102 protein-coding genes and 1 tRNA gene (1 of these 103 running past the window's edge) are annotated in these 115,343 nt (G+C 40.7%); 46 read left to right on the top strand and 57 right to left on the bottom strand.

Going from position 1 to position 115,343, the window contains the following annotated elements; translation table 11 throughout:
- On the bottom strand, positions 1-656 hold the start of the coding sequence (locus tag VRK28_RS08175) for a sensor domain-containing diguanylate cyclase (protein WP_332393708.1). It extends 970 nt beyond the left edge of the window; 656 of the gene's 1,626 nt are visible here — the first part of the coding sequence; it begins with the start codon at positions 654-656; its stop codon lies beyond the left edge, outside the window.
- Between the two features lie 360 nt (positions 657-1,016).
- Here VRK28_RS08175 and VRK28_RS08170 point away from each other — a divergent pair, with 360 nt between their 5' ends.
- Positions 1,017-2,204, top strand: coding sequence for an acyltransferase family protein (locus VRK28_RS08170; RefSeq protein ID WP_332393707.1), 1,188 nt, complete (start codon positions 1,017-1,019; stop codon positions 2,202-2,204).
- Between the two features lie 57 nt (positions 2,205-2,261).
- On the opposite strand, the gene VRK28_RS08165 is transcribed toward VRK28_RS08170, so the two are convergent.
- Positions 2,262-5,126 carry an FAD-binding and (Fe-S)-binding domain-containing protein gene (locus VRK28_RS08165; RefSeq protein ID WP_332393706.1) on the bottom strand — a complete coding sequence of 955 codons (2,865 nt, stop codon included), beginning with the start codon at positions 5,124-5,126 and terminating at the stop codon, positions 2,262-2,264.
- 350 nt (positions 5,127-5,476) lie between these two features.
- On the opposite strand from VRK28_RS08165, the gene VRK28_RS08160 reads away from it, so the two are divergent.
- From VRK28_RS08160 to VRK28_RS08140, 5 genes are read left to right on the top strand one after another with little or no spacing between them, the layout of a single operon-like run.
- The gene (locus VRK28_RS08160; RefSeq protein WP_250660722.1) at positions 5,477-7,285 is read left to right on the top strand and encodes a glycoside hydrolase family 3 protein; all 1,809 of its coding nucleotides are present in this window, start codon (positions 5,477-5,479) and stop codon (positions 7,283-7,285) included.
- 48 nt (positions 7,286-7,333) lie between these two features.
- Complete coding sequence (locus VRK28_RS08155) at positions 7,334-8,131, top strand: putative hydro-lyase (RefSeq protein ID WP_250660721.1); 798 nt, start codon at positions 7,334-7,336, stop codon at positions 8,129-8,131.
- 6 nt (positions 8,132-8,137) lie between these two features.
- Positions 8,138-8,869 (top strand): 5-oxoprolinase subunit PxpA, encoded by a 732-nt coding sequence (locus tag VRK28_RS08150; protein ID WP_250660888.1) that lies wholly within the window; start codon positions 8,138-8,140, stop codon positions 8,867-8,869.
- Positions 8,854-9,717: a glutamate cyclase domain-containing protein gene (locus VRK28_RS08145; RefSeq protein WP_332393704.1), complete on the top strand. Its 864-nt coding sequence runs from the start codon at positions 8,854-8,856 to the stop codon at positions 9,715-9,717. The genes VRK28_RS08150 and VRK28_RS08145 overlap by 16 nt, the downstream gene beginning before the upstream one ends.
- A 2-nt stretch (positions 9,718-9,719) precedes the next feature.
- Positions 9,720-10,577 carry an aminotransferase class IV gene (locus VRK28_RS08140; protein WP_332393703.1) on the top strand — a complete coding sequence of 286 codons (858 nt, stop codon included), beginning with the start codon at positions 9,720-9,722 and terminating at the stop codon, positions 10,575-10,577.
- 56 nt (positions 10,578-10,633) lie between these two features.
- On the opposite strand, the gene VRK28_RS08135 is transcribed toward VRK28_RS08140, so the two are convergent.
- The 3 genes from VRK28_RS08135 to VRK28_RS08125 form a co-directional block, all read right to left on the bottom strand.
- Entirely contained in the window at positions 10,634-11,617 is a 984-nt protein-coding gene (locus VRK28_RS08135; RefSeq protein ID WP_304638235.1) for a WD40 repeat domain-containing protein, read from the bottom strand.
- A gap of 334 nt (positions 11,618-11,951) precedes the next feature.
- The gene (locus VRK28_RS08130) at positions 11,952-12,266 is read right to left on the bottom strand and encodes a hypothetical protein (RefSeq protein WP_332393702.1); all 315 of its coding nucleotides are present in this window, start codon (positions 12,264-12,266) and stop codon (positions 11,952-11,954) included.
- Positions 12,267-12,536: 270 nt separating this feature from the next.
- Positions 12,537-12,914 (bottom strand): VOC family protein, encoded by a 378-nt coding sequence (locus VRK28_RS08125; RefSeq protein ID WP_054563159.1) that lies wholly within the window; start codon positions 12,912-12,914, stop codon positions 12,537-12,539.
- Positions 12,915-13,076: 162 nt separating this feature from the next.
- Between VRK28_RS08125 and VRK28_RS08120 the strand changes: the two genes are divergently transcribed.
- Positions 13,077-15,098, top strand: coding sequence for a S9 family peptidase (locus VRK28_RS08120; protein ID WP_332393701.1), 2,022 nt, complete (start codon positions 13,077-13,079; stop codon positions 15,096-15,098).
- A 1,212-nt stretch (positions 15,099-16,310) separates the two neighbouring features.
- Here VRK28_RS08120 and VRK28_RS08115 read toward each other — a convergent pair.
- Positions 16,311-17,912, bottom strand: coding sequence for an isocitrate lyase (locus tag VRK28_RS08115; RefSeq protein WP_054563156.1), 1,602 nt, complete (start codon positions 17,910-17,912; stop codon positions 16,311-16,313).
- A gap of 230 nt (positions 17,913-18,142) precedes the next feature.
- On the opposite strand from VRK28_RS08115, the gene VRK28_RS08110 reads away from it, so the two are divergent.
- The gene (locus VRK28_RS08110) at positions 18,143-20,317 is read left to right on the top strand and encodes a malate synthase G (protein ID WP_290442215.1); all 2,175 of its coding nucleotides are present in this window, start codon (positions 18,143-18,145) and stop codon (positions 20,315-20,317) included.
- 197 nt (positions 20,318-20,514) lie between these two features.
- Here the strand turns inward: VRK28_RS08110 and VRK28_RS08105 are convergent, their stop codons facing one another.
- From VRK28_RS08105 to VRK28_RS08090, 4 genes are all read right to left on the bottom strand, one after another.
- Positions 20,515-21,240, bottom strand: coding sequence for a YebC/PmpR family DNA-binding transcriptional regulator (locus tag VRK28_RS08105; protein WP_054553380.1), 726 nt, complete (start codon positions 21,238-21,240; stop codon positions 20,515-20,517).
- Between the two features lie 132 nt (positions 21,241-21,372).
- On the bottom strand, positions 21,373-21,990 hold the full coding sequence (locus VRK28_RS08100) for an HAD family hydrolase (RefSeq protein ID WP_055021253.1): 618 nt from the start codon (positions 21,988-21,990) through the stop codon (positions 21,373-21,375).
- Between the two features lie 126 nt (positions 21,991-22,116).
- On the bottom strand, positions 22,117-22,617 hold the full coding sequence (locus VRK28_RS08095; protein WP_304637666.1) for a DUF6702 family protein: 501 nt from the start codon (positions 22,615-22,617) through the stop codon (positions 22,117-22,119).
- Positions 22,617-25,055: a M1 family metallopeptidase gene (locus VRK28_RS08090; RefSeq protein ID WP_062565432.1), complete on the bottom strand. Its 2,439-nt coding sequence runs from the start codon at positions 25,053-25,055 to the stop codon at positions 22,617-22,619. Before VRK28_RS08090 ends, VRK28_RS08095 begins: the two co-directional genes overlap by 1 nt.
- A 271-nt stretch (positions 25,056-25,326) precedes the next feature.
- Between VRK28_RS08090 and VRK28_RS08085 the strand changes: the two genes are divergently transcribed.
- The 5 genes from VRK28_RS08085 to VRK28_RS08065 all read left to right on the top strand — a co-directional run bounded on the left by VRK28_RS08085 (position 25,327) and on the right by VRK28_RS08065 (position 31,558).
- Positions 25,327-25,563: a hypothetical protein gene (locus VRK28_RS08085; RefSeq protein ID WP_054563150.1), complete on the top strand. Its 237-nt coding sequence runs from the start codon at positions 25,327-25,329 to the stop codon at positions 25,561-25,563.
- Between the two features lie 134 nt (positions 25,564-25,697).
- Positions 25,698-25,934 carry a hypothetical protein gene (locus tag VRK28_RS08080; RefSeq protein ID WP_054553375.1) on the top strand — a complete coding sequence of 79 codons (237 nt, stop codon included), beginning with the start codon at positions 25,698-25,700 and terminating at the stop codon, positions 25,932-25,934.
- A 69-nt stretch (positions 25,935-26,003) separates the two neighbouring features.
- Positions 26,004-27,236, top strand: a complete 1,233-nt coding sequence (locus tag VRK28_RS08075) for an exonuclease SbcCD subunit D C-terminal domain-containing protein (RefSeq protein WP_130167485.1) — start codon at positions 26,004-26,006, stop codon at positions 27,234-27,236.
- On the top strand, positions 27,233-30,886 hold the full coding sequence (locus VRK28_RS08070; RefSeq protein WP_062565435.1) for an SbcC/MukB-like Walker B domain-containing protein: 3,654 nt from the start codon (positions 27,233-27,235) through the stop codon (positions 30,884-30,886). Before VRK28_RS08075 ends, VRK28_RS08070 begins: the two co-directional genes overlap by 4 nt.
- A 9-nt stretch (positions 30,887-30,895) precedes the next feature.
- The gene (locus tag VRK28_RS08065) at positions 30,896-31,558 is read left to right on the top strand and encodes a class I SAM-dependent methyltransferase (protein WP_062565436.1); all 663 of its coding nucleotides are present in this window, start codon (positions 30,896-30,898) and stop codon (positions 31,556-31,558) included.
- Positions 31,559-31,567: 9 nt separating this feature from the next.
- On the opposite strand, the gene ggt is transcribed toward VRK28_RS08065, so the two are convergent.
- From ggt to VRK28_RS08040, 5 genes are all read right to left on the bottom strand, one after another.
- The gene (gene ggt, locus VRK28_RS08060) at positions 31,568-33,253 is read right to left on the bottom strand and encodes a gamma-glutamyltransferase (protein ID WP_332393700.1); all 1,686 of its coding nucleotides are present in this window, start codon (positions 33,251-33,253) and stop codon (positions 31,568-31,570) included.
- 142 nt (positions 33,254-33,395) lie between these two features.
- A complete protein-coding gene (locus VRK28_RS08055; RefSeq protein WP_332393699.1) occupies positions 33,396-34,208 on the bottom strand; it encodes a substrate-binding periplasmic protein in 813 nt (270 codons plus the stop codon).
- Between the two features lie 25 nt (positions 34,209-34,233).
- Positions 34,234-34,602, bottom strand: coding sequence for a response regulator (locus VRK28_RS08050; RefSeq protein WP_055198910.1), 369 nt, complete (start codon positions 34,600-34,602; stop codon positions 34,234-34,236).
- 70 nt (positions 34,603-34,672) lie between these two features.
- Entirely contained in the window at positions 34,673-35,215 is a 543-nt protein-coding gene (locus tag VRK28_RS08045) for a DUF6942 family protein (protein WP_244269387.1), read from the bottom strand.
- Complete coding sequence (locus VRK28_RS08040) at positions 35,212-35,661, bottom strand: YaiI/YqxD family protein (RefSeq protein ID WP_062565438.1); 450 nt, start codon at positions 35,659-35,661, stop codon at positions 35,212-35,214. Before VRK28_RS08040 ends, VRK28_RS08045 begins: the two co-directional genes overlap by 4 nt.
- Before the next feature lie 104 nt (positions 35,662-35,765).
- Here VRK28_RS08040 and VRK28_RS08035 point away from each other — a divergent pair, with 104 nt between their 5' ends.
- Positions 35,766-36,299 carry a lipocalin family protein gene (locus VRK28_RS08035; protein ID WP_062565439.1) on the top strand — a complete coding sequence of 178 codons (534 nt, stop codon included), beginning with the start codon at positions 35,766-35,768 and terminating at the stop codon, positions 36,297-36,299.
- Positions 36,300-36,504: 205 nt separating this feature from the next.
- Here VRK28_RS08035 and VRK28_RS08030 read toward each other — a convergent pair whose 3' ends face one another.
- Genes VRK28_RS08030 through VRK28_RS08020 form a run of 3 tightly spaced genes read right to left on the bottom strand, consistent with a single transcriptional unit; the run spans position 36,505 to position 38,779 of the window.
- Positions 36,505-36,840 carry a DUF3325 domain-containing protein gene (locus VRK28_RS08030; RefSeq protein ID WP_062565440.1) on the bottom strand — a complete coding sequence of 112 codons (336 nt, stop codon included), beginning with the start codon at positions 36,838-36,840 and terminating at the stop codon, positions 36,505-36,507.
- On the bottom strand, positions 36,837-38,438 hold the full coding sequence (locus tag VRK28_RS08025) for a PepSY-associated TM helix domain-containing protein (RefSeq protein WP_062565441.1): 1,602 nt from the start codon (positions 38,436-38,438) through the stop codon (positions 36,837-36,839). The genes VRK28_RS08030 and VRK28_RS08025 overlap by 4 nt, the downstream gene beginning before the upstream one ends.
- Positions 38,435-38,779 carry a hypothetical protein gene (locus VRK28_RS08020; protein ID WP_244269388.1) on the bottom strand — a complete coding sequence of 115 codons (345 nt, stop codon included), beginning with the start codon at positions 38,777-38,779 and terminating at the stop codon, positions 38,435-38,437. The genes VRK28_RS08025 and VRK28_RS08020 overlap by 4 nt, the downstream gene beginning before the upstream one ends.
- A gap of 201 nt (positions 38,780-38,980) precedes the next feature.
- Between VRK28_RS08020 and VRK28_RS08015 the strand changes: the two genes are divergently transcribed.
- Genes VRK28_RS08015 through VRK28_RS08000 form a run of 4 tightly spaced genes read left to right on the top strand, consistent with a single transcriptional unit; the run spans position 38,981 to position 41,384 of the window.
- Entirely contained in the window at positions 38,981-39,673 is a 693-nt protein-coding gene (locus VRK28_RS08015) for an aspartate/glutamate racemase family protein (RefSeq protein WP_062565442.1), read from the top strand.
- A 9-nt stretch (positions 39,674-39,682) separates the two neighbouring features.
- Positions 39,683-40,045 (top strand): VOC family protein, encoded by a 363-nt coding sequence (locus tag VRK28_RS08010; protein ID WP_062565443.1) that lies wholly within the window; start codon positions 39,683-39,685, stop codon positions 40,043-40,045.
- 19 nt (positions 40,046-40,064) lie between these two features.
- Positions 40,065-40,646, top strand: a complete 582-nt coding sequence (locus tag VRK28_RS08005) for a uracil-DNA glycosylase family protein (RefSeq protein ID WP_062565444.1) — start codon at positions 40,065-40,067, stop codon at positions 40,644-40,646.
- Positions 40,647-40,649: 3 nt separating this feature from the next.
- Complete coding sequence (locus tag VRK28_RS08000; RefSeq protein WP_062565445.1) at positions 40,650-41,384, top strand: phytanoyl-CoA dioxygenase family protein; 735 nt, start codon at positions 40,650-40,652, stop codon at positions 41,382-41,384.
- A gap of 47 nt (positions 41,385-41,431) precedes the next feature.
- On the opposite strand, the gene VRK28_RS07995 is transcribed toward VRK28_RS08000, so the two are convergent.
- A complete protein-coding gene (locus VRK28_RS07995; protein ID WP_062565446.1) occupies positions 41,432-41,989 on the bottom strand; it encodes a hypothetical protein in 558 nt (185 codons plus the stop codon).
- A gap of 112 nt (positions 41,990-42,101) precedes the next feature.
- Between VRK28_RS07995 and arfB the strand changes: the two genes are divergently transcribed.
- Entirely contained in the window at positions 42,102-42,515 is a 414-nt protein-coding gene (gene arfB / locus VRK28_RS07990; RefSeq protein WP_062565447.1) for an alternative ribosome rescue aminoacyl-tRNA hydrolase ArfB, read from the top strand.
- A gap of 135 nt (positions 42,516-42,650) precedes the next feature.
- Positions 42,651-42,971, top strand: a complete 321-nt coding sequence (locus VRK28_RS07985; RefSeq protein WP_062565448.1) for a hypothetical protein — start codon at positions 42,651-42,653, stop codon at positions 42,969-42,971.
- 16 nt (positions 42,972-42,987) lie between these two features.
- On the opposite strand, the gene VRK28_RS07980 is transcribed toward VRK28_RS07985, so the two are convergent.
- The 6 genes from VRK28_RS07980 to VRK28_RS07955 form a co-directional block, all read right to left on the bottom strand.
- Positions 42,988-44,022: a DUF2955 domain-containing protein gene (locus VRK28_RS07980; protein WP_062565449.1), complete on the bottom strand. Its 1,035-nt coding sequence runs from the start codon at positions 44,020-44,022 to the stop codon at positions 42,988-42,990.
- Positions 44,023-44,035: 13 nt separating this feature from the next.
- The gene (locus VRK28_RS07975; protein WP_062565450.1) at positions 44,036-45,097 is read right to left on the bottom strand and encodes an HlyD family secretion protein; all 1,062 of its coding nucleotides are present in this window, start codon (positions 45,095-45,097) and stop codon (positions 44,036-44,038) included.
- Positions 45,098-45,101: 4 nt separating this feature from the next.
- Positions 45,102-45,578, bottom strand: coding sequence for a MarR family winged helix-turn-helix transcriptional regulator (locus VRK28_RS07970; RefSeq protein WP_058584360.1), 477 nt, complete (start codon positions 45,576-45,578; stop codon positions 45,102-45,104).
- A gap of 135 nt (positions 45,579-45,713) precedes the next feature.
- On the bottom strand, positions 45,714-46,190 hold the full coding sequence (locus VRK28_RS07965; protein WP_082710901.1) for a TlpA disulfide reductase family protein: 477 nt from the start codon (positions 46,188-46,190) through the stop codon (positions 45,714-45,716).
- Positions 46,187-47,077 carry a spermidine synthase gene (locus VRK28_RS07960; RefSeq protein ID WP_062565451.1) on the bottom strand — a complete coding sequence of 297 codons (891 nt, stop codon included), beginning with the start codon at positions 47,075-47,077 and terminating at the stop codon, positions 46,187-46,189. Before VRK28_RS07960 ends, VRK28_RS07965 begins: the two co-directional genes overlap by 4 nt.
- Positions 47,062-47,688, bottom strand: a complete 627-nt coding sequence (locus tag VRK28_RS07955) for a fused MFS/spermidine synthase (protein WP_062565452.1) — start codon at positions 47,686-47,688, stop codon at positions 47,062-47,064. The genes VRK28_RS07960 and VRK28_RS07955 overlap by 16 nt, the downstream gene beginning before the upstream one ends.
- A 192-nt stretch (positions 47,689-47,880) precedes the next feature.
- Here VRK28_RS07955 and VRK28_RS07950 point away from each other — a divergent pair, with 192 nt between their 5' ends.
- On the top strand, positions 47,881-48,339 hold the full coding sequence (locus VRK28_RS07950; RefSeq protein ID WP_062565453.1) for a GyrI-like domain-containing protein: 459 nt from the start codon (positions 47,881-47,883) through the stop codon (positions 48,337-48,339).
- 68 nt (positions 48,340-48,407) lie between these two features.
- Here VRK28_RS07950 and VRK28_RS07945 read toward each other — a convergent pair whose 3' ends face one another.
- Positions 48,408-49,070 carry an FMN-dependent NADH-azoreductase gene (locus VRK28_RS07945; RefSeq protein WP_062565924.1) on the bottom strand — a complete coding sequence of 221 codons (663 nt, stop codon included), beginning with the start codon at positions 49,068-49,070 and terminating at the stop codon, positions 48,408-48,410.
- Between the two features lie 119 nt (positions 49,071-49,189).
- Between VRK28_RS07945 and VRK28_RS07940 the strand changes: the two genes are divergently transcribed.
- The 3 genes from VRK28_RS07940 to VRK28_RS07930 all read left to right on the top strand — a co-directional run bounded on the left by VRK28_RS07940 (position 49,190) and on the right by VRK28_RS07930 (position 52,423).
- Positions 49,190-50,038 carry a LysR family transcriptional regulator gene (locus VRK28_RS07940; RefSeq protein WP_130167498.1) on the top strand — a complete coding sequence of 283 codons (849 nt, stop codon included), beginning with the start codon at positions 49,190-49,192 and terminating at the stop codon, positions 50,036-50,038.
- A 70-nt stretch (positions 50,039-50,108) separates the two neighbouring features.
- The gene (locus VRK28_RS07935; RefSeq protein WP_062565454.1) at positions 50,109-51,119 is read left to right on the top strand and encodes an alpha/beta hydrolase family protein; all 1,011 of its coding nucleotides are present in this window, start codon (positions 50,109-50,111) and stop codon (positions 51,117-51,119) included.
- Between the two features lie 227 nt (positions 51,120-51,346).
- Positions 51,347-52,423, top strand: coding sequence for a sel1 repeat family protein (locus VRK28_RS07930; protein WP_062565455.1), 1,077 nt, complete (start codon positions 51,347-51,349; stop codon positions 52,421-52,423).
- A 180-nt stretch (positions 52,424-52,603) separates the two neighbouring features.
- Here VRK28_RS07930 and VRK28_RS07925 read toward each other — a convergent pair whose 3' ends face one another.
- The 3 genes from VRK28_RS07925 to tmpT form a co-directional block, all read right to left on the bottom strand.
- Complete coding sequence (locus VRK28_RS07925) at positions 52,604-54,934, bottom strand: S9 family peptidase (RefSeq protein ID WP_062565456.1); 2,331 nt, start codon at positions 54,932-54,934, stop codon at positions 52,604-52,606.
- 94 nt (positions 54,935-55,028) lie between these two features.
- Positions 55,029-55,829 carry a DODA-type extradiol aromatic ring-opening family dioxygenase gene (locus VRK28_RS07920; protein ID WP_062565457.1) on the bottom strand — a complete coding sequence of 267 codons (801 nt, stop codon included), beginning with the start codon at positions 55,827-55,829 and terminating at the stop codon, positions 55,029-55,031.
- A 112-nt stretch (positions 55,830-55,941) separates the two neighbouring features.
- Positions 55,942-56,574, bottom strand: coding sequence for a thiopurine S-methyltransferase (gene tmpT / locus VRK28_RS07915; RefSeq protein WP_062565458.1), 633 nt, complete (start codon positions 56,572-56,574; stop codon positions 55,942-55,944).
- Between the two features lie 97 nt (positions 56,575-56,671).
- Between tmpT and VRK28_RS07910 the strand changes: the two genes are divergently transcribed.
- Positions 56,672-57,553, top strand: coding sequence for a LysR family transcriptional regulator (locus VRK28_RS07910; RefSeq protein ID WP_062565459.1), 882 nt, complete (start codon positions 56,672-56,674; stop codon positions 57,551-57,553).
- Here the strand turns inward: VRK28_RS07910 and VRK28_RS07905 are convergent.
- Entirely contained in the window at positions 57,548-58,123 is a 576-nt protein-coding gene (locus VRK28_RS07905; RefSeq protein ID WP_062565460.1) for a DJ-1/PfpI family protein, read from the bottom strand. The two genes, VRK28_RS07910 and VRK28_RS07905, sit on opposite strands and share 6 nt — an antisense overlap.
- Before the next feature lie 126 nt (positions 58,124-58,249).
- Here VRK28_RS07905 and VRK28_RS07900 point away from each other — a divergent pair, with 126 nt between their 5' ends.
- Positions 58,250-58,954 (top strand): hypothetical protein, encoded by a 705-nt coding sequence (locus VRK28_RS07900; RefSeq protein ID WP_054563110.1) that lies wholly within the window; start codon positions 58,250-58,252, stop codon positions 58,952-58,954.
- Between the two features lie 29 nt (positions 58,955-58,983).
- On the opposite strand, the gene VRK28_RS07895 is transcribed toward VRK28_RS07900, so the two are convergent.
- The 5 genes from VRK28_RS07895 to VRK28_RS07875 form a co-directional block, all read right to left on the bottom strand.
- Entirely contained in the window at positions 58,984-59,928 is a 945-nt protein-coding gene (locus VRK28_RS07895; RefSeq protein WP_156426477.1) for a hypothetical protein, read from the bottom strand.
- Between the two features lie 34 nt (positions 59,929-59,962).
- Complete coding sequence (rmuC, locus tag VRK28_RS07890) at positions 59,963-61,429, bottom strand: DNA recombination protein RmuC (protein ID WP_062565462.1); 1,467 nt, start codon at positions 61,427-61,429, stop codon at positions 59,963-59,965.
- A gap of 229 nt (positions 61,430-61,658) precedes the next feature.
- Complete coding sequence (locus VRK28_RS07885) at positions 61,659-64,802, bottom strand: DEAD/DEAH box helicase (protein WP_062565463.1); 3,144 nt, start codon at positions 64,800-64,802, stop codon at positions 61,659-61,661.
- A gap of 415 nt (positions 64,803-65,217) precedes the next feature.
- Complete coding sequence (locus tag VRK28_RS07880) at positions 65,218-66,180, bottom strand: hypothetical protein (RefSeq protein ID WP_062565464.1); 963 nt, start codon at positions 66,178-66,180, stop codon at positions 65,218-65,220.
- A 14-nt stretch (positions 66,181-66,194) separates the two neighbouring features.
- Positions 66,195-67,433, bottom strand: a complete 1,239-nt coding sequence (locus VRK28_RS07875) for an AAA family ATPase (protein WP_062565465.1) — start codon at positions 67,431-67,433, stop codon at positions 66,195-66,197.
- 769 nt (positions 67,434-68,202) lie between these two features.
- On the opposite strand from VRK28_RS07875, the gene VRK28_RS07870 reads away from it, so the two are divergent.
- Positions 68,203-69,417, top strand: coding sequence for a hypothetical protein (locus VRK28_RS07870; protein WP_054563104.1), 1,215 nt, complete (start codon positions 68,203-68,205; stop codon positions 69,415-69,417).
- A 58-nt stretch (positions 69,418-69,475) separates the two neighbouring features.
- Here VRK28_RS07870 and VRK28_RS07865 read toward each other — a convergent pair whose 3' ends face one another.
- Positions 69,476-70,351, bottom strand: a complete 876-nt coding sequence (locus VRK28_RS07865) for a DNA replication terminus site-binding protein (RefSeq protein WP_332393697.1) — start codon at positions 70,349-70,351, stop codon at positions 69,476-69,478.
- Positions 70,352-70,784: 433 nt separating this feature from the next.
- Here VRK28_RS07865 and VRK28_RS07860 point away from each other — a divergent pair, with 433 nt between their 5' ends.
- Positions 70,785-72,134, top strand: a complete 1,350-nt coding sequence (locus VRK28_RS07860; protein ID WP_062565467.1) for a class II 3-deoxy-7-phosphoheptulonate synthase — start codon at positions 70,785-70,787, stop codon at positions 72,132-72,134.
- A gap of 62 nt (positions 72,135-72,196) precedes the next feature.
- Here the strand turns inward: VRK28_RS07860 and ppsR are convergent, their stop codons facing one another.
- Complete coding sequence (ppsR, locus tag VRK28_RS07855; protein WP_058584340.1) at positions 72,197-73,006, bottom strand: posphoenolpyruvate synthetase regulatory kinase/phosphorylase PpsR; 810 nt, start codon at positions 73,004-73,006, stop codon at positions 72,197-72,199.
- A gap of 152 nt (positions 73,007-73,158) precedes the next feature.
- Here ppsR and ppsA point away from each other — a divergent pair, with 152 nt between their 5' ends.
- Positions 73,159-75,534, top strand: coding sequence for a phosphoenolpyruvate synthase (gene ppsA / locus VRK28_RS07850; RefSeq protein ID WP_054553332.1), 2,376 nt, complete (start codon positions 73,159-73,161; stop codon positions 75,532-75,534).
- A gap of 374 nt (positions 75,535-75,908) precedes the next feature.
- Here the strand turns inward: ppsA and VRK28_RS07845 are convergent, their stop codons facing one another.
- Positions 75,909-76,343 (bottom strand): ATP-binding protein, encoded by a 435-nt coding sequence (locus tag VRK28_RS07845; RefSeq protein ID WP_054561441.1) that lies wholly within the window; start codon positions 76,341-76,343, stop codon positions 75,909-75,911.
- 271 nt (positions 76,344-76,614) lie between these two features.
- On the opposite strand from VRK28_RS07845, the gene asnS reads away from it, so the two are divergent.
- Positions 76,615-78,012 carry an asparagine--tRNA ligase gene (asnS, locus tag VRK28_RS07840; RefSeq protein WP_054553906.1) on the top strand — a complete coding sequence of 466 codons (1,398 nt, stop codon included), beginning with the start codon at positions 76,615-76,617 and terminating at the stop codon, positions 78,010-78,012.
- A gap of 145 nt (positions 78,013-78,157) precedes the next feature.
- Positions 78,158-79,087: a substrate-binding domain-containing protein gene (locus VRK28_RS07835; RefSeq protein ID WP_332393695.1), complete on the top strand. Its 930-nt coding sequence runs from the start codon at positions 78,158-78,160 to the stop codon at positions 79,085-79,087.
- A 65-nt stretch (positions 79,088-79,152) separates the two neighbouring features.
- Here the strand turns inward: VRK28_RS07835 and VRK28_RS07830 are convergent, their stop codons facing one another.
- Together VRK28_RS07830 and VRK28_RS07825 are read right to left on the bottom strand one after the other, a co-directional pair.
- Positions 79,153-80,079, bottom strand: coding sequence for an electron transfer flavoprotein subunit alpha/FixB family protein (locus tag VRK28_RS07830; RefSeq protein ID WP_332393694.1), 927 nt, complete (start codon positions 80,077-80,079; stop codon positions 79,153-79,155).
- On the bottom strand, positions 80,080-80,829 hold the full coding sequence (locus tag VRK28_RS07825) for an electron transfer flavoprotein subunit beta/FixA family protein (RefSeq protein ID WP_062565331.1): 750 nt from the start codon (positions 80,827-80,829) through the stop codon (positions 80,080-80,082). It lies immediately after the preceding gene.
- A 193-nt stretch (positions 80,830-81,022) separates the two neighbouring features.
- Here VRK28_RS07825 and VRK28_RS07820 point away from each other — a divergent pair, with 193 nt between their 5' ends.
- The 6 genes from VRK28_RS07820 to VRK28_RS07795 all read left to right on the top strand — a co-directional run bounded on the left by VRK28_RS07820 (position 81,023) and on the right by VRK28_RS07795 (position 87,665).
- Entirely contained in the window at positions 81,023-82,669 is a 1,647-nt protein-coding gene (locus VRK28_RS07820; protein WP_332393693.1) for an electron transfer flavoprotein-ubiquinone oxidoreductase, read from the top strand.
- Between the two features lie 103 nt (positions 82,670-82,772).
- Entirely contained in the window at positions 82,773-83,237 is a 465-nt protein-coding gene (locus VRK28_RS07815) for an acyl-CoA thioesterase (RefSeq protein WP_054561436.1), read from the top strand.
- Positions 83,238-83,476: 239 nt separating this feature from the next.
- Positions 83,477-84,049, top strand: coding sequence for an outer membrane beta-barrel protein (locus VRK28_RS07810; protein ID WP_055198360.1), 573 nt, complete (start codon positions 83,477-83,479; stop codon positions 84,047-84,049).
- Positions 84,050-84,147: 98 nt separating this feature from the next.
- The gene (tsaA, locus tag VRK28_RS07805) at positions 84,148-84,852 is read left to right on the top strand and encodes a tRNA (N6-threonylcarbamoyladenosine(37)-N6)-methyltransferase TrmO (RefSeq protein WP_054561434.1); all 705 of its coding nucleotides are present in this window, start codon (positions 84,148-84,150) and stop codon (positions 84,850-84,852) included.
- 113 nt (positions 84,853-84,965) lie between these two features.
- Positions 84,966-86,690 carry a proline--tRNA ligase gene (locus VRK28_RS07800; RefSeq protein WP_332393692.1) on the top strand — a complete coding sequence of 575 codons (1,725 nt, stop codon included), beginning with the start codon at positions 84,966-84,968 and terminating at the stop codon, positions 86,688-86,690.
- Between the two features lie 141 nt (positions 86,691-86,831).
- A complete protein-coding gene (locus tag VRK28_RS07795; RefSeq protein ID WP_062565326.1) occupies positions 86,832-87,665 on the top strand; it encodes a UDP-2,3-diacylglucosamine diphosphatase in 834 nt (277 codons plus the stop codon).
- Here the strand turns inward: VRK28_RS07795 and VRK28_RS07790 are convergent.
- From VRK28_RS07790 to VRK28_RS07775, 4 genes are all read right to left on the bottom strand, one after another.
- Positions 87,662-90,700, bottom strand: coding sequence for an ATP-binding protein (locus VRK28_RS07790; protein WP_332393691.1), 3,039 nt, complete (start codon positions 90,698-90,700; stop codon positions 87,662-87,664). The genes VRK28_RS07795 and VRK28_RS07790 overlap by 4 nt on opposite strands.
- Before the next feature lie 172 nt (positions 90,701-90,872).
- Positions 90,873-92,081: an ABC transporter permease gene (locus VRK28_RS07785; RefSeq protein ID WP_332393690.1), complete on the bottom strand. Its 1,209-nt coding sequence runs from the start codon at positions 92,079-92,081 to the stop codon at positions 90,873-90,875.
- On the bottom strand, positions 92,074-92,862 hold the full coding sequence (locus tag VRK28_RS07780) for an ABC transporter ATP-binding protein (protein WP_054561430.1): 789 nt from the start codon (positions 92,860-92,862) through the stop codon (positions 92,074-92,076). The genes VRK28_RS07785 and VRK28_RS07780 overlap by 8 nt, the downstream gene beginning before the upstream one ends.
- Positions 92,859-93,671 carry a DUF3025 domain-containing protein gene (locus tag VRK28_RS07775; protein ID WP_130166367.1) on the bottom strand — a complete coding sequence of 271 codons (813 nt, stop codon included), beginning with the start codon at positions 93,669-93,671 and terminating at the stop codon, positions 92,859-92,861. Before VRK28_RS07775 ends, VRK28_RS07780 begins: the two co-directional genes overlap by 4 nt.
- Before the next feature lie 110 nt (positions 93,672-93,781).
- Here VRK28_RS07775 and VRK28_RS07770 point away from each other — a divergent pair, with 110 nt between their 5' ends.
- Positions 93,782-95,407 carry a M28 family metallopeptidase gene (locus VRK28_RS07770; RefSeq protein WP_253108577.1) on the top strand — a complete coding sequence of 542 codons (1,626 nt, stop codon included), beginning with the start codon at positions 93,782-93,784 and terminating at the stop codon, positions 95,405-95,407.
- A 71-nt stretch (positions 95,408-95,478) separates the two neighbouring features.
- On the top strand, positions 95,479-96,651 hold the full coding sequence (locus tag VRK28_RS07765; protein WP_130166368.1) for a putative manganese transporter: 1,173 nt from the start codon (positions 95,479-95,481) through the stop codon (positions 96,649-96,651).
- Positions 96,652-96,713: 62 nt separating this feature from the next.
- Here VRK28_RS07765 and VRK28_RS07760 read toward each other — a convergent pair whose 3' ends face one another.
- From VRK28_RS07760 to seqA, 6 genes are all read right to left on the bottom strand, one after another.
- On the bottom strand, positions 96,714-98,282 hold the full coding sequence (locus tag VRK28_RS07760) for a dihydrolipoyllysine-residue acetyltransferase (RefSeq protein ID WP_332393689.1): 1,569 nt from the start codon (positions 98,280-98,282) through the stop codon (positions 96,714-96,716).
- An 8-nt stretch (positions 98,283-98,290) separates the two neighbouring features.
- Entirely contained in the window at positions 98,291-99,268 is a 978-nt protein-coding gene (locus tag VRK28_RS07755) for an alpha-ketoacid dehydrogenase subunit beta (protein ID WP_058584964.1), read from the bottom strand.
- Positions 99,268-100,482: a thiamine pyrophosphate-dependent dehydrogenase E1 component subunit alpha gene (locus VRK28_RS07750; protein WP_062565319.1), complete on the bottom strand. Its 1,215-nt coding sequence runs from the start codon at positions 100,480-100,482 to the stop codon at positions 99,268-99,270. The genes VRK28_RS07755 and VRK28_RS07750 overlap by 1 nt, the downstream gene beginning before the upstream one ends.
- A 269-nt stretch (positions 100,483-100,751) precedes the next feature.
- Positions 100,752-101,807 carry a succinylglutamate desuccinylase gene (gene astE / locus VRK28_RS07745; RefSeq protein ID WP_332393688.1) on the bottom strand — a complete coding sequence of 352 codons (1,056 nt, stop codon included), beginning with the start codon at positions 101,805-101,807 and terminating at the stop codon, positions 100,752-100,754.
- A 79-nt stretch (positions 101,808-101,886) separates the two neighbouring features.
- Positions 101,887-103,524: a phosphoglucomutase (alpha-D-glucose-1,6-bisphosphate-dependent) gene (pgm, locus tag VRK28_RS07740; RefSeq protein WP_175078279.1), complete on the bottom strand. Its 1,638-nt coding sequence runs from the start codon at positions 103,522-103,524 to the stop codon at positions 101,887-101,889.
- Between the two features lie 16 nt (positions 103,525-103,540).
- Positions 103,541-104,143 carry a replication initiation negative regulator SeqA gene (gene seqA / locus VRK28_RS07735; protein WP_332393686.1) on the bottom strand — a complete coding sequence of 201 codons (603 nt, stop codon included), beginning with the start codon at positions 104,141-104,143 and terminating at the stop codon, positions 103,541-103,543.
- Positions 104,144-104,274: 131 nt separating this feature from the next.
- Here seqA and VRK28_RS07730 point away from each other — a divergent pair, with 131 nt between their 5' ends.
- The 5 genes from VRK28_RS07730 (at position 104,275) to fur (ending at position 106,817) form a co-directional block, all read left to right on the top strand.
- Positions 104,275-105,039 carry an alpha/beta fold hydrolase gene (locus tag VRK28_RS07730; protein ID WP_332393685.1) on the top strand — a complete coding sequence of 255 codons (765 nt, stop codon included), beginning with the start codon at positions 104,275-104,277 and terminating at the stop codon, positions 105,037-105,039.
- A 99-nt stretch (positions 105,040-105,138) separates the two neighbouring features.
- Positions 105,139-105,360: a DUF2788 domain-containing protein gene (locus tag VRK28_RS07725; protein WP_036968243.1), complete on the top strand. Its 222-nt coding sequence runs from the start codon at positions 105,139-105,141 to the stop codon at positions 105,358-105,360.
- A gap of 2 nt (positions 105,361-105,362) precedes the next feature.
- The gene (gene ybfE, locus VRK28_RS07720) at positions 105,363-105,641 is read left to right on the top strand and encodes a LexA regulated protein (protein ID WP_004586673.1); all 279 of its coding nucleotides are present in this window, start codon (positions 105,363-105,365) and stop codon (positions 105,639-105,641) included.
- A gap of 14 nt (positions 105,642-105,655) precedes the next feature.
- Positions 105,656-106,183: a flavodoxin FldA gene (gene fldA / locus VRK28_RS07715; RefSeq protein WP_054553928.1), complete on the top strand. Its 528-nt coding sequence runs from the start codon at positions 105,656-105,658 to the stop codon at positions 106,181-106,183.
- A gap of 190 nt (positions 106,184-106,373) precedes the next feature.
- Complete coding sequence (fur, locus tag VRK28_RS07710; protein WP_063529330.1) at positions 106,374-106,817, top strand: ferric iron uptake transcriptional regulator; 444 nt, start codon at positions 106,374-106,376, stop codon at positions 106,815-106,817.
- Between the two features lie 68 nt (positions 106,818-106,885).
- Here the strand turns inward: fur and VRK28_RS07705 are convergent, their stop codons facing one another.
- The 7 genes from VRK28_RS07705 to VRK28_RS07675 all read right to left on the bottom strand — a co-directional run bounded on the left by VRK28_RS07705 (position 106,886) and on the right by VRK28_RS07675 (position 112,117).
- Positions 106,886-107,503 carry an FKBP-type peptidyl-prolyl cis-trans isomerase gene (locus VRK28_RS07705; protein ID WP_054553930.1) on the bottom strand — a complete coding sequence of 206 codons (618 nt, stop codon included), beginning with the start codon at positions 107,501-107,503 and terminating at the stop codon, positions 106,886-106,888.
- Positions 107,504-107,576: 73 nt separating this feature from the next.
- A complete protein-coding gene (locus VRK28_RS07700; protein ID WP_130166376.1) occupies positions 107,577-107,978 on the bottom strand; it encodes a hypothetical protein in 402 nt (133 codons plus the stop codon).
- Between the two features lie 52 nt (positions 107,979-108,030).
- Positions 108,031-108,121, bottom strand: a tRNA-Ser gene (locus VRK28_RS07695).
- A 73-nt stretch (positions 108,122-108,194) separates the two neighbouring features.
- Positions 108,195-108,572, bottom strand: a complete 378-nt coding sequence (locus tag VRK28_RS07690; protein WP_054561417.1) for a hypothetical protein — start codon at positions 108,570-108,572, stop codon at positions 108,195-108,197.
- Positions 108,573-108,771: 199 nt separating this feature from the next.
- Positions 108,772-109,320 (bottom strand): NAD(P)H nitroreductase, encoded by a 549-nt coding sequence (locus VRK28_RS07685; RefSeq protein WP_063528448.1) that lies wholly within the window; start codon positions 109,318-109,320, stop codon positions 108,772-108,774.
- A gap of 63 nt (positions 109,321-109,383) precedes the next feature.
- Positions 109,384-110,094, bottom strand: a complete 711-nt coding sequence (locus VRK28_RS07680) for an HvfX family Cu-binding RiPP maturation protein (RefSeq protein ID WP_332393683.1) — start codon at positions 110,092-110,094, stop codon at positions 109,384-109,386.
- Positions 110,095-110,155: 61 nt separating this feature from the next.
- Positions 110,156-112,117: an oxidoreductase gene (locus VRK28_RS07675; RefSeq protein WP_130166380.1), complete on the bottom strand. Its 1,962-nt coding sequence runs from the start codon at positions 112,115-112,117 to the stop codon at positions 110,156-110,158.
- Between the two features lie 199 nt (positions 112,118-112,316).
- Here VRK28_RS07675 and sppA point away from each other — a divergent pair, with 199 nt between their 5' ends.
- Together sppA and ansA are read left to right on the top strand one after the other, a co-directional pair.
- Complete coding sequence (sppA, locus tag VRK28_RS07670) at positions 112,317-114,182, top strand: signal peptide peptidase SppA (protein ID WP_332393682.1); 1,866 nt, start codon at positions 112,317-112,319, stop codon at positions 114,180-114,182.
- 59 nt (positions 114,183-114,241) lie between these two features.
- Positions 114,242-115,252 carry an asparaginase gene (gene ansA, locus VRK28_RS07665; RefSeq protein ID WP_054561413.1) on the top strand — a complete coding sequence of 337 codons (1,011 nt, stop codon included), beginning with the start codon at positions 114,242-114,244 and terminating at the stop codon, positions 115,250-115,252.
- Positions 115,253-115,343: the final 91 nt, after the last annotated feature.

Raw genomic sequence — 115,343 nt, 5'->3', positions numbered from 1 at the left:
TGATAGAGTAAGCGATGGTTTTCATCAACCACATACAGATAAGAGCCATCTTGATAATAATGAACTTGCAGCAATTCATTTAAAATACTGGCACGTTTTAAGTACAAAGTGCCGCCAATATAACCAATGAAGTTACTTTGTTTATCGAATAAAGGCTGCGACATAAAAATCAGTAAATTGCCTGCCATCGAAATGTACGGCTCGCTGATCATTGGAGTACGATACGACAAAGCCGCTTTAGTGCCAAAGCTATCTACTTTACGGTTTTGTAGTTTCAATGACTTTGGTGATACCCCTAAAATATCGCCTTGTGCATTAACAATAATGGTCGAATTAAAACTATTGGTTTGTAGCCTTAGTCGGTCAGCCTCAGAATTAATTAAGCCTTGATTATTAAAATCGTCTTCAAGTATTTTTCCAACATAAGCAAGCTGTTGCTGAGCAGTCAGTAAAAAGTTATCGGTCGCCGACACCAACTTAGCGGCGTATGCTTTATGGTTATTTAGGGTTTTATCTATTAGTTGTTGCTTCTGAACTTGATAGCTCGAGTAATAACTATTTAGAAAGGTAATAAGCGTTGTAGAAAACGCTAACACTAAAATTAAGCGGCGTAGGTTTAAACCATGGCTAAGACTATTAAGCACGATATTTCTCACATACAGGCCCAAAGTCCATATCGGGTACATCTAATACCTTTATACTAGCAAGATGTTCTATGTACCTCTATAGAACTTTTGTCATAATTTGATTTAGCGCAAACAAATGAGTGCAATTACTCTAATTAATTAAAGTAACTCTGTTTAAAACTTCAGCTACCAAGCGCTCGTTGAATATGAACAACATCAAAGTCACTTACCAACAACCTTCGCGGTTTAACATATTGAATTTAATGAACTATAAACTTAAGACAGTTAAAAGAACGGCTAATACGTACGATTTATATTGTTCAAAAAGCAGCTTGCTTTGATGTAATAATTTATTACACTATAAAAACTAAATAACAATAAAATTTTCCTATGCGTCACCACTGTGCTGAAATCATCAATAAACTCCCTTCACATCGCCTCATGGCGTTAGATGTAATGCGGGGCTTTACTATTACCGCCATGATATTAGTGAATAACCCGGGTAGTTGGGGAGCGATGTATTGGCCTTTGAAACATGCACAGTGGCATGGTTGGACACCAACCGACTTAATTTTTCCGTTTTTTATTTTTATTGTCGGCATGTCTATCACGCTTTCAGTAAATAGCTTGCGTGCTAAAGGGGTCAGTGATCAACACATACTAAAAGCAGGGGTTATTCGTACCATTAAACTCATTGCCCTCGGTTGGTTTTTAGCCTTGTTTTATTACAACTTTCGAGACCCTTCTTTTAGCTGGGTTGATGACAAATTATTGCAGCTGCGTGTGTTGGGCGTGCTGCAACGTATCGGTTTGGTCTATTTAGTTGCTCTGTGTTGTTATCTCTATTTATCGCCTAAGAAAATAGCCATTACTTGCATCGCTCTTTTATTGTTTTATGGTGCCGCCATGCTTTATATCCCGTATACCTTGCCAAACGGCGAGGTAGTGAATGGCTTCTGGCTACATGGCAATAATTTAAGTGCCTTCATAGACAATGCCGTACTTGGTAGTCATCACCTGTATTATGCCAATGCTAAGCCGCTGCCATTTGATCCTGAAGGGCTGTTCTCAACACTGCCTGCCATTGCAAGTGCGCTTAGCGGCATGTTGGCTGCGGTTTATTTAACTAAGCAACCCGACCTTAAAAAACAAGCCCGTACACTTATCTTACTGGGCGCATTAGCCGTTATTGCTAGCTATGCGATTGCACCAATAACACCTATCAATAAAGCGTTATGGACGCCGAGCTATGTGTTACTCAGCTCAGGGCTTGCAGCGATCTTCTATGCACTGTGCAGTGCTATTTTAGATATTTATAAGCTGCGTAGTTGGGGCGCTCCATTTATTGTATTTGGTGCAAATGCGATATTATTTTTTATGTTTGCAGGCGTGTTTGCACGGCTACTAATTATGATCTCGCTTGGCGATAGCAGTTTAAAAGGCAGTATTTATGGCCTAATACAATTAGTGATCAGCAATGATAACCTCGCTTCTTTTAGCTTTTCACTGCTGTTTTTAGTGGTGTCTTATGGGGTGATGTACAGCTGCTACCGCAAAGGCATTTTTTGGAAAGTGTAGGCTTTTAAATAGATGAGCCAGTCAATCACTGGCTCATCAAATTAGCAATTAAGCCTGTTATATTGCATGGCTTTGTTTATCGAGTAGATACAAAATAGACTGATAACTAATACCACTGTGTTCAGTTAAACCAATTTCGCAACTACGGCTATTAGACACACCCCGACTACAGTTTTTTGGCACGTGTTGTTTAAGAGTTTTTAACGCGTTGCCATTGAGTTCTGGCAAGTTAAAGCCCTTATCACCGGCGAAACCACAGCACTCTATATCAGCAGGAATAATCACTTCATTACTACATGCCTTGGCAAGTGATACTAGGCTTTGCTCTTTACCTAATCGCTTAGAACTACAAGTAACATGGAGCATCACCGGCTCATTCACGGGCGTGACCTGCAAATTAGGCAGTAAATGCTGAGCTGCAAAATCAGCACTTTCATAAATTGTGAGTGCCTTATTTTGCGCAGCATTAAGAGTAGTAAGTGCACAAGGGCTGGCATCAAAAACAATGGGGTATTGGCCATTATTTGAAAGCGCCTCAAGCTCAGTAAGTAACTGCTCACTTTTGTTTCTAAACTCTTCATTAAAGCCTTTGCTAGCAAATGGCATACCGCAACAAAGTGAATCGGCTTGTTTCGGAAGTAGCACTTCATAGCCAGCTTTGGCAGCGAGTGAATAAATAACATCTAGCAGTGGGCGCTTATCATCGGCAAGTTTATCAGCCGCAAAAATCCGGCTTGCGCAGCTTGGCATATACACCAACTTTTTCGCTTGTTGGGGTTGTTGAAGCTTTCTATTAATTGGTTGCTCAGCTCTTGGCCATGCCGAGTAATACAGCGGTGTACCAAGTAACTTATTAGCAGGTTTACTCAGGCTTCTTAGGTTACTGCTGCCGATTGCTTTTTCGAGCACCTGCATCACGGTTAAACCAAATCGTGCACCCGTTGCAACAACCGCAAAATGCTTGCTGGCAAAGCGTGATAATGACCGTGCAACTTTGTTTGATAAGGCTTGCTCTGCTCTGAGCGATTTTATAAATTCGCCCGTGTTTATTCCCACCGGGCATTTAAGACCGCAAAGACCCGTAGCCGCGCACGTATCAATACCAAGGTATTTAAAGTCGGCCTCGATAACACTGAGCTTTTGATTTAACTTCTGTTTGCTTGCTACATCTTCGGTTGTTAGTAATTGATTGTGTAGCTCTGTGCGGTGTCGCCATAAAGTAATACGCTGCCTCGGTGTTAAGCTAAGTCCTTTTGATGGGCAAACCACTTCGCAAAAGCCACATTCAATACAGGTATCGATAATATCATCACTTTTTGGCATGACTTTTAAATGCTGAGTGTGGGCATTTTTGTCGTGATTAATAATAACCCCAGGGTTAAGAATATTTTGTTTATCGAATAAAGCTTTAAGCGCAACCATCACCGCGAAGCCATCGTCTCCCCATTCGGTGGCAACAAACGGCGCCATGTTACGCCCTGTACCATGCTCAGCTTTTAATGACCCTTTTAGTTCAACCGCCACTAAGTTCGCCACATCGGCCATAAATTGCTCGTATCGACTTACTTGCTCTGGTGTGTCAAAAGCTTGGGTGAAAACAAAGTGTAGATTTCCGGCAAGGGCATGGCCAAAAATAATGGCTTCATCATAAGCATATTTAATAAATAATTGATGCAGCGCATTCACGCCATCAGCTAATTTATCAAGGGCAAAGGCAACATCTTCAATTATCACAGTAGTGCCAGTTTCGCGCACTGCGCCAACCGCAGGAAACGTACCTTTACGGATATTCCAAAGTGCCGCATTACGGGCGCTGTCTGCTGAAAACTCAACCGCTGCCAGTTGACCTTGCTTAAACTCGGCAAGAAGTTGCTCAGTGCTCTTAGTGAGCGCATCGAGAGCCTGTGCATTTTCAGCTCTTAACTCAATTAACAGTGCCGCTGATTGCTCCGGATAACTAGCCACCTCTTTTGGCATGATGGCATGCTCGGACACCGAGATCAGAGCACGTTTATCTAGTAGCTCAACAGCAGCAACATCAAGCTCACTCAGCCTTTGTACCAGCTCACACACCTTGCTGATATCGTCAAAAATAAAGAAACCTGTGTGTTTGTACTTATGCTCAACCACAGTGTGGTAGGTGATATCGGCGATAAAGGCTAACGTACCTTCAGAGCCAATAATGAGGTGCTTGATGATTTCGATTGGATCAGAAAAATCCAGCAGCGCGTTTAGACCATAGCCTGTGGTATTTTTTAAACGATATTTATGGGCGATGCGCTCACTCAAATCAGGGTTTTGCTTTATGCTATCAACTAGGCTCATTAGCTCATCAACCCATGGGCTATGGCTTTGCAAAAAGGCATTACAGCTTTGGCTATCAGCCGTATTAAGCACTGTGCCATCGGCAAAAATGAGGGTCATATCTTTTACTGTGTGGTAGCTGTTTTGCGCCACTCCACAACACATGCCTGATGAATTATTTGCCGCCATCCCCGCTATTTTGCAGCTATTAATTGAAGCGGGATCTGGGCCAATCTTTTTACCAAACGGGGCTAATACTTGATTTACTCGAGCACCAATGATCGCCGGTTGTAAGCGTATTGCCTCAGCGTCATCAAGGATTTCAAACTTGCTCCAACTATCGCACAACAAAACCAATACCGAATCGGTAATTGCTTGCCCAGATAAACTCGTTCCGGCGGCGCGAAATGTGATGGGTACCTGTTGCTCGTTGGCAGCAATGATCACTTGTCGTGCTTGATTTTGATTACTCACTAATACAATTAACTCAGGGATTAATCGATAAAAGCTGGCGTCTGTTCCGTACGCATAACGGCGCGAGTAATCTTCTATTAATGCTGACTCTGGTAAAAAAGGTTTAATTTGCTGTTTAAATGCGTGTAATCGAGTTAAAGCCATCTCGCCCCCAGGCTTGTCATATTTACGCTGATGATTATGGAATATATTATTACTTTAAATTGTACTAAAAAGCGACCCATTAAATTGATAAATTATCAACTCGCCACGCTTTTTATCAGTATAAAGGTTTGGTTATTTAAGCCTATTAGCCCTATTTGGTGATCTAACTTAGCTTTTTGCAGTCGGACTCAAAAACCGCTAGGGTAGCAAAAAAATACTGTATTTATATTTAAAAACCCATTAACATCAAGAATAATTTATTCTAAAAACTAAATAAGCGTTTTGCTTTGGAGCTTGCTGTGTTAAATAAGTTTGCACTATCGTCACTGGTTATCGGATTAGGATGTTTCATGCCATTACAATCATCATTTGCTGAGTCTGCATTAACTTTAAAACAACAGTTAGGGCAAAAGCTCATGCTTGACCTGCGTTATTACTGCGAGCAAGACCCAGGTGAGCAAAAGTGCCGTACACCGGTGACAGAGCTGCCGGCCGATTTAGCGAATATCATCACTAAACATAATATTGGTGGGGTGATTTTATTTGCAGAAAATATCGATACCGTGCCACAAGTGATCAAACTTAATAATGACCTACAAAAAGCCGCTGCTAAGTCAGAGTTAGGCTTACCGCTGTTTATTTCGATAGACCAAGAAGGTGGCCGAGTTGCCCGTATTCCTCGTGATGTAGGTACGTCGTTTACCGGTAACATGTCGATTGGCGCGACCTATAAAGAACATGGTACCCACTTCGCAACTGAATCTGCACGCATCATTGCCGACGAGCTATTGGCACTGGGTGTTAATGTTAACTATGCACCCACGGTCGATGTAAACATGAACCCAGATAACCCAGTTATTAACGTGCGCTCTTACGGTGAAGATCCGCAATTGGTTGCAAAACTAGGTGGTGCCCAAGTAGCTGGTTTTGAAAACAACGGCGTTATTTCATCATTGAAGCACTTTCCGGGGCATGGTGATACGAACGTAGATAGCCACACAGGCCTGCCAAAAGTAATGCATGATAAAGAAACCATTTGGCAGCAAGACTTACCCCCTTTTAAAGAAATTATTAAAAACCAACAACCGGGTATGATCATGACTGCACATATTCAATACCCTGCCCTAGACGACAGCACGTTTGTCAGTAAAGAAGGCAAAACCATGATCAAACCTGCAACGATGTCGCGCAAAATCATCACCGACTTATTACGTGATGAACTTGGTTATCAAGGTGTGGTGATCACAGATGCCCTCGATATGGCGGGGATCAGCCACTTTTTTGAACCAATCGAAGCGGTAGTAAATACCTTTGCAGCGGGTGTTGATATTGCCCTGATGCCAATCGAAATCAGAAGCCCTAAAGACTTAGCAGTACTTGAAGCCCTGATTGAGCGATTAGAGCAAGAAGTACAACGTGGCACGTTAAATGCCAACGAAATGAGTGCTTCTGCAACACGTATTTTAAAACTTAAAGAAAAGTTTAAACTTACCTCTTCACTTGATGACGAAGCAGCCATCAAAAAAGCGCAGCTTCTACTGGGTGATCAAAGCCATAGAAAAGTAGAAGCCGAATTAGCATTGGCAGCTATCACCGAAGTGAAAAACGAGAAAAACACCCTACCGCTTAGCATTAAATCGGGCAGCAAAGTGCATATTATTATGCCAGACACCCGCAAATGCTATGCTCTGCAGCAGGCGTTAATTGATAACACCGATAAGCTAATCAGCTTTAGCTGTACGAGTTTGCAAGGTTATGAGCCGCTTGCAACATTAAAAGAAATTAACGAAGCCGACATTATCATTGCCGCAAATGCGTCACCAAAACAAAGTGCTGTTGAAGTCGGAGGGATGGATGATTTAGCTGATAACCCTGAGTTTGCAATTGCTAAAGCAGATCAATCAGCGGCATTAGAGTCATTGTTAAAACAAGCAAAATTAGCCCATAAAAAGACCGTATTTGTCAGCTTACGAGCCCCTTACGATATTGCCCAATTTGGAAAATTTGGCGATGCTGTACTTGCCACCTATGCTTACAATATAGATGTAGATACAGATGAAAAGATTGCTGGCCCTGCTTTTACAGCGCTGGCACACGTTTTACTAGGGAAAGCCCCTGCTAAAGGGCAGCTGCCCGTTACTATTAATGACCTGAACTGAGTGTTATTGTAGCAACAATGGGCAAGTGTTAATTTCAAGGAGAGTCACATGCAAAAAAATGCATCTTTAACCACACCAGCGGCTATTCGTAAAATGGTACGCGAGGGTGACTACACGGGCAATACATCGGGCTTTGCACCGGGCTTTGTGCAAGCTAATTTAGTGATTTTACCTAAACAATATGCGTTTGATTTTTTGCAGTTTAGCCAAGCAAACCCGAAAGCTTGCCCAATCATTGCAACTAGCCGTATACCGGGCGTTACCGATATGCCAACTGTTGGTGAAGACATTGATATTCGTAGCGACTTACCCCGTTACCGCGTCTTTAAACAAGGCCAAATGGTTGAAGAGGTTACCGATATTACGAATTATTGGCGCGACGATTTAGTCACCTTTTTAATTGGTTGCTCGTTCTCATTTGAAGAAGCGCTGATTGCCGCGGGCCTTGAGATCAGAAACATCAGCGAACAAAAAAATGTGCCAATGTATGTGACCAATATGGCTTGCCAAAGTGCAGGGATTTTTCACGCCAATATGGTTGTAAGCATGCGCCCAATGAAACCTGCCGATGCCATTCGCGCGATCCAAATTTGCAGCCGTTTTCCAAGTGTACATGGTGCACCAGTGCATTTTGGCGACCCTGCAGCAATTGGCATTAAAGATATCAACAAACCTGAGTTTGGTGATGCGGTAACCATTAAAGAAGGCGAAGTACCAGTATTTTGGGCCTGTGGTGTTACTCCACAAGTTGCGATTGCCAACGCGGCTCCTGATTTTTGTATCACGCATAGCCCAGGGCACATGCTGATCACCGATATTCCAAATAGTAAAATGGCAGCGTTATAAATGACGATGAAACTAAACTGCGACCTTGGCGAAAGCTTTGGCATGTGGAAAATGGGCTTAGACGAGCAAGTTATGCCACATATTGATATGGCAAATATTGCTTGTGGCTTTCATGCTGGCGATGCCGATGTGATGGCAAACACCCTAGCCCTCGCCAAGCAGCATAAAGTAATGGTTGGCGCACATCCAAGTTACCCAGATAAGCAAGGCTTTGGTCGCCGCTCAATGGCTATGAGCGAAAAAGAGCTGACCAATTGCCTGCATTATCAAATTGCTGCAATTGATGGTATGGCTGCAGTACATGGTTTAACGCTTGAATACGTTAAGCCACATGGCGCATTGTATAACGATATGATGAGTGACGAGCAAACGCTGAATATCGTTATGCGTGCAGTGGCAAGTTATGCAAAGCCATTAAAATTAATGATTTTAGCTACCAACCAAGCAGCCAAACACAAAGTACAAGCAAACGATCTTCAACTAGAACTCATTTTAGAAGCGTTTGCCGACCGTCAATACACAGACGAAGGTAAACTTGTTGCACGCTCTTTAGCGGGCAGCGTACACGACAAAGCGGCACTAATAGCGCAAGTTAAACAGTTAGTTGCACATGGCACAGTTACAACGCGAAGTGGTCAGCAGCTGGCACTTAATGCCGATAGCCTGTGTGTGCATGGCGATAATGAAGCGGGTATTGCGCTCATTCAAGAGATCAAAGCACTATGTCAGCAAGCCTAAGCGACGCAGCGCTCAGCCAACAAATTGAAACCATGATGGTTGAACAAAACCCGCGTGGTATGCAGCATTTATACGCAAACCAACTAACGGGGACGTATTTACGCGCAGCAAAATACCTTTATAAAGCACAAGGTACTGTGTTGATAGGTACCGGCTTTGCGGTTAACAATACTTTCGAAACCGATGGTCCTGTTGGTGCAATTGCACTTTACAAGGTACTCGAAAAGCTTGATAAACAGCCCATTTTGGTTACTGGCAACCCCCTTTACAGTGCCCTAAAAAATGACTTTAACTGTTTTGAGCTGCCAATTAATAGCATTGATAATGCGCACACTTTTAGCATTAAAGCCCTTGAGCAGCTAAAACCTGAGTGTGTTTTATCAATAGAACGCCCGGGGCTTAACGAGCATCAGCGTTATTATAATATGCGCGGTATTGATATTTCGGAGCATTGCGGCTGCTTTGATTTTTTTGTGACAGAAGCACCTTGCCCCACCATAGCGATTGGTGATGGCGGTAACGAAATAGGCATGGGTAACCTTGCACAGCACATGCAAGCGCTAAACATCACTCCTTGTTTAACAACCTGTGATGAGCTGTTACTCGCCGATGTATCTAACTGGGCAGCATACGGGCTCATTGCCTTTTTAAGTCGCTGGCATAACACTGATTTGCTGGCTGATATTGAGCCACTCAATATTTTGCATTACCTAAGTGAGCGCGGTAGTGTCGATGGCGTCACCCATAAAAATGAGCTCACCGAAGACGGCCTGCATGCAATGCATGGTCAACAATTAATAACTCGGCTTCGCCAACTTGGCGGCTTTACGACAGAGAATGAGGTTTAACAATGGGCACGGTATACCTAAACGGTGAATACCTTGGCGCTGATGAAGCAAAGATTTCACCCATGGATCGCGGCTTCTTATTTGGCGATGGCATCTATGAAGTGATCCCATCATACCAAGGCAAAATGCTTGGCTTTGGCGCACATATTGAGCGTATGAATAACGGTTTAAACGAACTTGAAATTAAGCTCGATTACAGTGCCGATACATGGCGTAAAATCTGTAATGATTTATGCGAGAAAAACCAAGGTGATAACATAGGGATTTATTTACACGTTAGCCGCGGCGCCGACACTAAACGTGCTCACGGTTACCCAACTAATATTACCCCGACCGTATTTGCGTTTGCTTTTGAAATTCCAGCAGAGCCAAAAGGCGATATCGACAATGCAACAACTTACACTGTATCGCTTGAGCAAGACCGTCGCTGGCAACGCTGCCATATTAAATCAACGGCACTGCTTGGCAATGTGATCCATTATCAACATGGCTCAGCAGCGGGTAACAAAGAAACTATTCTATTTAACCGCTTAGAAGAAATTACCGAAGCTAGTTCAAGTAACGTGTTTATTGTTAAAGATGGTGTGATCAGCACGCCACCACTTGATAACCAAATTTTACCGGGGATCACCCGCTGGTTAATCCTCAATATTCTTCACAGTTACAGTGACTTTAAAGTGCAAGAGCGCATTATTAGTAAAGAAGAATTACTTGATGCCGACGAAGTATGGATCACCAGCGCCACTAAAGAAGTTGGCCCAGTTGTAAAAGTAAATGGCAAGTTAGTTGGCGATGGTAAACCTGGTGCAGTTTGGCAACAAGTGCAAAGCTTGTTTACCAAGCATAAGTTTGATTACTAATTTCATCGCCATTTAAAACAAACGCCTACTTAAAGTAGGCGTTTTTGTTTTAGCTGTTATTTAGTGCTTATTTTATCAAATGGCCAAGCTTGCAATAGGCCATCACTGGTTTCTGAATATAGTTGCTTACCATCGTACGCCACACTCAGTACTGACGTACGTTGGCGCTGTTGTTTAGCTTCGTATTCAGCGATTAATTCACCATCTGCAACGCGATATAAACGCATCTTCATTTTTGGTGATCCCGTTAATAGCCATTTATCTTGATTGATAAATTGCGATGCAGTGAATTCAATAAAGTTAGAGTATGAGGCCACTTCTGACAGCTCTTTTTTATTGGCTAAATCAAAGAATACACGATCATCTACCGAGTCAATTGCAAAGCCCAAGCTTGCTGTTTTATTTAGAGTAACGTGATTTACTCTGGTCGCTAAACGCTCTTCAAAGCGAGTACTACCATCACTTGTTGACCAAAGCTTAACGTATTTGTCGCTTGAGCCGGTAAACGCCCACTGACCATCAGCCGATAACGCCACGCTATTAATATCTAAGCGATGAATATCAAAACGCTTAGTATCACCTGTGCGAGTATTTATTACCTCAGCCTTGCCGCTACGATAAGCGATAACCAAAGTATCGCCTACGGCTGAAATAGCGATGTCTCTGGCGATTTCTTGCCCGGTAAGCCAAGTACCAATACTACGCCCAGTGCGAGTATCGTATAAAGTCACCGATAATCGATTTGAAATGAAAAAACGAGATTTGTTAGCGCTAAAGCCCACAAGCTCAACATGTTCAGCGCCCTGCCCTGTTATACAATCGTATAAACGCGCTTTTAACTGATTATCCCAAACGCACACCTCAGATTGAGTTGCCACTAATGCGTGACTCGCATCTTCGGTTAGCGCCGAGGCACTTAGTAGCTCATTGCCATGGGCAAACTCACTACTAGCAGGGGCAGTAAACACCTCACCTCCACCACAGCCCACAAGGCTTAGTGCAAATACACAGCAAAGAGGTTTAAGCAATTTAGACGTCATGATCATTCTCAATTTTTATAATTATTTTTGTATTGGAGCAGTGTAATGAAAATAAGCGGAAGTTGGTAGGGGAACTAGCTGTCAGCTTTCAGCCGTCAGCCATCAGGTTGAGAGTCGATAGATTTAAGTCGTTAGTGGTTAGATAGAACGAGTAACGAAATGCGAGGTAGAAGGTGCTTTAGCGCCGAACAACAGCTTCCTAATCACAGCTTAAGATAACCCCACGATTTTTGTAGGCGTGAAATTTATTTCGCGCGACTTTTTGCGACTTGTAGGTCGTGCTTTAGCTCGTTTTCTAAAAAAGCTCGCTTTGCTTACCATGAGATCTATTGTTTTAATTGGTACTTGAAACAGATTCACAATTAACAGTCGATTTTTTTGATGTTTTATCTAACTTCCGAGTCACTAAAAGCTCCTCGTTTTCAACGGTTAAACTTACATTCTTGTACCAATCATCAAAACTGGCTTTAGTTGCACTAGCTGGTAATTCAAATCCAAACGCAGAATCAATTTGCTCGAAGCTTGTTGGAATTTCTTTCTTCAAACACCAGTATAAGCCACTCAAGGCGCCAAAAAGATCTTCAGGTTCTTCTGCGTATACGGGATGCCAAACTAAGCAAGAGACAATGAGATACACTAATTTTTTCATAATTCTGCACATTTACTTTAAATGAATTGCTATCACTAGCATGTGTATAAAACACCGGAGCTTGTCAATTTTGAGCATGCATACTTTACAAAGGTGTAAGAGTTCTACTGATAACTACCTGAAAAGCAGTGTAAATGAGCCATAATGTTCTAAGCTGGTGAAACTTACTCTTTATTATCTAAAACCTCGACTACATAAGCTAGGCCCTGTTTCCTAGAGCCTAGCGCCTGTTAACTTTACTCTTTCTAACTTTCCCCTTGCTAACTTTCTTTACCCATGCGTAAAACAAAACACATTTAGTTTATTACCGTCTAGGTCTCTAAAGTATCCCGCATAAAAGCCGGGCATTTCGCGTGGGCCGGGGGCGCCTTCGTCTGTGCCACCTAGTTCTATGGCTTTTTTATAAAAGGCATCTACTTGGGCTGGGGTTTCAACAGCTAGAGCAATCATAGTGCCGTTACCTACTGTGGCTTTTTCATCGTTATAAGGTTTGGTAACCGCAAAACCGGGCTTATCTTGGCCTGTGCTCCATGCGACAAAGCGGTCAGTTTCTAAAAAGCGCTCGGCGTTTAGAGTGGCGAACAATTCATCGTAATACTTTACTGCTTTAGCTAGGTTGTTAGTGCCTAACATGATGTAACCTATCATTGTGTGCTCCTTACGTTTAAAAGTGTCTGTACTCAACATAAAAGGGAAATGACCATCTGTCTATTGATTTCTCCATTCATCGCAATGGACTATATTTCTGATGGTTGTTACTTTATAACAGGTTAACACGCCCTAATTTCTGCTCACTAACAAGGAAATAAAATGAAGTTTAAAACGTCTTTAGCACTGCTTGCAGCAGCCAGCTTTTACAGCCATGCAGGAGCTAGCAATACCTTTCAACTTGAAAATGTTTTTGATCTTGAATACGCCAACCAAATAGAAATGACAAAAAATGGCGATACAATTTACTTTGTGCGTAATCGCATGGATATCAAAAGCGACCGTAAAGTCAGTAATATTTGGTCAGTAAACCCAGATGGTAAAACCATGCTACCGCTAACGTCTGGCGTGCATATGGATTACTCTCCGGTATTGTCACCAGATGAAACTCGTTTAGCGTTTATTTCTACCCGAGATGGTAGCAGCCAAATCTATGTAAAATGGTTAAAAACCGGTAACGTAGCAAAAATTAGTAACCTAACGCAAAGCCCTGGCGGATTAACTTGGACGCCAGATGGCAAACAATTGGTGTTTAGCCAGTTTGTGCCTGCAAAATCAGCAAGCCCAGTTTCTTTACCGGGTAAGCCTGAAGGCGCTAAGTGGGCAGAGCCAGCTAAATATATTGACGATACCTATTACCGTGCCGATGGCGGTGGCTACTCTGAAAAAGGTTATCGTCACTTTTTTATCATCAGTGCAACGGGCGGCAATGCACGTCAATTAAGCTCTGGTGATTTTGATCATGGTGGTGCTATTAGCTTTAACGAAAAAGGCGATGCGTTTTATTTTTCGGCTAATCGTTATGAAGATAATGAATTACACCCAACTGAATCTGAAATCTATAAACTTAGCTTAGCGGATCGTTCAATTACCCAAATAACAGATCGTAAAGGCCCAGATTCACGCCCTAAAGTCTCGCCAAATGGTCGTTACCTGGCATACACAGGCTATGACGATAAAAAGACTAACTATGAAAACAGCGACATTTATTTACTTGATTTGAAATCAGGAAAAACCTCAGTGCTCACTGCTGATTTAGACCGTAGTGTCGAAGATATAAAATGGGATCATAGCGGCAGAGGTCTTTATTTTAGCTACGATAGCGAAGGCAAAACACACCTAGCTTACCAGCCGCGTAGTGGTAAACATAAAGTGATTACCTCAGAGATTGGTAGTGTTGCCTTTGGTCGTCCGTATTCAGGTGGTGACTTTGATGTGAGCGAAGATGGTGAAGTTGCATTCACACTCGCAGATACACAGCGCCCAGCTGATGTAGCATTAATTAAGCGCGGTAAAACCGCGCGTTTAACACAATTAAACGAAGATGCGCTGGGTGACAAAGAGCTGGCTAAGGTTGAAGAAATTTGGGTTAAATCAAGCCACGACGGTTTGGCTATTCAAGGTTGGATTGCTTACCCACCGGGTTTTGATAAAAACAAAAAGTACCCACTTGTACTAGAGATCCACGGCGGTCCTGTTGCAAACTACGGTCCTCACTTTAGCCCTGAAGTACAATTATACGCAGCCAAAGGTAATGTTGTACTTTATATGAACCCGCGCGGCAGTGACTCATACGGTAAAGAGTTTGCGCAAACAATTCATCATAACTACCCAAGTAATGACTTTGATGACTTAATGACAGGTGTTGATGCTGTCATCAATAAGGGCTTTATTGATGAGAGTAAGTTGTTTGTTACCGGCGGTTCAGGTGGCGGTGTTTTAACTGCATGGATTGTCGGTCATACAGACCGCTTTGCAGCCGCTGTTGTTGCTAAACCAGTTATCAATTGGATCAGCTTTGTACTAACTGCTGATTTCTATCCTTTCTTTGCTGACTATTGGTTCCCAGGTAAGCCATGGGACAATATTGAGCATTATATGAAGCGCTCTCCAATTAGCTATGTCGGCAATGTAAAAACACCCACTATGCTGTTAACCGGTGAATCAGACTATCGCACCCCGATTTCTGAAACCGAACAATTTTACCAAGCGTTAAAGCTACAAGGTGTTGATACAGCGATGGTGCGTATTCCTAATGCCTCACATGGTATTACCGCGCGCCCATCAAACCTGATGACCAAAGTCGCCTATATTCAATGGTGGTTTGATAAGCATAGTGAGTAGTTGCGAGTTAGCAAGTTAGCAAGTTAGCAAGTTAGCAAAGCATTGTAGGCGCGATTTTATATCGCGCCATATCCGAACCATAACGCGGGGTAAACCCGCTGCTACTTTCTAACTTTACTCTTTCTAACTTTACTCTTTCTAACTTTACTCTTTCTAACTTTCCCCTTTCTAACTTTCCCCTTTCTAACTTTCCCCTTTCTAACTTTCCCCTTTCTAACTTTCCCCTTTCTAACTTTACTCTCGCTAACTCCTCCCCTGTAAACCCCCTTTACAGTCAAAATGTGAGTAACTCCTTACATATATCTATCAAATATCGGACATTAATCCAAAAGCAGTTAGTAAAAAATCGGTTTATAGCCAAAATCAGTAACTTGAGTTAGTAAAAAATCGGTTTGTGCCGCTAAAAACCTAGCTTCAGTTAGTAAAATTTTGGTTTGTGAGGATGTTGAGTTGGTAAAAAATCGGTTTATAGCTTGGGTGAGTTAATAAAAAATCGGTTTGTAAATCGCAAGATTTTACAAAACAGTATTAAATTGCCGTTTATATGACCTAATTTTGGCCATTCTAGAGGCTGTGCTCTGCCAATAAGCCCTAAATTAAGGCTCATGAGGCGGAGGTAGTTAAATCCTGATCTAAAATTCTTAAGCTGGTAAATGCGTGATCTGTATTTTTATAAAGCTAGTAAATGGCTGATCCAAGACTTGGTTAAAGAGTGATCCGAGATGCGAGATGCGAAGTGAGAGATGCGAAGTGAGAGATGCGAAGTGAGAGATGCGAAGTGAGAGATGCGAGGTGCGAGATGCGAGATGCGAGATGCGAGATGTGAGATGTGAGATGTGAGATGCGAGTCTGATGGCTGACGGCTGAAAGCTGATAGCTAAAATGTGAAAAAGGGCCCGAAGGCCCCTAACAACATTATTGAATTTTATACCCAGGCTGCGTGGAGATGCAGGTTTCAGCAAGAGATAAAACGCATTTAGACAAGGCATTGATTGCAGATAATGGTGGTTCCCTTATTAAAATCAATAACGCAGTATAAATGCGTTTTAGCCTTGCCCTTCGGGCGCTTCACAGGGGCTCCACTACTACGTTGTGACAAATCGAAAGGTACCTACATTCCTTCATTGTCACGCCTTGTATTGAAACCCCTGTGATAGCGCTGAAAATTACATCTTCACGTAGCCTGGGTATACGCAGGAAATTACAACTTGGTTAGAACTGGTTCATAGTATTTGCTTCACCACCGGCTTTAAGCGCATTTTCACCAGAGAAGTACTCTTTATGAGTATCACCAATGTTAGAACCTGCTAGGTCTTGGTGTTTCACTGATGCTTGCTCACGGCGGATTTCTTGACGTTGTACGTCGCGAACATACGCTAGCATACCAAGGTCGCCGAAATAGCCTTCTGATAGAATATCAGTGCTTAGCGCCGCTGTATGGTAAGTTGGTAGCGTGATTAGGTGGTGGAAGATACCCGCTTCACGTGCACCATCTTTTTGGAAGTTTTGTACAAGTACATCTGCTGCCGCTGCAAGCTCTGTGTCATCCATTTCTGGCGCCATTAATGCTTTATTGTCATCGATGCTTGGGTAAGCAGATAGGTCTTTACCTTGTTCTTGCCACTCAGCATATACTTGCTCACGGAATTTAAGTGTCCAGTTGAACGACGGTGAGTTGTTGTATACCAGCTTAGCATTTGGTACTTGCTCTTTAACGCGGTTTACAAGCTCAGCGATTTGTTTAACGTTTGGCTTTTCTGTTTCAATCCACAGTAAGTCTGCGCCTGATTGTAAGCTAGTTACACAGTCTAGAACTACGCGGTCTTTCTCTGTGCCTTCACGGAACTGGTATAAACCATTATCTAAACGTGTTGGTTTGCAAAGCTGACCATTCAGCTTCATTGCTGTGTCGCCTTCATTTAAGTCATCTACACTGTTTACAGGTGTTGTTTCAAGGAACGACGTGTATTGGCTAGCAAGGTCGCCTGGTGTTTTAGATACTGGCACTTTTTGAGTAAGGCTTGCACCTAATGAGTCAGTACGAGCAACGATAATACCGTTATCAATACCAAGCTCTAAGAATGCGTAACGAACAGCGTTAATTTTTGCTAGGAAATCTTCATGCGGTACAGTTACTTTACCAGCTTGGTGACCACATTGTTTTGCGTCAGATACTTGGTTCTCGATTTGGATAGCACATGCACCCGCTTCAATCATCTTTTTAGCCAGTAGGTAAGTTGCTTCTTCGTTACCGAAACCCGCATCGATATCAGCAATAATTGGCACAACATGGCTTTCGAAGTTATCGATTTTATTTAGTACTGCTTGAACATCACCGCCGTTTGCTTTCGCTTCGTCTAGGTCTTTGTAAAGGTGGTCAAGTTCACGTGCATCAGCTTGCTTTAAGAAAGTGTAGATTTCTTCGATTAGCGCTGGAACAGATGTTTTTTCATGCATACTTTGGTCAGGTAATGGACCAAACTCAGAGCGAAGTGCCGCAACCATCCAGCCACTTAGGTATACATAGCTGCGTTTGGTTGTTTTGTTATGACGTTTAATTGCCATCATCATTTGCTGTGCAGTGAAACCATGCCAACAACCTAATGATTGTGTGTATTGGCTGTGGTCAGCATCGTAGGCTGCCATGTCTGCACGCATAATGTCTGCAGTGTATTGAGCAATGTCTAGACCCGTACGAAAACGGTTTTGTAAGCGCATACGGCTTGCGTATTCAGGGTTGATTGACTGCCACGTTTTGCCTTGTGTTTGACATAAAGTAGCTAGGTTATCTGTTTCGCGTTGATATGTTGTCATAATAAAAATCCTTCGAACGGGTTATCTATTTTTTGTTAGTGAGAGTGGCTACTTGGCGTTTGCTTCGTAGCGCTTAATTCAACATTAGGCGGATTTTTTGGATTTAGTAAATTTATAGTTGTTATTGCCACTATATTTTTAGTGAATGGTAAATAGCCTGCTTATTAGCCTTTTTTACGATATGGTTGAACCATGAATGATCAAATTAAGCTCGTTTAAAGGACATTATTATGACCACTCTCTCACTTAACGGTTTAAGCGTTGATCAACAACTTGCACAGTTTGTTGAACAGCAACTTTTACCTGGAACAGGCATTAGCACAGACACCTTTTGGCAAGGTTTTGCTGATATCGTCAATGAACTAACGCCAATCAATCGTGCACTTTTAGAAAAACGCGAACAACTACAAGCTAAGATTGATGACTATCACAAGCAGCAGCCGGTATGGGATACAACTAACTATCAAGCATTCCTTGAAGACATTGGCTACCTCGTTCCTGAACCCGCTAGCTTCAGTATAGAAACAGAGCAAGTAGAGCCTGAAATCGCAAGCACTGCAGGGCCGCAGCTTGTTGTGCCAGTAAGCAATGCACGCTTTGCCTTAAATGCAGCAAATGCTCGCTGGGGCTCTTTGTATGATGCGCTATACGGCACTGATGTGTTGAGTGAAGACGACGGCGCTGAGAAAGGCTCTACATACAACCCTGTACGTGGCTTTAAAGTAATGGCTTATGCCCGCCAGTTCCTCGATAAAGCATTGCCTTTAGCAAATGGCTCACACATCGAAAGCACCAGCTATTCGGTGGTAAATAATGAGCTTTTAATCACATTACGTGACAGTAGTCAGGTTCGTTTAGCAAATCCTGAACAACTTATTGGCTACCAAGGTGAAGCGCAAAACCCAAGCGCTATCTTATTGAAAAATAATGGCTTACATATAGAGCTGCAAATCGATCACCATCACCCAATAGGCCAAGCAGATAAAGCAGGCCTTAAAGATGTACTACTAGAAGCAGCCCTTACAACAATTATGGACTGTGAAGATTCTGTTGCTGCCGTTGATGCCGAAGACAAAGTAAACGTTTATCAAAACTGGCTTGGTTTAATGCAAGGAAACCTTGTAGAAGCATTTAACAAAGATGGCAAAACCATTGAGCGCCGTTTAGCACAAGACCGCCAATATCAAGGTGTAAATGGGGAAACAATCACGCTAAAAGGCCGTAGCATGATGTTTGTGCGTAACGTTGGCCATTTAATGACTAACCCAGCTATCCAAGATAGTGAAGGCAATGACGTGTTTGAAGGCATTATGGATGCCATTATCACCAGCACCGCAGCGCTTCATGATTTAAAAGGCACAAGCACCCTCAAAAATTCAACGGCTAATAGCATTAACATTGTTAAACCAAAAATGCATGGCCCAGAAGAAGTGGCATTCACTAATACCCTATTTACCCGCGTTGAGCAGCTGCTAGGCTTACCAGCAAACACCATTAAAATGGGTATTATGGATGAAGAACGTCGTACTTCAGCTAACTTAAAAGCCTGTATTTTTGAAGCTAAAAAGCGTGTTGTATTCATCAATACCGGCTTCTTAGACCGCACTGGTGACGAAATTCATACTTCAATGCAAGCAGGTGTAGTACTGCCAAAAGGCGCTATTAAACTTGAGCCTTGGATCAGCGCATACGAAGACCGCAACGTAGATATTGGTCTTGCAACAGGCCTTAGTGGTAAAGCACAGATTGGTAAAGGCATGTGGCCAATGCCAGATAAAATGGCGTTAATGATGGAACAAAAAAGTGGTCACCCTAAAAGTGGTGCAAATACCGCGTGGGTGCCCTCTCCTACTGCTGCAACACTGCATGCTATGCATTATCACGATATTGATGTATTTGCTTGTCAAAAAGCGCTTATGGACCGCAAAGAAGCAAGCCTTACCAGCTTACTCACTCCACCGCTTATGAAAGATGCCAGCAGCTTAAGCAAAGAAGATATTCAAGCCGAACTTGATAACAATGCACAGGGTATTTTAGGTTATGTTGTGCGTTGGATTGACCAAGGTATTGGTTGCTCAAAAGTACCAGACATCAACCATGTAGGCTTGATGGAAGACCGTGCCACACTCCGTATTTCAAGCCAACACATGGCCAACTGGCTGTATCATGGTGTTTGTTCTGAAGAGCAAATTAGAAAAACCATGGCACGCATGGCGAAAGTCGTTGATGGCCAAAATGAAGGTGATCCTGCTTACAAAAATATGGCTGATTCAGCCGAAACCTTAGCGCAAAGCGTTGCTTATCAAGCAGCGTTAGCCCTTGTTTTAGAGGGAGTTAAACAACCTAGTGGTTATACTGAACCATTATTGCATGCGTTCCGTATAAAATATAAGTCGTTAAATTAGCCACTACACAACTCTCCTTCGAGTTTCATGTGTCGTTCATAGCAGCCTAAGGGCTGCTTTTTTTTGACTAATATCAATTGAACTCATAACGACAGTGAATACTCATCATTCACGGCATAATAAAAATCTATTAAAAAAGGGGCATTTGTTACCAAATGCCCCTTTTTACGTACTAATACGTACTAATTTTTTTAAAATTAGTTTTTGACAATCGCATTGTGATAAACGTTTTGCACGTCATCACAGTCATCAAGCATAGAAATAAACTTTTCAAAGTTTGCGATATCATCTGGATCAGTGATGTCAGTATGAACTTGTGGAACAAACGTAATTTCGTCTACTTCAAAGTTAATACCTTCAAATGCTTCTTCAAGGGCTGTTTTTGCTTTGTAGTACTCTGTATGTGGAGCGAAAACTGACACTTTGCCATCTTCTACTTCTACATCCGTTACGTCTACATCAGCCATCATCAGCGCTTCAAGTACAACTTCGTCGTCATCACCTTCAAAGCCTAAAACAGCTAAGTGATCGAACATATGCGCTACACAACCCGGTGTGCCAATTTTTGAATCTGTTTTTGTAAACGGTAAACGTACATCTTTGATAGTACGGTTAGGGTTATCAGTTAAACAGTCTACAATTACCATACAGTTACCAGGGCCATAGCCTTCGTAACGTGCTGGAGAATAGTCTTCCCCTGCTCCACCGGCTGCTTTTTTGATTGCATTATCGATTACGTGTGCTGGAACTTGGTCTTTTTTTGCACGCTCAATAATACGTTTTAGCGCTTGGTTAACTTCTGGATCTGGTTCGCCATTTTTAGCAACAACGTAGATTTCTTTACCGTACTTAGAATTTACTTTAGTTTTTGCATTGGCTGTTTTAGCCATGGCGTTTTTGCGGACTTCAAATGCTCTGCCCATCTTATGCCTCTATGAATACATTTGATAATTGCCGATATTTTAGCAACTCATGACGGCTTGGGCTAGTACTAGGACATTTAGAAAAATAAAAAACTAACAATAAATCTCAGGAAAAATTAAAAACAAGGCTATTTAACATAACACCTTATTTTCTTGGAATGAGTCAACCAAAGTAGGTAGTTCTGAAAAATGATGCATTACATAATCGGCCTGATTCGCATACTCAGGAATTTCATCTGGTGCGTACAAGCAAGCACGCATATTGGCATTATGCGCAGCCTGAATATCAAATAAGTAATCGCCAACATATAGTAACTCAGACTGATCAAGCTCCCATAGTGTAGCAATCGCATTCAAGGCACTTGGATCAGGCTTAGCTGGCGCATCAGAGCGAGTCAGCACAGTTTCTATTGGTAAGGGATTATTCTTTAATTTAATAGCGGCTGCACGGTCGTAGTTACGAGTTACAATCGCCATCGGGATATTATTTTCTTTCAGCCTAGTAATTGCCTCAGCAACACCTGGCAATAAATGAGCGTGTTGTGCATCTATGAGTTCATGCTGATGGACTATGTTCATCGCCTCTTCACGCATGTAAGGCGAAGGTAATGATGCAATGTAAGCAAGTAAGTCATTCTCAACAGGACAGCCTACCTGCGCTTTGATAAGCGAAAAATCCAACTCTGATGAAACCAAAGTACCATCTAAGTCAAAGATTACACCACGGATATTGTTGTCATGGATAGTCATATAAATCCCTGTATATGAGAGTTGGGAAAATTTTGAAGCCCATTAATAAGATAGTTTACGAAATGGGTTAATTAAAGGATCAAAGGATTAAAAAAGTAACTTTTTTAATCCTTTAGTATAAGAAAATTATGGTTCAACAGGCTCAAACCTTGCCTCAAGCCAAGTGTCATCTTGACTAAACGTAAGAGTTTTAACTTTACCTTTGCCTTCAATGTTTACCATATTTACTTGTGCTGGCCATAGGTCACGAAGTGCTCCGTTGCTCATACGAATACCATGAATTCCCTCTGGTATCGTGACTTCTTGATAAACCCAAAAGAATTTACCATCAACTTGCGCACCCACATCTTTAAGTTCAAGTGGTTTGCCACCTAAAGTTTGTAGAGCAATATGTGACTCAACATAATCAGCAAAACGCTTTTGATCTTCTTTATTACTTAAGATATCAGCATTGCCGTCAAACAAATGTTCAACGGCGTGTTCTGTATCATGTAAATAAAAACGATGCATCAGCTCTATGTTGTTAGTCCGTTTGTTAAATAACACGGTAGTCACAGACGCTTTTAACTGGTGCGCCATAGTTGGCGCACTCAGTAATAGAGCAAGAATAATGGCTGTAAAGCGCATTATTGTTGCTCCTCAGCATCTTTTTCGTCGTCTTTTTTCAGCTCAGTTTTAATATCTTGCATGATATCGCGGCTAACTTTCGCTTTACTCTTCTCACGTTTGTACACTTCGATACGCGATGGAATAATACGACGCGGGTAGTTGTTGTTTTCTACATCAACATCCGCTGTTTCCCAGCGTGGATCGACTGTAACAGACACTAGGTTTTTACCTTTTTCTGTAACAATTAGCTTTTGTACATGCTTGTGGTTACGACGCCAGATTTCAGCCGGAATGTACTGCTCTTCTTTCGTACCATCTTCATAAGTAAGCTCAAGTAAGATAGGCATGACTAAGCCACCTAAGTTTGAGAACTCAAGTACGTAGTAGTTTTTATCTTCTTTGATTGCACGCTCAAACGTTTTACGTTCCCAAGGCTCTAAACCTTTAAGGAATTTGTTATACGCGTTACGCTCTTTGTTAGTTACTGTGAAGCGGTCGTTTTCGTCGTAGAAGTCAGTTACGTCTGGGTTTTCTTCAACCCACAGTTTTTTGCCTTCTTCTTTATTACGTTTTACGAATAACGGCATTGGCTTGTCAGCTTCGATATCACGTAAACGATTAAAGTCGATATCAGGGTTTTTGGTATCTAAACGAAGTTGGTAAACCTTGTCTAGCGAGATATCAACGTGATCTGTGGTATAGAACCAACCACGCCAGAACCAATCAAGGTCAACACCTGACGCTTCTTCCATAGTACGGAAGAAATCAGCTGGAGTAGGGCGCTTGTACTTCCAACGCTGTGCATATTCTTTAAATGCAAAGTCGAATAACTCACGGCCAAGGATCACTTCACGTAAAATGTTAAGTGCAGCAGCAGGCTTAGTATAAGCATTAGGGCCTAAACGTAATACGCTGTCTGACTGAGTCATAACAGGCACTTGGTTTTCAGACTTCATGTATGCAACAACATCGCGAGGCTCAACACCCCAAGGAATTGTGTGGTCCCATTCACGACCAGCAACACCATCTAAGAAGCTGTTAAGACCTTCATCCATCCACGTCCATTGACGTTCATCAGAGTTAACCACCATAGGGAAGTAAATGTGACCTACTTCGTGGATAACAACGCCGATTAAGAAACGCTTTTCTGCTTGTGAGTAAGTACGTGTACCGTCGTCTTGTAGGTCAGTACGCGGGCCATTGAAGGTGATCATTGGATATTCCATACCACCTACAGGACCATTTACAGACTGAGCCACAGGGTAAGGGTAGTCAAACGAGAAGCGTGAATACACTTCCATTGTATGAACAACAGCTTCAGTAGAGTACTTCTTCCAAAGGTCGCCACCTTCTTTCGGGTAGAAAGACATTGCCATTACTAACGGCTGATCTTTACCGCCTTGATGATAGCCTTTTGCGTCCCACATAAACTTACGTGAAGAAGCCCACGCAAAGTCACGTACGTTTTCAGCTTTAAAGTGCCATGTTTTAGTTTTGTTTGTGCCTTCTTTCTCGTTTTCTAACGCTTCTTCTTCAGTCACGATGAAAACAGGGCGCTTAGCATCTTCAGCTTGTTCAAGACGCTTACGCTGTGTGCTAGTCAGAACGCTGCTTGGGTTATCAAGCTTACCTGTTGCCGATACGATGTGATCAGCAGGTACTGTAATTTCTACATCGTAGTCACCAAACTCAAGCGTAAACTCACCGCTTCCTAAGAAAGCTTTGTTAGTCCAGGCTTCATAGTCAGTGTATGCAGCAAGACGAGGGAACCACTGCGCTAATAAAAAGATATCGTTACCATCTTCTTCAAAGTGTTCATAACCTGAACGCGCGCCAACGGCGTCTTCTTCAACAATGTTAAAGGCGAAGTCCATGCTGAACTCAACGTCTTTACCCGGTTTAAGCGGCTCGTTTAAGTCGATACGCATTAAGGTATCTACTACAGTAACTTTAAGCTCTTTTCCGTCTTCGTCTTTAACATTGGCGATTTGATAACCCAGCTCGTTGTCGGCCATGAATTGCTGACGACGTAACTGACCTAAGCTCAATTTAGTTGATTTTGGCTGAGGGTCACCTTGCAATGTTTTACCATTGAAAGTAGATGTCATTTCAGCAATTGAGTCAGATTTAAAGATATTTTGGTCTAGTTGTAACCAAAGGTACTTTAACGTGTGCGGCGAGTTATTTTTGTATTCGATAGTTTGGCTTGCTGTTAAGCGGCGTTTCTTTTCATCAAGCTTTACATCGATGTCGTAGTTTACTTGCTGTTGCCAGTAATTTTCAGCGGGTTCACCGGCTGCACTACGGTATACGTTTGGAGTTGGAAGTGCTTCATCTAGCTGACGGAACTTGTCAACGAATGAGCCTTTAGTTTGCTCAACAGATGACGCCATCACAGCTGAAGATACTGCTAAAGGCAATACCAAAGCACTCAATTTGAGAACTGCTTTTTTCATTGTTAATCCTGTAATTAATTTGCCAGCGTACCATCGCAAACTGCTAACAAAGTTGCAATAAAATAACGATAAAGTGCGGGATTTTTCGGGTAGTATTCGATGTTTTATTGAAGACCTATTTTTCACAAAAAAATTGCCTTGATTAACACCTTGTAAACCCCCTTTACAAAACACTGGTTAATTTTAGTTCAGCACTAATTCATCCCAAAGTATTACAGTTGATAAGTAGATACTCTGCTTAAATTCTAGTTAATGATGAAAGGGTGATTAGATGAAGTTTTATATTGTAAAAAAAGACTCTCGTTTAGCAGCCATTCCTGCTCAAGAATCGATTCTAAACGAGTACAAAGAACGCGGATTTGAATTTGTCGAAGTGATTGCAGCTTGTGATGAGTCAGATGCATTATCTCGCACGAACCCGAGTGTAAATGGGTCTAAAAAGTGGCTAATTTACCCGACTGCACTGGTAATTTTATCCTTAATTGCCATTATTTTTGCAATAAATTAAATTTTGCGACATTTGCTATTGAAATTTACTGCCATTTGTATTTAAAATCGCCCACTTTTTTGATTTTGGGGTCTGCGAAGCATGCATTTTAAACCCCAAAATGTTTGGTAATCAGCATAGAATTCGGTGAGCGTATGGATTTCTATATCCTAAAAAAACAACAAGAACTAATTGCAATTCCAGCGGACGAACAAAATTGTAAGCAGTACCTAGATTCAGGGTATTTTTATATCGACAAAGTAGCGGCATGTAATGAAACAAATGCCCTTAAGATTTTACAAGCTAAGCAAACCAAAGCGCTTAAAGTACCTATGATAATGGCATTGTTAGCATTGCCTATGGTGGTTTTTGCTTGGTATAGCTTAAGTTAACAAACCAGGCTGGGCATCTTGGCTCAGCTTAGGTATATTGACGCTCTTAATAAATAATAAGAGCGTTTAATGAAAGTCCTTCATACATCTGATTGGCATTTAGGCCAACAATTCTACGAGCATTCCCGATTCGATGAGCATCAAGCATTTCTAGCTTGGTTAACCGATACGCTTGTGTCAGAACAGATCGACTTACTACTGGTTGCGGGTGACATTTATCATACGGCAACGCCACCTGCCAGCGCAGAAAACCAACTCTACCAATTTATTAAAACCACTAAGCAGCATTGCCCTGACTTACACATAGTGATTATTGCTGGTAACCATGATTCAGCAAATCGTATTATGGCGGCAAAACCTTTATTGGCTCAGTTTGATACCCATGTTGTTGGCCGCTTTGATAGCAACGCTCCTCATGAAGTAGTACTGCCAATCAGCACAAAAAATGGCGATGCGAATGTTGTTGCTATGCCATTTTTACGTAGCAGTGATTTAAGCAGTTATAACCGCCAACAAGAGCAACCGTTAAGTTACAACCAAGCAGTTGCCCTTGCCTACAAAGATGCATTACAAGCAGCAAGCGAATTACCAAACGCGCCATTAATTGCTATGGGCCACCTGCATGCAAAAGGTGGAGACATCTCATCTGATTCTGAACGTAACTTAGTGATTGGCGGTGAAGATGCGATATCGGCAAGCATATTTACTGATCAACCTGATTATGTTGCACTAGGGCATCTTCATAAAGCTCAGACAGTCGCGAAAAAAGAAACTATTCGCTACAGTGGCACGCCTATGCCGATGTCATTTTCTGAAAGACGCTATCAGCATCAAGTTGTGCTAGTCGAGCTTAGTGACTCAGGTACATCTGTAAACCCCCTTTACATTCCTAGCTTTTGTAAAGTCATGTTGCTACCAGAAAAAGACTGCGTACCACTGAACGAACTCTGTGAGCTTATAAAACAGCTCGATTTAACAGATGAAGATTTAGCGCCATACCTGCGGGTTAAATTGAGCGCCCATGACACTGACACCACTTTTAGAGAGCAAATAGAACAAGCTCTTGAAGGTAAGCAGGTTAAGTTTTGTGGCATTGAAAGAGTACGTCAGCAGGGCAATCAGCAAGACGATGAACAAACTCTATTTGAAGATGTCTCGCAAATTGAAGCGCTAAACCCACATTCACTTTTAGAGCAAGCATTTGCAAACAATAAAGATATGGCAGGGCAGGCGGTGCCAAAAGAATTAGAAGGCTTACTAAGCCAAGTGATCGATGAGTTGAATGCAGAGGACCTACTATGAAAATTTTAGCGATTCGTGTTCACCAACTAGCCTCTATCTTAGACGCCGAAGTCGACTTTAGCGCTTCACCATTAAAAGAAGCAGGGCTGTTTGCCATTACGGGTGATACTGGCGCCGGTAAAAGCACATTACTCGATGCCATTTGCTTAGCGCTTTATAATAAAACCGCAAGGTTACGCGGCGATACAGGCAATAAAATTGACTTTAACGGCGACAATATCAAACTCAATGACTCGCGAAACTTATTACGCCGCGGGGCAGGGCAGGGCTATGCCGAAGTTGACTTCATTGGCCAAGATAAACAGCAGTACCGAGCAAGGTTAAGTTTTAGCCGAGCGCGTAATAAAGCCGATGGCAAATTACAACCCGCACAACATAGCCTGTACTCATTACCTGATGAAGCCTTAATCGCCGATCGGAGTGCTGCAAGTAAAGAAATTGAGCGTATTATCGGTTTAAGCTTTGAACAGTTCTCACGCGCTGTGCTGCTTGCTCAACATGAATTTGCAGCATTTTTAAAAGCAACTGGGGATGAGCGTGCGCAACTACTTGAATGCTTAACAGGCACCGATAAATTTAGCCGTATTGGTCAGCGAATTTTTGAACGCCATCGTGAACAGCTGCAAGCATTAGAGCAGTTAAAGTTAAGTTTAAGTAACTATCAGGTTTTAAGCCCTGAAGAGGTCGAAACGAAACAAGCAGAACAAAAAGCGCTTGAAGCTAAACTTGCTGAGTTGCAAAAGCAAATAAAACAATTTGAACAGTACCAAGGGTGGTACAAGCAAGCATCTCAGCAGCAACAACAGCTAAACCAGGCAGAGCAAGCAAAGCAAGAGTTACAGCAACAAATGCACGCGCTTGCTGAAAAAGCCACTGAAGCGAAACAAGCCCAGCAATGCCTAGAAATAAAAGATAACCGCGAGCGCGTTACTTCGATTGCTGCTCAACATGGGCAACTTATTAAAAACCGTGAGCAGCTTTTAAATGTTGATCATAAAACATTGATCAAAGACGCTGAGCAAACACTTGAGAAGCAAACCGCGCAACTAAACCAAGCAAAGCAAGCACAAAAAGACGCGCAGCCTATTATTAGCCAGGCCCGTGAGTTAGATAAGCAACTTGCCGTATTAAACCAGCAAGCAGCGGCGCAAAAAGTACAAGCAGAGAAAGCTAAGCACCATCATCAAGAGCTGACTAATACACTAAATAGCCATAAAGCAGAGCAGCAAAAACAGCTCGATCAACAAGCACAAATAAATAGCTATTTAGAAACACATGCACAATGGCAACCATTAGCAAAAGACTGGTCATTCTTTAAAAGTGAGTTAAGCCGCTTTAGCCAGCAACAACGCACGATTAGCCAATCACAGCAAAACGTAAAAGCTCTTCAACCTAAAATTGATGAGCAGCAAGCAGCCGCGCAGCAGTGTAAAACTCAATACCAAGCCCTTGAGCAAGAAATTAAGCGCTTAGTTGATCAGGATACCGCCTTTAAATCGAGTTTAAACACCCAATCAATGGCGGATATTGATGCGGGGCTTGAGGCGATTAAACACCTGATTGAAAAGCGCCAAGTGTGGCAAACTAATCATCAGCAGTTAAAAAATTGGCAAACCCAGCTAAACACATTAAGCCAAACTGAGCAGCAACTACAAACAGCATTAAAAGATGCGCAGCAAGGGGCAGAGCAAGCGCAGCAGCAGGTTTCGCTTTGTGAGCAAAGCTTACAACAAGTGCAATTAAGAGCCAGTGAAGGGGTCAGCCAGTTACGTGCCACCTTAAAAGCAGGGGAGCCGTGTGCTGTATGTGGCTCAAAAGAGCACCCCTTTATGCATGAAGAAATGGTTAACGAGCAATTTAGTCAACTTATTAACGACTTTACCAACCAACTAACTAACGCCAAACAGCACTTAAAAGCTCAGCAAGCATTACAGCAAGCTAAAAGTAATGAGCTGGCGGCATGCAGCCAACAGATAAGCTCGTTAACTGGGCAAATCTCAGAGCTGAGCGCTCAACAACAGAGCCTCAAAGAAACCATGGCAGCTAATCGTACTGAGCTAAATGATTTAACCGAAGATCAGTTAAACGAGCGTCAGCAACAGCTAAGCTTGCAAAAACAGCAGTACTACAAAACCCTTGAACAGCAACAGCAGCTGCAAAACACGCTTTCGGCTAAGCAAGCTGAGTATAATCAGCAAGGGCAAGCGCTACATAACAAAGAGCAGCAGTTAAACGAATTACAGCAACAGCTGAATAATCAGCAAACACGCTTAAACGAGCTCAATGATGAGTATCAGCAGCTTTATACGACACTGAATCAACAGTTCACTAGTGCACCTTGGTGGCAGGCACTCAATACACAAAGCATTTCTTTAGAGAACATTGCAGAGCACGTTGAGGCTTATCAAGCTTCGCTGCAAACGGCAGATGAGCTTAAAACTAGCTTAAAAGCCATTGAGCAGCACCTTGCACATGTAACTCCGCAGCTAAACGAAGCACATACCTCCTTAACTCAGTGCAACGAGCAACTAAGCCAAACTCAAAACGAACTCACGCAGATAAAATCAAAGCGCGAGGGCTTATTTAGTAACGCGGCGATATCGGTAGATGAGTTTATAGCAGAGCTTGAAAAGGCGATAGATTCAGCGCAGCAGGCACTGCAACTTGCCCAGACTAACCATAGTAATGCGGTGAAGGCGCGTGACGAACAAGCCATTCAAATCGCCAATATTGACGAGCGTGAAAAAGAGCTCACCGCTGAGCAAGCAGCGCTTAATGAGCGCTTTAGTCTGTGGTTTAACGATTTTAAAGCGCAGCACCCAAGCTTGGATGAGCAAGCCGTTAGTCAGTTATTAACAATAAGCCCCGCTGAAATCAAACAAACTCTGGCAGATTACCACACCGCCGAGAGTAGCTTAAAAGACGCTGAGGCTCTTTTAAAACAACGACAACAAGCGCTGGCTCAGCATCAAAATGATAAGCCAGCTCTCGGTGAAGATGAGCTGCAATTACAGCTTAGTCAAGCCACAGAGCAACAAGTACAAGCGAATAACGCATTATTGCAAGTTGCGACTGAGCTTAAAACCCATCAACAAAATAGCCAAGCGCTGGCTGATAAACAAAAGCAATTGGTTGAACAGCAAAAAAGCTATGAGCACTGGCATTTACTCAATAAGGTGCTCGGGGATGCCAGCGGTAAAACCATGCGTAATTTAGCGCAAACGCAAACTTTAAAAATACTGCTACATTATGCGAATAGTCACTTACAGACACTAAATAAACGCTACAAATTAACAGCCATAGGGCAAACGCTCGATATCGCTATTATCGATAAAGACATGGCCGATGAGCAGCGCTCTGTTAATACATTATCTGGCGGTGAGTCATTTTTAGTGTCGTTAGCACTGGCATTAGGGCTTGCTTCGTTGTCGTCGAATAAAGTACAGATAAACTCTTTGTTTATCGACGAAGGGTTTGGTACGTTGGACAGTGAAACGTTAAGCATCGCGATGGATGCTCTTGATTCACTACAAGCACAAGGCCGCAAAGTAGGGGTTATTTCTCACGTATCAGAAATGACCGAACGCGTAGCCACGCAAGTGCATGTAGCGAAAAAACCAGGTGGTTATTCGACCATCTCAGTTATTTAAAGGATTAGCATGCCAACTTTTAATCACGAAGAAGCAAATCACTACGATGAACGCATTTTGCGCCTAGTTCCAGGTTATGAGCTATTACATCAAGCAACCGCAGCCCAATTAGCAACCACGCTGAGCGATGATGCGTGCATTTTAGTGGTTGGTGCCGGAACAGGTAAAGAAATCATCGAATTAGCGGCGCTGAAACCAAGCTGGCAATTTATTGCTCAAGATATTTCACAAGACATGCTCGATATTGCCGAGCAACAGTTTGGCCAGCATAACATTAGCGACCGCGTGACAGCACACAGCGGTGATATCAACGACATCGACACTCAATGTGACGCCGCACTGTGTTTACTGGTAATGCACTTTGTTGAAGATAATGGCGATAAAAAAGCGCTGTTAAAAGCGATTCACAGCAAACTTAAAAAATCGAGCAACTTATACATTGCCGATTTAATGCGCCCTGAAACCGCTTTTGAGCGCGAATCTCAACTACAGCTCTGTACGCAGTTAGGTTTGACCGAAGTCGGCGTAGAACGCATGCGCCACAACCTAGAGCACGAGTTTTACCCATTAGACCGCATTCGTTTTTCAGAGTTAATGAATGAAACCCGCTTCAGCACCCCAAAACAGTATTTTAAAGTGCTTGGTTTTGCTGGGTATGTGGTTGGGAGTTAGCTCCCGAGCCTAATACCCAGCAGCCTGTCCGTCTTTACGGGTTTCTGATGCGCCGTAATAAACGCCGGTTTTTGGGTCTTTCAATATTGCTTGATAACCACCGTATGGGCCAACCGCGTCTTGTAAAGTGTGGCCTTTTTTCATTAACTCGCGGCGGGTTTCCATTGAAAAACCTGACTCTAAGCTAACAAAACCACCGTCTTCCATAATCTCACCGGTTGGCTGCGATGAACCTGTGTGCAGAATACGTGGTGCATCACCGGCTTCTTGCAGGTTCATGCCAAAATCAATCATGTTGATAAGTATTTGAGCGTGCATTTGAGGCTGTGTGGCGCCGCCCATTACGCCATAACTCATATATGGCTTGCCATCTTTGGTGACAAAAGCAGGAATGATTGTATGAAATGGTCGTTTGCCTGGCTCATATTGGTTCATGTGGCCTTTTTTAAGGGCGAACATTTCGCCACGGTTTTGCAATACAAAGCCTAATTTTGCCGGTGTCATACCTGAGCCCATGCCACGGTAATTACTTTGAATAAGCGAAACCATGTTGCCGTCTTTGTCGGCGGTCGTCATATAAATGGTATCGCCTTCTACTGGGCCTGCGTGGTCACGTTTTGCGGCTTTGTTAGGGTCTATCAGTTTGCGTCTTTGGTCAGCATATTGCTGCGATATAAGTGTTTGTACGGGAATAGTGTTAAACGCTGGATCGGCGTAGTACTTAGCACGATCTGCAAACGCGAGTTTTTTCGCTTCAACAAAGGTGTGTACGTATTCAGGGCTATCAAAGCCCATTGCTTTAATATCGTAACCTTCAAGAATATTCAGAATTTGCTGTGCAGCAATACCTTGGCCATTTGGTGGCAATTCCCAAAGCGTATACCCTCTATAATCGGCGCTCACAGGCTTAACCCATTCACTATGGTGCGCAGCTAAATCTTCATACGATAAGTAGCCGCCGTTTTCTTTCATATAGCGACCAATTTCTTTAGCAATATCGCCTTTGTAAAAGGCATCGCGGCCGCCTTTGGCAATTTTACGATAGGTGTTTGCAAGGGCTGGGTTCTTAAAGATTTCTCCTTTTTCAGGCATAGCCCCATCTGCCATATAAACATCTTTAAAGCCTGGGTATTTACCACGAGCAGCCACACTTTTTTGCATGTAATAAGCAATCAGTTCAGACACAGGGAAGCCATTTTCAGCGTAGTCGATAGCAGGTTGGAGTAAGGCTTTCATTGGTGTTTTGCCAAACTTTTTATGTAACTCAAACCAACCAGGTACCGACACAGGCAAGGGCCCATAAGCAGGAATGTAGTCACCTTGTGCTTTTAAAGTATCAAAAGACAAGCTTAGTGGTGAACGACCTGAGGCATTTAAACCGTAAAGTTGCTTGCTTTTGTTATCCCAAACAATGGCAAATAAATCGCCACCAATTCCACACCCGGTCGGTTCAACCAAACCAAGCACTGCATTTGCCGCAATAGCTGCATCAATGGCATTACCACCGTCTTTTAATACTTGTAAGCCCACTTGCGTAGCTAACGGCTGTGATGTTGCAACCATCCCTGATTGTGCGATGACTTCAGAACGACTAGCAAAGTTATGGCCAGTGATGCGATCGTAAGCTTGAGTGGCGCCTGTTGCGCCTAAGCATACTGCTAGCACTAAGCTTTTAAATAGTGGAGTTGGTTTCATAATTTTTTGCCCTTTTTGTTATTTTTATCACTATAAAAAGCAATTAAAGATGAGGCAATGGCTTTGCGTTCTAGCGCGAAAAATCACGATTGACTTCAAAAATAAGAAAAACAGCGGCTAACTTACCTAAAACCAATCCAATTTAGTAAATAGCAGAACCATTTAAGCACTGCTGTGCAACTGTCAATGTTTCGCCGTGAGAGTGCATATCCTCTGCTACAAACTGATCAACAAGAGGGTCAATCAGGTTTTCTTGCTTCATGGTATCGAGGGCCTGTTGCAGCTTAGTGACCACCTCTGGCGATGTATTTTTGTTAAGTGCTAAGTAATTACCCACTAAGGCAGGGTGCTTTAACTCAAATACCGGCGTGACTTGGTCTGGGCTCATACCTACATTCATCAACTGTGATGAAAGAGTGAGAGAGGAGCCAATCAGCAAGTCATGCTTACCTTGCTTAAACATTTTTAGCTCTTCAAACTTTTTTGAGTAAGTTAAAAATTGCTGGCCTTCAGTAAGGCTAAAATCAGCAAGAACGGTTTGATAAACATCACCACGAGATACGCCAATGGTGTAGTTTTGCAACGACTGTGTACTTGTCACTTTAATGTCGTTGCGAGCATTTAAACGGTATAAACATGAATGTCCAGATACCAAAGGACCAACCCAGTAAAATTGAGTTTCTCGCTTTGCGGTGCGTGAAGTAGAATAAATTCCAGCATTGGGTTGGGCGAGTGTTAGTGACATTGCGCGCTTCCAAGGCAATACACTAAACGTACAGCTCAACTTGGCTCTTTCGCACAAAGATTCCATGATTTTGGTGTTAATACCGGTGAGTTGATTGTGCTGCACAAAGTTATAGGGAGGGAATACTTCGGTGTATAAAGTCAATTGTTCTGCACTCGTCATGGCAGTGCTGGCAGTGAATAAACTCACTATTGTTAAATGCTTAAACATCGCTCTTAACTCCAGTTTTTGCAGGTTATTCTGGTTTAACAATTCGACTTAACTGCTTTTGCAGTGTATTTAAACAAAAAGGCTTAATGATAAAACCGTTCACTTTTGCTGTGATCATCTCGCTTACTGTTTGTTTACTGTCTTCGCAGGTTACCATCAATACAGGTAAATCACTTAGGACTGGGTTTTCACGAATATGATTAAGCAAACATTTGCCATCCATTTTCGGCATATGCAAATCAGTAATCACCAGATCAAAGCTGTGTTTTTCTAGTAAATCAAACGCTTGAGCGCCATCAGTCGCCTCCGTTATATCCTTATATTCAAGCCTACGCAACATGTTTATCAACACATGGCGCATAAGTGGCATATCGTCAACGACCAGTATTTTCATCTAAAGTACTATTAAGTATTACAGTATTTAAAGCTTAGTTTGCTAACTCAATAACGCAATAAACCAGAAACTAAGAAAAAATATCTGCAACAAGCTGGCTAAGTCGTGCAATTTTAATATTGCTCAATTGGCGGTAATCAAAATAGGGGCAAACAATCACTTTATCTGATTTACTAATAGCAAATTCATCGTCAAGCCAAGTTAGCTGGCAATGCAAAAGCCCGTCATTTATAAGCTGCTTAGCATGAGTTCTCCCTGCAATTATATGTAATTGCTCTGGTTTGCCTAATATCGGTGGGCTAAACAGTAATGCAGTTTGGCTATGTGTTTGCAGTAGTTGTTCATCGCGAAAGCTCTGCCAATCAGGTGCTCTTTTTGCAAAATCATAATATTCACTTGGTAGTGCAAACAGCACTTTACCATACACGTTAAAAACTTTGCGCCAACCATTTCCACATGCTTGGTTTATTTCGTTTATTTGGCCGGGTTGCATTGCATGCAAATGGTCAAGCTGTTGCCAAGCAGGCATCGGTGGGCGCTTTTCTATATAAACAGCGACTCTAAAGGCTTCATCACCAAAACCCTGCAGTGGCATACTTTTAACGACACTCATGACTTTTTAGCGAGGATTCGATCTAGGTTATTTGCAAAGTTTTGGCGGTCAGCTTGGCTTAACGGCGGCGGGCCACCGGCCATTTCAACGCCACTTGAGCGCATTGTTTCCATAAAATCACGAACATTTAAACGTGAGCGAATGTTTTCAGTCGTATACAACTCACCGCGTGGATTAAGCGCTTGGGCACCTTTTTCGATAACTTCAGCAGCTAAAGGAATATCACCGGTGATCACCAAATCATTTGGCTCGATGCGCTTAACAATTTCGTTATCGGCAATATCAAACCCAGAAGATACCTGCAAACGGCTAATAAACTTTGAGGGTGGCACTCGCATCGCATGGTTCGCCACTAATGTGGTAAAGGTTTGTGTGCGCTCTGCGGCACGAAACAATATTTCTTTAATAACGACGGGGCAGGCGTCTGCATCAACCCAAATCTTCATGCTGTTCTCAATCTTTAATTTTAGACATTAATAGTTTACCGTAATTGAACTAAATTAGTGCTATTAACGTATTAATTTGTTTAATTTTTAAAGGGAGTAAAAACGTGCAAACATCATTAAAGTTAATCGGGGTTTTATGTATCACAGCCATTTTATCTGCTTGTACAGGCGTGCCAGACAACATCAAACCCGTCGATAATTTTGAGCTAAACAAATACACAGGAACCTGGTACGAAATTGCACGTTTAGATCATTCATTTGAACGCGGCCTTGAGGGCATTACCGCTGAATACTCAATTAACCCTGATGGCAGTGTAAAAGTTATCAATAAAGGTTACAGCGCCGAAGATAAAGAATGGCAGCAAGCTGAAGGTAAAGCGAAGTTTGCAGAGCAACAAGACATTGGTCACTTAGAGGTATCATTCTTTGGGCCATTCTATAGCTCATATGTAGTGTTTGAATTAGATAAGCAAGACTATCAATACGCTTATATTACTGGCTATAACAAAGAGTATTTATGGTTTTTGTCGCGCACTCCTAACGTTACTGAACAGCAAATGCAGGACTTTATAAACACAGCAAAAAAATATGGTTTTAAAACAGACGAACTTATTTATGTTGACCATGAGAGCTTGTAAAGGGGCTTTACAACTGTCTTTAAACTATCACGAATTTGCAACACAACTGTAATGGATGCTAGGCAAACTTAGCGTCGTTAATTTGAAACAACATGTGATCCCCCAATTTAATCCCCTGCTTGGGTAGGCATTGCCTACCCATTTTTTTATTACTTAATTAAGCACTATTGCGAATTGGTATCAGATCAGTTTTTTACTAACTACACTACAAAATCATCACCGAAAAGCCACTCAACAGCAAAACAGACATAGTTAATACACTGACATGCTTTACCCATGAAACAGTAAAACTGTATAAAATCATGAGCATAAGTACACTTAAAGCCATATAACCGCAAAATAGCAATGCGCCGTACCCAGCATCTGACAGCACGCAAAGCACCAAACTTAGTAAAATACTGATCCAGCCGCTGAATAAAAAGCTACTTCGCTGTTTTTCGGTTAATTTCTTTTTAAATACATCACGGAAATGATTGAATTTTGCAAGTGCAAAACAATTAAAGCCTAAAAAGCAGAGACTAAATTGCAGTAACTCCATCATCCTTGTTGCTCCTTTAACAGCCTGTTTTTATTTAATTTAGTCTTATTTGTAGCGGTTTTATGGCTAGGTATTTTTTTGCTTTGTAGTAAAAACAGCAGCCCAGCACAAATAAACGCACTATCAATACCTAATAAGGCCCACTGCTGAGTTAGTAAATACGTGATCCAATTACCATCTGTTGTCAACGCATTTACCACAGGTACTAATAAGCAAGCAGCAGCGTTAAGCCAAGCACTATAGCGCCAGTGGCGTTTTTCTCGGCCGATCACAGCAACGATTAGCATCGCCAGCCAAGCTAAGAAAAACACGAGTATTTCTTTATCGGCACGCCCGGCTAACCCTAAAGGTAATAATCGATTAGCAATGAAGAACGCTGCGGTTGCAATTGGTAAACCCATCAGGGTGGCTAAATTTAGAGTCTCAACGAGCTTAAGCCCAAAGCTTGGTTTTTGGTCTGCTTTGAGCCTCTCGCGTAAGCGTTTTGCCCACATGATGCAGCCTGTAGCTATCATGGCACAGCCAGCTACGCCACAGAAAAAATACAACCAACGCAGCAACGGCTCGGCTAAACGACCACTATGTAATGCTGTCATTGAGTCATAAAACTGCGCCGAAGCGCTCCAATCTTCGCCTGAACTGGCTTCAAGCTCACCTGTTACACCACTAAATAAGTAGCGTGGTCCGTTATCTACAACCTCTTTGCCGGTTGCCAAATAAACCACGATTTGTGAGGTCGCTGTATTGGCATTTCTAACAAACACGTAGCTAATGTCGGCATTCGGTGACTTAGTATAAATCTGATCTAACACATCTTTGATTGCCACCATAGGGCGCTGCTCTTCACTGGGCTTTGCACGTTTATTAATAGGCAATGCCTCATCAAACATTTGCCTTAAGCCATTTTCATATACAGTCTCGGCAGGGTAGGGGAACAGCATAAATATAAGCGTGATAATCCCCGTGTAGGTGATCATAATATGAAATGGTAATGCCAGCACCGACGAAACATTGTGTGCATCGAGCCAACTTCGGCTGCCTTTGTTTGCTCTAAAGCTAAACATATCTTTAAAAATACGTTTGTGGATCACGATGCCTGTTATAAGCGCTACCAACATAAATAATGAGGCTAAACAAACAATTATCCGTGCAGTAAATACATCTATGTAATGTAAATCAAAGTGTAAGCGATAGAAAAAGTTACCCCCCTTAGTTTCCCGAGGTTCGGGTAATTGCTCTAAGGTATTAGGGTCTAGATGTGTATAGTTGAAAGGTGCACGGCGCTGACCAGGCTGTTTAGGCTCAGCAAACCCATAGCTTAAAACAGGGTTACGCGGCTCAGGTAAGTTTATCCGCCAAGATAATGAATTAGGTGCCTGTTGCTGTAATTGCGCAAACACATAATTAATTTGCTCAGCTTGAGACTGAACCCGTTGTGCTTGATGCTGCACATGGTGCGTTTCAGGTTTGGCCCAAATAGTGATTTCATCTTTAAAAAAGCTGATGGTGCCAGCAAAAAAGATTAAGAACAGTAGCCAGCATACCAGCAAGCCAACCCAGGTATGAAGCCAAGTCATTGAGCGGAAAAAGCTCTCTTTCATAACCAATCCTTAATTAATGAAAGGGCCAGCAATTGCCCACCAGTTGTTAGTAAAATAGTGATCCAAACAGTCTTTAAAGACTTAACTGCAAACACCCAAATAAACACACAACAGTAAAAAAATACCGATAGAGTCGTGGTTAACAGCACGCTGTCGAGTTTATTAAGTGGTAATAACACAGCTAGTAATGAAATAAGCACACTGGTAAAGGCGTAACCACCAATGATGGCTGCAACGAAACGCAAAAACACAGCAACACGATAAGATAGACTCACAGAGCGATTTTTAGCTGTATTTTTAGGGCGATTGGTAGTCACTGCATCTAATGATTGAGAATGCATGATAATCCCTTAAAAAATAACACGAGAAGAAAACCCCGTATTATATCGCCGACAAACAGAAAAGATAGTAGTTATCATTTGCATACACGTATTAAATAATGAAACAAAACCAACTAACTCGATCTGTTAGTAAAATAATGATCTGCTAGCTTTGTTCTGTGCAATATCATATGGTGTTAAGTAAATAAAAAGGGAGCTGCAATGAAAACAATAGGCTTAATCGGTGGCATGAGTTGGGAGTCTACACAAAGTTACTACCAGCTTTTAAATCAAGGTATTAAAAACAAACTTGGGGGGTTGCATAGTGCCAAGATAGTTCTCGTTAGCCTCGATTTTGCCGAAATAGCTATGCTTCAACAGCAACAAGATTGGCCACAGATGGCCGAGATACTCATTAAAGCCGCTAAGCAAGTTGAAGCTGCGGGCGCGGATTATTTATTAATTTGTACCAACACCATGCATAAACTTGCTGAGCAAGTACAAGCGGCGGTTGCAATTCCTTTGTTACACATTGCAGATGCAGTTGGTGAAAACCTGATCCAACATAACTTTAAAAAAGTGGCTTTGTTGGGCACCCAGTTCACTATGGAACAAGACTTTTACAAGCAACGCCTAGCTGATAAATTCGCCATAGATGTGTTAATTCCTGATACACAGAGGCGTGAAACAGTGCATCGAGTGATTTATGATGAACTATGTAAAGGCATCATCAGCCCAGAATCTAAAGCTGAGTATTTAACCATTATTGATGATCTAACTCAGCAAGGTGCTGAAGCCATTATTCTTGGTTGCACCGAAATAGCGCTGTTAGTTCAACAATCAGATACATCTATTCCATTACTTGATAGTACAGCACTTCATTGCGCTATGGCGCTTGAGAATAGTTTAAATTAGGAGCACACCATGTCGAACCACCATAGCTTAAATTATGTTGAATTTGCTGCTAAAGATTTAGCCGCAACAAAGGCATTTTTTCATCAGGTTTTTAAATGGCAATTTACCGACTATGGCCCTGAATACACGGCTTTTAGCGCTGAATCAGCGGGCCTTGATGGCGGTTTTTATCAAGCCCCATTAACTAGCTTAACCAATAATGGCGGCGCGCTACTGGTGCTTTATTCAAATAATATTAAAGAGACTCAAGCACAGGTAGAAAAACACGGCGGCACAATTATTAAACCCTTGTTTGATTTTCCTGGAGGCTGTCGTTTTCACTTCACAGAGCCAAGTGGTAATGAGTTAGCAGTTTGGTCAAAGCAAGCATAGATCATATTTTTACTAACTCATGAGTACTCAATCATTATTAGAACAAGTTAGTAAATGCGTGATCTGCGAACCTCATTTACCACTCGGAGCGCGGCCCGTTATTCAGTTTAACCCACAGGCTCGTATTTTAATTGCTGGTCAAGCACCAGGAATTAAAGTGCATGAAAGTGGCAAACCTTTTAATGATGCAAGCGGGCAAAGGCTTCGATGTTGGCTTGGTGTAACGAGTAATGAGTTTTACGATGAGCGCAATTTTGCTATCTTGCCGATGGGCTTTTGTTACCCGGGCAAAGGAAAATCAGGTGATTTACCGCCAAGAAAAGAGTGCGCGATTGCATGGCGTGAAAAACTCTTAGCGCAACTTAATAATATTGAGCTCACCATTATCTTAGGTAAGTACGCGCAGGCATATCATTTACCCCACACTAAGCAGCTACCTTTAACTGAGTTAGTAAAATCGTGGCGTGAATATTGGCCAAATTACTTGCCACTTCCTCACCCAAGCCCTCGCAATAATATCTGGCTAAAGAAAAATCCGTGGTTTGAGCAACAAGTATTGCCTGAGCTTAGTAGTAAAATACGTGCAATTTTAGCAAGGTAAAAAATGGAAAATAACTTTTTTGCTGAAAACGGCTACTACCATGTAAAGGGCCTTTACACAGAGAGTGAGCTTAGCAAGGTAAGGCCAATTCTCGATAAATTTCATCATCACTGGTTGCAAGAAAACCAATCTTTTTACCAATCCAGAGGGATTAATAGCTCAGGTTTGACTGGTGCTGCATGTTTAAGTGTTGAGGAAAAGTTTACTCTTTTTGAGTTTGTCAGCGCCAACACACTATTGAAACAGGTTAAGGGTATTGTTGCTGAGCCCCAGTTTATGAATACTCAACTATTCTTTAACCCTTACAACCCTAAACAGGCAAATTATTGGCATCGCGATATGCAGTATCACTTAGAGCTTGATGCGCAAAAGGCCGCTCTTAGCGGCCCTGAAGTGTTGCATTGCCGCGTTGCTTTTGAAGATGAGCCGGGAATAGAGCTAATACCAAGCAGCCATAAAAACTGGGATTCAGATGAAGAATTAATAGTTAGATTAGAACAGCAGGGCGCTCGAAATAGTGACTCACTAACTCGTGGTAAAAGTGTAGCACTCAAAAAAGGTGACTTACTCATATTTTCGGCAAATATGATCCATCGGGGCTTATACGGTATGAATCGTTTCGCCCTAGATATTTTATACTTTGAACGTCACCCAAGCCTTAATGAGTTTGTACAAACTGGATTTTTACCAACTGCACAACAAAAGCAGCATCTAAAAAACCCTATGGTATTCAAGTAAGCACAAAAAAGCGGCTTCTTAGCCGCTTTCTTTATTTTATTGTGCAGTTACTGCAACATTGCGAACAATTCTTTTAACTGCGGCATATACTGCTTAACTAAGTTAACGTTACTTTCGCTAACATTTGCTGTTGCAGTACTTGCTTTAACACCTTCTAAAGCACCTGCCATTGAGCGAGTCCCCGCATCAGATGAAGATGCTGTAAGGCTTTGTAAACCACTCATTGCTTGATTTACACGTTGCTTGTTCTCTTCTGACATACCCGCTTTAAGGTTTTCTAAATACGCCATTGATACCTCTGAGCCAACAGTAACTAACTGCTCAGGTGTGAAACCATATTGCTTGGTCAGGGCTTCAAACTCTGTGTATAGCTCGTGATCTTTAATGTGGCCTAATGCATCCATTACTGACGAACTGTCAACACCATCAGAACTACCTAGCATACCACCGAGATTTACAGTATCTAATTCAGACTGATTTTGTGACCAATTGACCACAGCAGGTAAGGCTTTTATATAACGCTGTAGCTGGCTTTCAGTAATATCTTCTGCGAAGCTAGAAAAACTCATCGCAAGTAGGCTCATAGAAATAAGTAGTGCTTTCATCGTGATCTCCTTTCTTTCAAAATGGTTAGCAACCGGCGCAAATAGTCGAGCTATTATGTTTAGCCAATTACAAATGTTACAATACCTTTTTTACCATAGCTAACTGAACCTGATGTTAATTATTTCTAATACCGTCAAAATTGATGAATGGGAACTCGACTTTAGTGCGATCCGCTCGCAAGGCGCTGGCGGGCAGAACGTCAATAAAGTAGCTACAGCTATTCATCTTCGTTTTGATATTAATCGCTCAAAGTTACCTGACTTTTACAAACAACGTTTACTTAATTTAAATGATTCTCGAATTACCAAAGAGGGCGTTATTGTCATAAAGTCGCAAAGTCATCGCACGCAAGAAATGAACAAAGAAGATGCGCTTAATCGTTTGAAAGAATTAATCATTAATGCAACACAAATACAAAAGAAACGAAGAGCAACAAAACCAAGTAAAAATTCTCAGAGAAAGCGCATGGACTCTAAAACAAAAAGAGGACAAACAAAAGCATTAAGAAAAAATGTAAAATTCTAACTTTCACATCAGAAGATCGTGTCAAAAATAAGCAGAACTGTAAAGAAGTGTAACTTGTTAACAAAGTTAATTGATGGTTAATCCTGCCGCGTCTATAATAGTCATACAATCTCACCATTAATGAAGGAGCCGCGTATGGGCCAGAAATCACGCATTGTTGCCGCTGCAATGATAACGCTGTCAGCTTTGCCTATGTCGAGTTTTGCTGTAGATTCATGGCAAGCCGGAAGCGCGTATCCGCAAGGTAGTGAAACCTGTTACAACGAAATTCTTTATAAAGCCAGATGGTGGGCAACCCCAGGAGAAGAGCCTGGCAGTTCACAATGGGGCGCTTGGGTTGCAGATGTCGCCTCAAAAACCTGTGTACAGAGTGTCGTAAAGAAACAAGACGATTTACTTAAGTCTCTACCTACAATTTTCGAACCAAATATCAATAAAAAAGGGAGTTCTGATTAACTCCCTTTTTTAATCTTTAATCAAACGTGTGATGCCTAGTCATTGCAAAGCGATTTAAGATGTGATGCATTATATACACCGCACATAAGCTCAATAGTATGGCCACAGACACCGACGAAAAACGATAGAGCGCACTGTAAACCAAATCTTGCCCCGGCCCTAATGACTGGCCAAACAAAATACCAAATGTGGTGATAATACCAAAGCCAACACCCGGAATACCGCCACCAATTATGTGATAACGACTAAAGATAAAGGTCAAAATCCACAGAATTAACGCAGGAAATATCAAAATATCTGTATGGTTATACAAAAATAACTGTGCCACTAACGCTAAGTTACAACCGATTAGGGTGCCTATCGCGCGCTGCCATGCAGCCATACCTGCCGCTTTCCAGCACAATGAAAATAATATCAGTACCGAGGCTGCTTGAGCGGAGATAGAGTCTTGTAAATCAAATACCTGAAATACAACAAATGATAAAGTCGCGACGGTTGAACAAAGTAATACTTCGTGGCGTATACTTTCTTTTGCTTTCTCTGGCATTACCCGACCTTGGCGTGGTGCAACATCAGGGAATAAACCATGCATTAGCATCGAAAACAGCACAGTTACGACAACTGCAACAGCGTTACTAATGATCAGCGGATAAATACTGACACCACCGCCGGTGTAGGTCGAAAAATGTAATTGAATCGACAAACTCACCACCGTTGTGGCGCCAAATAAAAAGTTAGCACCACGGCTCATTTGATAGAACAAAAAGGCAAAGGCTATAAAGCTCATCATTGTCATTACAACAGGCAAGTGTGCAAACAGCCCTTGCACAACCAGCACAAATAGCGCACTGAACACCGCGCCTGCGTAAAACTGACGAATAATATGCATGTTAAGCACAGGCACTAAACCGAGTAGTAGCATAGGATAAACAGTAAAAAAGATACCATTCGGCCAGTTCATCAATTTTGCCAGTGAAAACCCTAATGCTGAGCCCGTAGCAATGCGTAGTGCTTGGCGTAAGCCATTACCATCGAGTTGCAATACTGACATAACTCACCCAGCCTTAGTAAATGAAGTGCAGAACACTAATAAAGCGAATTTGCATGCTTGCAAACCAACTGCCAATGCTAGAGTCAGGCAAAAGCTGTACGGTTGCACGCGCACCACTTGGAAATTTTGCCAGCATCTGGTGTTCATCTAGCTTAATATGGATACGTTGACGCTGTGCATCTCGTACCCAACGGTTGCTGCTTTCAGTGGCACTGAGTAAACCGTTAGCATTAAGCTGGCCATCACTCACACCCGCTTCAAAACTAACAATTTTGCCTGTAAACACTTTGCCCGGTAGCGCATCAAAGCTGACTTTTGCAGTGCTACCAATTTGAACGTGAGCTAAAGACTTTTCACGAAAATCAGCCACTAAATCAGCTTTATTAGCAACAATCGCCATTAACGGCTGGCCCTTATTAGCATAGGTACCCGGTGTTACCTGTAAGTTTGCTGTTTTACCGTCGGTATCAGCTGTCACTGTGGTGTACGACAGGTTTAGTTTCGCTTGTTCAAGCTGGTTTTGAGCATGACGAAGCGCTAAATTGTCATCCCCTATTTTACCGCGCGCTAATTTAGCCTCGCTAAGCTGGGCTTCAATTGCAGCCACATTGGCTTTGCTTGATTGATAGTTCGCATTGATAGTTTCGTACTCTTGCTCTGAAATAGAACGCTTTTTCAATAGCGACTCACCGCGTTCAAACAGCAACGTTTGCTCATGTAGCTTAGCTTGAGCAGCCGCTAACTGTGCTTCTATTGCCTTCACACTACTATCTAAACGTTGGTTTTGTAGTTTTGCATCATCATATGCAAGTTCAGCTTGTTGCACGGCAAGCTCAAACGGCTCATCGTTAATCTTAAACAAGGCTTGCTGTTTTTCGACGGCTTGATTATTAGTCACTAACACGTCAGTCACACGACCACTTACCTGTGGGGTCACTTGCACAACCGGATGATACACACGGGCCTGCGGTGTAACAGGCATATACAAATCGGCAATCACAAAATATAAAAATAAAACAATAAAACCCGCTAAAGAGATTTTTACGTAACGGGCAAACTTTTGATCTGGTGTCATAACGTTACTTATCTCCTGAATAATGACGGATACACTGACGAGCATTCTGTTCCATCTGAATTAAGCCATGCGCCATGGTATCGAGTTGCTCAGTGGTTAAATCGGCATAAAGGTGCTCTTTCACATCGGCAATAATCACCTGCAATGTGTCTAACAATTGTAGACCTTGCTCAGTGAAGTACAGACGTTTACTGCGTTTATCTTCAGCGTCAGCTTTACGAGCAATAATCTCTTGTTGCTCAAGCTGCTTAATAGTGCGAGTTAGTGAAGGCATTTCAATGCCTAAGCTATTTGCCAACTCTTGTTGCGTACAACCTTGGTTTAAATGAAACAGGTGCATCATCGCAGTCCAGCGAGATTGAGTAAGGCCTAAAGGCTCAACCGCCAAAGTGACAGCATCGCGACATAAACGATGCACACGGCCCATACTGCCGCATAATGTTAAATCAAGAGTTTCGTGAAAAGGGGGAGTGGAAGACATGATGCGCTCCATTTACTTAGCATGCTAACTATCTTAATATAGTTAGCATGCTAAGTAAATATTGGTGCAATTAATAAAATAGATAGCTGCGTTCGATAAAAGCGAACAACAGCAAAAGTTATCTGATAGATAACACTATTTAGCAATTAACTCTTTGATATGGCTTTCATAGAGGTCTAATTTATCAGCAACAAATCCTGTGTGTTGGAATCGTACTATGCCTTCTTTATCAATTAAAAAGCTGCTCGGCATCCCTTTAAGTTGGTATTGCCTGCCAATAACAGCGTCTGGGTCATAAATAATATTAAAGTTCACTGCAAACTCAGCTAAAAATGCATCGGCATCACCGCGCTCAACATCAATATTTACAGCTATCACTTCAAGCCCTTGCTGTTGATACTTGCTCTGCATCGCTATAAACCAAGGAAACGAGCGTCGGCACGGGCTGCACCAAGATGCCCAAAAATCGAGTAACACGACTTGCCCTTTGTATTGATTTAATAGTTTAGACAACTGCTGCTGACTTGCAGCTAAAGGTGGGGGAGAAGGGGGCTCTGCCATAGCAGCAGAGCTGGTAAATAAAAGACATGCAATTAAGGCGTATTTGATCATTGATAATTTAATAAATTCGCTGGTGAATATTGGTCAGTGAGCACCTTGGTATCCGCTGGCCAATCTTGATTACCCTTAGTATAAAACAAATGCTCGCTGAGTAACTGCAAATCAACATCGTAAGGGGTTAGCTTATTTGCGAGTTTGTTGACGCGTTCGGCTAACTGTTGCTGGCTAGGCATAGTCTCGAAGCCAGCTAAAATAATGCGATTAGAGTTTTCATCGGTCACAACATTAACAAAGTCACCAAACACATCGAAGTAAGTTGCCGACTCATGCTGGTACAATTTACTCGATGAAAAAGTATTTGCAGCGACAATTCCGCCATCAGCCAAAACACTTTTTACTTCCGCAAAAAACTCCTTAGTGAGGAGGTGCTCAGGGATATAATCGCCGTTAAAGGCATCAAGAATAATCCAATCGTACTTTTGTTTTTTAAGTGCGGCACGTTTAATAAAAATTCGGCCATCTTGCACCTTAGACGTTACGTTATTAGTTTCTACAAAGCTAAAATAATCACGGGCAACTTTTATTACCGCGGGGTCAATTTCGACATTTTCGATATGAGCGCTAGGGTAAAGCTCATGAATGGTATTAGAGAGTGAACCTCCTCCTAAACCTATGATCAATACATTTTTAGGATCATCAATAAATAGTAAGCTTGCGAACGTCATTTTGGTGTAATTAAACACCAGCTTTTTAGGCTCACTCTTATACATACAACTTTGCGTACTTTTACGGGTTTTTTCGTTAAATTTTAAACACAGTAAATCGCCTGTCTTCTCCACTAAAATATTTCGATAAAGCGAGCGCTCTTTATGTATTACTTCGGCTAAGCTGCTAAAAGGCAATGTCATGAGCAAACAAACCATTAAGACTCTAAACATACAGTACGCTCCTTTGTTTTTATTTGACTAACCGCAATTGCAAGCAAACCAAGCGCGCCTAATACCGCTGCAAAGGTTTTAATGATGTCGTTAACATCAAACGCTAACACCATATAAAAAGAGGTAATAATCGTACCAAGCGCACTACCTAGGGTGCTCACAAAATACAAACCACCGGCAACCTGGCCACTTTTTTCATGATCGGTAACCAATAATCGCACTGAGTAAGGTGAGATCATACCGAGTATTGTTGTAGGAATAAAAAACAACGCCGTTGATGCCAGCAACGAGCCGTAACGACTGTCTTCAACATGGGTGAAAATAAAGGTCATAATTGGCTCAGCAAACAATACTATTGGCACCACCATAATACTCGCTACAAAGAAAATGAGACCATATTTAGTTAACGAAGGATTGCGGGTTGAGAGCTTACCGCCAAGTAAATAGCCGAAAGATAAGCTCAACATAAATACAGTGATAATACTGCCCCATATATGCACACTGCTACCAAAGTACGGCGCTAAAATTCGCCCGCCTAAAAGCTCAATTCCCATAATGCAAAAGCCGCTACTAAAGGCTAAAAAGTAGATAAGCGCATTGATTTTATTCATTAAACACCCGCTGATTTTGTTGTTATTTTACCCATCTTAACCTGATGCAGATAAGGATGCCATGACTGTTTTTTAAGCTGTAAAGGCCGTTGACAAAATATAGTCTTTTTAAAATAAATAATTAAAAAGGCTAGGTTAAAGTACATGTGCTCTGGTATTTTACTGGGAACAAATTAAGCAAGGATAAATGCAATGGATCAGCAAGTAACACACATCAATATCGACAACCCAACGACTTTATTTGGCCTCAAAGTTCGCACCAGCAATATTAATGAAATGAGTGGGGAAAGTGCCAAAATAGCGGGCCTATGGCAGCAGTTTTACACAGACATAGCGCCAAAATTAACCCCATCTAGTCAAGTTTATGGCGTGTATACTCATTATGAATCTGATGTCACAGGGGAGTTTGATGTCTTTGCGTGTACTGACATGCAAGTCACATCATCAGAGATAGAACAAACTACACTCGCCACAGGTAACTACCTTCGCTTTAGTGGCAAAGGAGCAATGCCACAAACCGTCATCGATGTTTGGGGCCAAGTTTGGCAGTACTTTAGTAATGAACAGTGCCCTCATATTCGTGCATATAAAACTGACTATGAGTTTTATAAAAGCAGTGAAGAAGTTGAAGTATTCATTTCAGTTGAATAACGCCAACCCCTATTTTTAGTGTAAAGCCCCATTACAGATAAAGCCGCTTATTGCGGCTTTTTGTTTGCTTAATTGGCGTATCTCAGCGCTAATTGTTCTGCTTTAGCATAAGCGTTAGTCAAAGAACGTTGATGTCTTTGGTCGTTAAATTCTTGATACTCACAGGCAATTTCATCAATGTGCTCAGCACCTAAATACTTACTCAAGGTTTTAATGTGCGGCACTAAATGGCTCATACTCTCGCGTATACCACCGACCTCAAAACCAAACTCACCCGTTGAGGTAATAACCAGCAAACGTTTACCTGTTAACAATGGTTGCAAAGGAAAATCCCCCCGCTGCAAGTCAAAATCAAACGTTTTATTGATCCTAACGATTTGATCAAACCATGCTTTTAATTGCGCAGGCATGCCATAGTTATACATAGGCGTTGATATCACTATGGTATCAGCCTTAACTAATTCATTTATCAATTCATCAGATTCAGCCAGTACTTCTTTTTGCTCTAGCGTTAACTTGTTGGCTGGCGTAAACACAGCACCAATCCAAGATTGATTAATAAAGGAAGGTGGATTAATCCCAACATCACGATAAATATACTCAGCTATAGCATTATTTTGCTGTAAATGATTTACAAATTTCTTAGCAATATTTTTAGAGATTGAATCATGATTAGGGTTTGCATTTTTAGCTGAACGCACACTAGCATCAATGTGTAGCAGAGTAGTCATAGTAAATACCTCATTAGTTAATGAGTTGGTATCATCAATAAATAAGGGATATTTAACAAACGAGTTATTATTTACCATAAGTAAGTTATACTCACCTATAAATTTAGGTGGGTTTAACTATGCACATATCATTACAAGCTTTAAAAGCCTTTGAGTCAGCTGCGAGACTAGGTAGCTTTAAAGCAGCCGCCGCTGAGCTTGCGATTACACCTACAGCGGTATCGCACCACATTGCGAACCTAGAAAGCCGCTTAAATATTGACTTATTTCATCGCGAAGTGAGAAAGATTACCTTAACTCCATCAGGCGAGTACCTGAGCCAAAACACAACTAGCGGCTTTAAGCTTATTTTTGCGGCAATAGAACAATTGAGCCAAGCACATAACCAAGTACGCATCACCACAACATCATCTCTAGCAGCCCTAAGATTAATACCCGCTTTAGATGAGCTTTATAGCGAGAAACCACATTTACAGCTTGATATATCAACCAGTGAAACTTTAGATAAGCAACTGCATACCTTGCCTGTTAGGTTAGGAAATAGTGAGGAAGTAAACAAAGCAGATATCATCAAATATGAGCGCTTTGATATGTTTGCGGCAAACGCGCAACAAAGCGCCCCTTGGCTTGATAAACAGGTTACTTTATACACCAGCCAATGGAAAAATAATGCCCTACCAGCCCCACCATTAACGCGGTGGCTCAAAGTAAATAACCTAAGTGATTCATGTTTCAAGGTAAAAACATTCGATCAAGAGCTGTTTGGTATAAATCAGGTGCTCGCCAATAAAGGTGTGGTGTTTTGCTCAAACACCTTAGTACAACCATACCTAGATGCAGGGTTACTAACATCGTTTAATAGCCAAGATGTTGAATCAAAACTGTGTTACTACATTCCCGAAAAGTCTCGCTTTGAAACAGCAACACATAATGTTGTGATTGAATGGCTTGAGCGGTTACTGAATTAATGATGTACAAATAACCATCATTTAAGTTACTGTGGTTTAGTAACTTTTAGTCACCAATAAGGATGTTGTTGTGTATAAATTACTACTCTTTGCTAGCCTATTTCTCGCTGTTTTTTCTACCAGCGCAGCGAAAATTATCGATGATGAACACGTCACAAAAGAAACAGACTGCTTCACAGGTATCTTTGCTGACTATGATTCGTGGCATCAATTTATTGCGCAAAAGAATAAACGCAAAGCTAAAAACGAAGAAGCATACTTAAAGCGCATTAAAGCCTTTGAAGAAACCTTTCCACAAGATATGTTCGATAACTTTAAAGCTAATTTAACCTGCCATAATTTTAAATATCAGGTCGATAATGTTGAGGTGCTTGGTTATATCATCAAACCTAAAGTCATCAAGAATAAGCTTCCAGTATTAATTTATAACCGCGGCGGTAACGGTAATTTTGGCAGTGTTTATTTTGCAGCAATGATGCGCAATTTATTTCCTTTAGCAGAGCAAGGCTTTGTGGTTATCGGCAGCCAATACCGCGGTACATTAACTAAAAATGATGATTTAGATGAGTTTGGTGGCAAAGATGTTAACGACGTACTTGCGCTTATAGATTTTATTCCTCACATAGCAGGTGCAGATGAAAGCCGCATTGGCATGTTAGGAGTAAGTAGAGGCGGTATGCAAACCCACCTTGCGATGCAACACACAAACAAGATAAAAGCCATTGCAACCATTGCAGGGGCGACTGATTTAGTCAAAGAGCTTACGTTTAGACCTAACATGGAAAAAAACGTGTATGTGCGTCGTATCCCCAATTATAAAGAGAACAAACAAGCAGAGCTTGAAGCACGCTCTGTGATGAACTGGGTTGATAAGCTATCACCTAAAGTGCCCATATTACTTATTCATGGCAGTGACGATAAACGAGTATCGGTCGAAAACTCAATTCAATTTGCCAAAGCGCTAGATAAGCATCAAATACCTCATAAACTTGTGGTGTATGAAGGTGATAACCACTTTTTAATGAACCATAAAGAACAACTTGAATCAGAGCTAGTTAATTGGTTTAACAGCTATTTGTAAGTTTAAAGGGTCAAAACCCTCTCTAACGAACTAGCTAACAAAGTTTTTAAAGCCATTATGAATCAAAAGGTAAAATCTTGAATAAATTTTATCTTGATAAGATTATTATCAAGTAAGGTGTTATGGTGAGTATTTTTTAATACTATTAAATCAGGCTTTATAGACAATTACATATTATCTATCAACAAGCTAAAAGAATAAATGGGTCTCTATTAAGGAAACTAAAAATGACAAGGAAATGGCTTTTTGCATTATGCTGCAGTATTTTTTCAAGCTCAGTCGTTGCGGTAACTATTGAGGATGTGAATGTAGCAATTAATGATACTTTCAATTATTTACATTCTAATAAATCTATCACAGAGATCGATGAAAAACGCCTTCAAAATAATATTGATATCCTTGAGTCAGGCTCTCGAGAAATGACATTTTCTCCTGAAGATTTTGCAATCATACTACGCGCTCAGTTAAATGCCGCCGAAGCTATTAATAGAAAGTACAAATTTAATAACCTTCCTATCGATGTTTCTCAAGTACAAAAACTACTTAATAACTTAGATGACTTAAAAGAAGTAACTGACTCATATCTAGGTGACCTTGAATATACTGCGGGACAAATTTCAGCTCATCAATTAGATAATTACAGCTTAGCTTATCGTTATTGGTCAACGTGTGGGGAATCAGGTCATGCTGGGTGCATGAATATATTAGCATCTAGCTACGAAAGTGGTGAATTTGTTGTGGAGCAAGATCTTGATAAAGCAGTCTATTGGCATTCCAAAACAATAAATACCGGTATACGTTGGATGTGTGCAGGACTGTTTTCAGCACGCCGATTAGCAATCCTTAATACAATAGGCATAGAGACTCATAAATCAACATCTTTTTGGCTAGATACAGCTTCAGAACTGAGAGCAAAATTAGCAACTCATACGGATAAACCAGGTGTCTGTGATGAAGACAGTGAATATTTGCTTAACTATGTTTTACTTGGTTTTGATGATAAATGGCTCGATAAAATAGCAAAAATAAAACTAGATTCAAAAAATATAGTTAATAATGGCCGAGAAAAGTATTTATCTCTTTTTAGTAAGGCTAAAACGATTGAAGAATTACAGCCAGCGTTAGATATTATGTATGATGACAATAGACGCTGTATTGGCGCAGAGGAATTTGCGTTAAAAGTACGAAGAGATAGCACAGCATTGAGTCAGATTTTAAACTACGTATCAAATTTAGACCCTGAACAATGTGCTGCAGAAAAATATACCATCAACCGCCTACACCAACAAAGTATGGCAGATTAAAAGAGAGACCATGTCACTATAGAATTACAATAGACAAAACTTTTTCCTTATCAAATTTATACATAACCCTCGTAATTTTTTCGTGTAACGGGGGTTTACAGTTTGCATAAAAAAACCGCAGCTTAATGTCTAAGCTGCGGTCTTAATGTCTAAGCTGCGGTATTTTTTAATAAAGCATATTTACTTGTTAAGTAAATGCTTTTCGAAGAAGTTAGCCATCATAGTGTGATAGTGCAGGGTAGTGCCTTTACCTTCTCGTAGGCTGTGAGAACGGTTCGGGTAAGAGAAAAACTCGAACTGTTTATTGTGCTTAACTAATTCGTTAATTAAACGCTCTGAGCCTTGGTAGTGTACATTATCATCTCCGGTACCGTGGATCAGTAGCAACTTACCTTGCAGGTCTTTTGCAAAGGTGATCGGAGACGTGTTGTCGTAACTTTCAGGATCAGTATTTGGGTTACCCGCATAGCGCTCTTGGTAGATAGTATCGTACAAGCGAATATCAGGCACTGGGGCAGAGGCAATCCCAACTTTATATTTATCACCATGGCGGAATAACAAATTAAGCGTTGAACTACCACCACCTGAGTGACCCCATACACCAACACGGTCGGTATCAATGACATCCCAACGTTTTACCATTGCATCTAGGGCGTCAACTTGGTCACGCACGGTTATAGAGCCTATTTTTTTGTAGATAGACTTACGCCAATCTCTGCCCTTTGGTGCGCGCGTGCCGCGGTTATCAACTGAAGCAACAATAAAGCCTTGCTGAGTTAGATACGACTTGTATAAGTAACTGTTACCTTCCCAGCGATCTTGTACTGTTGAGCCCCATGGCTCACCGTAAACATAGAAAACGATTGGGTATTTTTTGCTTTTATCCATATTCGCTGGGAACATGATGTAGCCATCAAGCTCAACACCATCGCGCGCATTAACCGTAAAGAACTCGTGAGTCGGTAATTGCTCAGTCGCTAATTTCTCTTTTAATGCTTTGTTCTCAACTAAGGTTTTCACATTACTGTGATCGCTTACTTTGATGATCTCTTTCATTGGTGGGGTGCCAAATTTAGAGAAAGTATGCATTGCCCAAGAGGTATCTTTAGACATGTAATAGCTGTTTGAACCATCAAATGACGCAGGCGTTACGCGCACCGGTTTAGAGCTGCCATCAAGCGAGGTACGGAATAAGTAACGCTGGCCCGGATCATCCGGTGATGCAGTAAAGTACATAACGTTTTTATCTTCGTTGAGCGCTAACATATCAATGATGTCGTACTCGCCCGGTGTTAAATCGACTATCGTTTTACCATCGCGAGATACACGGTACAAATGGCGCCAGCCATCACGCTCACTGTGCCAAATAAAGAACTTACCGTCTTTTGACCAGTTTGCTTTATAAAACCATTCAATAAAGGCATCGTCTTTATCTTCAAGAATTTTAGTCAGCTGCTGTTTTTGCCAGTCGAATAACCAAACCTTGTTGTGGCTTTGCGGGCGGTTAAGATCTTGGATCATCAAAGATTCACCAGTGCCTGCCCAGCTAATACGTGGAATATAACGATCGCGATTATCACCACCTAGTTCAGCCCAACGGGTTTTCTTGTCATTAAGACTAACCACCCCCACTTTAACCGCAGAGTTCATCTCGCCGGCTTTTGGATACGGGAATTCTTTAAGGGTAGGGTAGAGATCATCGGTGTTATTGATCATGGTGAAGTATTTCACGCCACTGGTATCAAGCTGCCAATAGGCAATTGATTTGTTGTCTGGACTCCAGCGAAAACCATCACGAATGGTAAATTCTTCTTCGTATACCCAGTCAAAATTACCATTAACAATGGTGTCGTTACCGTCAGTGGTTAAAGCAGTCACAGCCTTGCTGCCGACTTTTTCCATGTAGATATTGTTATCACGCACGTAAGCTACTTTTGAGCTATCTGGTGAGAACTTAGCAAACATCAGCTTTTTCGCTTCGATGTTTTCGCCACCTAACTGATACAGCGAATCAGTTTCGAGGTTTAATAGCCAAAAATCACCACGGCTACGTGAGCGCCACACTTGCTCGCCATTGGTAAAAACCATCAGCCATTTACCATCTTTAGACCATTGATAGCTTTCAACAGTGAGTGGCTCTTTATCACCTTTGGGAATTAATTTTTCGTAGCTAACCAGTACCTTACGACCCGTGACATCAGCGTTATAAAACACAATATCATTGCCTTTTACGCCGTGCTCATCGTCTTTAGCTTTGTCGTCTTGGTTGTTTTTATCGCTTTCGCGCTCTTCAAGTACCGTATAACCAGTACCATCATCGAGCCACGTAAAATAGGTGCTACGCTCAGCTTTAAAGTCTTTTTCTTTATAAATTTGTTCAAGCGAGAGCGAATTAGCCGTTGCGTTCACTGTTGCTGATGGTGTGCTTACTTGCTCTGTACTTGAGCATGCTTGCAAACCTAAACCCGCAACCACAGCAAACGCAAGGGTTGATGTTTTTATCAAGTTCATTTTGTTGTTCCTAGGTTTTAACTTACCTAGCGTACCAAAATAAACTTATAAAATCTGAGCTTTTATCGTGTTATCAGGGGGGTTGAACTTAAACTCAATCGTCCCACAAGAACATACTGGCTTGCTTATTGGCAATACGTAGTTCGTAGATATCACTACAAGGGCGCATCGCCGCACCATAGCAAACATGTAACGGCAATAAGTGCTCTTCTCGAGGATGACTAAAACGCGCCACAGGGGCCATTTGCCATTCTAATAACTTAGCTTGTCGCTGCTGTTCACTCAGTTCAGTATTGCCACAGACATCGACTAACCATTGCTCAAAAGCCATATTTTGCGCTTTAATTTCAGCGGTTTCAGGGGTGAAAAATGCGCGCATATTATGAAAAGTAAAGCCAGAACCAATGATCAATAAATTATCGTAATCAAGCTGTTGTAAAGCCTCACCTATCGCTAGGTGTAAGCTCGGCTCAAGGCTTGGATGTAACGACAATTGCACACAAGGTATATCTGCTTCTGGATACATAATTTTCAAAGGCACATACATACCGTGATCAAAGCCACGAGATGGGTTTAATGTGCTATCGATATTAGCTTTTGCCAATGCTTGATGTACTTTTTCGGCAAGGGCTGGTTCACCTGGGCTTGGGTACTCAATACTGTAAGCAGGCTCAGGAAAACCATAGTAATCATAAATTAGCTCAGGAGCTGCGCTCGAAGTAATGCTAATAGGGTTCGCTTCCCAGTGCGCACTCACCATCAAAATAGCTGACGGCTTTTGAATTTTTGCAGCAATAGACTGCAAACAAGTGACCATATCGGCATGACTTGGATCGCCAAGTAAAGGCATAGGACCGCCGCCATGAGAAACAAAGAAAACGCGTGGCTTTTGCATAAATGTGCTCCTTAAATACACTTTTCACTATAGTGCACGCACAGAGATACAAAAACTAGCCAGAAAAACGCACAACTAGAGTGTGAATTTACACACCACTAGTTTGTAAGTACTAACTTAAATGCCAAGCTACGTTCATGGCGGGGACTTGCCCTTTTAAGCCACCTTCGAGAGGTTCCTTGCACAGTAATGTTAGTTGATAAAAAGCATCGTAGTGCTGATGTAGCTCATCGGCGACTACACTAAACGGCGGGCCCGAAAACTCATTTTGCTGATACTCAAAGACCACCACTAATTGTTTAGCTCTATTGGTCAACTCTAGTAAATGCTGGGTATAGCGAATGCGCATTGGCTTTGGCAGCGCAACTAAGGCAGCACGGTCATAAACCGCGTTGATAGTGCCAAGTTCATTCGCGGTCAGTGCAAAGATATCACCTACCCAAACGGTTAGATTTGCGCCTTGGTAACGTAATAGCTCGCCGTGTTGGCTGATTTCGGGTTCTAGCTTTAACTCATCAAATAATTGCTTAATGGCAATCTCACTAAGCTCAGCCCCAACAACACGCATACCTTGTGCTAGCAAATAATGAATGTCGTGAGTTTTTCCGCACAGTGGTACAAAAACAGTATCGCCTTGCTGCAAATTCAAGTTAGTAAAATACTGATCTAGATAACGGTTAACGTCTCCTTCATGAAAACCAATTTCGTTATTTTCCCAACGTTGATGCCAATGCTTTGCGTCCATTACATACTCCTAAAATGTTTCAATAAAAACATGATAACTAATTACAAAAATGCTAAAAATAGCAAGATAAACAAACTATGATTGCATAAATGAGAACATGATTGACGATATTGCCCTATTCATACAGATTGTTAAACAAGGCGGCCTAAGTAATGCGGCTGAAAGCTTGTCGTTGCCTACCGCAACAGTATCGAGACGCTTGCAACGACTTGAGCAACGCCTAGGCGAGCAGCTTTTAAATCGCTCAGCAAGGCAATGCACGTTAACACAAGCAGGAGAGGTGTATTTTCAAAGTTATGTTGAATTAATTGAGCAATTTGAACAAACTCACCGCCAACTTAATGAGCAAAAAGCACAATTGTCAGGAAAGCTTAAAGTTTTAGCACCTCTGAATATTAGTCATGGTTTCTTAAAGCCGATGTGGCTCGCATTCACTAAACAGTACCCTGATATTCAACTTGAGCTACTGCTTAATAACCAACTTGTAGATCTCAGTAAAAGCCAAGCTGATATAGCAATAAGAGTCGGGCCGCAGGCTGATTCTATGCTCCATCAGAAAAAGTTAGGCAGTGTTGATACCTTATTTGTAAGCACAAAAGCATACCTTGATTCGTCACCTACCATAGAAGAGCCTGCAGATTTAAAACAGCATAGGTTAATTGGTACCACGTTGAGAAATAAATGGCAGCTAACTAATACACAAACAAATGCAACTCATACTCACATGTGCCGCTTTGCTAGTACTTTTAACGATACTGGATTTGTAAAATACTTAGTTTGTGATGAGCAAGGTATCGCTTTGTTACCTCGGTTTGAGGTTATCGATGAATTAAAGTCTCAGCAGTTAGTTCAAGTACTGCCACACTGGCGAGGAGAAAACCGCGACATTTATGCCATCTGGCCAAGCGCACGTTTACTGAGTAAAAAGGCTGCCTGTTTAAAACAGTTTATAACCGACTATATTGCTGAACAATTATAACGTCTGCCATTTATATTCCATCTGTTTGGCGGTCAGTAGGGCGTGTTCGTAACTAATAAATTCAGCGACTAACGCTAGGCTCATATCAATGCCTGCAGAAATTCCTCCTGAGCTGGTAAACTTACCGTCGGTGACCCAACGAGTATCTGCAATCACATTGAGATCAGAAAACAAAGCAGCCAGCTCAGGTTGATCTTGCCAATGAGTCGTGACATTTTTACCGTTCAAAAGCCCTGTTTTGGCAAGCAAAAACGCCCCCGTACAAACACTCGCAACACGCTTGGTGTTAGTGGCTGTGTGTTTTAACCAAGTAATAACCTCTGCTTTTTCTAGCTCTCGTGTATGGTCACCACCAACCACAACAAGGAGATCAAGCGAAGGGCAGTCAGCAAAGCTGTAATGGGGGTTTACACTATAACCACCGCGGGCAAGTACAGGACTATCACTTTCGGCAATTAAACTCACTTGCCAATCATTATTCGCTAGGCGCTTAGCAGTACTAAACACCTCAAACGGACCTGAGAAATCGAGTACTTCGGCATCATCATAGATGTAAATTCCAATATTCATACAATTGTTCCTATTATGTGGATTTATTTCTCAAGTAAAAAAACGTACTATGCCATTTTTGCAGTTCGTTAATGACATATTATTAAATTGCGCACTGTATACAAATAAAACTTCAAGGCATTGTTAATGCGTTTTTTATTCTTATTGAGCGTGCTGCTGGTTGGTTGTAAAACAACACAGCAAAGCGTTGCTGAAATTAGTGAAGTATCGCCGGGCACTATTTATTTTCAGGGCGAAACATCAAAGCAAAATGTTGAAAAGTTCGAACAGTTATTAGTAAGTAGCGATCAACAAATCAACACCTTGGTTATTAATAGCCAAGGTGGTGATGTGATGGCGGGTTTACATTTAGGTGGCTTAGTTCATGAATATCAACTCGATGTTGTGGTACACGAGCTTTGTGCATCGTCTTGTGCAAACTATGTACTTACCGCAAGCCCACATGTCCTCGTTGAAGAGCAAGCCGTTATCGGCTGGCATGGGGGCTCATTACAGCCATTATACGTGCCCATGGAGCAACCGCCTGAGGTCGCTAGCTATATAGCAAAATGGCAAGCCGCAGAGCGACAATTCTTCGATATCATTAATGTTGAACAGGCAGTTACTATCATAGGTATGATGCCTGGTATTACAGAGAAACGTGATTCTGCTATTTATAGTTACGACGCCCAAACCCTGAAGCGTTTAGGGTTGCATATTGAGTTTGCTGGTGCGCAAACAGGGATGTCAGCAAGTGGCGAAAAACTAGCGCAGGTATTCGAACTTGAAGAGTCTGTACTTAACCACTTTTTGATGCTCAACGATATTGTTTCAGCAGAACTTATTAACTAATAAAAAGCCAACATGACGTTGGCTTTTTATTAGTTATGTTGGCTAAGCCAAGAGTGGATTTGTTTAGCACTTCTTGGTGACACTATTTCAGCACGACGTTTTAACTCTTTATGCCACGCCAGATCATTTAAAGCCGCATCACTTAATGGCGCGTTTCTGTCTGTGTTTTTTAGCACATAATAGGCGTCTACAACATCCGCAAGGCTAATACTATTGCTTGTAGCAAAGCGTTTAGACATTGACGCTAACGGCTTATTCAACGAACTATTAACCGATAAAGGGATCAAGCTGTCGGCAGGGTATGATGATGCAATACCATCGTTTTTCATCGCTGGCCAAATAGTGTATGTGGAGCCCGGTTTTTGCTGCTCAAGTAATGCAATAACAGAACTAAAAGGCGAAGTTTGATTGCTTATAACTACCGGCATTTTAAACGTGTGGAATGCACCAAAGAGTAAGATTGCACGGCGCTGCTTAGCGAAAACATGCTGATTTATAGCCTCTAAATAGCCAGTTTCACGGCTACGCTCTAGCTTTTGCCAATCCTCTTTAGAGAGGGTTTGCCAGTTCATTGCAGGCTCAGCAAGGACAAGGCGAACTTTATGTTCACGGGAACTATTAAGCTGTTTTAACTTTAAAACTAATTGCTCATAAACATCATATTGCCATGCCATAAAATACAGGGTGTCGCGCCAAATGTGCCTTACGTCATCAATGCTTATATTCTGTTTGCTCAACAAATATTGATCAGCTAAATCTTGATACCGCGCATTACCAAACTCAACGACAAGATCATCAATCTGCTGCCAGTTACTAGGCTCATCTAAGTATTTAATAAGCCTAGTAACAACATGCTCGCTGCCATGAACATCACCAATCGCAACGAGTTTATTAGCGTGTAACGCTTTATTAAGTTGGCTGTCGTAATCATAATTTGCAGCTTTGACATTACTTGCAAAACATACAGATGCCAAGACAACAAACCCGATGAGCTTTAAAACCTGCATATTAATCTAACTCTAATTGTGCTTTTTCAACAGTTTCCGCGGGTAACTCTTTTTGAACAGAAACCCCCAATTCTTTGAACTCTGAGGCCTGCTTAATCAAGTTTCCTTTACCACGATACAGCTGAGAAAACGCTTTATCATAGCTTTCTTTGGCGCGATCTAATTGCTTACCAACCCCTTCCATACTGGTTAGGAAACTATTGAGTTTGTTGTAAAAACGCTCTGCACGAGCGGCAAGCTCTTTTGAGTATTTAGTTTGCTCTTCAAAACGCCACAGTTGTTTTACGATATTCAAGCTAGTCAATAAGGTCGTTGGAGTTGCAACTAAAATGTTTTTTTCGATTGCTTGCTGATAAATATCACTCTGGTACTTAAGCGCTTCAACAAATGCAGATTCTATTGGTACAAACATGATCACCACTTCGGGGGAGTTAATACCAGGTAGTCTGTCGTAGGCTTTGCTTGCTAACTCGTTTATACGTGATTGCACCGCGGTGACATGCTCTTTAAGCGCTTGCTGCGCTTCAAGCTCTGTATCGGCATTTACATAGCGTGTATACGCGTTTAAAGAGGTTTTAGCATCGATAACTAAATGACGTTGCTGAGGTAAATACACCACAACATCTGGGCGTAGACGGCCATCTTCTGTGTTAAACGATACTTCTCGCTGATAATCTACTCCAGCACGCAGCCCTGCGCTGTCTAGTACGTTTTCAAGCATTAACTCCCCCCAATTACCTTGGGTTTTCTTTTGCCCTTGTAATGCGGTGCTCAGCCTATCAGCTTGTTCGGTGATAGCTTGGCTTTTAGCCTGTAAATGCAACAACTCAGTTTTTAGTGCTGCACGCTGCTTTAGATCTTCCACGTGGATCAATTCCATCTTATCGCGAAAGCCTTTTAGCTCTCCCTGAACCGGTTTTAAAAGTTGCTCAATACTCTCTTGGTTTAAGGTTTTAAAACGCTGCGATTTTTCTTCAAGGATTTGATTAGCGAGGTTTTCAAACTCTTTTTTGAGTTGCTCTTTGCTTTCTTTGATATGACTAAGCTGCTCTTTAAAATGCAGTTCTTTTTGTTCTATAGTGCTTCTTAAGGTACTTAAATCAACATCGCGCTGATTGAGTGCAGCTTTAGTATCAGCTAGCTCAGCTTCAACTTGACGCCAAAACTGGTTGTATTGTTGTGCTTGCTTTTCTTGCTCTACAAAGCGGGTTTTAAAGTGTTGAGACTCATCACGTTGCTCAGCGTAATCTTGCTGTAACTGCGAAAGCGTAAGTTGGCTTTGTTCAAGTTGCAGCTGCTTTTGTTCTAAATGATTTTGCTGGATTTGCTGACTATTTTGCAGTTCGGTTAACTGATTTTTTAAGCGACTTTTTTGTAAGGCAAAAATAACACCACTTGCAACAGCACCTACAGCAGCACCAAGCACACCACTTTGCCAATTAATCTGTGCAATCAGCTCTGTAATCATAACGAAAACTCAATAACTTAAAGACACATCATCATAACGAATTAGTGCTCAGCAGAGTAGGGGGTTTAGGCATAAAAAAAGCCAGCTCAAAGTGAGCTGGCTCTAACATTACTAAAATTTAGTAACCAAATGGGAAATCAACATAATGCTTATGTAAACTGCAATTTAACAACAAGCATAATAATAGACGCCCCAAAATTTGATTAGTTCAAAAAAACTTTAAAAAAATTTAATTTTTTATCAGAGCAAGCATTTGCTCTTCATCAAACTGAGTGAAACTCATTGATTTTTCGGTAAATAATGCATCAACAAGGGCTTGCTTATGCTGCTGCATTTTAAATACTTTTTGTTCAATTGAGTTAGCCATAATCAATTTATAAACAAACACTGGGTTAGTTTGGCCAATACGGTAGGCACGATCTGTCGCTTGTTTCTCAACAGCAGGGTTCCACCAAGGATCAAAATGAATCACAGTATCGGCTTGAGTTAGGTTTAACCCTGTACCGCCGGCTTTTAAGCTAATTAAAAACACGGATGTATCACCTTGAGTAAACTCTTCGATAACACGGTCGCGGTGTCTTGTTTGCCCGGTAAGCATACTAAAACTGATGCCTAATTCATTTAATCGCTCTGCTATCACATCAAGTGCCATGGTGAATTGACTGAAAATAATCACCTTACGACCTTCGCTAAGCATGATAGGCAAATGCTTAGATAACCATTCAAGTTTAGCGCTACCAGCCTGTGAACTAGGGTCGATCAATTTTGGATGACAACAGATTTGTCTGAGCTTTAATAATGCATCTAAAAAGGCTAGCTTACTTTTTTGTACTCCTTGCTGTGCAAATAGGTCGACTAATTTCTGCTCTAAAGATTCAGTTATACCGTTGTAAATTTCTTTTTGTTTGCTCTCAAATTCAAACTCTTTAACTAGCTCAGTCTTCTCTGGTAGCTCTTGCGTTACCTGTGCTTTAGTACGACGCAAGATAAATGGCATGATCAACGACTTAAGTTCATCAGCTCGGGCAACGTCGTTATCACGCTCAATTGGCGTTTGAAAATAGCTCTTAAAATGTGCTTGCGAACCAAGTAAAGAAGGCATTGCAAAGTCGAGCAAAGATTTAAGCTCAAATAAGTTATTTTCGATAGGCGTGCCGCTTAAGCAGAGCTTAAAGTCAGCATTAAGGCGCTTAACCAAGCGTGAAACCTGCGCAGCGTCGTTTTTAATATATTGCGCTTCATCAAGAATGATGTTTTCAAAATACAGCGGCGAATAAAAGGCAATATCACGCTTCAATAGAGGATAAGTTGTTAAAATACAATCTGCTTGCGACAACTGTTGTAATTGGTCGCTGCGCGCAGCACCGAAGACGGTGGTAATTTTTAAGTTACTCGCAAATTTATTAATTTCACTTTGCCAGTTACCAACCAAGCTGGTTGGGCAAACAATTAACGTGGGGCCTGCTTGTGGTGATTGCTTGGCATTAGCTAAAAAGGCAATAACTTGTAGAGTTTTACCTAGCCCCATGTCATCAGCCAAAATACCACCAAGCTGGTGACGTTTTAAAAAGTTAAGCCAATCAACACCATGTTGTTGATACTCACGCAATTGCACACCCTGGTTTAAGCCTTGAATATCGGACTTTTTAATAAGCTGTTGTGAGCTATTTAATTCAGCTAGGTAAGCATCTAGAGCATCGTCAACAATATTAACCTTAATTGCTTTTTGCTCGATGAGCTTAGGCAAAAACGACAAAGGCATTAAGATTTCGTCACGGGTTTTAATATGCTCAAAACGTTCACGATAATCATTAAGCTGCATCATCGCGGCCTTTTCAACCACAGCAAAGCGTTTTCCTACAGTAAAGTAATAAAAACGCTCACTTTGTCGATTAAGCGATTGATAAGTATTGTTATCAGTGACAAACAACTGTTGAGTTTTAACACCAGAGATCACGATTTTACTAACTATCTGATGACCTTTACCACGCTCAACTTGCAGTGAAAGCTGTTTAAGGACTTTGCCGACGGCTAACTCATCATTAATTTTCCAACCGCGTTTTAATAAGTTTGGAATTATTTCAAACTTTAACCAGTGCTCATGAATAACCGATTGTTTATTAAAGATAAACTCTGTTTGTAAAGCCCCTTTACATAATTCAAAGCCAAGGTTAGTTAATTCATTTACAACGGTGTTTTCTAATGACTGGTTTAATATATCAGCTGGCGCCTGGCTTAAATCATACAAAGAGTTTTGATAATTAAACTGCAATCCTAAGCGGATTGTGCCCTCGTCATTATTAATACTGATGACAGGGAATACAGTTCGAGCTAGGCTTTTTTTGCTTTCCTTAAATGCATGAGGGATCACACCTTCACCAAAATTATCATTGAGCTGTTGATAAACGCGGTCAAAGTTCTCTGTGTGAATAGCAGGCATATTGGCAAGTAGCGCTATTTCATCAGCCGTTAACGGAGTACGAATTCGGCCTACTTTTAGCTTTTCAGGGTCAAGGTAAGTAGGGGGCGTTGTTTTTAACAATAACCAATTATCTTGCCCAGCAAGCGTCATGCTCAATGACGTTAAGTCTTTGTTTTGTTTCCAATCAAACTCTAACGCTTGCATACTGTCAGCTTTAATTGCTTGGCGCGAACGGCCTAAAAACAAACGCTGGGTGGCAATTAATTGCTGTAGTGCTGCAAAGCCCCATTGACCTTTAAGCTCTAGTTTACCAAGGGCATTTTGAGAACGGATCCAGCTATATAACCGAAAATCCGATTCTAATAAATCAGTGGGGGTTACAAAACTATTTAATTGCTGCTCGGTAAGGTTACGACCAAGCGTATAGTTATGCTCAGCGTCATAATTAGCTATTTTAGGGGTAAGGGTTACAACTGATTTCTCTACATCAAGAACAAATAATAAAACCTGTTTGGCATTGTCACTAGCAACTTGCTTAAGGGTTTTTAGCTCACTAAACCAATCGTTAATGATGTAGTCTTCACCATAGTCACCTGAATGTTCAATTTTGAGTTTTAGGAGCACAGCTGCAATATGACGGCATTTAGTTTTAGAGCCACAAGTACAATGCGAATCGACCGAAAAACCACTTGGTAATTTACTGATCTCAATATGCTGAGTAAAAGTATTCCCTTCGTTACCAAACATAGATGCATCAATAACGCTAAAATCACTGTTATGTTCTAACCAGTTGATTTGGCCGTTCTGGTGATACTCTTTTGCTTTACTTAACACATGCGGCTTAAATAGCTGTTTAATGAAGCGCTCAGACAGAGGAAACTGAGTTTCTTGCTCTTGTTTGATTTCTTCAAAGATAGCTAATAAGTCATTTTTGGATAAGTTAGCAGACATAACGCTTTTGGCAGTAAAAACAAAAAATAATTCTGCCAGTATATGATCTATCGGACCAGAGCTAAAGCACTATTGAGCAATATTGGACTGGTTGGAGCTGATAACTTGGTAAAAATCTGCTTTAAAATAAAATCAAAGCTGAAAACTGACATGCTGAGTATTTAACAAACAACAATCGCACAAGATATAAACAGGTTAATAACAAGGCAGGGGCTTTACAGATCAATTTTTTACTAAGCAATCTAATTATGAGAGTAAAAAACCTGTAAAGGGGTTATTAGTTGGTAAAAAACTGATCTGAGAGTGTAATAAGTACCAATTTTACTGGTAATAGATCAATATTTTACTAACGAAAGGGAAGGGGAGATCACGCTTTTACTAACAGTAAAAGCGTGAGAGATCATTCTTTTACTAACTAATTAAAGCTATTTAATAGCTTAGTTAGCTGCTCTAAGCGTTTGTCTGTCATCACTTTATTATCGATTTTCACAGATAAATCACCGCTTTTTATGTTACGTTGTACGCTGACAAACTCACTATCAATAAGGGCTTCACGACGGCTTGGCGCTGCTGGCTCAGCAGTTAATAGCTTGGTAATTGCAAGAGCACGTTTATCATCGCTGCTGATTTGCGCTATTTCGCTATCACTACTTACGTCATTTACAAGCTTGGTAAACAGCTGCTCATCACGCTCTTTGGCACTAATAAGCTTTTTAGCTACTTCACGGCCAACATGATTCGCAGTTGGGTAAAGACTTAAAACCTCAGAAGGTAGATTCTCAAACGCTTTAATAGCATCAGCAATAGCAGTGTGTGATACACCTTCAATTGCCGCAATCTCACGATAAGAGCCTTTTTTCCCCTCAGCAATAAGCTCATCACGGGTCTGTTGATATGCTTGACCTAGCTCCCATAGACTTGGGGCAATGTATTGATCAGATGATACAGCAAGAATTTTAGCATCTTGATCTGTGAAATCTTCAGAGCTTAAAACTAAGTAATCAGAGTTACTTAAGATACATGCTTTTCGACGACGAGAACCTGCTAATACAAGCATTTCGTCACCTTTATCCCAACATAGGGCAGGGTGCTGGTTACGGCCGTCTTCGGCAATTGCAGGAAGGATATCGGCAACTGACTTTTCATTTAGTAATGATTGTACACGGCGGTTTTTACCATAGACCTTTGTTTTAGCTTCAATTTCTGAGCTTGGAATAACCTTACACACCAAAGTAATTTGACGTGTAGGATCGCTTGGAGCAGGCATACTGATAACATCACCAGCAGAAGCTTGCTCTAGCAAAGCATCTAAACTGCTACTTTCGATAGACGTTGAAAAAGGGTCTAAGCTGGTATCGTTTTTACGTTTTTTAGCCATTTTTATTAATTACCTTACTTAGCTGTATTTAGAGACGATTGAGTTGACTGCCAATTAGAACGGATCAGCATTTCAAGTTCATCAACTACATCTTTGATATTTTCTTGCGCACGAAGTAGTGACTCACGACTAGCTAAGCTATCTGACGTTTTTTGATCAAAAATGGTATTAAAAGAAGATGAGCTGGCGGTAATTGCCGAGCTATGATTAATTGGGTAACTCATTACTTGACGACCAAATGCACTACGAACATCTTTAACGATGTCGCGCTGTGAATGGTTCCCTTTAACATAGTTAGTTACTAAGAATTGCATGAAGTCCCAACCTTGGTGGCCAAGCGCAGCAACTGTATGGTAAATCTCGCCTAATCGCTTTAAGTATTTATTGTTTGCATCAAAGTCTACAGCTTCAGGATGAACAGGAATAAGCATCGATGTAGAAGCCATTAATGCATTATAAAACATAAAGTTAAGTGATGGAGCTGTATCAATTAGAATAATATCAAATTGATCTTTTACCGGTTCAATAACTTTTTCGAGCAATTTATGATAGTGACGAGTTTTATCATAACTAGAGCTATCTTTTAATAAAGTTGCTGTTTCATGCTCGAAGTAAAAGTCATCCATACCAGAAGGCAAAATACGTATATTAGGTATATGGGTAGGTAAGAAAGAGTTCGATACTAACTCATCCCAGGTTTCGTTTTCTTCAAGCTCAATGCAATCACGCATTAAATCACCAACTGTAATTGGATCAGGCTCACTTGGTGGGAAAAAGCTTGATGAAGAACCTTGTGGATCAAGGTCGATAATACCAATTCTGTATCGTTTAATATTGGTAGTAGCAAGTGCAGCAGCAATGTTTACCATGCTGGTAGTTTTACCACAACCACCTTTTAAGGAGTTAATAACAATAACTTGTAATTTATCATCAACTGTACGGTGATCAGGCTTAATATCCATGATATCAGCCATAGCAAAGATATTTACTAAGGTATAAGCGTAGTGGCCATTTGCACCACGTTTGATATCAAGTGCATCAAAATCACCATTATCATGACGTCGTTTTAAGGTACGATTATTACAGCCTAATAAGTCAGCGGCTGCTTTTTGCGTATAAGTACGAAGTTCTTTTTCTTCAGACTTTAAATGGGCACGATAATGTTGAATACGTCCTTCTAGCGATTTTTCAGCAACTTCTGCTGTCGCTTTTAGTAACCTATAAGTGGCTAGCGCATTATTATTGATAGACATACTTTCTTCCTCAAAGTTATGCTTTAAGTATAATGTCCATTCAAATTGCTGTAAACAAGTATTTAAGGCGACATACCTTTTATTTATAAGACATTTAATAAAAATTTGTAACTTTACTGATGCTAAGTATAAATAAGTAAGTTTAATATCGGTTAAGTATATAGGTATATAAGGTTAAGATGCTAAAATAGTGAAATATATTACTGATTTCGTTGAATATTTAGTAAAAAGCCAGATCGTGTTTTTACTTGGTAAAGATCAGATCTTTAATGACTCGCAGATCAGCCAATTACTAAGCAAAAAATGAGCTTTCGACTTATGCACAGTTTAACCACTGGTTTACTCACAAAAATAGTGGTGTAGATCAATTTTTTACTAACTAAATTATAAAGTTATGCACCGAGAGCATGACTAAAATGCACAATAAGTTAGTATGGATCTGATCTATAGTTGGTACAGATCAGATCTATGCTAACTTAAGAGCTGTTTATCCACATGGAGTTTTAAAAAAGCAATTTATGTCGTGTTAATTAGCTTTAAAAAGGTGATTCACCGGACATAATTTGAACTGAGTTAGTAAAATCGCGACCTATCAACTATAACTTAGTAAAAATCTGATCTAAAAATCAGCTATTACGAAACAGTTAGTATAAAACTGATCCGAAGAAATAAATTATGATCGGATCAAGTTTATACTAACTTAAACATTTAACTTTTGAAGTTTTATGTGTTGTTATTAACTGTCGAAGAAAAATTGGAAATAAGAACAATGAGCCGAAAGGTCAACATCTCGGTAGATAACTTACCCGATACATTACGCGGGCAGATCCACGGGGTGGAAAGTGCAATAGATAATGAAAGTCTTGCACTATTTACAGACAACAAAGATGTGCGTGTTTCAATTGAAAATGCTGCACATGGTTTGAGAGCTTACTCAAATACATTTAATCATTATGATTTATGGGGACGATTTGTCCGTTCTGGTCATAAGAAGCTTCCGGTTGAAGAAGCACCAAAGAAAACCATCGTTACACGAAAAATCTCTGAAAAAGTAGACGGCATTCTTTATGATGGTGAAATCAAAATTACACCTGCGGTAGTAAGCACAAGAAAAGATGGTGAAGATGTTGAATATCTTGTTTGGCCATCTGATCGTGAAGAAAAGGTCGAACGTGCCTTAATTCGTTTAGCCTCAAAAGGTAAAATTGTAAAAATCAATTTTAAGTCTGGTATTCAATACGCGGTTGTTTTTTCAATGAATGAATTAGCGCAAGAGCTGAAAGCTGTTGGTCAGTCGATGCCTTATCCGCAAATCAAAGAATCATTAGAAGCATTACAAGGTTCTAAACTTTCTTTTAAATATTCAGCAACAGATACTCGTAACTCTGATATTGATGACTCATTTTACGAATCGAACATGAACTTTTTATCGTCGCTTCATTTTAGTGGCAAAAAAGGTCAGGGTGGTAACGTAAAATGTGTAGCTTGTTTGAATGCCTTCGTTCATAACATGATCGACAACCTTGAGTACAAAGGTTACTATTTTAATAGTGCTCAAGAATTAAAACGTGGTTTATCTCGTTGGATGATGCTTCGTTTATATCATCTATGGCGTTATGCGGCACCGGGTAAGACCTACCATTTCCGACTATTATCTATTATGGAAAAATATGGCTCTATTTATTCAACAGACGAAATTACCGAGAATAAATTAAAAGCTTTGCGTCGTGATATGACTACGACAATGAAAGACTTAATTGAGAAAGGTGCAATCTCTGAATATAACATTACCAATGTCAAAGATGACAAAACGGGTAATATTATTGATTACACATATGAGATGCATCCATCTGATCAATTTTGTGATGAGATTCTTACGCTTAATAAGCATAACAAACGAATCGAAATTCAAGGTGGGAAACGCATTGTTGAAAATGCAGTTTTAATCGATGAAGATAAAATTGAAGAAATAGTCGAAGACTAATTTCTTTAATACTACTAACTACAAATAAAAGGCCACTGATGTGGCCTTTTTAACATAATCAATCTGTTACTTGTTCTAAGTAAAGTCTATCAACTAAGAAATCATATTCTCTTTTTCGAGGATGACTTTCTGGTTTTTGATAATCAGTTAATGTACCCAGTTTTACATCTGGTTCTGGGTTTATCAAAATAAAAGGTAAAGCAGCACTAACATGATATCGGTTTTGAGCTGTATACCTCACATTAACTTGTGGACTAACTCTTGTTGGTCTACGAATTCGTAATTTTTCTTTATCACCTAAACTTGCAACACGACTTTGTTCTTGTGCAACTAGCGCTTGCCAAGAGTGTTGGTCGATCATTCTTGGATTAGAATAACTAGCCGATTTATCGAGCATTGCTAAGGCCATTTTTTTAGTTAGCGTTTTAGTTGCGTGTTTGTGCATCCAAGTAAAACGAACAGAGTAGGGCGATTCAGTTTCAAAATGGATCTTACGATATGCAGCAAGTGTAATGAGATTAGGCACAGCATTGTGAACCGCTTCAAATCGCGCATCATTATTATCGATAGCTATTACACTATTTTTAAAATCAGCTTTGGCTTTATTTAACTGATTTATCCTTGCAATGAAATGTTGCTTATCGACATCTTTTAAAACTAATAAACCTGGATGTCTTTTTAATACTCGACTACTTAATCCTGTCTTTTTATAAAAATCACCAAAGGAATTTAGAATTAACTTATGAGCATCATCGCCTTCAATTTTTTGTACACTAATTGAAGAAGGGACTTTCTTTTCGTCGTTTATGTCGATATCTGGCAATTGATAATATGATGCCTTATGAAAACTCACTTCCTTTAATTCTTCACAAAACAAATGAGTTAACTCACTTACTAAATCAAACTGACTGCGTATTTCTAACTTCGTACTCATAGGAACACATCTTACTTATTGTTAGTTCAATTGTAACCTTATCTTTTGATATTTTGTAGTTTAAATTTTCCATGTAGCTGACCTTACATCTTAATTAAACTTAGTATGATGTGTTCCTTCCATTCCATTAGTACAAGTTTTTAATTTGATCAATGTAGAACTCAAAAAGTATATTTTAAGCATGTAAAGCTGAGGTTACAGTAAGGCATTAACTAGGTAAGATGTGTTCTTGTGCTGTGCGGTAACGAATAAGGTGTCAAAGATGTGTAACTGACTGGTTTGAAACAATAAAATGTTGGAACCCTAATTGTTAATATCGAAACTATTTATCAAATAACGAAATAATCGTAAATAGCTGAATATTGTCCTTGAACTTAGTACGTGCAATAAGTTAGTTTTCGTTAACGGTCTATGTTAGGAATGAGGAAAGAACATGCAATCGTGGAACCCAGACAGCTGGAGAAAACTGCCGATACTTCAGCAGCCAGAGTACCCAGATCAAGAAGCCCTTAAATCTGTTGAAGGGCAATTAAAAAGCGCACCACCTTTGGTATTTGCCGAAGAGACGCGTAGCTTATACAAACAACTAGAAGCTGTATGTGAAGGTAGAGCCTTCTTATTACAGGGTGGTGATTGTGCAGAGTCATTTAGTGACTTTAATGCCGCAAATATCCGCGATACATTTAAAACACTTTTACAAATGGCCGTTGTTTTAACTTATGGTGGTAAATGCCCTGTAGTTAAAATTGCGCGTATGGCAGGTCAGTACGCTAAGCCTCGCTCATCAGATTATGAAACAATCGATGGTGTTTCATTACCTTCGTACCGTGGTGATATCATCAATAATTTTGAATTCACAGAGCAAGCCCGTGTACCTGATCCACAGCGATTGATGACGGCATATCATCACAGTGCTGCAACGCTAAATTTATTACGCGCATTCGCACAAGGTGGTTTAGCCGATTTACACCAAGTAAACCGTTGGAACATGGGTTTTGTAGCAGCAAATCCGCTTAAAGAAAAATACCAACAGCTAGCTGACAGAATTCAAGATGCGCTTGAATTTATGGAAGTGTGTGGTATCGACTCAACCGTTGCACCGAGCTTAAAAGAAACAGACTTATTTACATCACACGAAGCGTTGTTATTAGGTTATGAAGAAGCACTAACACGCCGTGACCACTTATCAGGTGATTGGTACGATTGTTCTGCACACTTTGTTTGGATTGGTGAACGTACACGTCAACTTGATCATGCACACATCGAATTCTTTAAAGGTATTAAAAACCCTATCGGTGTGAAAGTTGGCCCGAGCATGGACCCAGATGAGCTAATCAAACTTATTGATGCAGTTAACCCTGATAACATTCCAGGTCGCTTAACGTTAATTACACGAATGGGCGCTGATGTTCTTCCAGAGAAACTACCGGCACTAGTACGTAAAGTACAACAAGAAGGCCGTAAAGTTATTTGGAGCTCAGATCCAATGCATGGTAATACTGAGAAAGCGAGCTCAGGTTATAAAACACGTAGCTTTAATAATATTCTTCGTGAAATTAGCCAGTTCTTCGCAGTACACAAAGCTGAAGGTTCATACCCAGGTGGTGTTCACCTTGAAATGACTGGCCAGCACGTGACTGAATGTACTGGTGGTGCGTATGGATTATCTGATGAAGATTTAGCACAACGCTACCGCACACAGTGCGACCCACGCTTAAATGCGGATCAAGTTTTAGAACTAGGTTTCTTAGTTGCTGACTTATTAAAAGACGCACGTAAGTAACACTAAGTTATTCAAAAAAGGCTGCATATTGTAGCCTTTTTTCATGTCCGATACTAAATAAGTTAGTACTTACGTCTTTCAAGTCCAGTATCAGATATAATCTTTGCAGAAATTTCTTCTACTGAATGATGAGTTGAATTTAAAAATTGAATCTTCTGCTTTTTATAAAGCATTTCTACTTCACGTACTTCGATACGACACTGTTTTAAAGACGCATATTTTGAATTTGCCATACGACGCTGGCGAATATCGGCAAGGCGAACTGGGTCAATCGTTAAACCAAAAAGTTTATGCTTGTAAGCTTTTAAACACTCAGGCAGGGTGCCTCTTTCTAAATCATCTTCTGTTAGCGGGTAATTGGCTGCTTTAATACCATATTGTAATGCTAGGTATAAACTAGTGGGTGTTTTACCGCTTCGGCTAACCCCCACTAAAATAATGTCAGCTTCAGAGTAGTTTTTAATGTTAGCGCCATCATCATTGGTCAACGCATAGTTAACCGCATCAATACGAAAATCATAACTTTTCTCGTGCATTGAATGCGTTCTATGAACCTTAGGTACCGGCGCAACTTTTAACTCTTGAGAAATTTTATCACTGTATTGTGATAAAAAGTCATAACACACCGCGCAAGACGATTTAATAATTTCACTTAGCTCGTGGTTAACAAAAGTGAAGAACACGAGTGGCTGTTCTCCATCACGTTGCGCTGTTGAATTAATTAAGTTCTTAACTTCAATTGCTTTTTTTTCAGTTTCAACAAAAGGAATAGTTTTGTGATTAAACTCAACAGGAAACATAGATAAGGTCGCATGACCAAAGACTTCAGAGGTGATTGCTGTTCCATCAGAAATATAAAATGCAGTTCTCATATTTAACCTTTTTATTACCTTTATCTGCAAAATAGGGGCTTCACGGTTTACGTGAGGTCTGTTGCCAGTGTAGAATGACTACGACCTTTTTAGAAGGTTTTCTTTCTTAACTCTCACAGTTAGTACTACAATTTGTTTATGGAGAAAGATCCGTGCAAGAATACGTTCTCTGGTATCAAGAGCTTGGTATGCAAGATGTTCCTCGTGTTGGCGGTAAAAACGCTTCACTAGGTGAAATGATCTCAAACCTAGCTAACGCTGGTGTTCAAGTGCCAGGTGGTTTCGCTACAACCGCTGATGCATTCAATGAGTTTCTAGAGCAATCTGGTTTAAACTCAAAAATCCACGATATTTTAGACACATTGGATGTGGATGATGTAAATACACTCGCTAAAGTCGGTGCCGAAATCCGCCAATGGATTATCGATACACCATTCCAACCAAACCTAGACCAAGCCATCCGCGACGCATATAGCCAACTACACGGCGACGCATCACAAGATGTTTCATTTGCAGTTCGCTCATCTGCTACAGCAGAAGACATGCCAGACGCTTCATTCGCAGGACAACAAGAAACGTTTTTAAACGTACGTGGTATTGATTCAGTAATGACTGCTATCAAACACGTGTTTGCCTCACTATTTAATGACCGCGCTATTTCTTACCGTGTTCACCAAGGTTATGACCATCGTGGTGTTGCACTTTCAGCTGGTATCCAACGCATGGTTCGTTCAGATAAAGCAGCTTCAGGTGTTATGTTCAGTATTGATACTGAATCTGGCTTTGAAGATGTTGTATTTGTCACTTCAAGCTATGGTCTGGGTGAAATGGTTGTGCAGGGTGCTGTAAACCCAGATGAATTTTATGTTCATAAACCAACACTTGCTAACGGTAAACCAGCGGTAGTTCGCCGTAATATTGGTTCAAAAGCAATCCAAATGATTTACTCTGCAGATGAATCACATGGTAAGCAAGTTGAAATTGTTGACGTTGATTCGTCACTTTCAAACAAATTCTCAATCACAGATGCTGAAGTTCAAGAACTTGCAAAGCAAGCTGTGATCATCGAAAAGCACTACGGTCGTCCAATGGACATCGAGTGGGCAAAAGACGGTAACGACGGTAAGCTTTATATCGTTCAAGCTCGTCCAGAAACAGTTCGTTCCAACGAAGACGCTAACGTAATGGAGCGTTTCCAATTAAATGGTACAAGCACTGTTGTTGCTGAAGGCCGTGCAATTGGTCACAAGATTGGTTCAGGTACAGTACGCGTACTAGATTCAATTGATGAAATGGACAAAGTACAACAAGGTGACATTCTAGTTACTGACATGACTGACCCAGACTGGGAGCCAATCATGAAACGTGCCGCTGCAATTGTTACAAACCGTGGCGGTCGTACATGTCACGCGGCAATCATTGCTCGTGAATTAGGTATTCCTGCAGTTGTTGGTTGTGGTAATGCAACTGATTTAATTAAAGCAGGCCAAGATGTAACTGTTTCGTGTGCCGAAGGTGACACAGGTTATATCTACGAAGGTATTTTAGATTACGAAGTACTTACTTCACGTGTTGATGAAATGCCAGAGTTACCAATGAAAGTTATGATGAACGTAGGTAACCCTGATCGTGCATTTGACTTTGCACGCTTACCTCATGCAGGTGTTGGCCTTGCGCGTGTTGAATTCGTAATCAACCGTATGATTGGTGTTCACCCTAAAGCACTTCTTAACTTTGATGCTCAATCTGACGAGTTAAAAGCTGAAATCTCAGAAATGATGGCAGGTTATGAATCACCTGTAGAATTCTATATTTCTAAGCTTGTTGAAGGTATTGCAACACTAGGTTGTGCGTTTGCACCTGAGCGTGTCATTGTTCGTATGTCTGACTTTAAGTCAAACGAATATGCAAACCTTGTTGGCGGCCAGCAATATGAGCCGGAAGAAGAAAACCCAATGATTGGTTTCCGTGGTGCAGCACGTTATATCTCTGAAGATTTCCGTGACTGTTTCGCGTTAGAGTGTGAAGCGATTAAACGTGTTCGCAACGAAATGGGTATGACTAATATTGAAATCATGATCCCATTTGTTCGTACGCTTGAAGAAGGTAAGCGCGTTATTGAATTACTTGAAGAACATGGCCTTAAACGTGGCGAAAATGGTCTGAAAGTAATCATGATGTGTGAATTACCATCAAACGCGTTACTTGCAGATGAGTTCTTAGAATATTTTGATGGTTTCTCTATCGGTTCAAACGACTTAACTCAGTTAACATTAGGTCTTGACCGTGACTCAGGTTTAATTGCGCATCTATTTGATGAGCGTAACCCTGCAATCAAGAAACTATTATCAATGGCTATTCAAACTGCTAAAGCAAAAGGCAAATACGTAGGTATTTGTGGTCAAGGTCCTTCAGATCATGAAGACTTTGCAGCTTGGTTAGTTGAGCAGGGCATTGATTCTGTTTCTCTAAACCCAGATACAGTATTAGAAACTTGGTTATATCTTGCTAAGAAATTAGCCGACTAAGTACTTTATTTAATTAAAATAAAGATTCTGATATAAAAAATGCCAGCACTTAGCTGGCATTTTTGTTACTTCGAAGGGCGTGTTGACCTTTTGTGATTAATTTTGCAGCAGTGTGTTTGGTATTTAGGCAAGGCAGAGCCTATGTAGTGTGATTGTTCCACATAAATAGGCGATAACGCAGCATCAATGCCAAACACGCGCTGCCCTTCGGGTTCTTTCTAGGGGCGATTAACTCTTTGTTGCTCGATTTTTACTTAGCCCACTAGGTTACAAATCTCGCGCCGCGATTAAATCGCCCCTAGAGTGAACAAATTTTAATCCACAAAGGTCAACACGCCCTCTAGGGAAGCTAATGCTTCCTTTTCCTTTAAACTTTACCATTCAAACATATAAGCCATTTTACTGATCATTCGAAGCGGTACTTTATGTTCACAGCGCTTAGCATATAGATGCTGTAAAGATTTATCTTTAATTTCACCAACGATCACTTCTTTTACTTGATAACCCAGTGCAGTGGCCGCTTGTGCATAGGCGATAAATTCCCACTTTTTAATATTAGTGTTATCAACAATTACTAACGGAATTTCTTCTGCTAAGGCATTAATAAAGCGTGCAAGGTTTAGATTGTGATACTCAGATAACTTGTACTTATCAAATTGATACACACCTTCGCTATTGTAAAAATAATCATCTGTTGCGCACACGACATAATCACTTTCATTACCAGCTACCAACTCATCAGCAAGGCTTTGTGCGTAATATGATTTACCTGAGCCTGGTAAGCCGCGAAGAATAAAAACTTGTTTCATAGCACCTGTTATACAATTTAATTAAAGACTAAAGGACAGTTATCCTATTGAGAATTTTTAATAATGCCACAAAATAACCAATTAGCGCAGCGAGAATTTAAATAAACGCAAATTTTACGCAAAATATTGCTGCTATTTTACTCAATTGAAGAAAAACTACTAAAGAGTACGCCTCAATAGTTTTTTTATTTGATTTACGAGGGTAAGATAGTCGATTCAAGTGCAATGCACAGCATTATTATATTAGGCAACTTATATCATTGGAGTGAAGATGAGCCATTTAGCGATTTCAGAGCTATTAAAAGGCAAGGTTGCGGTAGACAGCCAAGTAACAGTAAAAGGCTGGATCCGTACACGCCGCGATTCAAAAGCAGGAATTTCATTTTTAGCCGTTCATGACGGTTCGTGTTTTGATCCTATTCAAGCGGTAGTACCTAATTCACTCAATAATTATGATGAAGTAACACGTTTAACTGCAGGTTGTTCTGTATCTGTAACAGGTGTTCTTGTGCCTTCTGCGGGTCAAGGCCAGTCTTTCGAAATTCAAGCTAACTCTGTAGAAGTATTAGGTTGGGTTGAGAACCCAGACACATACCCTATGTCTGCGAAACGTCACAGCATTGAATATTTACGTGAGCACGCACACCTTCGCCCTCGTACTAACATCATGGGCGCGGTAACCCGTGTACGTAACTGTTTAGCACAAGCGATTCACCGTTTTTATCACGAGCAAGGTTACTACTGGATCAGCACACCGATCATCACTGCAAGTGACTGTGAAGGTGCCGGTGAAATGTTCCGTGTATCTACTTTAGATATGCAAAACTTACCACGCACAGATAAAGGCGACATCGATTACAGTGAAGATTTCTTCGGTAAAGAAGCATTCTTAACAGTATCTGGTCAATTAAATGGTGAGACATATGCCTCAGCAATGTCAAAAATCTATACCTTTGGCCCTACTTTCCGTGCTGAGAACTCAAACACATCTCGTCACTTAGCAGAGTTTTGGATGGTTGAACCTGAAGTTGCATTCGCAGATTTAGAAGATATCGCAAAACTTGCTGAAGACATGCTGAAATATGTTTTCAATGCAGTATTAACTGAGCGCCGTGACGATATGGAATTCTTTGCACAACGTGTTGAGAAAACAGCTATCTCTCGTTTAGAAGAGTTCGTTACTAAAGATTTCGCACAAGTTGATTACACAGATGCTATCGAAATCTTAAAAGCGTGTGGTAAGAAATTCGAATACCCTGTTGAATGGGGTGTAGATTTACAGTCTGAGCACGAACGTTACCTTGCTGAAGAGCACTTTAATGCGCCAGTAGTTATTAAAAACTACCCGCGTGATATTAAAGCCTTCTACATGCGTCAAAACGAAGACGGCAAAACAGTGGCAGCGATGGACGTAGTTGCACCAGGTATTGGTGAAATCATCGGTGGTTCTCAACGTGAAGAGCGTCTAGATGTATTAGATAAGCGTCTAGAAGAAATGGGCTTAAACAAAGAAGATTACAGCTGGTACCGCGACCTACGTAAATACGGTACTGTACCGCACTCAGGTTTTGGTCTAGGTTTTGAGCGTTTAGTTGCATATGTAACAGGTATGGGTAACGTACGTGACGTTATCGCCTTCCCACGAACAAAAGGCAGCGCGACTTACTAATAAGTAACGCCACATATTCTAAAAGCCGCTTTCGAGCGGCTTTTTTGTGTCTAAATCATTAAATATTTTATAAATTCTGATTAGCAAAGCCAGACATATTGCCTATATTGATAGGAAGCTAACTATTTAGGAGTTTGCGTCTACTATGCTATTTCGCTCTATTAAAGCCCTTTTGCTATCTACAACTCTTATTTCTGCACATAGTGCGTATGCAATTGAAGAAAATATTTATTCGAAGCCTATTTTTATTGCTGGCTCAACCACAGTGACAGAATTATTAGTCGATATAAAAGACGACTTAAGCCAAGAATTTGGAAATAGTATACAAATTAGGCCAATGGGCAGTGACAAAGGGATTAAAGCCATTGCCGATAATGTAATTGATATTGGCACCAGCTCTCGATATTTAACAAAAGAAGAGCAACAACGCTGGCCTTTTTTGCGGCAGATAATCATAGCTCAAGATGCAATCGCATTCTTTGTAAATAAAAACTTAAACATCACTGAACTTACCACTAAAGAGCTGAGCGATATCTACCAAGGCAAACTAAAGGCGTGGTCTGAGGTTTCTCCTTATACTCCAGAGCTAAGCGCAAAAAATGATGAGATCCTGCTTTTTAGCAAAGGCACTAGTCATGGTAGTTTTGATGTGTTTTTGGAATATTTAAACTTAGATTATATACAAGAGCCAGGCAGTAATTTCATACGCTTAAAAATGGCGGGTAATAGAGGTTTATTTTCTAAACAAAAAGTAGAGCTTTATGATCAGTTCAATCAAGCGCTGGGTATAGTCCAGCGTATTCCAAATGCCATTGCCTATGATTCATATGGCGCTATTAGTAAATTAGAAAATGACAGACGTATTAATAGAGTAACGTTACTTGAGATCGACGGTGTAAGCCCTTCTGTTGAATCAATTCAAAGTGGCGACTATGCCTTTGTTAGACCACTTGTGCTAATAGTAAACACACAATCACCCCGCTCAAAAAAGATTGGCGACAAGCTCGCTGTGATTGTTAAATCAAACAAGATACAACAGAAAATGCTTGAGTTTGGTTACCTTCCGGTAAAATAGTTAAACGAAAAAAAGCTGCGCACCTAAAAAGGTGAACAGCTTTTAACAACCAGAATCGTTATGAATTACAGAGCGCTTTCAAGCTCTGGTAACACATCAAATAAATCGGCAACTAAACCATAGTCAGCAACTTGGAAAATTGGCGCATCAGGGTCTTTATTGATAGCAACAATCACTTTAGAGTCTTTCATACCCGCTAAGTGTTGAATCGCACCACTAATACCCACAGCAATATATAAATCTGGGGCAACAATTTTACCTGTTTGACCTACTTGCATATCGTTTGGTACAAAGCCCGCATCAACAGCAGCACGTGAAGCACCAATGGCTGCGCCTAGTTTGTCGGCAATACCATTTAATAACGCAAAGTTTTCACCATTTTGCATACCACGACCACCTGAAATAACCACAGGTGCTGCAGTAAGCTCTGGACGCTCAGACTCAGTTTGTTCTTCTGATACAAACTCACTCAGACCAACAGAACCTTTTCCTGTAACACTAGTTACAGCTACTGGTGCTTGCTCTTGTGCAATATCAAAGCTACTTGCACGAACAGTAATAACCTTTTTGCTATCCAATGATTTAACTGTCGCAATTGCATTACCTGCATAAATAGGACGCTTAAAGGTATCTGCATCAATAACGTCGATGATTTCAGAGATTTGCGCTACATCTAAAAGTGCAGCAACACGCGGCATAAAGTTTTTACCCGTTGTTGTTGCGCTTGCGACAATGTGTGAATAGTTATCAGCTAAAGATAAAACTATATCAGCTAGGTTTTCTGCAAGTTGATTAGCATAAGCTGCATCATCGGCAATAAGTACGTTACTAACACCTGCAATTGATGCTGCTTGTTCACTCATTGCTGATAAGTTTTCGCCTGCAAGTAGTAAATCTACATCAAAGCCTAGTTTAACAGCAGCAGTAATCGTTTTATTGGTTTCAGGCTTTAGAACACCTTTATCGTGTTCGGCTATCACTAATGTTTTCATTTAGATCACCTTCGCTTCTGTTTTTAACTTTTCTACCAATGTTGCTACATCTTCTACGATGATGCCGCCACTGCGTTTTTCTGGCTCATTTACTTCTACCAGCTGCACGCGAGGCGCAAGGTCTACACCTAGGCTGTCAGCAGCAATTACTTCAAGTGGTTTACGTTTTGCCTTCATAATGTTTGGCAATGAAGCGTAGCGTGGCTCATTTAAACGTAAGTCTGTGGTTACGATAGCAGGTAGTTTAAGAGCAACTGTTTGTAAGCCACCATCTACTTCACGCGTTACATTAACCGTACCTGCTTGAACATCGACTTTAGATGCAAAGGTACCTTGACCACGACCCGTTAAAGCTGCAAGCATTTGACCGGTTTGATTGTTGTCAGAGTCAATCGATTGCTTACCTAAAATAACTAGCTCAGGTGATTCTTGCTCTACAATCTTGCTCAGTAATTTAGCAACATGTAAAGATTCAAGCTTTTCTTCTGTTTCAATATGAATGGCTTTATCAGCACCGAGTGCTAAAGCCGTGCGTAATTGCTCTTGAGATGATTTATTACCAATAGTCACAGCAACAACCTCAGTGGCCGTCCCTGCTTCTTTTAAACGAATAGCTTCTTCAATTGCAATTTCACAAAACGGGTTCATCGCCATTTTTACATTAGCTAGATCAACATCCGTTTTATCGGCTTTAACGCGTGCTTTGACGTTGTAGTCAATTACTCTTTTAATTGGAACGAGGACTTTCATCGTGACTCCATCAATTGTGTGTTCTCAAAGTTGACCTAAACGTCAACTTATTTATTTTATGAATTCAGACTACTTCCTGTTGACGTAAACGTCAACCTAAAATAACCTTAAAGTATTCACAGCCTGTAACGTTTCATTTGCAAGTATGAAATAAGGTTCTTTATAGCAGGTCCGTCACCGAGAAGAGGTTTATATGGTCGAACGCGAAACCATGGAATTTGATGTAGTCATCGTAGGCGCAGGCCCAGCAGGTTTATCAACTGCGATTAGATTGGCTCAACAAGCACAAGAAAAACAACAAGAATTAATGATCTGTGTGGTAGAAAAAGGCTCTGAGGTGGGCGCACACATTTTATCGGGTGCGGTTTTCGAAACCAAAGCGCTGGATGAATTATTACCTGATTGGCAGTCATTAGGCGCACCAGTTACCACTAAAGTAACGCAAGATGATATTTACTGGTTCAATAACAGTGAAAAAGCCACCAGCATCCCCCACTTTGCTAGCCCTAAAACATTCCATAACGAAGGCAATTATATTGTCTCTATGGGTAATGTATGTCGCTTTTTAGCAGAGCAAGCGGAAAACTTAGGGGTAGAAATATTCCCTGGTTTTAGTGCTCACTCTTTGATTATTGAAGACGAAACAGTGAAAGGCATTATCACTGGCGATATGGGCCTTGATAAAGACGGCAACGAAAAAGATGGTTACATGCCGGGTATGGAGCTTAGAGCTAAATACACAGTATTTGCTGAGGGCTGTCGCGGTCATTTAGGTAAAGAGCTAATCAAACACTTTGCCCTTGATAAAGATGCATCACCACAGCATTACGGTTTGGGATTCAAAGAAATTTGGCAAATCGACCCGAGTAAACACAAAGAAGGCACAGTCGTACATGGCACAGGCTGGCCGTTAACCGTTGATACCAGTGGTGGTGCATTTATGTATCACAGCGATAACAACCAAATTGTGGTGGGCTTAATTGTTGACCTTAACTATTCAAATCCACATTTAAGCCCGTTTGATGAATTCCAACGCATGAAACATCACCCTGTCTTTAAAGATGTTTTAGAAGGCGGTGAACGTATAGCCTATGGCGCAAGAGCCATTGCCAAAGGTGGCCTACGTTCGTTACCGAAAATGCACTTCCCGGGTGGTTTACTTGTGGGTTGTGATGCCGGCACATTAAACTTTGCTAAGATCAAAGGTAATCATACAGCCATGAAATCAGGAATGGTTGCTGCTGATGTGATCGTAGCAGCTCTTAGCGACGGTAAAGAAAATGCCGATTTAGCTGAATATAAATCAGCTTTTGAACAAAGCTGGGCGTACAAAGAGCTCTATCAATCACGTAACTTTGGCCCTGTTATGCACAAACTGGGTAAGTTCTTAGGTGGGGCTTATAACACCCTAGATCAAAACCTATTTGGTGGCAGCTTACCGTTTAATTTTGAAGACAACATGCCAGATCATGCCACATTAGTTGCAGCTGATCAGGCAGAAAAAATCGATTACCCGAAAGCAGACGGCAAGCTTAGCTTTGATAAACTTTCATCGGTATTTTTATCAAATACCAATCATGAAGAATTACAGCCATGTCATTTAAAGCTAAAAGATAACTCGATTCCTATTGCAGTGAATTTACCTAAATTCGATGAACCTGCACAACGCTACTGCCCTGCGGGTGTTTACGAAGTACAAGAGGTTGAAGGTGAAAAAGAGTTTGTGATCAACTCACAAAACTGTGTGCACTGTAAAACCTGCGACATAAAAGACCCAAGTCAAAACATTACTTGGGTAACACCTGAAGGTGCTGGCGGGCCAAACTACCCTAATATGTAACGCACGTTACTCATTTAATTAAAATTTATCCTAAATTGCAGGGGCTTCGGCCCCTTTTTTAGGCTATGCTGAAAATGTCGTGTTTTATAAAAGTGAGTAAAGTATGCCGTCTTCAAGTGTAACCTTTCGTTTTTTAGCTGAACCTACCGATGTCAATTTTGGCGGTAAGGTTCATGGTGGTGTAGTAATGAAGTGGATTGACCAAGCTGGTTACGCCTGTGCTGCAGGTTGGAGCGGTCATTACTGCGTAACTGTTTCTGTTGCGGGTGTGAAGTTTCAGCGCCCTATTTTGGTTGGCCAAATAGTCGAAGTGAAAGCTAGTATTGCCCACACAGGTAAAACAAGCATGCAAATCTTTATACAAGTACGCTGCGGCGACCCTAAAACCCAAAACCTAGTTGAAACCAATCATTGTGTTATAAGTTTTATTGCTATGGATGAAGCAGGATACCCAATCGAAGTACCCTCATACACAGCCGTAACAGACGAAGAAAAGAAAATCGAAAACTATGCGATAAAAATGAAAGAGATCGCGATAGAAACAGAAACCCTTTTACAAAAAGCCTAAAAATTTAAAGCAACAAAAAATTATAAACTGTACCTAGTAACTTCTACAGAGCACCCTGAAATTGTTACGACTGCCAAACTGAATGCCTGATTACAGTTTCAACAAACTGAACAAAAAACCACTTTATAAAGCCTAAAAACAATACTTTAGGCTTTGTTTTCAGCTTGGCATTGCCGTTGCAATACTCCTTGTGAATGACGCGAAACATTCGTTTATTTATTTTATAAAGGAGCTATTAAATGATTAAAGCAATTTCACTTTCTGCACTTTCTTTAGCACTACTAGGTTTTAATAATGCTGCGCATGCAGATATTACTGAAATGGATTCTCCGCGTATTTATACCGGTATCGGCTACGGCCAATATTCTTTTGAGTTTGAAGACAGTGAAAATGACACTGACTTTGATGACGATTCACAAATGCTAAAAGGTTATATTGGTACTCAGTTTAACAAGTACTTAAGCCTTGAACTTGCTTATCAAAATTTTGATGAAGTAAGCGATATCGATTCTAAAGCTGAAATTGACGGTGTTTCATTAGCAGCACGCTTAGCAGCCCCAATTACAGATAGCTTTTCTGTTTATGCCAAAGGTGGTTGGCTAGAGTGGGATGCTGAAATTGAGCAAGACCTAGGCGAGCTTGGCAGCATCAGTGCTGACTCAGACGGTGGTGATGTATTTTATGGTGCAGGTGTAGAATATGCCTTCACAACAAACATGCAAGTACGTTTAGAGTATGAGCGCTATAAATTAGAAGATGATATTGACCCAGATATGGATGTTGCGTCTGTATCATTCCAATACATGTTTTAATTTAGACTACACAGTCTAAATATTAAAAGGCAGTCTCGACTGCCTTTTTTTGTGTTTGCATGTAAAATGTCGGCAGATTTTCTTAACGACAATGCACAATGAGCGAATACCAATTAACTGCCGTCGGCCATATTCAATCCCCTTATAAACAAAAGTTTGCCATACCTCGCCAACCTCGTTTGGTTCCTGAAGCTAAAGCAAAGCTGGTATTCAGCAGCGATTTTAATCGTGAAGAGTTTGTACGCGGCCTCGATGAATTTAGCCATATTTGGCTGTTATTTAGATTTCATGAAACCGCAGATAAAGGCTATTCAGCAATGGTGAGACCCCCTCGCCTAGGCGGTAATGAACGTAAAGGTGTATTTGCAACACGTGCAACCTTTCGCCCAAATGCAATTGGCATGAGTGCTGTAAAACTTGAAGGCATTGAATATAAAAATGGTCAATTAAGCTTATTGCTTTCAGGTATCGATTTACTCGATGGCACACCTATTTTAGATATTAAACCTTATTTGCCCTACTCAGACGCAATGACCGATGCCACCGCAGGCTTTGCCGATACCCGACCAGAAACCGATATGAGTGTTGAGTTTAGTGAAGAAGCCCTGGCGTTTATCGAAAAACAGACCGAACAACCTGAATTAAAAGCGTTTATAAGCAATGTATTAAAGCAAGATCCTCGCCCTGCTTATAAAAAGCAACGTGACTCAGAACAAAGCTACGGCATGACCTTATATGATTTTAATATTAGGTGGCATGTTCAGGACAATCATAATACAGTGACCAGCATTGAAAAATGCTAGTTTTTAGCATATAGCGCTTTAGTGTCAGTGCTTCCACTGGTAAACTTAGCGCCTTGTTATTACTCAAACGTCTTGAGTAAACGATAATAATTTTAACACTACTTGGAATAGAGATGCGTACCAGTCAATATATACTCGCAACACTTAAAGAAACTCCGTCTGATGCAGAAATTGTTTCTCATCAATTAATGCTACGAGCAGGCATGATCCGCCGCGTTGCGTCGGGTTTGTATACATGGTTGCCCTCTGGTCTACGCGTACTTAAAAAAGTAGAAAACATCGTACGTGAAGAAATGGATAAAGCAGGCGCTATCGAAATGTTAATGCCTATTATCCAACCAGCTGATCTTTGGGAAGAGTCTGGTCGTTGGGAGCAGTTTGGTCCTGAATTACTGCGTATTAATGACCGTCACAACCGTCCATTTGCACTTGGCCCTACACACGAAGAAGTGATCACAGATTTTGTACGTAAAGAGGTAAACTCTTATAAGCAATTACCGCTTACTCTTTACCAAGTACAAACAAAAGTACGTGACGAAGTTCGTCCTCGTTTTGGTGTAATGCGTGCTCGTGAATTTACGATGAAAGATGCTTACTCTTTTCACTTAAGTGATGAGTGTTTAGAGAAAACATACCAAGTAATGCACAAAGCATACTGCAACATATTCGAGCGCCTTGGTCTTGATTACCGCCCTGTTATCGCTGATACCGGTTCTATCGGTGGTAGCGTGTCACATGAGTTCCATGTGCTTGCAGAATCAGGCGAAGATGCAATCGCATTTAGTGATGCAAGTGATTATGCTGCAAATATCGAAAAAGCAGAAGCACTGGCACCGACTGAAGAGCGCCCAGCTCCAAGCAAAGAACTAAAAGCGTTCCCAACGCCTGATGCAAAATCAATTGCTGAGCTTAAAGAGCACTATGGTGTTAAACCTCACCGCGGCGTGAAAACATTAATCGTGTATGGCGCACCAGATGAAAACGAACAACGTGGTTTAGTTGCCCTTGTATTACGTGGCGACCATGATCTAAACGAGTTAAAAGCTGAGAAACACCCGCTTGTAGACTCACCGCTTGAAATGGCAAAAGAAGAAGACATCGTTGCTGCTATTGGCGCAAAACCAGGTTCATTAGGCCCAGTCGGCCTATCAATGCCAATCATTGTTGACCGCACAGCTAACGTAATGGCTGATTTTGTAGCTGGTGCTAATAAAGATGGTGAACATTTCAGCGGTATCAACTGGGATCGCGATGTAGAAAACTACGAAGTGGCTGATATCCGTAATATCGTGGAAGGCGATCCAAGCCCGTGTGGCCAAGGTTCACTGCAAATTAAACGTGGTGTTGAAGTTGGCCATATTTTCCAACTTGGCACTAAGTACTCAGAAGCAATGAAAGCAGGCGTATTAAGTGAATCAGGTAAAAACCAAGTAATGACAATGGGTTGTTACGGTATTGGTGTATCACGTATCGTAGCTGCCGCTATTGAGCAAAACAACGACCAATACGGTATTAAATGGCCGCAACCTATCGCACCATTTGATTTAGCAATTGTACCTATGAACATGCATAAGTCTCATCGTATTCCGGATATTGCAGATAACCTTTACAAAGGTTTGAAAGATGCAGGTTTAGATGTGTTGTTTGATGACCGTAAAGAGCGCCCTGGTGTTATGTTTAACGACATGGAATTATTAGGTGTGCCTTTCACGCTAGTTATTGGTGAGCGTAACCTTGATGAAAATAAGGTGGAGCTTAAAAACCGTCGTACTGGTGAAAAGCTAATGCTTGATTTAGACAGTGCCGCTTCCGAAATTGCCGCACTTGTTAAAGGCTAATTAAGTCAGCTCTACAAAATTTAAAAAACCGCTTCGGCGGTTTTTTTGTTTTATTAATTGTCATAGATGTTTCGCTAAAGCGTCTTTTAACTGTCATTGATTCTGCCTAGCATTTACTTTATTACACCATGAGTAAATGCCATGAATAACACCACTTGCAGTAGTAAAACCCACTATCCTGCCGTTTGGATTTCCGACGTTCACTTAGGTTATAAAGACTGCCAAGCGCAGTATTTACTAGACTTTTTAAATGCGATTGAATGCGATGTTCTGTATTTGGTCGGTGATATTGTCGATTTATGGTCAATGAAACGACAGTTCTTTTGGCACCCTAGCCATTATGATGTATTAGCGCTTATTCAACAAAAAGCAAAAGACGGCACTCGAGTGATCTATATACCGGGTAACCACGACGAAACCTTTCGCCATTATGCTAATGATTCATTATTCGGTATAGAAGTACATAAACAATATATTCATACCACAAAAGCCAACAAACGGTTTTTACTGTTGCATGGCGACGATTTTGATTCAGCAACCCGCTACAACAAATTAATCAGTATTGCAGGCGATGCAGGATACGACTTTTTACTTTTTTTAAATCGTTGGACTAATCGCATTCGCCGTTTATTTGGCGGTAATTATTGGTCATTGGCCTCTTGGATAAAAGCGCGAGTGCATAAAGCACGTGAAGCAATTGACGCATTTGAAAAAGCGGCAATCCACGAAGCAAAAAAACAAGCCGTCGATGGCATCATTTGTGGGCATATTCATCACCCAGCCGTTAAAGTGGTTGATGGAATTTTGTATTGCAATGATGGCGACTGGATTGAGAGCTGCACTGCATTAGTTGAAAACAGCTCTGGCCGTATTGAGTTATTGCACTGGAGTGAAACACAAAAAGTGATTCACTCTGCTGATATTAGTGCATTAACGCCTAAACCTGCATTTAATAAAGAACGCGATGCCGCTTAAGCCTTCAGCCACATTGATAGCTTTTTACGCAATGTGGCTTGTTTAATTGGCTTGGTGATATAGTCGTTCATACCAACACTGAGGCATTTTTCTCTATCGCCAGCCATCGCACTTGCGGTCATGGCTATGATCACCACATCTTGGTATTTCTCGCCTGTTTTTCCCTGCCTGATTGCTTTGGTACAGTCATACCCATTTAAGTTTGGCATTTGGCAATCCATCAAGATCAGATCAAATTGAGTTTCGCTATTATTCAATACCTCAATTGCTTCAAGACCATCGCTGGCTGATTCAATATGAACATGGCTATCTCTTAAAATGGCTTTGCTCACCTCAATATTAATCATGTTATCGTCGACGATAAGCACTGAACGAGATGTTAAATCAAGCTCAATAATTTCTTTAGTATCTGTATTTTTACGCTCAATAACAGAGTTATTATCATTAAATAAAACCGCGAGTTTATAGGCTAATTCATCTGGAGTGACAGGTTTTGCAATAACAGTACAATTGCTCGGTAATGTTTCTTTTTGTTTAAGTGATGCCATAACACCTAAAATTAATACACAGGTGTCGGGGTATCGATTTGCAAAACTCAACACATTATTTAGTTCTGGGTGTTTATGATCAATGATAAGTAAATCTAACTGATTGAAATCATTTTCAGGTATATCACTTATTCGAGAAACTTTCGATGGCTGAGGCTGACAAGTTTTCTCTAATTGGGTTTCAATGTTCTGACCAAGTAGAGCATATAAAACTGCACAACCAACTTGTTTGTTATTCAAAGCCGTAATCGTACCCTGCTCTTTTAATGAGCCACTGAGTGACACTGTGATACTTGCACAAAAGCGGCTTCCTTTTCCTTTTTCACTTTCAACGATAATATCACCGCCCATCAACTGAGCGAGCTTTCGACTTATTGAAAGCCCTAAACCACTGCCACCATAATGGCGTGTGGTACTTGAGTCCTCTTGGGTAAACACTTCAAACAATTTACTTTGGTTTTCTTTCGAAATACCAATACCTGTATCTTCAACTACAAAGCTTAGGCAAAGCGTATTATCTGTATGCAGCTGCTCTTTTACCGTTAAGCTAACATGACCCTTGTGGGTAAATTTAAATGCATTACTCAATAAATTATTGAGAATTTGTTTTAAACGGTGGCTATCACCCATTACGGTACGCTTAGTAATAGCATGCGCATCGAACAGTATTTCAATACCTTTTTTCTGACCTTGAACAGCCATTGATGTTATTAAATCACTGCACACTGAAACGACATCAAACTCGTGACTATCTAAATCAAGTTTACCTGCTTCAATTTTTGAAAAATCGAGAATGTCATTAATCAGTGTCATCAATGAGTTAGCGCTGGTATTTGCATAATGTAAGTATTGCATTTGCTGAGTAGATAATGGCTCTTCTTCAAGCATTTCGAGCATGCCAAGTACACCATTCATCGGGGTGCGGATTTCATGGGAGATGTTAGCGACAAACTCACTTTTAGCTTTACTGGCAGCTAATGCTTCTTCGGTGGCCTTTTCGAGTTCGGCTGTGCGGCTTTTTACTTTTTCTTCTAGTGTCACATTAAGCTTTTCTAGTTGATGTTGAGCGCACTTAAGTGAATCAATATTGCGTAGTATTGCCGCTATTTGATATTGCTGCTTCGCTGCATCAAAAACAGGTGTCATGGTAATCGAGAAATAATGAGTGCTCTGTTCACTAATGTGAACCGCTTCAAACGAGCAACGCTGCCCTTCTTTAATGGCTTGTGCAATCCCTTGAAAATCTTCATCGTTATAATTAAACAAGGTATCAAAATGGGTGGTTTGCTCTGTAATACCAAAAAACGTTTTTGCCGTTTCATTCGCATTACAAATAACACCATTTGGCTGAACCATAATAATGGCATCTGTCGAGTCTTCTATGATTTTACTATTCTTTTCTTTTAGAAAACTCAGCTCAATTTTTCTGTTGATGTCACGTTGGTAGATAATAAATAACATCAGTACTACTAAAATTATTAAGCATAAAATGCCAATAAACCTTAATCGCTTTTGATGTATTTCATGCAGCAATGTATCGGTATTTATTGAGACAGCCAATGTAAGTGGCTGCATTTGAACGCCATTGTTAAACTCAATAATTTTATCTATATATAGTTTTTCAGGTAGGTTTACTACGTCAAAAAAATCAACGCCTGACATTTGTTGTTGAGTGCTAAACTCTTCATTCCAATAATGAGCATCATCTAGCTCAAAACTAAAACGGTATGATTCCTTTGGATGATAGATAAATTGTTGCTGCGCATTTAATAAATACACTGACATATTATCAGCGATGTTACTGCTAAGCTTATTAAGCAGATCGGCTGCATAATAGTTTAAGATCAAAACTGCAAAAGGCTTACCTTCAGCATCTTTTACTAGTTTTGCAATCCGATATGTACTTGTATAGGGCTTTTGTAAACGGCCATTTTCACGATTGTAGTTAATAGGTGAAATATAAATTTGGCCATTTTCAAGCTGTGCTGTGATTTGCATGTAATCACGTTGGCCTTTATGTTGTAACTTTTCCTCACCTATTCTATCGACTTGACCATTTACATTATCAACACGTACAACCTCTTTGCCATTATCAGCAATATAAATGTAGCGAGCTTGTGCGAGGTCTTTATCTGTTGACATAAAACCAGTAAAGATTTTTGCTAGGCGATCTTTCCATGCCGAGATAGGCGTGCCTAACACGGGATCTATATTTTGATCATTGGTAGCGCGCATAATTGCAAGCACTGGCGGCGTTGAATCTAAAAAGTTAAGTGCAGAAATATTCTCTCTTAAACTTGTTTTTAGTACATTTTTTTTAGTGTCGAGCTCTCTCTTCATCTGTTCAAAGGTGCGGCTGAACACATCCTCTCTAAGGTCGTATTCATACTTTACAGTTACAAAAATTGCCAATAGCAAGAGAATACAAAAAGCGAGTATTGGTAATTTGTGACGTTGATAGAAATGCGCTGAATGTCCAGAATCCATTGAATCGAAAGCCTTCTTTTCTACTCTGCTTTAGAGTATAGGAGAGAATAGTAATAAAAGCGGAGTATACAGAAAATATATTAAGTAATAAGAACTCGTAAGTACTTAGCTTGGCTTACAAACAAATAAAGCACCAAAATGATGCTTTATTATTAGGTAAAATCAGTATCTCTTATCTAAATAAGACATCTTCTTTATTAAACCATTTAACGCAAAACGCGAGTAATGCACCTGCCACAATCACTGTCGCTAAGAAAATTAAACCCACGAGTGTGTAATCAACTGTACCTTTAATGATTTCTTTGATTGCCAAAGCTACATTTGTAACAGGAATGAATGCTGTTTTGCTCGTCAGTTCAACATTTGGCATCAAGGCAACCATAATTGGAAAAATTACACCCATGCTAAGTGGTGCCATGTAGTTTTGCGCTTCTTTAAAGGTTCGCGCATAAATTGAAATAGCCAACGCTAATGATGAGAAGATTGCAGCAATAGGTAATAACAAAACAAAAATCAGCCCTAAATCTAATACGGTTAAAGAGCTAAATGCGTTTTTAACAACTGCTAAATCTACGAATGCAATGGCCACTGATATCCACACACCCATACTGAGTACAGTAATGGTGGTTGTCGCAATAGAAGAAGCAAGTAAGGTTACAAACTTACCTAACACCAGCTGTGTACGGGTGATTGGTGTAAGTAGAAGGGTTTCGAGCGTACCACGCTCTTTTTCACCAGCTCCTAAATCAATCGCCGGATACGTTGCACCCATCAATACCAGAGGAATAAGTAGATAAGGAATAAACCCACCTATTTTCTCGCCAAGATTTTCACGTTTATCTGCAGTGTCGACCTTCACAACTTTAATAGGCTCGATAATGGCAGCTTGTTGCTCTTCTGATACACCAAAGCTTAATAGTTTGTTTGTACGCAGCGTATCGCCATATTCTTTTGCCAGTTCTTTTACACGGTCAAATAAGAAGTTAATTGCTTTTGCGTCGTTATACACAACTTGCCATTCGCTTTGATTTGCATCATCTAAGGTTTGCTTAGCGTCTGACGGTAAATAGATACCCATGTCTATGGTGCCTGCTTTTACCGCTTTAGTGAGATCTTCTACCGTATTAAAGGTTTCGTCGCCTTTATATAAAGCAAAGCTCTTATGGTAAAACACCTTATCTGTAAAATCTTGTGCGTAATTGCCATTGATAATAGCGTAAGTATGGACCTCTTGTTCTGCCTCTAACGCCGCTTGTGAACTAATAAAGGCCATAACAGCAAATAACAGTGGGAAGATAGCAACCGGTAGTGCAACAACGAATATCAATGTTTTACGGTCACGTAACAGCTCTTTTAATTCCTTTTTAAATACTTCAAACATCACGGCTCTCCGTTAAAATATTCATAAACGCTTGGTTTAATTCTTCACTTTGACCTGTTTGTTTAAACTCATCTAAGGTGCCATCAAAGCAACTAATACCTTGGTTTATCACTGCAACACGGTCACAAAGTAAGGCAACTTCATCTAAATGGTGCGTTGAAAAAATAACTGGTGTGCCCTGCTCTTTAAGGCCGCGAATAAAGTTAATTACGGTTTGCGTAGTCATAATATCTAAACCAGTTGTCGGCTCATCAAGAATAACCACATCAGGATGATGAACAACAGCACGGGCAATATTGGCTTTTTGCTTCATACCTGTTGAAAGGTTTTCGGCGCGTTTATCAATAAAGCTGTGCATATCAAGTAAGGTGAATAGCTCATCACAACGAGCGGCTACCGCTTTTTTACTCATGCCATGTAAACGGGCAAAGTATTCAACGTTTTCTTTAACTGTTAAACGCCCATATAAGCCGGTACTACCTGAAAGAAATCCAATTGATTTGCGGCCAACTAACGGCTTTTTAACGATATCGTGACCAGAGATGGTAATGCTGCCTTCATCTGGTTTTAAGGCTGTTGAAATCATTCTAAGGGTGGTTGTTTTACCGGCACCATTTGGGCCGAGTAACCCAAGTACTTCACCTTTGTTACATTGAAAGCTGACGTCTCTCACAGAATGAAAAAACTCTTTATCTTCACGGGGGTCTACGTTGTCCGTTTTATTTTTTTTATGATCTTTTGTTAGCTTAAACTTCTTTTTAAGCCCGGCCACTTCAATCATGTGCGTTTCCTTCGTTTCGGTCTAAAGTAATCAGTGTTACTGTAAAATTCTGGATTTTCATTGTCAGTCCACCATCCTGGTACGCCTAACAAGGGTAAGGGTGATAAGTTTTTATTATCACGCAAACAATCATCAAGCTTTATCATCTCATAAAGACGTTGATCTAGATACGCATATTGCTCGCTTAAATCTTTACAAAATATGTCATCAGGAACAATTACAAATAATGCTTTACCCGTTAAACCAATATACGGCTGAGTGAGCATTTCGTAGTTAGCATGACCAAACATAAATGGCCTAATGCTTTTACCCCAATGTTCACGTTGTTCTACAAAGGCTTGTTGCCATTGGTGGTCGCGTAATTGCTGCTGCCAGCTTTGCTCAGTAATTGCCAGCACCACACCGCATTCGTCAAATAAAGTAAGTGCATTTCGATGTTTACTACGCTCTTTTAGACCATGCAGTTTAATTTCTTCGATATGCTGATGATTAATCAGCGCTTTGGTTTTTGGAAATAAACACCAAATAAAACCACCAAAAAGGTCATGCCAATTTTGTTGTCTTGTTGGTACTTGCCCTGTCTCAAATATGATTTGCTCATAATAACGGGTTTCATCAGCAAACTTTTCATCTTCAACAAAGGTTATGGCTTTGCCCTGTGTAGTTTTCGCATTTAGATATTGATTAAACCACTGGCAAGATGGCCAATCTGACAGTTTATCTAAATTAAATAGCGTCGCTAGGTCACTAAAAGCACCCGTTGTGAGGTATTGTGTTGACCATTGCTCGGGAGCAGTAAATCGTTTCATTGCTTATTTTTTAACTTCTTGATGTATTGTGGGTAGTTTACCGTAAAAACTGGTTCTCATTAATAGAACCTCATATACTAATGCCACCATAAAACAAAAAAAGAGCTATTATGAAACGCTATTTTCCAATGACAGTCCTTGCAAGTGCCATTCTTGCGGGCTGTGCTTCAACAAGTATCACATCAAGTGATGTCGAAAAAGCCTATCAAAGCATTAATTCAGAGCAATTAGCAGAGCATATTAAAGTGCTTGCCTCTGATGAGTTCGGTGGCCGAGCACCATCATCTAAAGGTGAAGAGCTAACGCTTGCCTATTTAACCGACCAATTTAAAGCATTGGGTTTTGAGCCGGGTAACGGTGATAGCTTCTTACAAGAAGTACCGCTTGTTTCACTAGAAGCTGATTCAGACATGGTACTTACTATTGGCGGCAAAGATTACCAATACAAAAAAGATATGGTAATGGGTAGTAGCCGTATTAGTGCTAAGCAAAGCATTAAAGATTCTGAATTAGTATTCGTTGGTTACGGTGTTAATGCACCAGAGTACAACTGGAACGACTACGAAGGCTTAGATGTTAAAGGCAAAACCGTTGTTATGCTGGTAAACGATCCTGGTTTTGCGACGAAAAACCCTGATTTATTCACCGGCGATGCCATGACCTATTACGGTCGTTGGACATACAAATATGAAGAAGCAAGCCGTCAAGGTGCAGCAGGTGCGATTATCATCCACGAAACAGCACCGGCTTCTTACCCATGGTCTGTTGTTGAAAACTCATGGAGCGGTGAACAATTTGGTTTCCAAAAAGAAAATAACAACATGGACCGTGTTGCTGTTGAAGGCTGGGTAACAACTGATGTTGCTAAAGAGCTTTTCACAAAAGCAGGCTTAGATTTCGATAACATGAAAGCTAATGCGGCAAAAGGCGCTTACCATGTTGATATGGGCGACCTAACTGCAAGTGTTGAAGTAAATAATACAATCAAAAAGTCAATTTCGTATAACTTTATCGCGACGTTACCGGGTAGCGAAAAGCCAGACGAGCACATCATTTATTCAGCTCACTGGGATCACCTTGGTACAGATAAAACCCGCAAAGGTGACCAAATCTATAATGGCGCCCACGATAATGCAACGGGCACTGCTGGCTTAATCGAAGTTGCTGAAGCATTCGCTACCTTACCTGAGCACCCTAGCCGTTCAATGACTTTCTTAGCCGTTACTGCTGAAGAACAAGGTTTACTTGGCTCGAAATATTATGCTGCAAATCCAGTGATCCCAGCATCACAAACGGTTGCTAACATCAATATGGATAGCTTAAACCTATTAGGTAAAGTTAAAGACATCAGTGTTGTTGGTATTGGTAAATCAGAAATGGATAGCCTGCTAGAAACAGCTGCTAAAGCACAAGGCCGTACAGTATCTGGTGACCCTAAACCGTCTTCAGGTGGTTACTACCGCTCTGATCACTTTGCATTTGCAAACATGGGTGTACCAGCAATGTATGCCGGTGGTGGTAGTGAAGCACTTGACGAAGAAACGGCAAATTACCGTAAGCGTATGAGCTTAGTGCTTCGTGGTTGTTATCATCAGCCTTGCGACCGTTACCGTGATGAATGGGATTTATCAGGTGCCGTTCAGGACCTTCAGTTATTCTATCAAGTAGGTTTTGATATTTCAGAACGAAAAGAATGGCCGACCTGGAATGCCACTTCTGAGTTCCAACGCAAATAGATACAAATGAGATTGATTTTCATTTAAAATCGTAATACAGTGTAGCCTGAATAATTTTTAGGTTGCACTGTATGCTCTCACTAACACAAACGAGGTTTATTCCTAATAAAGCGAGGTGTTACATTACGGACAATAAACGCTTAATTTTACCCCTTTTATTACTGATTTCTTTAGCGGTACCTGCAAGCCGAGAATTCACCCTACAAGCGCTTAGTGATGCTTTTTTTCAAGTATCTGTATTTGTTGCAGCCACCTTATTAATCTATTACTACCTTATTGATCGACTTCCTCAATTACAGCTTAGCTATTTACGTGCTAAATCAGGCATTCTAGAGGTGAGCTTTGCGTCTATTTTAGGTGCTTTACCTGGCTGTGGGGGTGCCATTATTGTGGTAACCCAATTTACTAAAAAGCAGGCTAGCTTTGGCTCTGTTGTTGCTGTCTTAACCGCAACCATGGGCGATGCCGCCTTTTTACTGTTAGCAACCCGCCCGCTTGATGGTTTATTAATGATGTTAATCGGTGTTGCTGTAGGAATTATTAGCGGTCAGATAGTTAATACATTTCATAGCCCAGATAAATTTCAACCTGACGAAGCAGGTGAATACTACGAGCAGCCTCAATGCCAACCAAAGGCTTTGAAATTTAGCCGCCCTATTTGGAAGTTTACCCTAGTCCCAAGCTTGATTATTGCTTTTGTTATTGCTACCAATTCTGACCTTAGCGAATTTAGTCAAAGCGTTAATACTGGCGTCACCCTGTTTGGCTCGATCATGGCGCTATTAACCGTGGTTGTGTGGTCGCTGTCTTCTAAAGGCAGCAGTTATAAGCAAGTAACAAGTGAAGAAGCGCCTTGCACACCTCCCTCAAAACTCACGAAAGTGTTAATGGACACGCACTTTGTTACTGCCTGGGTTGTTGCCAGTTTTATGCTGTTTGAAATTCTCGTTAACCTAGTCGGTGTTGATTTAACAGCCTGGTTTTCTGAGTATGCTTATCTTGCACCGCTGGTGGCTGTGGCTATTGGCTTATTACCTGGCTGCGGGCCACAAATCGTAGTGATGACACTCTATATTCAGGGTATTATTCCATTTAGTGCGATGGCAGCCAATGCAATTTCAAATGACGGCGATGCCCTATTCCCAGCTATTGCATTAGCGCCAAAAGCGGCCTTAATCGCGACGGTGTATTCAACAATACCTGCGCTGTTACTCGGTTATGGATTGTATTTTTACAGCATATAGCAAAGACAATATTTACAATTAAAAAAACCAGCCGAGGCTGGTTTTTTTAATGCTTACTAATGTTAGCTCATCGCCATCATCATTTTTGCAGGGTCTTCTAAGTAAGACTTCCATAAGTTATTGAAGCGGGCAATTGTACCGCCATCAATCACTCGGTGGTCTCCAGACCAGCTTACTTGCATAATAGCAGCTGAAACAACATTGCCTTGTGCATCAAAACGAGGTAAATGCTGCAGTTTACCTAAAGCAACAATCGCTACTTCAGGTTTATTGATGATCGGGGTTGCAATTGTGCCGCCAATCGCACCGATGTTAGAAATGCTAATAGTGCCGCCTTTCAAATCATCCGGTGAAACACGACCATCACGTGCTGCTTCAGTTAAGCGGGTCACTTCGTTTGCAACATCTACGATGCTCTTTGACTGGCACGATTTAATGTTTGGTACGAGTAAACCAATCTTAGAATCAACCGCCATACCGATGTTATGATCATCAAAGTAAGTTAGCTCGCTGCAATCATCATTTACTTGCGAGTTTAGTACTGGGAATTGCTTAATCGCTAACGACAGTGCTTTGATAAAGAACGGCATCATAGTGAGCTTAACGCCCTGTTGCTTATACTGCTCTTTAAGCTCACTGCGCATTGCAATCAGTTTAGTTAGGTCAATTTCATCACAGAAAGTAAAGTGAGGAATTGTCGAAACTGAAGCAACCATCTGCTTAGCCATTGCCGCTTTAATGCCTTTAATAGGCTCTACACGATTACCACCAGAAGATGCCACAGATGATACAGGCTCTGCCGCTTTTGGCGCAGCTTGTTGTGTTGCTGTTTGGCTTGGTGTTTCATTCAAGAAATCTTCGATATCTTGTTTATAAATACGGCCGTTTTTACCAGAGCCTGGTACTTGCGTTAAATCAACATCAAGTTCACGGGCTTTACGACGAACAGCAGGTGAAGCAACTGCTTTCTTATTAAGTTGTTTGCTAGAGTTTGCTGAAGCCGCAGGCTTCTGCGAAGGTTTAGTTGCTGCATTTGTTTGTGCTTTAACTACCGCAGAACTTACATCTGGCTCTGCGCTTTGCCCTGCAATGCTCATTTGGAATAATGGGCTGTGAACCGCTGCAATATCACCTTTTTGATAATAAAGCTTTTCAACTTTACCTGTGTACTTAGCCGGAATTTGCACCAATGCTTTGTCTGTCATTACATCACACACAGCTTGGTCTTCTACGATTTCATCGCCTTCACTCACTAACCACTCAACGATTTCACACTCAACGATACCTTCACCGATATCGGGTAAAATGAAATCTTCTAAGTGCTCACCCGCCTCAGATGATGCTTCAGTTGCAGCAGGCGCTTGCGCTTCTTCGCTTTGTGTTGGTGCTTCGCCATCAACATCCATTGCAAATAATGGTGCATGTACTTTCGCAATATCCCCTTTTGCATAATAAAGCTTACTGATCACACCATCATGAACAGCAGGAATTTGCACAAGCGCCTTGTCGGTCATAACATCACAAATAGGCTGGTCTTCTTTTACAGAATCGCCTTCTGCAACTAACCATTCAACAATTTCACACTCTACGATGCCTTCGCCGATATCTGGCAAGATAAAATCTTTAGACATACTGACTCCTAAAACTCTACTGATTGCTTAATCGCAGCAAGCACTTTAAGTGCATCCGGCACATATTCTTTTTCAAGTGCTAATGGGTATGGCGTATCTAAGCCACACACGCGAGCAATTGGCGATTCAAGGTGTAAGAAACACTCTTGTTGAATTGTTGCAACGATTTCTGCACCAAAACCATTCGTGATTGGTGCCTCGTGGCTTACCACTAAACGACCTGTTTTAGTCACTGATTTAGCAATGGTCTCAACATCCCATGGTAAAATGGTACGTAAGTCGATCACTTCACAGCTAATACCTTGCTCTGCAGCTTTTTTAGCGGCGTCTTCGATGATTTCCATCTGAGCACCCCAAGCAAGTACAGTGACATCAGTGCCTTCTTGCACGATCTCAGCTTTGCCAAGCTCGATGCTGTAATCTTCTTCTGGAACTTCACCTGTTGATGCACGGTATAAACGTTTCGGCTCAAAGAAAATAACAGGGTTATCATCTTTAATCGATGCACGAAGCAAACCTTTTGCTTGGTATGGGTTACGTGGCACAACCAACTTTAAACCCGGTGTGTGAGCAAAATAAGCTTCTGGTGATTGTGAGTGATATAAACCACCTGCAATACCACCACCGTATGGAGTACGGATTGTTAGATTGCCAACATTAAATTCATTACCACTACGGTAACGGAATTTTGCTGATTCATTCACGATTTGGTCAAATGCAGGGAAAATATAATCTGCAAACTGAATTTCAGCTAAAGCAGGTGCACCAAACGCCGCTAAACCATTAGCAAAACCTAAAATACCTTGCTCAGTTAATGGAGTATTGAACACACGATGCTTACCATATTTTTCTTGTAAGCCCGATGTTGCACGGAATACACCGCCAAAATAACCAACGTCTTCACCAAAAATACATGCATTTGGATGCTCTGCCATGGTGATATCAAGGGCAGAGTTAATTGCATGAAGCATGTTCATTTTAGCCATTACTTTAATCTCCCTGCAGTTGTTGGATAAGCATCAGGATGCTGCAAAATGTGATCTTTTAGTTCTTCATATTGTTTTTGCAGTGATGGGATTGGCTTATCATAAACATCAGAAATAAGCTCTTCTAATGCTGGCTTTTCAACTTTTTCAGCGCGTTTAAGGGCCGCTAAAATTTCTTCACGAATAGTTTCTTTGTCTTTTGCGTCTTGCGCTTCGTCTAACCAACCTTGCTTTAATAGCCACTTACGGAAACGCTCGATTGGACAGCCTTTATGTTTTGCTTCTTCATCTTTTGTGCGGTAACCACTAGGGTCGTCACTGGTTGAGTGAGCACCTAAACGATAGGCAATCGATTCAATTAAAACTGGTTCGCCTTTAGTAGTCGCAATCTCACGGGCTTTTTTCGTTGCAGCATAAACAGCAAGTGCATCAGCACCATCAACACGAATTGTTTTAATGCCGTAACCAACACCACGTGATGCAATACCATCACCTTTAAACTGTTCATCCGCAGGTGTAGAAATCGCATAACCATTGTTACGGGCAAAGAAAATAACCGGTGCTTCGTGAACTGCGGCCATATTTAAACCAGCATGGAAATCACCTTCAGATGCAGCGCCTTCACCAAAGTAACAAATAGTTATGTTATCGATAGTGCTGTTTAACTCACCTGTTTGGGCATCAATATGACGAACTTTTTGGCCATATGCATAACCTGTTGCTTGCGGAATTTGTGTACCAAGCGGTGATGAAATAGTCATGTAGTTAAGTTCGCGTGAGCCATAGTGAATTGGCATTTGGCGACCTTTACCCAAATCTTTTTCATTTGAGAACATTTGATTCATGAATTGGTCAAGGCTAAAACCACGATAACGTAAAGCTGCTTGCTCACGGTATTGGGCCATGATCATGTCGTTTTGATCAAGCGCTGCAGCTGATGCTGTTACAGCCGCTTCTTCGCCTAGACATTGCATATAAAAGCTAACACGGCCTTGACGCTGTGCTGCTTGCATACGCTCATCAAGTGCTCTAATAAAACGCATTGTTTCATATAGACGGATTGCCGTTGCTTTGTCGATATCAGGTGCGGTTGCACCTTCGTAGATGTCGCCTTCCTCATTAAGAATACTTAATGTAGGGATCGTTAATGCGTGACCGTCAATAAATGACAGTTCATGATTAATGTTTAGCGATACGTTATTTGGATTACTCATAACCTACCTTCTTTCGTTGTCAGAAACCTACGCTACTGCCCTTAATTATATTTTTATCAGCATGAGCTGTAAGGATAAAGTTTGCGCAATATTCAATCTAATTAAATTAAACTGCCGTCACTTTACGTTAACGTAAGTTGTTATTCAACTAATCATAGACGAATAGATGACAAATGGCTAAAAACGCATGGAAAGTTAACTATACAACAAGATAAATTCTTTAGAGTCATATAGTTAACTAAATTTAGATGGGTGTTAATGCAGAGATTTTAAATAAAGTTGCTATCAACTTGCATTGGAATAACAGTAAGCAAAGCGCGCTGACCTAAGGCTACATCAGCGTTTGGGAAGATAATAGCTTCACCGTCTACTTCCGCTTCATATCTGGTCTGACCATCAGTTGCCATTAATTCGCCCTTTGCGAAACCGGTGAAATTTTCTACATCATCAGCAAATGGAAAACTAAAGTCTTCGCAAGTACGGTTTATTGTTCTATATACTGAAAACAACTCGAAATCACCTGCATTAAATTCTTTATATTCGACAGATTCTTGACTAATTAATGCAGTTAAGGTTTTTTTGGTTTTCTCAAATCGCGACATGTCGTTTTCGCCAAATGGTTTTACTTGGCCAAGTTCTACCGTAAATGAGTCAGCTCCATGTACATACGACGAGTAGTAACTGAAGGTAGTTGCCGCTGATTTCATCATTAGTACCGTGTTTACGCCACAGCTAAGTAAAAATTGCAGTTGTGATTTTTTCCACGGTTTACCATGTAAGAAAGGATAGACTGCGAACTTTTCATTTTTAGAGCCACGAATTGCAGTGTGAAGATCATAATGAAAACGCTCATTGTCCTGGTTGCCTCTAGCAAAGAAATCAGAAACAACATCTTCAAGTAGCTTTGCACGAACTCGCTCTGGGTTTGAAGCAATGCCTTCTACAGTATGATGACCATTAAACAAACGGTTTAAGTTTTCATCTACAAAACGCTTACCGATATTAATAGATTTAGGATTACCATAAATGAACAGTACACGCTGCTTCAAGGAAAGTTGTTCTGTAATGATTGATTTGATTAATTGATCGCAAATTTCAATTGGCGCAGTTTCGTTACCATGTACTGCACTTGAAAGTACAATATCTTTGTTTGTTTGCTGTGCAGGTTGAAACTCAATGATACCCGTGTCGTGAACAGTGACATCAGTACCATTTGCAAGGGTAAAAGCACAAGATTCTAGTGAAAACTCATTGTTGCGAGTCAGGGTTAAAAAGTCGCCGGTACTTTTTAATTCTTCGAGATATGAAGGAGTTGAATAGCTCATTGTTCTATCCTAAAAATGCGTGAGAGTAGAATACAAAAACGGCTGAGAATCTCAGCCGTTTTAATAGGTAAAAAAGGAATTAGCTAATTACTGAATCAACCAGCTTTTTCGCTTCTTTTTCTAATAATGCTAGATGTTCTTCACCTTTGAATGATTCAAGGTAAATTTTATAAATATCTTCAGTGCCCGATGGACGTGCAGCAAACCAACCGTTTTCAGTAACAACTTTTAAACCGCCGATAGCAGCGTTATTACCAGGCGCATGGGTTAGTTTTTGCGTAATGGCATCACCCGCTAAGGTACTTGCAGTAACATCATCAGCTGATAACGCTTTTAAACGTGATTTTTGTTCTGCACTAGCTGGCGCATCAATACGTTTATAAATAGGCGCACCGAACTCTTGTTCAAGTTCTTTATAAAGCTGTGAAGGTGTTTTACCCGTTACGGCTAAAATCTCTGCAGCAAGAAGACCTAAGATGAAACCATCTTTATCAGTGTTCCAAACTGTACCATCAAAGCGTAAGAATGACGCCCCTGCACTTTCTTCACCACCAAAAGCAAGGGTACCTTTGCTTAAGCCTTCAACAAACCATTTAAAGCCTACAGGTACTTCTTTTACTTCACGGTTATTACGTGTAACTACTTTATCAATCATGCCGCTTGATACGAGCGTTTTACCAATTGCGACGTCTTTTGACCATTCGCGGTTATTTAATAAGTAGTCAATTGCAACTGCTAAAAAGTGATTTGGATTCATTAAGCCGTCAGGTGTAACAATACCATGGCGGTCATAGTCAGGGTCGTTACCAATACCGATATCATAGTCATCTTTTAATGCAATAAGGTTTGTCATTGCATAAGGTGATGAACAATCCATACGGATTTTGCCGTCTTTATCTAAAGGCATGAACGAAAATGTTGGATCAACAGACTCATTTACGACTGTTAAGTCTAAATTATATTTTTCTGCAATGACTGGCCAAAAGTTGATACCAGAGCCTCCAAGTGGATCCACACCAATTTTGATTTTCGCATCGCTAATTGCTTTTAGATTAACAATATTAACTAAGTCATCAACATAAGGGGTAATTAAGTCTTGGTACTTAATAAAACCAGAACGTGATGCTTTAGCATATGGAAATAACTCTACTTCAACTAAGTCTTCTAAAAGTAATTGATTCGCTCTGTCTTCAATCCACTTAGTAACATCAGTATCTGCAGGGCCGCCATTTGGCGGGTTATATTTAAAACCACCGTCTTCTGGCGGATTATGTGAAGGAGTTACCACAATACCATCAGCAAGTTCATTTGGGTTTTCTTTGTTATGGCAAACAACAGCATGACTAATTACCGGCGTTGGCGTGTAATCGTCATTTTCTTGTGCAATGACTTGCACTTCGTTTGCAACAAGTACTTCAATAGCAGAGTTAAAAGCCGCTTCACTCAATGCATGTGTATCTTTACCTAAGAAAAGTGGGCCAAAAATATTGTTTTCTTTACGGTAATCACAAATTGCTTGAGTGATCGCTAAAATATGCGATTCATTAAATTTTACATCGAACGAACAACCACGATGGCCAGACGTACCAAAAGCAACACAATGCTCTGGGTTTTGTTCTAGGTCAGGTTCATTTAAGTAATAAGCAGAGATCAGTTTTGGTACATTCACTAAGCTTGATTGCGGTGCAGGTTTACCTGCATCTGGATGAATCGCCATATTATTTCCTTATGGATTATAAGTAATCACGAATTTTTTCTGCTTCATCTGCGCTGTAGCCTAAGCACAGTGCTACTTCGTGAAGCATCATTTTTTTTCTGGTTGTATTTGAATTTGTCATCACCCAATACTCAGTATCAGTGATATTTTTTGGATTCATGCTGCTACCGCTTTCCAGTAGTGCTTCTTTGCTAGTGGCAAAATAAACACGGTCACGGCCTTTAATTTCAAGCACATTAGCAAAATCTTTTTTATGTGTTCTATATAAAGCAGCTAGTATAAATAAGAATCGACCAACAACACCTTTTTGCATTGCTAGCTCTTCTTTGTTTAATACATTAAACACATTACCTTTCACTTGTGTCGATGCTGTGACAGTTTGTGCAGCCTCTTCAACATTTTCGTCGCTTGGTTCAGGGCTTGTTTCTTTTTCTGCTTGTTCTTGTACTTCAACAACTGGGGTTTCTTGTTCAGTTTTAGTAGTTGTTTCAACTGGGGCATTGGCGCCATCAGAGAGGTTTAATAAACGACGCAAAATGGTTGATGCACTTTCACCAATACTTTGCGTGTTGCTTGCAATGTATTGATATAACTCGTCGTCTATGTCGATTTTTTTCATGTTATTCCTGTCTTTACGGGTCACATTTTAAAAGTTCTCATTGATTATACCTAAGCTCGCAGCAATTCTCTATGTTTTGCATTTTGTAATTTCACTAGGCAAAATACTGCCATTAAAATTAGGAGTTGAAAATGCTATTAAACTACCAACAAATGGGTCAAGGTTCAGACGTTGTATTGATCCACGGTTTGTTTGGCTCACTTGAAAACCTCAATGTAATCGCAAAAGCATTAGCTGAAAATTATCGTGTAACGAATATTGATTTACGTAACCACGGTAAATCATTCCATAGCGATACCATGAATTATCACGCAATGGCTAAAGATGTCAGTGAGTTACTTGAACATCTAAATATTAGTAAAGCGCACATCATAGGTCATTCAATGGGTGGCAAAGTGGCCATGCAATTAGCACTTAATCACCCAGAGCTTATTGGTAAACTTGTTGTGTTAGATATTTCTCCTGTTGCTAATAACCCGCGTCACAGCGCTATTTTTGCAGGCCTAAACGAAGTTGCACAGTCTAATATCACAGATAGAAAAGCGGCTGATGAAATACTTGCCAAGCACATTGATGAAATGGGCGTACGTCAGTTTTTATTAAAAAGCTTTGCTAAAAATGATGAAGGTCACTATCAATGGCGCTTTAATTTAGCTGTTTTATACCAGCAATATGAAAATATTTTAGCGCAAGTTAGTGAAAATGATTCTTGTTTATGTGATACTTTATTCATTAAAGGTAATGATTCTGACTACATTTTAGCAGAACACCGCCCTGCTATTATGGCGTTATTCCCTAATGCAAAAGCAAAAATTATTCATGGTGCTGGTCACTGGCTACATGCCCAAAAACCACTTGCTGTAAATAAAGCAATCAGCGATTTTTTAGCTCATTAATTGGGCTGATAAAATTCGCTGTTTTTGATCGTGCGCACTAAATTATTACAAATTTGTGTGCTATAGTACGCGCCGTTTAATTTAAAGGTTTATACGTTGATGGTCAGTCAGTTAATTAACGAATTTGATACCTTAGGGTTGTATTTTGGCTTAGCCGGTATTTTCTTTTTTATTGGAATGGCAATTCAAGACGTCCTTAAAAAAGGTGATGTACCACGATTTGGCCGATACATCGTTTGGTTAGTGCTATTTTTAGGCTGTTCTGGGTTTATAGCGAAAGGACTTATTCAAGTCTTCTGGCAAGGCGCAGGTGTGGGCTAGACATGGCAAAGTCAGAAACAGATAGAACAACACCCGATTTATTTGAATACGAAAAGCGTCCAGGTAGGCCGAAAACAAATCCCCTACCTCGCGATATGCAATTAAAAGTAAATAAACGTAATCAAATAAAGCGAGATAAAGCACGTGGTTTAAAGCGTGTAGAATTTAAGGTTTCATCACAGTTATATCAAGCATTAAGCGATATGGCAGATGCGCAGAATATTAGCCGTAGCGCGTTGATTGAAACAATTTTACAAGAAAGATTGGCTATTGATAGATAGAAGGTTTTAAATCCATGTCAAGCGTAGGTATTTTTTTCGGAAGTGACACAGGCAATACTGAACACGTAGCTAAAATGATTCAAAAAGAATTAGGTAAAAAGCTTGTAGCGGTTCACGACATTGCAAAAAGTTCTAAAGAAGAGATTGCTGAATTCGATTTATTGTTATTCGGTATTCCAACTTGGTACTACGGTGAAGCTCAATGTGACTGGGATGATTTCTTCCCTGAATTAGAAGAAGTTGACTTCGAAGGTAAACTTGTTGCTATTTTCGGCTGCGGTGACCAAGAAGACTATGCAGAATACTTCTTAGATGCAATGGGCATGATCAACGATATCGTTACTGAGCGTGGCGCAATCGTAGTGGGTCATTGGTCAACTGAAGGCTACGACTTTGAAGCTTCAAAAGCACTAGTAGATGACAGCAACTTTGTTGGCCTTGGTATTGATGAAGACCGTCAACCAGAGCTTACTGAAAAGCGTGTTAAAGATTGGTGTGCTCAGGTTTATGATGAAATGTGTTTAGCGGAACTTGCTGATTAATAACAAGTACTACTCGCATTTACTAGCTGATGTAAAGATGCACAACCAGTTCATTTTTGTTTGAAAAATCGGCAAATAGACGAATTGTTCTTTGCACTTAGTAACTAGGCACGTTATTCTAATAGTTGCTAATGTGTCGTGTGCATCTTGATGATGCCTAGTATAACTAAATAAAATTGAGACAGATTGAATGACTGATCACAACTTGGAATTAAAAAAAGCAGGGTTAAAAGTAACTCTGCCGCGTATTAAAATTTTAGAGATTCTGCAATCTCCAGACAACCAACACATCAGCGCTGAAGATGTCTATAAAATCCTATTAGACAAAGGCGAAGAGATTGGTCTTGCAACTGTCTACCGTGTTCTTAACCAATTTGATGATGCAGGTATTGTATCTCGCCACCACTTCGAAGGCGGCAAGTCAGTATTTGAATTATCAGGTAGCACTCACCATGACCACTTAGTGTGCCTAAAATGTGGTAAGGTTGTTGAGTTTGAAGACGATACTATTGAACGTCGTCAAGAAGAAATCGCAAAAGAGAATGGTATTAAACTGACTAACCACTCTCTTTACCTATATGGTGAATGTGAAGACACTGCTGCGTGTAAAGAATACGCTGAATCAAATAGCTAATTAGCTATTTGTTTCAGACATAAAAAAACCTGCTTTAAGCAGGTTTTTTTATGTCTATTTGAAATCGATTAGATGATTTCTAATAGCTCAACGTCAAAGATTAGCGTTGAGAAAGGAGCGATTGCTGCACCAGCACCGCGCTCACCGTAAGCAAGTTCGTGTGGTACGTATAAGCGCCACTTAGAACCAGTACCCATCATTTGTACTGCTTCAGTCCAACCTTTGATTACACCGCCAACTGGGAATTCAGCTGGTTGACCACGCTCGTATGAGCTATCAAATACTGTACCGTTGATTAGTGTACCGTGGTAGTGTGCACGGATTGTTGAATCTGCAGTTGGTTTTTCACCGTCGCCTGCAGTAAGTACTTCGTATTGAAGACCTGATTCAGTTACTGTTACTTCAGGACGTTTTGCATTTTCTTCTAAGAATGCAATACCTTCAGCTGCAAGAACTTTAGCTTCTTCTTCACGACGAGCTTGGATCTCAGCGTTGATTTTCTCAAAAGCTGCTTGAATTGCTGGGATTTCAACTTGGAAATCGTTACCAGTGTATGCGTCTTTCATACCTTCAAATACAGAATTTAAGTTTAAACCTTCGAATGGATTCGCTTTTAATTGCTCACCCATTTGTAAACCAATACCGTAACTTGCTTTTTCAGCGTCTGTTGTAAAATTATCTGACATGTTTTAATTCACGTTTATTTAGTTAAAAGACGTGCTCATACTAACATAAAAAAACAACGAATATCGCCTAGTTTTACTGCGTTTGCTCAGTGTTTGCACTAATTCGCTGCTTTATTTTATCAATTACAAATGTCGCAACAGGTAATGTAGCGATCATCGAAGCAATAAAAAAGCCGCTCATTAAACCATCTTTGCCTAACATAACTAAAGGCACGGCAATAAGACCCACAGTCGAAATCACACATGCAGCAATGACAGGCCAATGCTTGTCGTATTTGCCAATAAGGTGCCCTACTAACACATTAAAGCCAATACCATAAGCGATTGAAGATATTAGCCCGTAATCAGGCTGCGCATCATGGGCCATAGCTACAAGTACATTGATCCCGCTGTGATAAAAATAAGAAAAGATACACCAAAGCAGAACATGTTTAACAATGCGCATTAGTGTAGAAGAAGACTCGCTTGCTGACATTACTTTTCTCCAGATAGCAAAAAACCGCCCTGAAGGCGGTTTTTCTAAATAATGGTGGAGAGATAGGGATTTGAACCCTAGAGGGGCTACAAACCCCTGCCGGTTTTCAAGACCGGTGCATTCGACCACTCTGCCATCTCTCCGTACGGCGCGCATAATAGTGTTTACTGCGTTCGTTGTAAAGCCTTAAATGTAAAAAACTTTAAAAAAGTAATTTTAATAGTACTGCTTAGGGCGCTTTGCGATTAAAGAGCAAACTAAACAAACAATTAAACTAACAATTGCAAAGCCTGAACCCTGCACTATTACGTCAATTTTATTGAGGTTATAGCTAGGTATAATGACTAATGCAAAGGCTGGTAAGCAGGTGATCGTTAAAACGTAGCAACAAATTTTAAAAGCGCGGCCGAAATCGAAACGTTTAGTGCTTTGCATCCACCAAGTCAGTAGGAGTAATACCACTACAGCAGACAAGCCAAGGTAATGAGGTTGCTTCGTAGACATGGCAACAAAAAAAGTGACCACGGCGCCAACTAAGCCCCAAATTGACCAAGCGAACCAATTTTCTTTTTCACGTAAAAATAAGTTTCCCATCGTTCTCGTCTTCTTTATCGTTATTTTTTTAAGACTATCCATACGTTAACAAAAAATAACCGATTAAAAAACACACTGAAGAAGAATTATTTCGTTTTTTGCATCCGTGCGCTTCTTACAGCTAAGCTAAATCTAAAAAAACTAACATAAGTAAGCTTAATAGTGTCTGACTGCTTAACTGCAAAAAAGTTCCTAATATTTATAAATTCTCAAAAAATGTCTCTGGCTTGTGTCTGATTGGTTTTTTAATGTCGACTTCTGGCGTACCTAAATATAGGTAGCCAACAATCTCATCATCTTCTTTACAACCAAGTGCCGCTTTAACAGCTGGGCTCTGTGCAAAATAACCTGTACGCCAAATGCCCCCTAAACCTTGAGCAAAGGCCGCTTGTTGCATTGCAAGTACAGCGCAGCCTGCACTTTGTACTTGTTCAATACGTGGCACTTTTGGGTTTTCAGTTACATCAGCAATGGCAATGATCATCATAGGCGAACGCAGCGGTAGCTCTTTAGCGCGCTCAATGGTTCTATCATCTTGGTTTTCAGCAACAGCGGCTTGATGGTAGATATCTCCTAATTTATTACGTGCGTCGCCTTCAACCACAATAAACCGCCAAGGCGCAATACAGCCATGATCAGGCACTTTTATGGCCGCTCGCTTAATAATTTCAAGTTGTTCTGCAGTTGGTCCTGGTGCGGTAAGGCGAGGATCTGATTGTCGAGTTTGTAATAGCGTTAAAGCGTCCATGAATATTCCGTAAATGCTTAAGTACGATGCCCCTGAATAATCGGGGCAGAAAACCCAAGCTTATCATTTATCTTTAATAGCAATAAAGCTATTCGATGCTTTTCTAGTTAACCAATAATCTAAACTAACGTAACGACCGCCCCCTACAAAAAATAAACTTAAGAGCATAACAAAGTATATTGCGGAAAACTCAATACCATTATTTAATATTACAGGTTTTCCTTTCGCATAGAGGTACTCTGTATAACCATGCGTTTCTAGCAACTCGCGCATTTTCGTTAATCGCTCACTGGCTTCATTGGAATTGACTAAACTGGCTTCACTTCCTGGTATTGCTAGCCAATTCAGTACTCTCGCAGGGCTGGTACTGGCATCTGTGGGTGTTACAGCAAACCAGCCATTACTGGCATGTACTGTTGTCGCTGCAACCAGCATGGTGATCATCAAAGGAATAGCTGTTAAACGAGTAAATAAACCCAATAATATAAAGATCCCCCCTAAAAACTCAGTCCATGCAGCTAAAAAGGCTAATACAGAGGGCATAGGTAGGCCTAAACCCCAGTCACTATTTCCAAACCAAGCAACAATATCTTCAGATGCTAAAAAGTATTGATAAAAATGAGTTACATCACCGCTTAAAGCTAGTTTATTAAAGCCGGCAATGATCATCACTGGTGCTAAGATCAAGCGAATTAATAGACTCGGTAGCCCGTCTAAAAACTGCAGTTTATTTAAAATGCGATGGTAAAGGGGTATTAGGTGTGTGTTCAACATAGCGGTCTCGTGACTAAATAGATTAATCACATAGACCGCACGTTTTCTAGTTTACTTTCAATTAAATTTTACGAGCAACTTGTAGCGCTTCAAAAATCGCACGTTTTGCATCAATAGCAGCAGCTAGTTTTGCGCCACCAATAACGTGTACTTTCGCGTTTTCGGTTTGATTGTCGAACGTTTCAGTATTTGACACCTGACCAATACAGGCAATCACAGTATCAACATCGAGGATTTGCTCTTCACCTTTTACAGTAATTTTCAAACCTTGCTTATCAAAGCTTAGATACTGACACTCAGCTATTTGTTTAACACCGTGTTGTTTAGCAACTTGACGATGGATCCACCCCGTTGTTTTACCCAGTTCACTACCAAAGCGCCCTGCACTTCGCTTAAGCATGTAAATTTGGCGATTGTCTTTTTCAGGCGCAGCTTCGCATTCAATACCCCATTGAGTTTTGAATTGCTCAATTGTTTGGCCTTTGTGTTCACTTAAAAAGGCAACCATATCAAAACCGATACCACCGGCACCTAGAATCGCAATTTTCTCGCCTAGTTCTACTTCACCACGAATTACTTCATCATAAGCGAATACACGTTTGCCATCACTGCATTCTATTTTGGCTTCACGCGGACGTACGCCTGTTGCAAAAACCACATCATCGTATTGATTGAGCATATTGTCAGTAAACTCAGTACCGAGCTGTAAATCGACATTTAAACGCTTTAATTCATTAGTAAAGTAGTTAAGGGTATGGTTAAAGTCTTCTTTACCCGGCACTTGCATGGCTAAATTAAATTGGCCACCCATTTGTTCTTTACGTTCAATTAAAGTCACTTTATGACCTTTCTCTGCTAAGTAACAACTTGCAGCAAGGCCAGCAGGGCCAGCCCCTACAACCAGTACTAATCGAGACGATGGTGCTTTTTCAAGACTATAATCTAACTCAAAAGCCGCTTGTGGGTTAACCAAACAGGTTGCACGTTTGTTTTTAAACACATGGTCTAAACAGCCCTGATTACAACCAATACAAATATTGATTTGCTCAGACTTATTATTAACGTATTTATTGAAAAACTCAGGGTCTGCTAATAAAGGACGTGCCATCGAAATTAAATCAGACTCGCCTGCTTCTAAAATTCCATTGGCAATTTCTGGAGTATTAATACGGTTGACCGCGATAACAGGCACAGATACCGTTTCTTTCAAGCGTTTTGATGCTTCTTTAAATGCACCTGGTGGTACCATACTGGCAATCGTTGGTACACGAGCTTCGTGCCAACCAATACCGGTGTTAAAGATATCAACGCCTGCTTGTTCAAGTGCTAGGGCTTGTTGTTTTACTTCATCAGGCGTTGATCCATTAGGAATTAAATCCATCACAGACAAACGAAATACAATAATAAACTTTTGACTTACTTTAGCGCGTACAGCTTTAACAATATCTACCGCCAAGCGCATGCGGTTTTCTAAACTACCGCCATAGTTGTCTGTTCTTTTATTAGTGTGGTTAGCCATGAATTCATTAATCAAATAACCTTCAGAACCCATGATTTCAACACCGTCATAACCTGCTTTTTCAGCCAATTTTGCAGAGTTAGCAAAGTCTTTGATGGTTTTTTTAATTGAACCTAACGACATTTCTTTAGGTTTATACGGATTAATAGGTGCCTGAATTGAGCTTGGCGCTTGATTGAATGGATGATAAGCATAGCGACCTGCGTGCAATAATTGTAAGCAAATTTTTCCGCCATGCTGATGCACTGCATCAGTATATGCTTTGTGTTTGATCACATCATAAAATGAGTTAAATGTTGATGCGAACGGAGATAGCTTGCCACGAATATTTGGGCTATAACCACCTGTAATGATTAAACCCGTGCCGCCTTTGGCACGTGCTTCGTAGAATGCACGTAAGCGTTTACGGTTATGCCAGCCTTCTTCTAAGCCGGTATGCATTGAGCCCATAACCAAACGATTACGAAGTTCGGTATGCGGTAATTGTAATTTTTGTTCTAACATTGTGTGCCCCGTTAACTGGTCGAACCTCTATTTGAAATAGATTCTGCGGCAATAACTTAGAATAATCAACTTTTCACCGGTAATTATTCTGTAGCAAATTGTCGTTTTAAACACTCTGTTACTATTTAACAGTTAAATTTAAAGTTATTCTAAGCTAAGATGAGATCACTACTAAGCTGTACTGAATTAAGGATTTATTTTGCTAGCAAAGATATTTAAAGGCATTTGGACCGGGATTAATTTCTCCCGCCGTTTGGTCCTAAACATATTATTTCTATTACTAGTAATACTCTTCTTTGTTGCCATCACAGGTGAAGAAGACCAAGTAAAAGTAGCAGACGGAACCGTGCTACGCCTAAACTTAAATGGCCCTATTGTTGAAGAAAAAACGTATGTTGATCCTGTAGAAGAAGCAATCAACGATGCAACTATGGGTAAAGAAGCACCATCAGAAATTCTTCTTGATGATGTTGTTGAAGTGATCAACCAAGCAACTAAAGATGATCGCATCAGTGTAATGCTTCTTGATCTACAAAAAATGCCAAGTGCACACATCAATAAGCTAAAACAAATAACTAAAGCTATTGATGCCTTTAAAGAGGCAGGCAAGCAAGTTATTGCAACGGGCTATTACTATACACAAGCTCAATACTATATTGCAGCCCACGCTAATGAAGTGTCTATGCACCCTTATGGTGGTGTAAGCATTGAAGGCTACGGTATGTTCCCGCTTTATTTCAAAGATGCGCTTGAAAAGTTAAAAGTGACTCAACATATTTTCCGTGTTGGTACTTATAAGTCAGCGGTTGAGCCTTTTATTCGTAATGACATGTCAGATGCGGCAAAAGAAGCGAATAGCGTTTGGTTAACTGCACTTTGGAACGAGTATAAAACTGACGTTGCTGCGAGCCGTCCATTCGATGAAAGTAATTTCGATGAAGATATGGATGTTTACCTTGCAAAAATGCAAGCAGTTGATGGTAACTCGGGCCAATACGCGCTAAATAATCAGTGGGTTGATTCTTTAAAAACCTCACAACAAATTCGCCAACAGCTCATTGAGTTAGTGGGTGCAGAAGAAACAGGCAAAACCTTTAAGCAAGTAAGCTTCCGTGAGTATTTATCGCTGGTAAAACCGCCTGTTGAGTTCGATAACCCAATCACTGAAAAAGTGGCTGTGGTTGTTGCAAAAGGCACCATTGTTGATGGCGAGCGTAAAGCAGGTGAAATTGGTGGTGACTCTACAGCAGCTCTTCTTCGCAAAGCGCGTCTTGATGACAAAGTAAAAGCCGTAGTACTACGCATCGATTCAGGTGGTGGTAGTATGTTTGCTTCTGAAGTTATCCGTGCTGAAGTACTAGCTCTTAAGGCAGCGGGTAAACCGGTTATCGCTTCAATGAGCTCAGTGGCAGCATCAGGTGGTTACTGGATTGCATCTGCAGCCAATGAAATTTGGGCAGCCCCTAGTACAATTACAGGTTCAATCGGTGTATTCGGTACTTTCATGACATTTGAAAATACAATGGCTGAATTAGGTATTTACTCAGATGGCGTTGCTACAACAGACCTTGCTGGCTTCTCTATTGCACGCCCACTTGACGAGAAAATGTCAGATATCATTCAAATGAGCGTTGAAAATGCATACAAACGCTTTTTAAATGTAGTGGCTGAAGCGCGCAACATGACCCCTGAGCAAGTGGATAAAATTGCCCAAGGCCGGGTATGGATTGCAACTCAAGCAAAAGAGCTGGGGTTAGTTGATAAACTTGGCGATAAGCAAGATGCAATTAAGGCGGCAGCTGAGCTTGCTAAGCTTAATCATTATGATGTTAAGACCATCAAACAGTCTTTAACACCACAAGAGCAAATGCTGCAAGATATCTTTGGCACCGCGGCTGTTAAGAGCTTCTTTGCTAAGTCTGATTCATCACAATCAGTACTAGCAACACAAGCCAACTTACAAAGCCTTATTAATCAGTTAAGTAGTGAAATTGATAACCTAAAAGATTACAACGATCCACAAGGCGTTTACGCTCGTTGTTTAGTGTGTAATGTAATTCAATAAGTTACTTAGCTAAGCGATTTTAGGTATACTAAGCCCAGTTATTTAACTGGGCTTTTTTTATGAAACGTAAACGTATATATATCGCCTATACGGGTGGTACTATCGGTATGAAAAAATCGAGCCGTGGCTATGTTCCGGCAGAAGGTTTTTTAACCGAAACAGTGGTCAATAATGCAGAGTTTAATCGTGATGAAATGCCTTTGTTTGATATTCACGAATATTGCCCGCTCATTGATTCTTCAGATATGTCCCCTGCCCACTGGCAATTAATTGCTGACGATATTAAGAGTAAATACCAAGACTATGATGGCTTTGTGGTTTTGCATGGTACCGATACCATGGCCTACACAGCTTCTGCTTTGTCTTTCATGTTCGAAAACCTAACAAAACCTGTGATTGTGACAGGCTCACAAATTCCATTGTCGCAACTTCGTTCTGATGGCCAAGTAAACTTACTTAATGCCATGTATTTAGCCGCTAATTACCCAATTGCTGAAGTAAGCCTGTTTTTTAATAACCAATTATTCCGCGGTAACCGTGCAACAAAAGCCCATGCTGATGGCTTTGATGCCTTTGCATCACCGAACCTTGAACCATTAGCACTGTCTGGAATTAATATTCAACTGATCAAAGGGCAATTAAGCCCATACGTTGATAACGAACTTCAGGTGTCAAATATCACGCCACAGCCAATAGGTGTGCTTTATCTCTACCCTGGGATAAGCCCAAAAGTGGTTAAAAGTTTAGTTAATGACGACATCAAAGCACTAGTTTTATTAAGTTTTGGCGTAGGTAATGCCCCGCAAGATCCGGCGTTCTTAGATATTCTTAATGATGCAAGTAAACGCGGTATGGTAATTGTTAATCTAACGCAGTGCTTAAAAGGCCAAGTTAATATGGGCGGTTATGCAACCGGTAATGCCTTATTAAATTGTGGTGTGATCAGTGGCTACGATATGACATTAGAAGCCTGTTTGACCAAGTTACACTACTTATTTAGTCAAAAGCTAGAAGTAGAAACAATTCGTCACTTGATGCAAGACAACCTGCGCGGTGAGCTAAGTCGTTAATACAGCAAATACAAAAAAGGCACCAATTGGTCAATGCCAGTCAGTTAAGCTGACTGGCATTTCTTTTTTTATGTGGGTACTTTGATGGCTT

Source organism: Pseudoalteromonas sp. P80D2 (genome assembly GCF_036680945.1).
Classification (GTDB): domain Bacteria; phylum Pseudomonadota; class Gammaproteobacteria; order Enterobacterales; family Alteromonadaceae; genus Pseudoalteromonas; species Pseudoalteromonas shioyasakiensis.
Note: the sequence above shows the minus strand (reverse complement) of the source record. Positions and strands in the feature narration are given on the sequence as shown.

Bases quoted from the DNA above. Each gene is read 5' to 3' on its own strand.
- VRK28_RS08165 (WP_332393706.1), bottom strand. From the start codon at position 5,126: ATGGCTTTAACTCGATTACACGCATTTAAACAGCAAATTAAACCTTTT.
- VRK28_RS07925 (WP_062565456.1), bottom strand. From the start codon at position 54,934: ATGAACTTGATAAAAACATCAACCCTTGCGTTTGCTGTGGTTGCGGGT.
- VRK28_RS07995 (WP_062565446.1), bottom strand. From the start codon at position 41,989: ATGAAAGCACTACTTATTTCTATGAGCCTACTTGCGATGAGTTTTTCT.
- VRK28_RS07985 (WP_062565448.1), top strand. From the start codon at position 42,651: ATGGGCCAGAAATCACGCATTGTTGCCGCTGCAATGATAACGCTGTCA.
- ppsR (WP_058584340.1), bottom strand. From the start codon at position 73,006: ATGAGAACTGCATTTTATATTTCTGATGGAACAGCAATCACCTCTGAA.
- fur (WP_063529330.1), top strand. From the start codon at position 106,374: ATGACTGATCACAACTTGGAATTAAAAAAAGCAGGGTTAAAAGTAACT.
- VRK28_RS07870 (WP_054563104.1), top strand. From the start codon at position 68,203: ATGAGCCGAAAGGTCAACATCTCGGTAGATAACTTACCCGATACATTA.
- VRK28_RS07675 (WP_130166380.1), bottom strand. From the start codon at position 112,117: ATGTTAGAACAAAAATTACAATTACCGCATACCGAACTTCGTAATCGT.
- VRK28_RS08030 (WP_062565440.1), bottom strand. From the start codon at position 36,840: ATGATGGAGTTACTGCAATTTAGTCTCTGCTTTTTAGGCTTTAATTGT.
- VRK28_RS07690 (WP_054561417.1), bottom strand. From the start codon at position 108,572: ATGGGAAACTTATTTTTACGTGAAAAAGAAAATTGGTTCGCTTGGTCA.
- VRK28_RS07910 (WP_062565459.1), top strand. From the start codon at position 56,672: ATGATTGACGATATTGCCCTATTCATACAGATTGTTAAACAAGGCGGC.
- VRK28_RS08095 (WP_304637666.1), bottom strand. From the start codon at position 22,617: ATGCGCTTTACAGCCATTATTCTTGCTCTATTACTGAGTGCGCCAACT.
- VRK28_RS08120 (WP_332393701.1), top strand. From the start codon at position 13,077: ATGAAGTTTAAAACGTCTTTAGCACTGCTTGCAGCAGCCAGCTTTTAC.
- pgm (WP_175078279.1), bottom strand. From the start codon at position 103,524: ATGGCGATTCATCCAGATGCAGGTAAACCTGCACCGCAATCAAGCTTA.
- ybfE (WP_004586673.1), top strand. From the start codon at position 105,363: ATGGCAAAGTCAGAAACAGATAGAACAACACCCGATTTATTTGAATAC.
- VRK28_RS07950 (WP_062565453.1), top strand. From the start codon at position 47,881: ATGGATCAGCAAGTAACACACATCAATATCGACAACCCAACGACTTTA.
- VRK28_RS07965 (WP_082710901.1), bottom strand. From the start codon at position 46,190: ATGATCAAATACGCCTTAATTGCATGTCTTTTATTTACCAGCTCTGCT.
- fldA (WP_054553928.1), top strand. From the start codon at position 105,656: ATGTCAAGCGTAGGTATTTTTTTCGGAAGTGACACAGGCAATACTGAA.
- VRK28_RS08050 (WP_055198910.1), bottom strand. From the start codon at position 34,602: ATGAAAATACTGGTCGTTGACGATATGCCACTTATGCGCCATGTGTTG.
- VRK28_RS08085 (WP_054563150.1), top strand. From the start codon at position 25,327: ATGAAGTTTTATATTGTAAAAAAAGACTCTCGTTTAGCAGCCATTCCT.
- VRK28_RS07860 (WP_062565467.1), top strand. From the start codon at position 70,785: ATGCAATCGTGGAACCCAGACAGCTGGAGAAAACTGCCGATACTTCAG.
- VRK28_RS07930 (WP_062565455.1), top strand. From the start codon at position 51,347: ATGACAAGGAAATGGCTTTTTGCATTATGCTGCAGTATTTTTTCAAGC.
- VRK28_RS08100 (WP_055021253.1), bottom strand. From the start codon at position 21,990: ATGACTATCCATGACAACAATATCCGTGGTGTAATCTTTGACTTAGAT.
- VRK28_RS07885 (WP_062565463.1), bottom strand. From the start codon at position 64,802: ATGTCTGCTAACTTATCCAAAAATGACTTATTAGCTATCTTTGAAGAA.
- VRK28_RS07940 (WP_130167498.1), top strand. From the start codon at position 49,190: ATGCACATATCATTACAAGCTTTAAAAGCCTTTGAGTCAGCTGCGAGA.
- VRK28_RS08110 (WP_290442215.1), top strand. From the start codon at position 18,143: ATGACCACTCTCTCACTTAACGGTTTAAGCGTTGATCAACAACTTGCA.
- VRK28_RS07700 (WP_130166376.1), bottom strand. From the start codon at position 107,978: ATGTCAGCAAGCGAGTCTTCTTCTACACTAATGCGCATTGTTAAACAT.
- VRK28_RS07845 (WP_054561441.1), bottom strand. From the start codon at position 76,343: ATGAAACAAGTTTTTATTCTTCGCGGCTTACCAGGCTCAGGTAAATCA.
- VRK28_RS07920 (WP_062565457.1), bottom strand. From the start codon at position 55,829: ATGCAAAAGCCACGCGTTTTCTTTGTTTCTCATGGCGGCGGTCCTATG.
- VRK28_RS08170 (WP_332393707.1), top strand. From the start codon at position 1,017: ATGCGTCACCACTGTGCTGAAATCATCAATAAACTCCCTTCACATCGC.
- VRK28_RS07800 (WP_332393692.1), top strand. From the start codon at position 84,966: ATGCGTACCAGTCAATATATACTCGCAACACTTAAAGAAACTCCGTCT.
- VRK28_RS07970 (WP_058584360.1), bottom strand. From the start codon at position 45,578: ATGTCTTCCACTCCCCCTTTTCACGAAACTCTTGATTTAACATTATGC.
- VRK28_RS08005 (WP_062565444.1), top strand. From the start codon at position 40,065: ATGAGTACTCAATCATTATTAGAACAAGTTAGTAAATGCGTGATCTGC.
- seqA (WP_332393686.1), bottom strand. From the start codon at position 104,143: ATGAAAAAAATCGACATAGACGACGAGTTATATCAATACATTGCAAGC.
- VRK28_RS08090 (WP_062565432.1), bottom strand. From the start codon at position 25,055: ATGAAAAAAGCAGTTCTCAAATTGAGTGCTTTGGTATTGCCTTTAGCA.
- VRK28_RS07725 (WP_036968243.1), top strand. From the start codon at position 105,139: ATGGTCAGTCAGTTAATTAACGAATTTGATACCTTAGGGTTGTATTTT.
- VRK28_RS07680 (WP_332393683.1), bottom strand. From the start codon at position 110,094: ATGTTGAACACACACCTAATACCCCTTTACCATCGCATTTTAAATAAA.
- VRK28_RS07730 (WP_332393685.1), top strand. From the start codon at position 104,275: ATGCTATTAAACTACCAACAAATGGGTCAAGGTTCAGACGTTGTATTG.
- astE (WP_332393688.1), bottom strand. From the start codon at position 101,807: ATGAGCTATTCAACTCCTTCATATCTCGAAGAATTAAAAAGTACCGGC.
- VRK28_RS07780 (WP_054561430.1), bottom strand. From the start codon at position 92,862: ATGATTGAAGTGGCCGGGCTTAAAAAGAAGTTTAAGCTAACAAAAGAT.
- asnS (WP_054553906.1), top strand. From the start codon at position 76,615: ATGAGCCATTTAGCGATTTCAGAGCTATTAAAAGGCAAGGTTGCGGTA.
- VRK28_RS08160 (WP_250660722.1), top strand. From the start codon at position 5,477: ATGCCATTACAATCATCATTTGCTGAGTCTGCATTAACTTTAAAACAA.
- VRK28_RS08010 (WP_062565443.1), top strand. From the start codon at position 39,683: ATGTCGAACCACCATAGCTTAAATTATGTTGAATTTGCTGCTAAAGAT.
- VRK28_RS07820 (WP_332393693.1), top strand. From the start codon at position 81,023: ATGGTCGAACGCGAAACCATGGAATTTGATGTAGTCATCGTAGGCGCA.
- VRK28_RS07760 (WP_332393689.1), bottom strand. From the start codon at position 98,282: ATGTCTAAAGATTTTATCTTGCCAGATATCGGCGAAGGCATCGTAGAG.
- VRK28_RS07765 (WP_130166368.1), top strand. From the start codon at position 95,479: ATGCTCTCACTAACACAAACGAGGTTTATTCCTAATAAAGCGAGGTGT.
- VRK28_RS08125 (WP_054563159.1), bottom strand. From the start codon at position 12,914: ATGATAGGTTACATCATGTTAGGCACTAACAACCTAGCTAAAGCAGTA.
- VRK28_RS07975 (WP_062565450.1), bottom strand. From the start codon at position 45,097: ATGACACCAGATCAAAAGTTTGCCCGTTACGTAAAAATCTCTTTAGCG.
- VRK28_RS07705 (WP_054553930.1), bottom strand. From the start codon at position 107,503: ATGTCAGATAATTTTACAACAGACGCTGAAAAAGCAAGTTACGGTATT.
- VRK28_RS08000 (WP_062565445.1), top strand. From the start codon at position 40,650: ATGGAAAATAACTTTTTTGCTGAAAACGGCTACTACCATGTAAAGGGC.
- rmuC (WP_062565462.1), bottom strand. From the start codon at position 61,429: ATGATTACAGAGCTGATTGCACAGATTAATTGGCAAAGTGGTGTGCTT.
- VRK28_RS08040 (WP_062565438.1), bottom strand. From the start codon at position 35,661: ATGAAGATTTGGGTTGATGCAGACGCCTGCCCCGTCGTTATTAAAGAA.
- VRK28_RS08130 (WP_332393702.1), bottom strand. From the start codon at position 12,266: ATGAAAAAATTAGTGTATCTCATTGTCTCTTGCTTAGTTTGGCATCCC.
- VRK28_RS08070 (WP_062565435.1), top strand. From the start codon at position 27,233: ATGAAAATTTTAGCGATTCGTGTTCACCAACTAGCCTCTATCTTAGAC.
- VRK28_RS08145 (WP_332393704.1), top strand. From the start codon at position 8,854: ATGTCAGCAAGCCTAAGCGACGCAGCGCTCAGCCAACAAATTGAAACC.
- VRK28_RS07900 (WP_054563110.1), top strand. From the start codon at position 58,250: ATGCGTTTTTTATTCTTATTGAGCGTGCTGCTGGTTGGTTGTAAAACA.
- VRK28_RS07825 (WP_062565331.1), bottom strand. From the start codon at position 80,829: ATGAAAGTCCTCGTTCCAATTAAAAGAGTAATTGACTACAACGTCAAA.
- VRK28_RS07815 (WP_054561436.1), top strand. From the start codon at position 82,773: ATGCCGTCTTCAAGTGTAACCTTTCGTTTTTTAGCTGAACCTACCGAT.
- ggt (WP_332393700.1), bottom strand. From the start codon at position 33,253: ATGAAACCAACTCCACTATTTAAAAGCTTAGTGCTAGCAGTATGCTTA.
- VRK28_RS08140 (WP_332393703.1), top strand. From the start codon at position 9,720: ATGGGCACGGTATACCTAAACGGTGAATACCTTGGCGCTGATGAAGCA.
- tsaA (WP_054561434.1), top strand. From the start codon at position 84,148: ATGAGCGAATACCAATTAACTGCCGTCGGCCATATTCAATCCCCTTAT.
- VRK28_RS07785 (WP_332393690.1), bottom strand. From the start codon at position 92,081: ATGTTTGAAGTATTTAAAAAGGAATTAAAAGAGCTGTTACGTGACCGT.
- VRK28_RS07945 (WP_062565924.1), bottom strand. From the start codon at position 49,070: ATGACTACTCTGCTACACATTGATGCTAGTGTGCGTTCAGCTAAAAAT.
- VRK28_RS08135 (WP_304638235.1), bottom strand. From the start codon at position 11,617: ATGACGTCTAAATTGCTTAAACCTCTTTGCTGTGTATTTGCACTAAGC.
- VRK28_RS08150 (WP_250660888.1), top strand. From the start codon at position 8,138: ATGAAACTAAACTGCGACCTTGGCGAAAGCTTTGGCATGTGGAAAATG.
- VRK28_RS08020 (WP_244269388.1), bottom strand. From the start codon at position 38,779: ATGCATTCTCAATCATTAGATGCAGTGACTACCAATCGCCCTAAAAAT.
- VRK28_RS07875 (WP_062565465.1), bottom strand. From the start codon at position 67,433: ATGTCTATCAATAATAATGCGCTAGCCACTTATAGGTTACTAAAAGCG.
- VRK28_RS08115 (WP_054563156.1), bottom strand. From the start codon at position 17,912: ATGACAACATATCAACGCGAAACAGATAACCTAGCTACTTTATGTCAA.
- VRK28_RS07750 (WP_062565319.1), bottom strand. From the start codon at position 100,482: ATGAGTAATCCAAATAACGTATCGCTAAACATTAATCATGAACTGTCA.
- VRK28_RS07905 (WP_062565460.1), bottom strand. From the start codon at position 58,123: ATGAATATTGGAATTTACATCTATGATGATGCCGAAGTACTCGATTTC.
- VRK28_RS08055 (WP_332393699.1), bottom strand. From the start codon at position 34,208: ATGTTTAAGCATTTAACAATAGTGAGTTTATTCACTGCCAGCACTGCC.
- VRK28_RS07955 (WP_062565452.1), bottom strand. From the start codon at position 47,688: ATGAATAAAATCAATGCGCTTATCTACTTTTTAGCCTTTAGTAGCGGC.
- VRK28_RS07980 (WP_062565449.1), bottom strand. From the start codon at position 44,022: ATGTCAGTATTGCAACTCGATGGTAATGGCTTACGCCAAGCACTACGC.
- VRK28_RS07830 (WP_332393694.1), bottom strand. From the start codon at position 80,079: ATGAAAACATTAGTGATAGCCGAACACGATAAAGGTGTTCTAAAGCCT.
- VRK28_RS07685 (WP_063528448.1), bottom strand. From the start codon at position 109,320: ATGGACGCTTTAACGCTATTACAAACTCGACAATCAGATCCTCGCCTT.
- VRK28_RS08065 (WP_062565436.1), top strand. From the start codon at position 30,896: ATGCCAACTTTTAATCACGAAGAAGCAAATCACTACGATGAACGCATT.
- VRK28_RS07790 (WP_332393691.1), bottom strand. From the start codon at position 90,700: ATGGATTCTGGACATTCAGCGCATTTCTATCAACGTCACAAATTACCA.
- VRK28_RS08015 (WP_062565442.1), top strand. From the start codon at position 38,981: ATGAAAACAATAGGCTTAATCGGTGGCATGAGTTGGGAGTCTACACAA.
- VRK28_RS07880 (WP_062565464.1), bottom strand. From the start codon at position 66,180: ATGGCTAAAAAACGTAAAAACGATACCAGCTTAGACCCTTTTTCAACG.
- arfB (WP_062565447.1), top strand. From the start codon at position 42,102: ATGTTAATTATTTCTAATACCGTCAAAATTGATGAATGGGAACTCGAC.
- VRK28_RS08025 (WP_062565441.1), bottom strand. From the start codon at position 38,438: ATGAAAGAGAGCTTTTTCCGCTCAATGACTTGGCTTCATACCTGGGTT.
- VRK28_RS07960 (WP_062565451.1), bottom strand. From the start codon at position 47,077: ATGTTTAGAGTCTTAATGGTTTGTTTGCTCATGACATTGCCTTTTAGC.
- VRK28_RS08105 (WP_054553380.1), bottom strand. From the start codon at position 21,240: ATGGGCAGAGCATTTGAAGTCCGCAAAAACGCCATGGCTAAAACAGCC.
- VRK28_RS07810 (WP_055198360.1), top strand. From the start codon at position 83,477: ATGATTAAAGCAATTTCACTTTCTGCACTTTCTTTAGCACTACTAGGT.
- VRK28_RS07795 (WP_062565326.1), top strand. From the start codon at position 86,832: ATGAATAACACCACTTGCAGTAGTAAAACCCACTATCCTGCCGTTTGG.
- VRK28_RS08045 (WP_244269387.1), bottom strand. From the start codon at position 35,215: ATGAGTGTCGTTAAAAGTATGCCACTGCAGGGTTTTGGTGATGAAGCC.
- VRK28_RS07775 (WP_130166367.1), bottom strand. From the start codon at position 93,671: ATGAAACGATTTACTGCTCCCGAGCAATGGTCAACACAATACCTCACA.
- ansA (WP_054561413.1), top strand. From the start codon at position 114,242: ATGAAACGTAAACGTATATATATCGCCTATACGGGTGGTACTATCGGT.
- tmpT (WP_062565458.1), bottom strand. From the start codon at position 56,574: ATGGACGCAAAGCATTGGCATCAACGTTGGGAAAATAACGAAATTGGT.
- VRK28_RS07865 (WP_332393697.1), bottom strand. From the start codon at position 70,351: ATGAGTACGAAGTTAGAAATACGCAGTCAGTTTGATTTAGTAAGTGAG.
- VRK28_RS08080 (WP_054553375.1), top strand. From the start codon at position 25,698: ATGGATTTCTATATCCTAAAAAAACAACAAGAACTAATTGCAATTCCA.
- VRK28_RS07755 (WP_058584964.1), bottom strand. From the start codon at position 99,268: ATGGCTAAAATGAACATGCTTCATGCAATTAACTCTGCCCTTGATATC.
- VRK28_RS07835 (WP_332393695.1), top strand. From the start codon at position 78,158: ATGCTATTTCGCTCTATTAAAGCCCTTTTGCTATCTACAACTCTTATT.
- VRK28_RS08155 (WP_250660721.1), top strand. From the start codon at position 7,334: ATGCAAAAAAATGCATCTTTAACCACACCAGCGGCTATTCGTAAAATG.
- VRK28_RS08075 (WP_130167485.1), top strand. From the start codon at position 26,004: ATGAAAGTCCTTCATACATCTGATTGGCATTTAGGCCAACAATTCTAC.
- VRK28_RS07770 (WP_253108577.1), top strand. From the start codon at position 93,782: ATGAAACGCTATTTTCCAATGACAGTCCTTGCAAGTGCCATTCTTGCG.